The 115,343-nt window shown below is 49.9% G+C and carries 97 protein-coding genes and 3 tRNA genes (1 of these 100 cut by a window edge); 37 read left to right on the forward strand and 63 right to left on the reverse strand.

Annotated elements, in window-relative coordinates:
* Nucleotides 1-470 precede the first annotated feature (470 nt).
* The 4 genes from ACR9Y8_RS04065 to hscB form a co-directional block, all read right to left on the reverse strand.
* A tRNA-Pro gene (locus ACR9Y8_RS04065) sits at nt 471-543 on the reverse strand.
* Nucleotides 544-699: 156 nt separating this feature from the next.
* Nucleotides 700-1,041 (reverse strand): helix-turn-helix domain-containing protein, encoded by a 342-nt coding sequence (locus ACR9Y8_RS04070; RefSeq protein WP_481211955.1) that lies wholly within the window; start codon nt 1,039-1,041, stop codon nt 700-702.
* Nucleotides 1,042-1,393: 352 nt separating this feature from the next.
* Nucleotides 1,394-1,477 (reverse strand) — tRNA-Leu (locus ACR9Y8_RS04075).
* Between the two features lie 23 nt (nt 1,478-1,500).
* Nucleotides 1,501-2,025, reverse strand: coding sequence for a Fe-S protein assembly co-chaperone HscB (hscB, locus tag ACR9Y8_RS04080; RefSeq protein ID WP_481211956.1), 525 nt, complete (start codon nt 2,023-2,025; stop codon nt 1,501-1,503).
* A gap of 72 nt (nt 2,026-2,097) precedes the next feature.
* Between hscB and ACR9Y8_RS04085 the strand changes: the two genes are divergently transcribed.
* Nucleotides 2,098-3,315, forward strand: a complete 1,218-nt coding sequence (locus ACR9Y8_RS04085; protein WP_481211957.1) for an NAD(P)-dependent oxidoreductase — start codon at nt 2,098-2,100, stop codon at nt 3,313-3,315.
* 66 nt (nt 3,316-3,381) lie between these two features.
* A complete protein-coding gene (locus ACR9Y8_RS04090) occupies nt 3,382-3,867 on the forward strand; it encodes a hypothetical protein (protein ID WP_481211958.1) in 486 nt (161 codons plus the stop codon).
* Nucleotides 3,868-3,877: 10 nt separating this feature from the next.
* On the opposite strand, the gene ACR9Y8_RS04095 is transcribed toward ACR9Y8_RS04090, so the two are convergent.
* From ACR9Y8_RS04095 to ACR9Y8_RS04115, 5 genes are all read right to left on the reverse strand, one after another.
* Nucleotides 3,878-4,600 (reverse strand): tRNA1(Val) (adenine(37)-N6)-methyltransferase, encoded by a 723-nt coding sequence (locus ACR9Y8_RS04095; RefSeq protein WP_481211959.1) that lies wholly within the window; start codon nt 4,598-4,600, stop codon nt 3,878-3,880.
* A 3-nt stretch (nt 4,601-4,603) separates the two neighbouring features.
* On the reverse strand, nt 4,604-6,694 hold the full coding sequence (locus tag ACR9Y8_RS04100; protein WP_481211960.1) for an alpha-L-fucosidase: 2,091 nt from the start codon (nt 6,692-6,694) through the stop codon (nt 4,604-4,606).
* A 150-nt stretch (nt 6,695-6,844) separates the two neighbouring features.
* On the reverse strand, nt 6,845-7,849 hold the full coding sequence (tsaD, locus tag ACR9Y8_RS04105; protein WP_481211961.1) for a tRNA (adenosine(37)-N6)-threonylcarbamoyltransferase complex transferase subunit TsaD: 1,005 nt from the start codon (nt 7,847-7,849) through the stop codon (nt 6,845-6,847).
* 84 nt (nt 7,850-7,933) lie between these two features.
* Entirely contained in the window at nt 7,934-8,251 is a 318-nt protein-coding gene (locus ACR9Y8_RS04110; RefSeq protein WP_481211962.1) for a hypothetical protein, read from the reverse strand.
* Between the two features lie 131 nt (nt 8,252-8,382).
* Nucleotides 8,383-9,630: an ABC transporter permease gene (locus ACR9Y8_RS04115; RefSeq protein ID WP_481211963.1), complete on the reverse strand. Its 1,248-nt coding sequence runs from the start codon at nt 9,628-9,630 to the stop codon at nt 8,383-8,385.
* A 185-nt stretch (nt 9,631-9,815) separates the two neighbouring features.
* On the opposite strand from ACR9Y8_RS04115, the gene ACR9Y8_RS04120 reads away from it, so the two are divergent.
* Nucleotides 9,816-11,399, forward strand: coding sequence for a peptide chain release factor 3 (locus ACR9Y8_RS04120; protein WP_481211964.1), 1,584 nt, complete (start codon nt 9,816-9,818; stop codon nt 11,397-11,399).
* A gap of 151 nt (nt 11,400-11,550) precedes the next feature.
* On the opposite strand, the gene ACR9Y8_RS04125 is transcribed toward ACR9Y8_RS04120, so the two are convergent.
* The 4 genes from ACR9Y8_RS04125 to porG form a co-directional block, all read right to left on the reverse strand.
* The gene (locus ACR9Y8_RS04125; RefSeq protein WP_481211965.1) at nt 11,551-12,039 is read right to left on the reverse strand and encodes a DUF6265 family protein; all 489 of its coding nucleotides are present in this window, start codon (nt 12,037-12,039) and stop codon (nt 11,551-11,553) included.
* Entirely contained in the window at nt 12,011-13,930 is a 1,920-nt protein-coding gene (locus ACR9Y8_RS04130) for a menaquinone biosynthesis decarboxylase (RefSeq protein WP_481211966.1), read from the reverse strand. The genes ACR9Y8_RS04125 and ACR9Y8_RS04130 overlap by 29 nt, the downstream gene beginning before the upstream one ends.
* Nucleotides 13,931-14,030: 100 nt before the next feature.
* Nucleotides 14,031-14,336, reverse strand: a complete 306-nt coding sequence (locus tag ACR9Y8_RS04135; RefSeq protein WP_481211967.1) for a hypothetical protein — start codon at nt 14,334-14,336, stop codon at nt 14,031-14,033.
* Nucleotides 14,337-14,821: 485 nt separating this feature from the next.
* Nucleotides 14,822-15,688, reverse strand: a complete 867-nt coding sequence (porG, locus tag ACR9Y8_RS04140) for a type IX secretion system protein PorG (RefSeq protein WP_481211968.1) — start codon at nt 15,686-15,688, stop codon at nt 14,822-14,824.
* A gap of 242 nt (nt 15,689-15,930) precedes the next feature.
* Between porG and ACR9Y8_RS04145 the strand changes: the two genes are divergently transcribed.
* Nucleotides 15,931-16,860 carry a helix-turn-helix domain-containing protein gene (locus ACR9Y8_RS04145; RefSeq protein WP_481211969.1) on the forward strand — a complete coding sequence of 310 codons (930 nt, stop codon included), beginning with the start codon at nt 15,931-15,933 and terminating at the stop codon, nt 16,858-16,860.
* Between the two features lie 207 nt (nt 16,861-17,067).
* Here ACR9Y8_RS04145 and ACR9Y8_RS04150 read toward each other — a convergent pair whose 3' ends face one another.
* Nucleotides 17,068-18,159 (reverse strand): family 20 glycosylhydrolase, encoded by a 1,092-nt coding sequence (locus tag ACR9Y8_RS04150; RefSeq protein ID WP_481211970.1) that lies wholly within the window; start codon nt 18,157-18,159, stop codon nt 17,068-17,070.
* A gap of 208 nt (nt 18,160-18,367) precedes the next feature.
* Between ACR9Y8_RS04150 and ACR9Y8_RS04155 the strand changes: the two genes are divergently transcribed.
* The 3 genes from ACR9Y8_RS04155 (at nt 18,368) to ACR9Y8_RS04165 (ending at nt 20,544) form a co-directional block, all read left to right on the forward strand.
* The gene (locus ACR9Y8_RS04155; protein ID WP_481211971.1) at nt 18,368-19,453 is read left to right on the forward strand and encodes an AI-2E family transporter; all 1,086 of its coding nucleotides are present in this window, start codon (nt 18,368-18,370) and stop codon (nt 19,451-19,453) included.
* Nucleotides 19,454-19,626: 173 nt separating this feature from the next.
* Entirely contained in the window at nt 19,627-20,121 is a 495-nt protein-coding gene (locus tag ACR9Y8_RS04160) for an N-acetyltransferase family protein (protein WP_481211972.1), read from the forward strand.
* Between the two features lie 9 nt (nt 20,122-20,130).
* Complete coding sequence (locus tag ACR9Y8_RS04165) at nt 20,131-20,544, forward strand: EamA family transporter (protein ID WP_481211973.1); 414 nt, start codon at nt 20,131-20,133, stop codon at nt 20,542-20,544.
* Between the two features lie 324 nt (nt 20,545-20,868).
* Here ACR9Y8_RS04165 and ACR9Y8_RS04170 read toward each other — a convergent pair whose 3' ends face one another.
* Nucleotides 20,869-21,510: a helix-turn-helix transcriptional regulator gene (locus ACR9Y8_RS04170; protein ID WP_481211974.1), complete on the reverse strand. Its 642-nt coding sequence runs from the start codon at nt 21,508-21,510 to the stop codon at nt 20,869-20,871.
* 156 nt (nt 21,511-21,666) lie between these two features.
* Between ACR9Y8_RS04170 and ACR9Y8_RS04175 the strand changes: the two genes are divergently transcribed.
* From ACR9Y8_RS04175 to ACR9Y8_RS04210, 8 genes are all read left to right on the forward strand, one after another.
* Nucleotides 21,667-22,248: an NADPH-dependent FMN reductase gene (locus ACR9Y8_RS04175; RefSeq protein WP_481211975.1), complete on the forward strand. Its 582-nt coding sequence runs from the start codon at nt 21,667-21,669 to the stop codon at nt 22,246-22,248.
* A 29-nt stretch (nt 22,249-22,277) separates the two neighbouring features.
* Nucleotides 22,278-22,604 carry a HesB/IscA family protein gene (locus ACR9Y8_RS04180; protein WP_481211976.1) on the forward strand — a complete coding sequence of 109 codons (327 nt, stop codon included), beginning with the start codon at nt 22,278-22,280 and terminating at the stop codon, nt 22,602-22,604.
* Nucleotides 22,605-22,762: 158 nt separating this feature from the next.
* Entirely contained in the window at nt 22,763-24,208 is a 1,446-nt protein-coding gene (sufB, locus tag ACR9Y8_RS04185) for a Fe-S cluster assembly protein SufB (protein WP_481211977.1), read from the forward strand.
* A 114-nt stretch (nt 24,209-24,322) separates the two neighbouring features.
* The gene (gene sufC / locus ACR9Y8_RS04190) at nt 24,323-25,090 is read left to right on the forward strand and encodes a Fe-S cluster assembly ATPase SufC (RefSeq protein ID WP_481211978.1); all 768 of its coding nucleotides are present in this window, start codon (nt 24,323-24,325) and stop codon (nt 25,088-25,090) included.
* A gap of 13 nt (nt 25,091-25,103) precedes the next feature.
* Complete coding sequence (gene sufD, locus ACR9Y8_RS04195) at nt 25,104-26,423, forward strand: Fe-S cluster assembly protein SufD (protein ID WP_481211979.1); 1,320 nt, start codon at nt 25,104-25,106, stop codon at nt 26,421-26,423.
* A 12-nt stretch (nt 26,424-26,435) separates the two neighbouring features.
* On the forward strand, nt 26,436-27,683 hold the full coding sequence (locus tag ACR9Y8_RS04200; protein ID WP_481211980.1) for an aminotransferase class V-fold PLP-dependent enzyme: 1,248 nt from the start codon (nt 26,436-26,438) through the stop codon (nt 27,681-27,683).
* A gap of 104 nt (nt 27,684-27,787) precedes the next feature.
* Nucleotides 27,788-28,213 (forward strand): SufE family protein, encoded by a 426-nt coding sequence (locus ACR9Y8_RS04205; RefSeq protein ID WP_481211981.1) that lies wholly within the window; start codon nt 27,788-27,790, stop codon nt 28,211-28,213.
* Nucleotides 28,214-28,241: 28 nt separating this feature from the next.
* Complete coding sequence (locus tag ACR9Y8_RS04210; RefSeq protein ID WP_481211982.1) at nt 28,242-28,553, forward strand: DUF59 domain-containing protein; 312 nt, start codon at nt 28,242-28,244, stop codon at nt 28,551-28,553.
* A 96-nt stretch (nt 28,554-28,649) separates the two neighbouring features.
* On the opposite strand, the gene ACR9Y8_RS04215 is transcribed toward ACR9Y8_RS04210, so the two are convergent.
* From ACR9Y8_RS04215 to ACR9Y8_RS04225, 3 genes are all read right to left on the reverse strand, one after another.
* The gene (locus ACR9Y8_RS04215; RefSeq protein ID WP_481211983.1) at nt 28,650-31,961 is read right to left on the reverse strand and encodes a tetratricopeptide repeat protein; all 3,312 of its coding nucleotides are present in this window, start codon (nt 31,959-31,961) and stop codon (nt 28,650-28,652) included.
* A gap of 154 nt (nt 31,962-32,115) precedes the next feature.
* Nucleotides 32,116-33,522, reverse strand: a complete 1,407-nt coding sequence (locus tag ACR9Y8_RS04220; RefSeq protein ID WP_481211984.1) for a sugar porter family MFS transporter — start codon at nt 33,520-33,522, stop codon at nt 32,116-32,118.
* Between the two features lie 76 nt (nt 33,523-33,598).
* A complete protein-coding gene (locus tag ACR9Y8_RS04225; RefSeq protein WP_481211985.1) occupies nt 33,599-34,549 on the reverse strand; it encodes a hypothetical protein in 951 nt (316 codons plus the stop codon).
* Between the two features lie 338 nt (nt 34,550-34,887).
* Between ACR9Y8_RS04225 and ACR9Y8_RS04230 the strand changes: the two genes are divergently transcribed.
* The 6 genes from ACR9Y8_RS04230 to ACR9Y8_RS04255 all read left to right on the forward strand — a co-directional run bounded on the left by ACR9Y8_RS04230 (nt 34,888) and on the right by ACR9Y8_RS04255 (nt 40,468).
* Nucleotides 34,888-35,160, forward strand: a complete 273-nt coding sequence (locus ACR9Y8_RS04230) for a hypothetical protein (RefSeq protein WP_481211986.1) — start codon at nt 34,888-34,890, stop codon at nt 35,158-35,160.
* A gap of 268 nt (nt 35,161-35,428) precedes the next feature.
* Nucleotides 35,429-35,638, forward strand: coding sequence for a hypothetical protein (locus ACR9Y8_RS04235; RefSeq protein ID WP_481211987.1), 210 nt, complete (start codon nt 35,429-35,431; stop codon nt 35,636-35,638).
* Between the two features lie 350 nt (nt 35,639-35,988).
* Entirely contained in the window at nt 35,989-37,254 is a 1,266-nt protein-coding gene (locus tag ACR9Y8_RS04240) for a glycosyltransferase family 4 protein (RefSeq protein WP_481211988.1), read from the forward strand.
* Nucleotides 37,255-37,264: 10 nt separating this feature from the next.
* A complete protein-coding gene (locus ACR9Y8_RS04245) occupies nt 37,265-37,819 on the forward strand; it encodes a D-glycero-alpha-D-manno-heptose-1,7-bisphosphate 7-phosphatase (RefSeq protein ID WP_481211989.1) in 555 nt (184 codons plus the stop codon).
* Nucleotides 37,820-37,911: 92 nt separating this feature from the next.
* Nucleotides 37,912-39,381, forward strand: coding sequence for a PfkB family carbohydrate kinase (locus tag ACR9Y8_RS04250; RefSeq protein ID WP_481211990.1), 1,470 nt, complete (start codon nt 37,912-37,914; stop codon nt 39,379-39,381).
* A 7-nt stretch (nt 39,382-39,388) separates the two neighbouring features.
* Entirely contained in the window at nt 39,389-40,468 is a 1,080-nt protein-coding gene (locus ACR9Y8_RS04255) for a glycosyltransferase family 9 protein (RefSeq protein ID WP_481211991.1), read from the forward strand.
* Here the strand turns inward: ACR9Y8_RS04255 and ACR9Y8_RS04260 are convergent.
* Nucleotides 40,463-41,434 carry a glycosyltransferase family 2 protein gene (locus ACR9Y8_RS04260; RefSeq protein WP_481211992.1) on the reverse strand — a complete coding sequence of 324 codons (972 nt, stop codon included), beginning with the start codon at nt 41,432-41,434 and terminating at the stop codon, nt 40,463-40,465. The two genes, ACR9Y8_RS04255 and ACR9Y8_RS04260, sit on opposite strands and share 6 nt — an antisense overlap.
* A gap of 12 nt (nt 41,435-41,446) precedes the next feature.
* Nucleotides 41,447-43,168 (reverse strand): carbamoyltransferase family protein, encoded by a 1,722-nt coding sequence (locus ACR9Y8_RS04265; protein ID WP_481211993.1) that lies wholly within the window; start codon nt 43,166-43,168, stop codon nt 41,447-41,449.
* A 214-nt stretch (nt 43,169-43,382) separates the two neighbouring features.
* Here ACR9Y8_RS04265 and ACR9Y8_RS04270 point away from each other — a divergent pair, with 214 nt between their 5' ends.
* A complete protein-coding gene (locus tag ACR9Y8_RS04270; RefSeq protein WP_481211994.1) occupies nt 43,383-44,207 on the forward strand; it encodes a hypothetical protein in 825 nt (274 codons plus the stop codon).
* A gap of 93 nt (nt 44,208-44,300) precedes the next feature.
* Here the strand turns inward: ACR9Y8_RS04270 and ACR9Y8_RS04275 are convergent, their stop codons facing one another.
* From ACR9Y8_RS04275 to ACR9Y8_RS04310, 8 genes are all read right to left on the reverse strand, one after another.
* Complete coding sequence (locus tag ACR9Y8_RS04275; protein WP_481211995.1) at nt 44,301-46,538, reverse strand: monovalent cation:proton antiporter family protein; 2,238 nt, start codon at nt 46,536-46,538, stop codon at nt 44,301-44,303.
* Nucleotides 46,539-46,699: 161 nt separating this feature from the next.
* Nucleotides 46,700-47,152 carry a MarR family winged helix-turn-helix transcriptional regulator gene (locus tag ACR9Y8_RS04280; protein ID WP_481211996.1) on the reverse strand — a complete coding sequence of 151 codons (453 nt, stop codon included), beginning with the start codon at nt 47,150-47,152 and terminating at the stop codon, nt 46,700-46,702.
* Between the two features lie 307 nt (nt 47,153-47,459).
* Entirely contained in the window at nt 47,460-49,157 is a 1,698-nt protein-coding gene (locus ACR9Y8_RS04285) for a sodium:solute symporter family transporter (RefSeq protein WP_481211997.1), read from the reverse strand.
* 53 nt (nt 49,158-49,210) lie between these two features.
* Nucleotides 49,211-49,666 (reverse strand): hypothetical protein, encoded by a 456-nt coding sequence (locus ACR9Y8_RS04290; RefSeq protein WP_481211998.1) that lies wholly within the window; start codon nt 49,664-49,666, stop codon nt 49,211-49,213.
* A gap of 9 nt (nt 49,667-49,675) precedes the next feature.
* Nucleotides 49,676-49,969, reverse strand: a complete 294-nt coding sequence (locus ACR9Y8_RS04295; protein WP_481211999.1) for a hypothetical protein — start codon at nt 49,967-49,969, stop codon at nt 49,676-49,678.
* A 135-nt stretch (nt 49,970-50,104) separates the two neighbouring features.
* Complete coding sequence (locus tag ACR9Y8_RS04300; protein ID WP_481212000.1) at nt 50,105-51,124, reverse strand: metallophosphoesterase; 1,020 nt, start codon at nt 51,122-51,124, stop codon at nt 50,105-50,107.
* Between the two features lie 37 nt (nt 51,125-51,161).
* The gene (locus tag ACR9Y8_RS04305) at nt 51,162-52,322 is read right to left on the reverse strand and encodes a FecR family protein (RefSeq protein ID WP_481212001.1); all 1,161 of its coding nucleotides are present in this window, start codon (nt 52,320-52,322) and stop codon (nt 51,162-51,164) included.
* A gap of 182 nt (nt 52,323-52,504) precedes the next feature.
* On the reverse strand, nt 52,505-52,981 hold the full coding sequence (locus tag ACR9Y8_RS04310; protein WP_481212002.1) for a hypothetical protein: 477 nt from the start codon (nt 52,979-52,981) through the stop codon (nt 52,505-52,507).
* A gap of 162 nt (nt 52,982-53,143) precedes the next feature.
* Here ACR9Y8_RS04310 and ACR9Y8_RS04315 point away from each other — a divergent pair, with 162 nt between their 5' ends.
* The gene (locus tag ACR9Y8_RS04315) at nt 53,144-54,691 is read left to right on the forward strand and encodes an alpha-N-arabinofuranosidase (protein ID WP_481212003.1); all 1,548 of its coding nucleotides are present in this window, start codon (nt 53,144-53,146) and stop codon (nt 54,689-54,691) included.
* Between the two features lie 170 nt (nt 54,692-54,861).
* Here ACR9Y8_RS04315 and ACR9Y8_RS04320 read toward each other — a convergent pair whose 3' ends face one another.
* The 10 genes from ACR9Y8_RS04320 to ACR9Y8_RS04365 form a co-directional block, all read right to left on the reverse strand.
* Entirely contained in the window at nt 54,862-55,068 is a 207-nt protein-coding gene (locus ACR9Y8_RS04320; RefSeq protein ID WP_481212004.1) for a hypothetical protein, read from the reverse strand.
* Nucleotides 55,069-55,138: 70 nt separating this feature from the next.
* On the reverse strand, nt 55,139-55,489 hold the full coding sequence (locus ACR9Y8_RS04325) for a hypothetical protein (protein ID WP_481212005.1): 351 nt from the start codon (nt 55,487-55,489) through the stop codon (nt 55,139-55,141).
* 94 nt (nt 55,490-55,583) lie between these two features.
* Nucleotides 55,584-56,453, reverse strand: coding sequence for an aldose 1-epimerase family protein (locus ACR9Y8_RS04330; protein ID WP_481212006.1), 870 nt, complete (start codon nt 56,451-56,453; stop codon nt 55,584-55,586).
* 96 nt (nt 56,454-56,549) lie between these two features.
* Nucleotides 56,550-57,995 (reverse strand): glycoside hydrolase family 30 protein, encoded by a 1,446-nt coding sequence (locus tag ACR9Y8_RS04335; protein WP_481212007.1) that lies wholly within the window; start codon nt 57,993-57,995, stop codon nt 56,550-56,552.
* A gap of 155 nt (nt 57,996-58,150) precedes the next feature.
* Nucleotides 58,151-59,611 carry a RagB/SusD family nutrient uptake outer membrane protein gene (locus ACR9Y8_RS04340; protein WP_481212008.1) on the reverse strand — a complete coding sequence of 487 codons (1,461 nt, stop codon included), beginning with the start codon at nt 59,609-59,611 and terminating at the stop codon, nt 58,151-58,153.
* An 11-nt stretch (nt 59,612-59,622) separates the two neighbouring features.
* Nucleotides 59,623-62,589: a SusC/RagA family TonB-linked outer membrane protein gene (locus ACR9Y8_RS04345; RefSeq protein WP_481212009.1), complete on the reverse strand. Its 2,967-nt coding sequence runs from the start codon at nt 62,587-62,589 to the stop codon at nt 59,623-59,625.
* Nucleotides 62,590-62,927: 338 nt separating this feature from the next.
* Nucleotides 62,928-64,817 carry a 7TM diverse intracellular signaling domain-containing protein gene (locus tag ACR9Y8_RS04350; RefSeq protein ID WP_481212010.1) on the reverse strand — a complete coding sequence of 630 codons (1,890 nt, stop codon included), beginning with the start codon at nt 64,815-64,817 and terminating at the stop codon, nt 62,928-62,930.
* 122 nt (nt 64,818-64,939) lie between these two features.
* On the reverse strand, nt 64,940-65,353 hold the full coding sequence (locus tag ACR9Y8_RS04355) for a copper resistance protein NlpE N-terminal domain-containing protein (RefSeq protein WP_481212011.1): 414 nt from the start codon (nt 65,351-65,353) through the stop codon (nt 64,940-64,942).
* 38 nt (nt 65,354-65,391) lie between these two features.
* Complete coding sequence (locus tag ACR9Y8_RS04360; protein ID WP_481212012.1) at nt 65,392-66,405, reverse strand: zinc-binding alcohol dehydrogenase family protein; 1,014 nt, start codon at nt 66,403-66,405, stop codon at nt 65,392-65,394.
* A gap of 67 nt (nt 66,406-66,472) precedes the next feature.
* A complete protein-coding gene (locus ACR9Y8_RS04365) occupies nt 66,473-66,694 on the reverse strand; it encodes a hypothetical protein (protein WP_481212013.1) in 222 nt (73 codons plus the stop codon).
* A gap of 65 nt (nt 66,695-66,759) precedes the next feature.
* On the opposite strand from ACR9Y8_RS04365, the gene ACR9Y8_RS04370 reads away from it, so the two are divergent.
* Nucleotides 66,760-67,728 (forward strand): sugar phosphate isomerase/epimerase family protein, encoded by a 969-nt coding sequence (locus ACR9Y8_RS04370; protein ID WP_481212014.1) that lies wholly within the window; start codon nt 66,760-66,762, stop codon nt 67,726-67,728.
* Between the two features lie 159 nt (nt 67,729-67,887).
* Here ACR9Y8_RS04370 and ACR9Y8_RS04375 read toward each other — a convergent pair whose 3' ends face one another.
* The 7 genes from ACR9Y8_RS04375 to ACR9Y8_RS04405 form a co-directional block, all read right to left on the reverse strand.
* Entirely contained in the window at nt 67,888-68,946 is a 1,059-nt protein-coding gene (locus ACR9Y8_RS04375; protein ID WP_481212015.1) for a sialidase family protein, read from the reverse strand.
* Nucleotides 68,943-69,680: an ethanolamine ammonia-lyase subunit EutC gene (gene eutC, locus ACR9Y8_RS04380; protein ID WP_481216212.1), complete on the reverse strand. Its 738-nt coding sequence runs from the start codon at nt 69,678-69,680 to the stop codon at nt 68,943-68,945. Before eutC ends, ACR9Y8_RS04375 begins: the two co-directional genes overlap by 4 nt.
* 119 nt (nt 69,681-69,799) lie before the next feature.
* On the reverse strand, nt 69,800-71,170 hold the full coding sequence (locus ACR9Y8_RS04385) for an ethanolamine ammonia-lyase subunit EutB (RefSeq protein ID WP_481212016.1): 1,371 nt from the start codon (nt 71,168-71,170) through the stop codon (nt 69,800-69,802).
* A 3-nt stretch (nt 71,171-71,173) separates the two neighbouring features.
* Nucleotides 71,174-72,490: an ethanolamine permease gene (gene eat, locus ACR9Y8_RS04390; protein ID WP_481212017.1), complete on the reverse strand. Its 1,317-nt coding sequence runs from the start codon at nt 72,488-72,490 to the stop codon at nt 71,174-71,176.
* Nucleotides 72,491-72,675: 185 nt separating this feature from the next.
* Entirely contained in the window at nt 72,676-75,261 is a 2,586-nt protein-coding gene (locus tag ACR9Y8_RS04395; protein WP_481212018.1) for a TonB-dependent receptor, read from the reverse strand.
* Nucleotides 75,262-75,709: 448 nt separating this feature from the next.
* Nucleotides 75,710-76,960: a sensor histidine kinase gene (locus tag ACR9Y8_RS04400; protein WP_481212019.1), complete on the reverse strand. Its 1,251-nt coding sequence runs from the start codon at nt 76,958-76,960 to the stop codon at nt 75,710-75,712.
* A 79-nt stretch (nt 76,961-77,039) separates the two neighbouring features.
* Nucleotides 77,040-77,891 carry a glycoside hydrolase family 16 protein gene (locus ACR9Y8_RS04405; RefSeq protein ID WP_481212020.1) on the reverse strand — a complete coding sequence of 284 codons (852 nt, stop codon included), beginning with the start codon at nt 77,889-77,891 and terminating at the stop codon, nt 77,040-77,042.
* A gap of 345 nt (nt 77,892-78,236) precedes the next feature.
* On the opposite strand from ACR9Y8_RS04405, the gene ACR9Y8_RS04410 reads away from it, so the two are divergent.
* The gene (locus ACR9Y8_RS04410) at nt 78,237-78,848 is read left to right on the forward strand and encodes a DUF1801 domain-containing protein (RefSeq protein ID WP_481212021.1); all 612 of its coding nucleotides are present in this window, start codon (nt 78,237-78,239) and stop codon (nt 78,846-78,848) included.
* Between the two features lie 4 nt (nt 78,849-78,852).
* Here the strand turns inward: ACR9Y8_RS04410 and ACR9Y8_RS04415 are convergent, their stop codons facing one another.
* From ACR9Y8_RS04415 to ACR9Y8_RS04435, 5 genes are all read right to left on the reverse strand, one after another.
* Entirely contained in the window at nt 78,853-79,848 is a 996-nt protein-coding gene (locus tag ACR9Y8_RS04415) for a PorP/SprF family type IX secretion system membrane protein (RefSeq protein WP_481212022.1), read from the reverse strand.
* On the reverse strand, nt 79,827-84,188 hold the full coding sequence (locus tag ACR9Y8_RS04420) for a Calx-beta domain-containing protein (protein WP_481212023.1): 4,362 nt from the start codon (nt 84,186-84,188) through the stop codon (nt 79,827-79,829). Before ACR9Y8_RS04420 ends, ACR9Y8_RS04415 begins: the two co-directional genes overlap by 22 nt.
* Before the next feature lie 252 nt (nt 84,189-84,440).
* Nucleotides 84,441-85,100, reverse strand: coding sequence for a response regulator transcription factor (locus ACR9Y8_RS04425; protein ID WP_481212024.1), 660 nt, complete (start codon nt 85,098-85,100; stop codon nt 84,441-84,443).
* A gap of 693 nt (nt 85,101-85,793) precedes the next feature.
* Entirely contained in the window at nt 85,794-86,516 is a 723-nt protein-coding gene (locus tag ACR9Y8_RS04430; protein ID WP_481212025.1) for a DUF6515 family protein, read from the reverse strand.
* A 280-nt stretch (nt 86,517-86,796) separates the two neighbouring features.
* Nucleotides 86,797-88,770, reverse strand: a complete 1,974-nt coding sequence (locus tag ACR9Y8_RS04435; protein ID WP_481212026.1) for a phosphatidylinositol-specific phospholipase C domain-containing protein — start codon at nt 88,768-88,770, stop codon at nt 86,797-86,799.
* A 102-nt stretch (nt 88,771-88,872) separates the two neighbouring features.
* On the opposite strand from ACR9Y8_RS04435, the gene ACR9Y8_RS04440 reads away from it, so the two are divergent.
* The 5 genes from ACR9Y8_RS04440 to ACR9Y8_RS04460 all read left to right on the forward strand — a co-directional run bounded on the left by ACR9Y8_RS04440 (nt 88,873) and on the right by ACR9Y8_RS04460 (nt 96,261).
* The gene (locus ACR9Y8_RS04440) at nt 88,873-90,324 is read left to right on the forward strand and encodes a hypothetical protein (protein ID WP_481212027.1); all 1,452 of its coding nucleotides are present in this window, start codon (nt 88,873-88,875) and stop codon (nt 90,322-90,324) included.
* Nucleotides 90,325-90,347: 23 nt separating this feature from the next.
* Nucleotides 90,348-93,704 (forward strand): DEAD/DEAH box helicase, encoded by a 3,357-nt coding sequence (locus tag ACR9Y8_RS04445; RefSeq protein ID WP_481212028.1) that lies wholly within the window; start codon nt 90,348-90,350, stop codon nt 93,702-93,704.
* 4 nt (nt 93,705-93,708) lie between these two features.
* On the forward strand, nt 93,709-94,281 hold the full coding sequence (locus tag ACR9Y8_RS04450) for a Crp/Fnr family transcriptional regulator (RefSeq protein ID WP_481212029.1): 573 nt from the start codon (nt 93,709-93,711) through the stop codon (nt 94,279-94,281).
* 75 nt (nt 94,282-94,356) lie between these two features.
* The gene (locus ACR9Y8_RS04455) at nt 94,357-94,743 is read left to right on the forward strand and encodes a DUF4267 domain-containing protein (RefSeq protein WP_481212030.1); all 387 of its coding nucleotides are present in this window, start codon (nt 94,357-94,359) and stop codon (nt 94,741-94,743) included.
* Between the two features lie 54 nt (nt 94,744-94,797).
* A complete protein-coding gene (locus ACR9Y8_RS04460) occupies nt 94,798-96,261 on the forward strand; it encodes an MFS transporter (protein WP_481212031.1) in 1,464 nt (487 codons plus the stop codon).
* On the opposite strand, the gene ACR9Y8_RS04465 is transcribed toward ACR9Y8_RS04460, so the two are convergent.
* Both ACR9Y8_RS04465 and ACR9Y8_RS04470 read right to left on the reverse strand, forming a co-directional pair.
* Nucleotides 96,242-97,228: a CFI-box-CTERM domain-containing protein gene (locus ACR9Y8_RS04465; protein ID WP_481212032.1), complete on the reverse strand. Its 987-nt coding sequence runs from the start codon at nt 97,226-97,228 to the stop codon at nt 96,242-96,244. The genes ACR9Y8_RS04460 and ACR9Y8_RS04465 overlap by 20 nt on opposite strands.
* A 97-nt stretch (nt 97,229-97,325) precedes the next feature.
* Nucleotides 97,326-100,523, reverse strand: a complete 3,198-nt coding sequence (locus ACR9Y8_RS04470; protein ID WP_481212033.1) for a GH92 family glycosyl hydrolase — start codon at nt 100,521-100,523, stop codon at nt 97,326-97,328.
* Nucleotides 100,524-100,640: 117 nt separating this feature from the next.
* Here ACR9Y8_RS04470 and ACR9Y8_RS04475 point away from each other — a divergent pair, with 117 nt between their 5' ends.
* Nucleotides 100,641-100,820, forward strand: coding sequence for a hypothetical protein (locus ACR9Y8_RS04475; RefSeq protein ID WP_481212034.1), 180 nt, complete (start codon nt 100,641-100,643; stop codon nt 100,818-100,820).
* Between the two features lie 23 nt (nt 100,821-100,843).
* Here the strand turns inward: ACR9Y8_RS04475 and ACR9Y8_RS04480 are convergent, their stop codons facing one another.
* On the reverse strand, nt 100,844-101,185 hold the full coding sequence (locus ACR9Y8_RS04480; protein WP_481212035.1) for a TfoX/Sxy family protein: 342 nt from the start codon (nt 101,183-101,185) through the stop codon (nt 100,844-100,846).
* A 243-nt stretch (nt 101,186-101,428) separates the two neighbouring features.
* Between ACR9Y8_RS04480 and ACR9Y8_RS04485 the strand changes: the two genes are divergently transcribed.
* Together ACR9Y8_RS04485 and ACR9Y8_RS04490 are read left to right on the forward strand one after the other, a co-directional pair.
* Nucleotides 101,429-101,650: an RNA polymerase sigma factor gene (locus ACR9Y8_RS04485; RefSeq protein ID WP_481212036.1), complete on the forward strand. Its 222-nt coding sequence runs from the start codon at nt 101,429-101,431 to the stop codon at nt 101,648-101,650.
* A complete protein-coding gene (locus ACR9Y8_RS04490) occupies nt 101,650-101,859 on the forward strand; it encodes a hypothetical protein (RefSeq protein ID WP_481212037.1) in 210 nt (69 codons plus the stop codon). The genes ACR9Y8_RS04485 and ACR9Y8_RS04490 overlap by 1 nt, the downstream gene beginning before the upstream one ends.
* 49 nt (nt 101,860-101,908) lie before the next feature.
* Here ACR9Y8_RS04490 and ACR9Y8_RS04495 read toward each other — a convergent pair whose 3' ends face one another.
* On the reverse strand, nt 101,909-102,148 hold the full coding sequence (locus ACR9Y8_RS04495; protein WP_481212038.1) for a hypothetical protein: 240 nt from the start codon (nt 102,146-102,148) through the stop codon (nt 101,909-101,911).
* A gap of 157 nt (nt 102,149-102,305) precedes the next feature.
* On the opposite strand from ACR9Y8_RS04495, the gene ACR9Y8_RS04500 reads away from it, so the two are divergent.
* A tRNA-Pro gene (locus ACR9Y8_RS04500) sits at nt 102,306-102,379 on the forward strand.
* Nucleotides 102,380-102,564: 185 nt separating this feature from the next.
* Here ACR9Y8_RS04500 and ACR9Y8_RS04505 read toward each other — a convergent pair.
* The 4 genes from ACR9Y8_RS04505 to ACR9Y8_RS04520 all read right to left on the reverse strand — a co-directional run bounded on the left by ACR9Y8_RS04505 (nt 102,565) and on the right by ACR9Y8_RS04520 (nt 105,247).
* Nucleotides 102,565-102,828, reverse strand: a complete 264-nt coding sequence (locus ACR9Y8_RS04505; protein WP_481212039.1) for an Atu4866 domain-containing protein — start codon at nt 102,826-102,828, stop codon at nt 102,565-102,567.
* 30 nt (nt 102,829-102,858) lie between these two features.
* On the reverse strand, nt 102,859-103,578 hold the full coding sequence (locus ACR9Y8_RS04510; RefSeq protein ID WP_481212040.1) for an ester cyclase: 720 nt from the start codon (nt 103,576-103,578) through the stop codon (nt 102,859-102,861).
* A 108-nt stretch (nt 103,579-103,686) separates the two neighbouring features.
* Nucleotides 103,687-104,433, reverse strand: a complete 747-nt coding sequence (locus tag ACR9Y8_RS04515) for an SDR family oxidoreductase (RefSeq protein WP_481212041.1) — start codon at nt 104,431-104,433, stop codon at nt 103,687-103,689.
* Between the two features lie 145 nt (nt 104,434-104,578).
* A complete protein-coding gene (locus ACR9Y8_RS04520; RefSeq protein WP_481212042.1) occupies nt 104,579-105,247 on the reverse strand; it encodes a hydrolase in 669 nt (222 codons plus the stop codon).
* A 324-nt stretch (nt 105,248-105,571) separates the two neighbouring features.
* Here ACR9Y8_RS04520 and ACR9Y8_RS04525 point away from each other — a divergent pair, with 324 nt between their 5' ends.
* Genes ACR9Y8_RS04525 through ACR9Y8_RS04535 form a run of 3 tightly spaced genes read left to right on the forward strand, consistent with a single transcriptional unit; the run spans nt 105,572 to nt 107,873 of the window.
* Nucleotides 105,572-106,441 carry an AraC family transcriptional regulator gene (locus ACR9Y8_RS04525; RefSeq protein WP_481212043.1) on the forward strand — a complete coding sequence of 290 codons (870 nt, stop codon included), beginning with the start codon at nt 105,572-105,574 and terminating at the stop codon, nt 106,439-106,441.
* A gap of 30 nt (nt 106,442-106,471) precedes the next feature.
* Complete coding sequence (locus ACR9Y8_RS04530) at nt 106,472-107,230, forward strand: SDR family NAD(P)-dependent oxidoreductase (protein WP_481212044.1); 759 nt, start codon at nt 106,472-106,474, stop codon at nt 107,228-107,230.
* A 37-nt stretch (nt 107,231-107,267) separates the two neighbouring features.
* On the forward strand, nt 107,268-107,873 hold the full coding sequence (locus ACR9Y8_RS04535) for an NADPH-dependent F420 reductase (protein ID WP_481212045.1): 606 nt from the start codon (nt 107,268-107,270) through the stop codon (nt 107,871-107,873).
* A gap of 50 nt (nt 107,874-107,923) precedes the next feature.
* Here the strand turns inward: ACR9Y8_RS04535 and ACR9Y8_RS04540 are convergent, their stop codons facing one another.
* From ACR9Y8_RS04540 to ACR9Y8_RS04560, 5 genes are all read right to left on the reverse strand, one after another.
* A complete protein-coding gene (locus tag ACR9Y8_RS04540; RefSeq protein WP_481212046.1) occupies nt 107,924-109,834 on the reverse strand; it encodes a sigma 54-interacting transcriptional regulator in 1,911 nt (636 codons plus the stop codon).
* Between the two features lie 14 nt (nt 109,835-109,848).
* Nucleotides 109,849-112,146, reverse strand: a complete 2,298-nt coding sequence (locus ACR9Y8_RS04545; protein WP_481212047.1) for a tetratricopeptide repeat-containing sensor histidine kinase — start codon at nt 112,144-112,146, stop codon at nt 109,849-109,851.
* 74 nt (nt 112,147-112,220) lie between these two features.
* Nucleotides 112,221-113,183, reverse strand: a complete 963-nt coding sequence (locus ACR9Y8_RS04550) for an NAD-dependent epimerase/dehydratase family protein (RefSeq protein ID WP_481212048.1) — start codon at nt 113,181-113,183, stop codon at nt 112,221-112,223.
* Between the two features lie 847 nt (nt 113,184-114,030).
* Nucleotides 114,031-114,954, reverse strand: coding sequence for an alpha/beta fold hydrolase (locus tag ACR9Y8_RS04555; protein WP_481212049.1), 924 nt, complete (start codon nt 114,952-114,954; stop codon nt 114,031-114,033).
* 100 nt (nt 114,955-115,054) lie between these two features.
* Nucleotides 115,055-115,343, reverse strand: the end of a protein-coding gene (locus ACR9Y8_RS04560; RefSeq protein WP_481212050.1) for a haloalkane dehalogenase. 620 nt of this gene lie beyond the right edge of the window; the window shows 289 of its 909 coding nt (coding positions 621-909); the start codon falls outside the window, past its right edge; it ends in the stop codon at nt 115,055-115,057.

Consider the following 115,343-nt stretch of genomic DNA (forward strand, 5'->3'; position numbering starts at 1 on the left):
AAATAAATCTCCTATATATTAAAGATAGAAAATCTTTTGATTGAAAAAGTGGGCAGGCTAGGAACCAATCTAGAAAACGGGTGAATTAGAGGGCATCTAGCACTGCACTTAGACTGATCCTATGGCGGTGCAAGTAATCTTTATCCTATGTGCGGATACTGCGTAGCAATCGTAAATGTTCCTTGAACGTGTGCCAATGGTTTGCGTTCCAAGGTGGGTGCTCGAGATTCGCAAGATCGACAGTAAATTTCAAAACGGACTTCAAAGAAAAAGTCCTTCCAAACAATTTGTTTACATCTAAACGGCCCCTAGTTATCATATCCAGCAAAGTCAGGGAAATGTAAAACAATTGCCTTTAGAAGATTTTTTTGCGATCGAAGTCGCCCTCGTTTTAAGTTAGTTTTAAGTTGCCCATTTTGAACGAAAAAAGGCTTCATGATTTTCATCATAAATCCTTGATTTTCAGTTGTCTGGACGACTAGATTCGAACTAGCGACCCCTTGCACCCCATGCAAGTGCACTACCTGGCTGCGCTACGTTCCGACTTTCATTTTTAAAATGGTTTTCAACTAAAAATTTATAATACTTTTTTTTTGCTTAAACTCAGGACCGCAGGCGTCCCGAGAACCAAGCCCATTTGCATCCAATGTAGGCCCAATAGGAAATTCCAAATCGCTTCAAAAACTGAATGATACAAAACTAGAATTGCTCTACGACGTCAGATAGATGAACTATTTTTTTCGGAGAAGGAATTTCTGGCTCAGGCCTTCCTTTTTGCTTAAGGTAAGTCACCACTTCTGAACGTAAGAAATATACTCTTCCGCGTTGTTTGTGGCTCGGCAATCCCCTTTTCATCCAGTCATGCAAAGTTACGAGAGAGATACGGAACATTCCAGCAATCTCCTTTCTGGTAAGTAATGGCTCGTCAGATTCCGACGATAATTTATGTGGTAGTATTGGAGCGCTTTCGAAGTATTCTTTGAGTGCTTCCTTTATCCATCTCCGGAAGTCATTTTCTGTTGGAATCAATATAGTGTCCATCGAAATCGATTTCCTGCAAGGTCGATTCGCGAGGCCCCTTTTCACCGTCAGTTAAGTGTGTAGACGGTTAGATTGAAACTGTTGTATTATAAAGGAAATAGCACCCATGTGCAGAGACTTACCAAAATATTTTTGGTTCGTGAATGAAGTTGATCTAGTACTTAAACCTCTATATTGGTAACTAAATTTATATAGAGGTTAACGCAGTTTAATGTTCTGATAAGATGTACCTTTATAGCCTAATTAGTTCTTTCCCATTACGCATCCAGTTTTACTGGCAAATTTGCTGGCAAATTTGAGAAAAAGAAAGGCCGCCTGTAAATGCGACCTTTGTAAAAGATTGATAATCAAGTGCCCAGAACAGGAATCGAACCTGCACTACCTTGCGATAACCAGATTTTGAGTCTAGCGCGTCTACCAGTTCCGCCATCTGGGCATTCCGCTTTCGAAAACCTACTTTCAATTGCGGGACGCAAATGTAGATAATTTTTCTTTTATCCTCAATAAATATTTTCTTTTATAATAATATTCCTTCAGCTTATCCATCTCTTCTACCGGTACCTCGCCCGAAAACCCCGCTATTACCCCAGCCACCTGGCTGTACAGCTCCTGTTCCATCGCCGTTACATCCAAATGCAAGGCGGCTACCGCCTCTTCATCCGGATCATATTCCAGCTCCATCAGCTTTTCATTGATGTCCATCATTTCCATCAGGAACAGCTGCGGCAGCGCGTACTTGTCATTATCGGTCAGCAGGCCTTTCAGTTCCAGTACATATTGCAGCAGATCATATTCATTACCCAACACCTTAAACGCCTGGTTCACCAGGGCCGACTTTTCCAGCATATCTGCCTGTGCTTCGTTCTCCGCCAGTGTATGCATATCCGGGTGATACTGTCGGCTTAGTTCATAATACCTTTGCCGCAGCCACGTGGGATCGACCTTTAACGAAACAGGAATACCGAATAGTTCAAAGTAGTTCATGCTGAGACAAATTTAAGTATTCTGCTGAATGCACAAACATTCCGCTTTCATCCTAATTACGTAAATTGAACAATGCAAAACACCGAAACAATTCACATAGGCCTTATTCGTGAAGAGAAGATCCCGCACGACAACCGCGTAGCCTTTACTCCCCTGCAATGCCAATGGATCCTGCAACATTATCCCAATGTCCGTATCAGCGTACAACCCTCTCCCCACCGCTGCTATACCGACCGGGAATATGCTGACGCAGGCATCTCCCTGCAGGAAGACCTCTCCCACTGCCACATCCTGCTTGGTATCAAGGAAGTGCCAAAGGAAAAGCTGATGCCCGGTAAAACATACCTGTTCTTTTCTCATACCAAAAAGCAGCAGCCCCATAACCAGGCCATGCTGCAGCACATCATAGAAAAGAACATCACCCTGGTAGACTATGAATGCCTGGTGCATGCAGACGGCCAGCGGATCCTCGGCTTCGGCTTCTTTGCCGGCGTAGTGGGCGCCCATAACGGCTTGCTGGCCTACGGTAAACGGACCGGCCTCTTTAACTACCGCCCCGTCCATACCTGTCACGACCTCCAGGAACTGATCAAGCATTATTTCGGTATCAAGCTGCCCCCGCTCAAGATCGTGATCACCGGATCCGGCAGGGTGGCCGCCGGCATCCTGGAAGTAATGGGCATGCTCGGCATCAAATACATTCCACCGGAGGAGTTCCTGATCAATAGCTACGCCTACCCGGTATACACCCAACTCAAGGCCGGGGAGCTGTACCTGCGCAAGTCCGACAAAACCTACAGCCGGGAAGACTTCCACAACCATCCCGAAAAATACGAATGCCGCTTCCTCCCCTACGTTACCGCCGCCGATATTCTTATGAACGGCATCTACTGGGAAGAGCGCATCCCACCCCTCTTTAGCTGGAACGACCTGGCCAAAGACAATTTCCGCATCCAGGTCATTGCCGACATCACAGATGATACCAACGGCTCCATCCCCTGCAACCTGGGCGACTCTACCATAGACGATCCCATATACGGCGTAAACCGGACCACCCGCCACCGCACCCCTCCCTTCCAGAAAGGATCAGTGGATATGATGTGCGTCAGCAACCTGCCCAATGAGCTGCCCCGCGATGCCTCCCAGTACTTCGGTGACCAGCTCATGAAATACGTGTTCGAAGACCTCCTCCAGGAGGATAGCGAAGTGATCACCAACGCCACCATCGTGCAAAAGGGACAGCTTACAGACCGCTTTGCCTACCTGGAAGGGTATGTGCACAGCAGCTAGTAAAAGCGGGACAGAAAGCGTATCTTTATTGTGTTACTTAGTTCGGGACATCCAACTTTTAGAGTCATGAGTAAGGTTATACCCCAGATCACCCTGGCGCTCCTGTGCGTACTGATATTTTGCTGTAAAAAAGAAGTGAGCCTGGAAGGCCATCTTCCGGATAATCCCATAGACACTTCCGGACAGGATACCACTGATGTTCCTGACGATACGCTCAACCTGGACACGACCGCCACCTTCGTCATGCATACCAGCGTAGACGGCAGCTGCACCAATTTCCTGGTACAGGGAAGCTACGTATCCGGGGATACGCTCGATGAATCCAATACCGCTACACTGGAGGTGCAGGTAGACTATCCCGGCCAATGGGAGATCATTACCCCAACGGTCAACGGTATCTTCTTTGCCAATGGGGGCATCTTTACCGAGAAAGGAGTGCAGACCGTCACCCTTTACGCTACCGGCATACCCGGCGAAACAGGGTACACCATCGTCCCGGTAGTAGTGGGCAACAGCGCCTGCGGATTTGCAGTAAATGTGACGGATCCCTGATCGATGTTATTTAAAGGTGGAGATAGTAGGATTTCAGCAGGGCTGTAAAAGCAGGCGTGTATACATTTGCCTCATCATAGATAGCCAGGCTGCTGATCAACGGACTCACCGCTTCCCGCCCGAAAATGCCTACGGCCCGGAAATGATCATGCCTTACACTTTGCTTTACTTCCAGTATCTGCACCGGATAAAAACCGGCGGCCACTGCCAGTTGCCTGAAGGATTGAAACGCACTATAAGGCAGCAATACAGAGAACTGTCCCTCTTTTTGTAAATGGGCGTCGATGGCCTGCAACAATTCCAGGTAGCTTAGGCTGGTAGCATGCATGGCAGCATTGCGCAGTACATCACTGCTTTTCAGGCTGCCTTCGTAAAAGGGAGGATTGGTGATGATAAAATCATATAATGCAGTAGCCGGCAGATCACGTATATCCGATTGCGTTACCTGCAACCGCTCCGCCCAGGGCGATGCCTTAAAGTTCTCCGCAGCCTGCGCTGCAGCGGCTGCATCCAGCTCTATGCCGGTGATAGCAGCGGATACCTGCTGGGCCAGCATAAGGCTCAGCAAACCCGTGCCCGTTCCAATATCAAGCACACGCTCAACCAGCCGGCCGCCTGCATGCAGATAAGCAGCAGTAAAAGCCCCCTGTACGCAGGCGTCCGTGCACACTTTCATGGCGCATTGGTCCTGGTGAACGGTAAATTGCTTGAACTGGAAATATTGATTTGGCATATGTTACCGGATATGCAATTCAAGATTCGGCAATCGCAGATCACGATGAACGGATACCGGGTTGGCAGGCGTAACACTGATACGGTGTACACCACTACCACCAAGGCCCTGCGGAATAGCCAGCTCCTGTGTATAGTAATGCTGTGGCGCCATCATGTCCACATCCCACCTGAGCTGTTTATTAAAACGATTATAAAATTTGATCACTAATTGATTCTTCCCTTTCTCTAAAGGTAATTGCAGCACTTCCTGCTGGATGGTTCCACGCTCGGGGTTATTATGCGCCGTCTGCTCTATTCCGTTCAGGAACACCTGTACGCCATCACCGCTGCTGATGCCCACCAGGTAAGGCTGCGCGCCGCTGGCAGTAATTTCGTAACGTACATAGCGGTTAGTAGAAGGATCTGCCTGCAAGGTTTTGGCGGCTTCATAACTTTGCTTGTCTTCCAACACCGTCCATGATGTATCATTAGACGGAAGATCACCGCCAATGCCGCCCCAGGAGGCGTTAGAGAGATATACCGGTCCCCATGCCGCATCCACGGGCTGGGTCACCGGCTGCCGGGCGTCCAGTTTCACCAGCTGCTTTTTGCCATCTATATCCAGCCAGATCTGCCGGCCTTTCTCCTGTTCGGTGTAGCGAAGCTGTAAGCTGGCCTTGCCCGTTCCGGCAGAACGGAATGCCCATGATTCGCCTACTGTACTGCGGTAATAGCTGTCGTAGTCCACACCGGAAAAACTATATTGTTTGATAGCATTCTGCCTGTTCAGCACCAGCGTTCCTGTACCACTGATCACATGCATTGGCGTAACAGCATATCCTTTATCCAGCTCCAGCGCCAGCACCTTTATCTTGCCATCCAGCTTGAAATTATCGGGCAACACGATCGTTTGCCCCTTCGCGTTATTGCTGATCTTACACTTCACTAACTGCCCGTTCTCGAGCAGGCTAACTTTTGTTACCTGCCCGCTAAGGCCGGGGAGCGTGATAGTGCGCTGCTCCGGTTCATGTAGCAAATGAAGATATATCCGCTTCGTTTTAGCAGTTACCTCTCCCCAACTGAAAGTAGTATCAAAGGGGTTGGCGCCGCTGCCGTAAACAGCATCGCCGTTCAGTTTGAGCCAATCTCCTATCTGCAGCAGCACATCCTTTTCAAAATCAACAACAGCACCATCGCCACGCGGACCAATATTCAGCAGGTAGTTGCCTCCCCTTGCTGCTACCTTGATCAGGCCTTCCAGCTTTTCACGCGCCTTATCTTCTGCTTTACCATGCTGCTGCCAGGAGCGATAGCCCCAAGTTTCATCATACACGGAAGCGGGTGTCTGCCACGGAGTAGCGATCTTGTAATCAGGATAATTGTTGTCACCCATCACACAGAAATCACCGGCATCATTGCCCAGGCGCCCGCTCACCATACAGTCTGGCTGCAGGCGGTGTACCAGGTCTGCCAGCTCTTTACTCTGCTGCGCTGTCAGCGAGCCCATATCAAACCACAGCTCTGATATAGGGCCATAGTTGCTCAGCAGCTCTGTTACCTGTTTTTTATTGTATTCGTGATGCTCCGGGGTGATGGGATCACTGTTATTGCTGGAGATGGGATATGCCTGCGGGAAATGCCAATCTATCAGGGAAAAATACAAACCGAACCGCAGCCCATTACGATGACAGGCGTCTGACAGCTCCTTGATCACATCGCGGCCAAACGGCGTAGCATGTACCACGTTATAATCCGTATAAGCGGAGCGGAACATACAAAAACCATCATGATGCTTGGAAGTGATCACGATAGAGCGCATCCCGGCTGCTTTCGCCAGCAGCGCGATGGAATCTGCATTCCACTCAGGTGCTTTGAATTGTTTGGCCACCTCTGCATAAGTATCACTGTAAATCCCTGCATGCGACTGTATCTGTTCGCTATAGCCGCGGGTCACCGGCTTACCTTCCCAAACGCCGCCTAAAGTGGAATAGATCGCGCCCCAGTGAATGAACATGGAATATTTCTGCGCCTGCCATTCGGCTTGCGCTTTGCGCTGTCCCATCAGCGGATGTAACCATACCGCCAGGGCGATTAATAGAAGTGATCTTTTCATTAATGCAAAAATAGTCGTTAGTGGTTAGTCATTAGTCATTAGTGATTGGAGCGAATAAAAAAAAACCTTCATTTTAATCACCAACGACTAATCACCAACGACTAATCACTAACGACTAATGACTAACGACTAACGACTAACGACTAACCACTAAAACGCCGCTCTTGCACTCGGCACCGCATCCAATCCAGCAAAATCACCTGCCAGGTATTTATACCAGGCTGTAATAGCGATCATGGCTGCATTGTCTGTACAATATTCAAATTTGGGAATGTAGGTATTCCATCCGTACTTTTCGCCATACTGCTGCAAAGCGCTCCGCAAGCCTTTATTGGCGCTTACACCGCCTGCGATGGCGACCTCTTTGATACCGGTTTCTTTAGCTGCCTTTACCAGCTTATTCATCAGGATGCTCACGATACGATCCTGTACAGAGGCGCAGATATCCGCCATATTTGCCTGCACAAAGCCGGGATCTTTTTGCTGATGCTCCTGCAGGAAGTACAGGATAGCGGTCTTCAGGCCGCTGAAGCTGAAATTGAGACCAGGGATCTGTGGCTCAGGGAACTTGAACCGGCGGGGATCTCCTGTCTGCGCATATTTATCGATCAGCGGACCACCCGGGTAAGGTAAGCCCAGCAGCTTGGCGCTTTTATCAAAAGCTTCCCCCGCGGCATCGTCCAGTGTTTCGCCGATCACTTTCATGGAAAGCGGGCTTTCGCACAGCACGATCTGTGTATGTCCACCGGAAACGGTCAGGCAAAGAAAAGGGAAGCCAGGTTTCGGATCTTCAATAAAATTGGCCAATACGTGCGCCTGCATATGGTGCACGGCTATCAGCGGTATCTCCAGCGCGAGGGACAAAGCCTTGGCAAAGCAGTTGCCTACCAGCAGGGAGCCGATCAGGCCAGGCGACTGTGTAAAAGCGATCGCGCTGAGATCTTTCCGGTCCACACCTGCTTTCTTCAGTGCCAGGTCTACTACCGGCACAATATTTTCCTGGTGGGCGCGGGAGGCCAGCTCCGGTACTACGCCCCCATATTGTTCGTGTACGGTCTGATTGGCGATGATATTGCTCAGCACTTTTCCGTCAGTGAGCACGGCTGCGCTGGTCTCGTCGCAAGACGACTCTATGGCTAATATATTTACGGGCATGGCCGCAAAAATAATGCATAATGCTGAATGCTCAACGCTAAACGCCTTCCTGCATGATGCGTTGAGCATGCAGCTTTCCGCATCTTACTGTCCCTTTATGCAATCAATGCGCACGATCTTGCCCGACATACAGGTGCTCATACGGCCTGTCAGCTCTGTATAACCAATCGACACACGCTGCCCGGCCTGCAGATGGAAACTGGTATCCGCCATCTCCACCGGCTGCAAACGTGTATGCGCACTATCATTCAGCACGATCACCAACCCGCAGCCATCCAGTCCGCTCATATCCATCACGATCCCTTCATGTTTACAGGCGCCACCAGCTGATTGTTTAGATGTCTGACAGGAAAAAGCAATAAGTGCCAGACACATGCCGGCGATGCACGCAAATAATTTCATATAATTAAATGTTTAGGAAATTAAACGCCTGAAAAGCAGAATTGTTACAATAAAATTAGTTGTTAGTTGACAGTTGTCAGTTGTCAGTCAGTTGACAGTTGCTCTAATTACTGACAACTGTCAACTGTCAACTAATTACTTCTAATAGCCACTACCGGATCCAGCTTGGATGCCGAGAACGCCGGTATGAACCCCGCCACTATGCCCACCACGCCCGAAATACTCAGGCCCAGTATCACATTCTTGGCCGTCAGGCTGATGTCAAAGCTCTGGCTACCACTGGCCAGTACGGTGCCGATATATACGATCAGCAGCCCAAGCCCTCCGCCTATCAGGCAAAGCACGATGGCTTCCAGGAGGAATTCCATCAGGATAACGCTGCGGCGTGCGCCGATGGCCTTTTTCAGGCCGATGATATTGGTTCGCTCTTTAACAGTCACAAACATAATATTGGCAATGCCAAAACCGCCTACGATCAATGCAAAGATCGCGATCAGGCCTCCGCCCAGGTTTAACGCCGCAAATAAGCCGTTCAGGTTACTACTGAGCGTGGTGATCTCATTCATGGAAAAATCATCGTCTTCACGGGGCCGTAAACGGTGAAAAGCACGCAGGGTGCCCTTGAGCTCATCTTTCAGCTGCCCCAGATCCACCCCGGCGGCAGCTTTTACCATAATGTAAGGATCGCTGAAACGGCGCTCATCCACAATGGTACGCCCATACATATAAGGTACGATCACGGCGTTGTCATAATTGATGCCTCCCAGCAGGCTCTCTCCTTTCTTCTTCAGCAGCCCGATCACCTTGCAGGGACGGCCCACTACCTGTACGGTCTTGCCCAGCGCCGCTTCTGCCCTGCCAAACAAGCCCTCCCAGATATTGGCGCCCAGGATCACTACATTAGCCCCGCTTTCATTCCCGGTAAAATACCGCCCGCTGATGATCGTAGGCTGCTGGATCCTTTCAAAATCCTGCGTTACCGCCATCATCTCCACTCCATCCATATAATCGTCCTTATACTCGATCTTCTTGCTGTAAACGGAAAAAGCAAAAGCGGATGCAGATGCACTCTTAACGCGGTCCTGGATCACCTGCAGCTCTTTGAACTGCGGCTCCGGGCGGTTCATGTATTTCCACCAGGGATACTCACCACCACCGCCCCAGGGCCATTTCTGGATATAGATCACATCACTGCCCAGCGACTGTACATCACTGCGGATATTCTTCTCCATGCTGTCTGTTACGGTGAATACGGCTATAATGCAGAATATGCCGATAGTAATGCCCAACAGGGAAAGGAATGTACGCAGTTTATTCACGCGCAGCTCCTGCAGGGCCATTTTAAGGCTATTCCATAGTATCTTGATGGTAGCTAACATATTCCAAATATAATCAATTTTTGAAGTTTGAGGTTTGAGGTTTGAGGTTCGTTAAAGGTTAGAAGTCCGGGAACAGTATCCTGTAACGGCATATTTGTCCTGAACCTTCAACTTCGAACGAACCTCAGACCTCAAACCTCAGACATCAAACCAGTTTTTTCTTATTTTTGCAGCCATTTTATAATATGAAGTACGCCAGCGAGATCAACAAAAGGAAAACATTTGCCATTATAGCCCACCCGGATGCCGGTAAAACCACCCTAACGGAGAAATTCCTGCTCTTCGGCGGCGCTATCCAGACTGCCGGAGCCGTGAAATCCAATAAGATCAAGAAACACACTACCTCCGACTTTATGGAAATTGAACGGCAGCGCGGTATCTCCGTGGCTACTTCCGTAATGACCTTCGAATACAGGGATACCCTGGTTAACCTGCTCGATACCCCCGGTCACAAAGACTTTGCCGAGGATACTTACCGTACCCTGACCGCGGTAGACAGCGTGGTGCTGGTGATCGACTGCGTAAAAGGGGTGGAAGAGCAGACCGGGAAGCTCATGGAAGTATGTCGCATGCGCGATACCCCCGTGATCATTTTCGTGAATAAAATGGACCGCGACGGTAAAAACCCCTTCGACCTGCTGGACGAACTGGAAGAAAAGCTTAATATCCGCGTACGCCCCCTCAGCTGGCCGATCAACGGCGGCACCGATTTCAAAGGCGTATACAACCTCTATAACAAAAGCTTTGTATCCTTCCTGCCCAACAAAAAGGCGACGGATGAAGATATCGTTCCGCTGGAAGACCTTACCAGCAGCTATATAGACGAACATTTCAATGCCCAGGACGCAGCCCAGCTGCGTAACGACGTGGAACTGATCGAAGGCGTGTACGACGGATTCGACAACCAGGCCTACCTCGAAGGCAAACTCGCCCCCGTGTTCTTCGGCAGCGCCGTGAACAACTTCGGGGTGAAAGACCTCCTGGATACTTTCGTAGAAATCGCTCCTACCCCCCGCCCCCGCGAAGCCAGTACCCGGCCCGTGGCAGTGGACGAGGAGAAGTTCAGCGGCTTTGTGTTCAAGATCCACGCAAACCTGGATCCCCGCCATCGCGACCGTATCGCCTTCCTCCGTGTATGCTCCGGCCGCTTTGAGCGTAATAAGTTCTATCACCACGTGCGGCTCGATAAGGATGTACGTTTCGCTAACCCGTACAGCTTCCTGGCCCGCGAAAAGAACATCGTAGATGATGCCTACCCCGGCGACGTAGTAGGCCTTTTCGATACCGGTAACTTCAAGATCGGCGATACCCTTACCGAAGGGGAAGAATTCTATTTCACCGGCATCCCCAGCTTCTCTCCCGAGCTGTTCAAAGAGCTGGTGAACAGAGACCCGATGAAGACCAAACAACTGGAAAAAGGCATCCGCCAGCTGACAGACGAAGGCGTGGCCCAGCTCTTTACCCAGCATGGCGGCAACCGCAAGATCATTGGCTGCGTGGGCGACCTCCAGTTTGAAGTGATCCAGTACCGCCTGTTGCAGGAATACGGCGCCGCTTGTCAGTTCAATACCCTACCCTTCTACAAAGCCTGCTGGATCACCGGCAACAAACAGAAGATCGAAGACTTCATCCGCTTTAAGCAGGCGAATATAGTGGAAGATAAGGACGGACACCTGGTATACCTGGCCCAGTCAGAATGGTATCTGAATACAGAAAGGACAAATAACCCGGAGATAGAGTTTCATTTTACTTCGGAGATACATAAATAAAGGAAAGTTTGAAGTTTGACGTTTGAAGTTTGAGGTTCAGGACAAGCAGTCCAGGACGGCACGCCTGTTCTGAACCTTTCACTTTTAACGAACCTCAAACTTCAAACCTCAAACCTCAAACCTCAAACTTTTCTATAACAATTTGTTCAACTCATTTTCTCTCATACCTGAATATCACCTCGCCCCTCGTATTCCCCTGCTTCCCTTCTACCCTCGCATCCAGGTGATCCTCATCTTTAAACCTATACGTGATCTTCTGCGGAAAATCATGCGCGGGGTTCTCTGCTATAAATCCTACCAGCTTTAACACCCGCAGCTTGAACGATACCGGCTGCCCATTGTTCTGATCTCGTATCGTAGGTATGTAATAAATATCATTACCGCTGCGCACCAGCTGCATGGTCTCCTGCAGAGAGCTGTCCTTTCCTACGATACGCCAGGTATGGCCCTGCAGGGTGGTATCGTTCAGGCGCTGCCACTGTTCAGTGATAACGCTTTGAGGGGTACGCATACTCCAGGTGCCTATCAGCCGGTACAGGTAATTGAAATTCTCAGCGTTCACCTGCGCTGTGGCGCTCAGGCTGCTGCAGAGCAGTACTGCCACCAGCAGGCTACTGCTGTACCACCGCTTCTTCTCCATATATCTGGTGTTTATATTTCAGCGACGGAGACGCCATAAAAGGCCCCAGGCCCAGTTCCGCCCACTTATCGTCTACCTTGCGGATGGTAGCGTCGTCTGCCACGATGATATTGGGCCAGTCGCGCTCAAAGTTGTCCAGGATACGGGTTTTCAGCGTACCGTCCAGTCCCATGCCGCCTCTTTTTTTGCCATTTGGCAAAGGCTGATGTACCACAAAGCTATCGCGCTTCGGATCCAGGTTATTGCAGAAGCGCCATAAAGCGGATGGCAGATCGCCTACGTCAACGGTATGCTCTACATACAGCACCAGCTTGATGCCGCTCATCTCCGGCAGCTCGAACAGGCGTTCGTTCAGCTCCCGTACGTGATGCGGGCGGTTTTTCTGTACAGATACCAGCAGCACGGGAATATCCTGCGCCAGTAAAGCAGCGTTGACGCCTTTTATTTCCGGGAAACGTTCTTTGATCACCGCTTCGTTGAAAGCCTGCTTCGTAGCGGGCCATTCGTAGTTGTCATCTGTTTCCTCCTCGTATTTCTTTGTTCCGTCTATGCACATTTTGCCGCCAAAGCCCATCTTGGAACAGGAATGGTCCAGCACATCCATGGGGCCCTGGCTCAGGTAAATGTCTGTAGCCGGGTTCAGGTGGCGGAAAACATACTGCGCCAGCTGGCGGTAGTCCTGTATACCGGTGCCTTCATCTGTCACCACCAGTATCTTGTTGAACATCATTTGTCCGGCGCCCCACATGGCATTCATCACTTTCTGCGCCTGCCCTGCATAATCTTTTTTGATCTGCGCGATCACCAGGTTGTGAAATACGCCTTCCACCGGCATGTCCATATCCACGATCTCGGGCACCAGCGTCATTTTAATGGGCGCCAGGAAAATGCGTTCCGTGGCTTTGCCGATCCAGGCATCTTCCTGCGGAGGAATACCAACTATCGTAGAGGGATATACGGCATCCTTACGATGGGTGATACAGGTTACATGAAAGCGTGGGTACCAGTCGGCCAGCGAATAATAACCGGTATGATCGCCGAAAGGCCCTTCCCAGATCAGTTCTTCTTCGGGGTCTACGTATCCTTCTATCACAAAATCGGCGTCTGCAGGTACTTCCAGCTCGGGTTGGCTGATGCATTTTACCAGTTCCACTTTCTTCTTACGCAGGAAACCGGCCAGCATGTACTCATCTACATTCTCCGGCAAGGGAGCGGTAGCAGAATAGGTGTATACGGGGTCGCCGCCCAGTATAACGGCCACCGGCATACGCTTTTTCAGTTTCTTATATTCAGAGAAATGTTTCGCGCTAACTTTATGTTTATGCCAGTGCATCCCTGTAAGGTCTTTGCCGAACACCTGCATGCGGTACATGCCCACATTCCTGCTGCCATTATTGGGATCTTTGGTATGGATCACCGGCAGGGTGATAAAGGGGCCGCCATCTTTAGGCCAGCACTGCATCACCGGCAGCTTGCCCAGGTCGGGCTCCGCCATGATCACTTCCTGGCAGCTACCCCTTCCGCTTACCACTTTGGGCATCCAGGAGGCGAACTGGCTCAGTTTAGGGAGCATAGACAATTTATCCAGGATGCTTTCCTTGGGTTTAGACAGCATTTTGAACAGCCCTTCGATCTCCACTGCTACATCATCCAGCTCCTGTACGCCCAGCGCCATGCACATCCTCTTGTAGCTGCCCATGGAGTTGATCAGTACCGGGAAATCATAGCCCGTATTCTCAAATAAAAGGGCCTTGCCCCCTCCGGGCGATTTGCTTTCCCGGTCGGTGATCTCTGCGATCTCCAGTTTCGGGTCTACATAGGTTTTAATACGTACCAGCTCCCCCGCTTTTTCCAGCGTATCAATGAAATGTTTTAAATGCTTGTATGACATGGCAAATGAAAAGACAAAGTAAGGTCAAAATTATGGCATAAAAAAGGCCCGCTCCGGAGAGCAGACCCTTTGTTGAGATTATTCTAAGCCATAATCTTTTCTAATGGATAATAGAGATCCCTGCGTTCACCACTACACGCGGCCTGCTGGGATAATACACCACCGGCGGCGGGGGCGGCGGAGGAGGTGCATAGTAAACAGGACGTTCATACACCACTACCCTTCTCGGCCTGCAGTCTTCACGGTAATAGCCGCCATAGTAACCGCGGTCGTCGCAACGGTCTCTTTTCCAGTGCTTCTTGTAATGTCCACGGCCTCTGTAACCATCGTTATCGTAGTATCTCTGCGCCTGAGAGGACAATACAACGCCTCCCAACAGCAGCATCATTAATAATAAACGTTTCATGCTGTTCAGTTTTTAGTTCTTCGGGAAATTGGTGTTTGTAAATCGGTATGTGCTACCTAAGAAAGGTTAATGGCGGATTCGGCTTGTTGGCTGATAGTTTTCGTTTCGTTTTTATAGTTATGGTGCATTAAACCTTTTAAAACAGGTATAGAAGCGTCCAACTGTAATACTCTTGAGACTTACTATCTTCGCGGTTTCAGGCCTTCGGGGCTTTACCGTTGGTCTTTCGCTTCTTGTTTTACCTGTTCTAACACATATAATTCAAAGAGTATGCCAAAATAAAAAATCCCGTCAACCAGATGGCGGACGGGATATCATTTTTATGTGGACTTTGTTGGGGGCGAAAATTACGCTCCACTATTAACAAGTATTATGCCAAAGAAGCTGTTGGCTATTAGCTATTAGCCGTTAGCAAATGCCGTTAAAGCCTCTCTGCGCTAATGGCTAAACGCTAAAAGCTAAAAGCTAAAAGCCAGTAGCTATTTTTAGTATCTCGGACAAGTAGAGAACTTCTGCCTTCCCCAGCGGTTATTATCACCACCAAAGCGATACGTGATAGTCAATCCGCTGAAGATATACCAGTCCTTATATTTATCAGACCCACGGATGGTGCCGTCTGCCGGATAAGTACCCGGTGTAACGCCCGCCTTGTTACCCTTGATCTCATCACCGCGATAGGCATAATCAACTGAACGTTGCCCGAAAGCATTGCGCAAAGTAGCCTCGTCTACGTAAGTCTTACTTACATCATCCAGGTAATCAGTAAAGGTTTTACGGAGGCCGATTTCCAGGCCCAGGGTCCAGCGATCGTTCAATAACACTTTAACGCCTGCCCCGAAAGGAATGGCAAACTGGTTCAGCGAATACTGCTTCCTTTCAGGATATTGCGGCAGCTCCTGCCCTTCCGTGTTCAAACGGCGCAGGGGAATGCTGTTACCCATGGAATCCGTAGTGGTAGGATAAAAGCTGAACCCTGCTATACCCGCAAACACATACGGCGTATAACCCTTCTCGTAAATATCAAAGAAATTGAACTCACCGATCAGGTTCACCTCCCACAATACGGAACGGAAGCTGAGATTACGGGCCAGCAACGCCTTGCTTTCGTTGGTGCTATCTGCAGCGGCTACACGTCCCCACTGAAAGCCCAGGCGAGCCGTAAAATAACGGTTGATGTCTCTTTTAACCATCAGGCCGATAGTAGGCCGGGTATACTTCATATCTACCCTGGACTCTGATAGGTCCCCGCTGTAATTACTGATGCCGAGAAAACCGCCTACATGCCAATCTTGTGAAAAAACGCTGAGTGGTGCCAGGAATGAAAGCAATAGTATCCAGGTAATCTTTTTCAACTGATAAGGTTTTTTAGAGGCCAATGAATTTAATGTTAATAACGTTTAAAATGTGAAAAAAAGTATAAAGTTATAGTTTTCAATTCCCATGTAATAATTTTTTCTTATTTCATTACAAATACGTTAATTTTAGCTATTGCCAATTAGCAGATTTGTAATACGATAACATTCATCTATAACAACCTGTGCATTAACGCCTTAAGTGGTAATTGAGCTAACCTCACTAAACCATCATAAAACCGATGAAGCCCAAATCACCAACCAAGGAACAAATGGAACTACATGCCCTGAGAGGGCTGGGATATGCAGATGATCATGTGACAGACCCCTTTAACATGAAAGACGTATCAGAATGGCTGGGCATCTCCTACTCCTATTTCTATCACATTTTTGCAGAGATCATGGGCGAGCCTTACTGGCAGTATGTAAAACGGCATCGCCTGGAGCTGGCAGCCGGCTTGCTGCGCCATAGCGGCTATAATATAGGTGAGATCGGGGACCTTTGCGGTTATGCTACCATGGCGGCCTTTACCAAAGCCTTTTCAGGGCACTTCGGCAGAAGTCCCCGCGGCTTTCGTAAAATAGATGAACTGCCCAATGAAAAAAGAACGCTGGAAATGACGGCGATGATCACCGCAGCCTTTGCCCAGCAGGGCGCCGACCTGGCCAATCTTTTTAGCTTCGACCGCGCCGAGCACGTAATCCTGCCGGATACGATATTGTACTATACCCTGGTTTCCTACGGTAAAGACCCTATCGCCCAATTGGTCATGAAAATGAGCTATCATGAACAGCATTTCCGCAAAATGCTCGACATGCTGGACCTGCCCCAGGGCAAGATCATTACCGGCACCCTCGATGCCGTACCCGTTACCAACTACGAAAAACTAAGCATGTATGCAGGCATCTGTGTGCCCGTGAAAGAAACCAGGGCGCACATCCAGATCGCCGCGCAGTTTCCGCTCCTCATACAGAAACGCATGAACGGCGGTAACTACCTCCGCCTCCAGGTACCCTTAGACTTTGCCACCGCCGGTGTACCAATGTATGATTTCATTAACCGCTGCTGCAGGGAAGGTATTTATAAGATGAGCGGCAATCACTTCTTTATCTCCTTCACCGGTCCGAACCTGGTCGAAATATACATCCCTTACATGAAGCAACTGTTATAGTTTGAGGTTTGAAATCGCGCCTTTAAGTCCCGTCATTGCGAGGCGCAGCGCAGGAAATGAGCGTGGGGCGACGAAGCAATCTTTTAAGACAACCTCCGCGAAGATTAGCTAAAAGATTGCTTCGGGCCCGCTCTTCACAGGCCCCTCCGGGCCTCGCAATGGCGGGAAGGGAGACCTGTTTGCCACCGGCTGTTACAACTCCAACGCCTACTTCACAAACGCCGCCCTGAAACAATTACTCTGCGTATTCACCGTATCCTTCCCCATCTTCCCCTTTCCATAAAACTCATTCAAAAACGCCTCCGCCGGAGACCATACCGTTTGCATAATGCCCTGGTACATCGGCTTTGTTTCATTCGTTGCACCCTTGCGGAAACTGATCATATCTTCTACCTGTGTTACCGCTACATCCGGCTTACGCCATGGACAAGTGATCACCGGCAGACCTTTCATCGCAAAAAGCACCGCCGATTTATCAGGCCTATCATAATGCCAGTCGCATACCATAATATCCTTTGGCACCATGTCAATAGCACGGTGTGTATTGTTCATGCTGGCTTCCCACATACCCATGCCCGTAGTTTTGCCATCCAGCATACGGTCGCCCCATATCCAGAGCTGACGGCCTTTCTGCGACAGGTGATTACGCAGCGTCCATACTTCTCCTGCAAAGAGCTCGGCTTTATCGCGGCCGCCGCAACGCGGACATTTATCATCGCCTATATAGAACACTTCATCCATCCCGGCATGAAAGGCATTGGTCTCAAACACATCGCAGATCTCATCCACCAGGTCAAATACCACCTTGTGCACTTCAGGGTGCAGCGGGCAATAGCTCTTGCAATACAGCCCGTCGGGGTTAGGCCATACATACTTTTCCGGCATCTTTACCTGCGGGGTTTCATCAAATTGCGGGTATACCCGCAGCAGGTTACCGATAGAACCCGCCCAGGACTGATGCCCCAGCAGGTTCACCTGCGGGATCAGCCGGATATTATGCGCCCGGCAAGCCTTTACCAGCTTTCCTATATCCTGTTTGGACAAGGCACCTGAGTCACTCAGCTCGGGGTGGCTTTGATACTGGTAATTATAATCTACACGCAGTACCAGGGTATTGATATTACGGGGCGCCAGCTCCTCATTGATAAACCTGATGAACTCATTCATTGTGGCCGCCCGGGGCGCCGCGATACAGAAGCCCCGCACCGGCAGGCTGTCTGTCAGCCGCGCCTGGGAACGGCTATGATGGCTGATGAGCAGTAACACGCACAGCGACAAAAGGGATAGCAGTTTTTGCATGTGGATCGTAGTTTGTTAAGTAATTGATGACGATAAAAGCCAAACTACAAAAAAAGTTTGAGGTTTGAAGTCTGCCGTTTGAGGTTCGTTGGAAGTTAAAGGTTATGGACGAGTGTGCCGTAGGAAACTACTATTCCCTAACTTCCAACCTTTAACGAAACTCAAACCTCAAATTTTAAAGATTACTTTTGGCAAAAATTATTTATCCATGATGACCGAGCACAAGCTGCCCTTTAATGCCCGCCTGGCCTTTACTTTACTGGCGCTGATATTGATCGTCTACATCGCCCGGTTCAGCGCCGCCATTACCATTCCCCTGGCATTTGCCAGCCTGGTGGCCATTATGCTGCTGCCCCTGGCTTCCCGGCTGGAAAACTGGGGCTGCTCCCGCGGACTGGCGGCATTCATCTCCGTGCTCGTATTCGTGGTCGGTCTGTCAAGCGTGCTGGCCCTGCTTACCTCACAAATGGGCGCCTTCCTGTCTGACTTCCCAAACCTGCAGCAACAGCTCATGAAGAGCCTCGACAACCTACAGGTATGGATAAACGAAAGGTTCCACATTAACGCGCACAAACAAATGGATTACCTGGAGCAATTTGCCCTGGGCACACTTGGGTCTGCCACCACCTTCCTGAGCCAGACCTTTGGCGCCGTGTCTTCCCTGCTGATCTTCTTCGTGTTCGTACTGCTCTACTCCTTCTTTATATTACTGTACCGCTCCCTGCTGATCACTTTCCTGATCCGACTGTTCCGGGAGCAGCACAGGGAAAAGCTGCTGGATGTGATTGCACAAACACGTTTCATTATCAGAAGCTACGCCAGCGGATTAATGATAGAAATGCTGGTAGTGGCCATCCTGAACTGCAGCATCTTCTGGATCCTGGGCATCAGATATGCCACCCTGCTGGGCGTAATGGCTGCCGTGTTCAATCTCGTTCCCTACCTGGGCATTATTACGGCTACCATCATCTGCATGGTGATCACGCTGACCACCGGTACACCGGGCGCCAGCCTGCAGGTAGGCATCGCGCTGCTCATCGTTCACTTCCTGGACAGCAACATCCTGCTGCCCCGCATAGTGGGCTCCAAGGTGAAGATCAATGCCCTTGTCACCCTTGTAGGCGTGGTAACCGGCAACCTGCTGTGGGGCATCCCCGGCATGTTCCTGGCTATCCCTATCATCGCCATGCTGAAGATCATCTTTGAACATATCGAGCCGATGCAGCCCTGGGCCATCCTCTTAGGCGAGCTGCCAGCCAAGCCGAAAAAAAAGAAGTTGAAAGTTGACAGTTGAAAGTTAACAGTTGAAAGTTAACAGTTGACAGTTAGGCGCAATGAGTGAATACTTTGTAATTTTACGCTCGGCACATGACTGTCAACTGTCAACTGTCAACTGCCAACTAACGACTAACGACTAACGACTAACGACTAACGACTAACAACTAACGACTAACGACTTTTAAACCTATGTCCCTTCACTTCCGAAACGCACTACTCTCCGATCTGCCTGTGATCGTTGACATTTACAATACCACCATCCCCGGACGGATGGTTACCGCAGATACCACTCCCGTTACGGTTGAAAGCCGTCAAAATTGGTTCCATGTGCATACACCGGAAAAGCGTCCTTTATGGATGGTAGAGTTAGATGGACAAACCGCCGGCTGGGTCAGCTTTAATTCCTTTTACGGGCGCCCGGCCTACGACGGTACCGTGGAGATCAGCATCTACCTGCATCCTGATTTCCGTGGTAAGGGACTGGGCAAGGCCGTGCTGTCCTATGCCATGGAACAATGTCCTAAACTGGGCGTGTCTACCCTGCTCGGGTTTATCTTTGCACACAACCTGCCCAGCATACAGCTGTTCCTGAATATGGGCTTTGAAGAATGGGCAAACCTGCCTGATATTGCAGAATTGGATGGGGTAAAAAGGAGCCTGAAGATATTAGGGAAGAAAGTTTAATTTAGTCTCATGTGGTGGATCTACGCCTTACTCTCCGCTCTCTTCGCCGCCCTGACGGCTATCTTCGCCAAGATCGGCGTATCTGAGATCAATTCCAACCTGGCTACCGGTATCCGTACCATTATTATACTGATCGTCGCCTGGGGCATTGTCATCTTCCGCGGTGAAGCGAAAGGGATTAACAGTATCTCAAAACACAGTTTATTATTCCTTGTCCTCTCCGGTATCGCCACCGGTCTTTCGTGGATCTTTTACTTCAAAGCGCTGCAGGTGGGAAAAGTGTCGCAGGTAGCCCCGGTAGATAAGTTAAGTGTAGCGCTCACCATCGCCCTTTCTGTTATTTTCCTGCACGAGGCCCTTACCTGGAAAATAGCCATCGGGGCCCTGCTGATTATCAGCGGCACTTTAGTCCTGATCTTCTAGGGGACTGATCTGGAACTGATACAATTTAAACCCGCATCAAGTCCACCTCAGGTCCACCTTACATCCACCTGACCTCCGCTTCTACATAGGTTTCCCTGGCCGTTTACACGCCGAATGCTCCTGGTGTTAATTTAGTACCAGCTTAGTGGGAGTTTAGTAAGTGCTTAGTCAGTGCTTAGTAAGTACCTGGTTGGTGCTTAGTCTGTGCTTAGCAGGCAGTTTGTAGGCACACCACCTGCGTGCTATTCCTACGCTACCCCTACTAAAAGCGCATACTATTCCAGGTAAAAGCGCATGCTTCCCTGGTAAAAAGCGTATGAGCGCTTACACTAATTGGTCCGTATATGTGATCCGGTAAATACAGCAACGATTCCCCGCCAAAATATGCTCAGTACGGGTTACGCTCACCTCATCACCCAGGATGGTGGCAAAGGTTCTGAGCTCTGAAGAACAGATATTGTCGCATTGGGCGGCTGCACTGCAGATAGGGCAATGGTTCTCAATAAAAGTATAGCCGTTCTCTTCCTTTCTCCACTCCGCCAGGTATCCCTCAGCGGTACGCAGGGTGGCAAAACGGGCTATTTTTTCTCCTATATCGGTAATTCCTGTTAAAGCTGCACGGTATTTTTCCAGCTGGCTATGCTCCCGGGCTACGATCACCTGGTCCAACGCCTCCTGACCCAGCTCCTTTTTAATGGTATTCATCAGTTGCAGGCTCAGTTCGGCATGTGTATCGGGGAAATGCGCATTTCCCTGGGCAGTCAGGCTCCAGATCTGCACAGGCCGTCCTACTCCCCTTGAGCTCGTTGTAGCAGCTACTAACCCTTCTTCCGCCAGTTTCAGTAGTTGCAAACGCGCACCCTCCCCTGTTATGCCAAGCTCGGCGGCCAGGGAAGCGGCTGTTTGCGGTCCACGGGTCTTTAATAATACCAGAAACCGGTCAGCTGCTGCTTTGATCTTTGGCATATAATTTTCCAAGTTATTACTTGTTTTATTGTCAAATGTCGTAATTTTGTACTAGTTAAAAAAATATTGTTGTAAGGTTTATACGACCTTTGCACGTACGATCAACTAAGGGTATACCTTCATAACAATTTAACCTATTGATAATAAGGTCATTAAATGAATGTATTGATATTCAACGGTACAATGGACGACCGGCCCTATGCCACAGCCGGTAAGATTACCGGTTACTTTGAGGCACAATTAAAGGAAAAAGGCTTCGCACCCCGTGTGTTTAGCCTGGCTGACGCAGCCATACCGTTCTTTGATCCGCTGAAACAGGAAACGCCCGAAGCCGTACAGCACATGTGCAACGCCTTTTGCGAAGCCGACCTGCAGGTATGGCTCACGCCCCTGTACCACGGGAGCATGACAGGCGTGATGAAAAATGCCCTCGACTGGCTGGAACTAACCAGCCGCCACGGCCGTCCCTATTTAACCGGAAAGGTCGTAGCTTTGGTGAGTTGGGCCAACGGCTCACAGGCCATGCAGGGTATTAATGCCATGGATGCGGTGGCAAAGGCATTGCGGGCCTGGGTCCTCCCTTTTTCAGTCCCTGTACTGAAAGACCACCTGTATGATCCGCAAACCGGTGACTTTTCCACCCTCTATAGGAATAAGTTCGATCAAATGATAACTTTGCTGTCTGAATGCAAAGACAATAATAGTATAAACAAGCTGCTTCAGGCAGCTAACAGCTAATAACTAACAGCTAAAAGCTAGATATAAAGATGATTACCGTTTCAGAAAAAGCAAGCACCTACATAAAAGACCTCATGGTAAAAGAAAACCATGTACCGGGCACTTTTGTACGTGTTGGAGTGAAAGGCGGCGGTTGCTCCGGACTTTCATACGAACTGGTGTTTGAAGCAGAACAGAAGCCGGGCGACCAGATCTTTGAAGACAAAGGCATTAAGATTGCGGTGCAGATGAAAAGCCTCCTGTATCTCTATGGTACAGAGCTCGATTACTCTGACGGCCTCAATGGTAAAGGCCTTTACTTTAATAATCCCAACGCCACAAGAACTTGCAGCTGCGGGGAAAGTTTTGCAGTATAAAAAATATAAAAGTTTGATGTTTGAAGTTTGATGTTTGAGGTTCGTTAAAAGTTAAAAGTTCAGAACCAGTTGTCCAATACGGCGTACCTGTCCTGAACCTCTAACCTCAAACGAACCTCAAACCTCAAACTTCAAACCTCGAACAGTTAAAAAGTTGTATGAGAAACAGTAACGAAATAATCGATGATATAGCCAACAAGGAATACGAGTTCGGCTTTACCACCGATATTGAAATGGATATAGCGCCTGCTGGCCTCAATGAGGACACCATCCGTTTTATATCCGCCAAAAAAGAAGAGCCTGAATGGTTGCTGGAATGGCGCCTGAAAGGATACCAGGCCTTTAAGAAGATGCAGATGCCCAGATGGCAGCACTTTAAAATGCCTGAGATCGACTTCCAGGGCGTGTCCTACTATGCCGCTCCTAAAAAGAAGAAGCAGCTGGCCAGCCTGGATGAAGTAGATCCTGAACTGCTCGCTACCTTCGAAAAGCTGGGCATTCCCCTGAACGAACAGAAAGCCCTCTCCGGCGTGGCCGTAGATGCCGTGTTCGACAGCGTGTCCGTTGCTACCACCTTTAAAGAAAAGCTGGGCGAAATGGGCGTTATCTTCTGCTCCTTTGGTGAAGCAGTGAAAAACCACCCAGACCTGGTCAAGAAATACCTGGGCTCCGTAGTGCCCCACTCCGATAACATCTTTGCTGCATTGAACGCCGCGGTATTCTCCGACGGCTCTTTCGTATATATCCCCAAAGGCGTGCGCTGCCCCATGGAGCTGAGCACCTATTTCCGTATCAATGCACAAAACACCGGACAGTTTGAACGTACGCTCATCATAGCAGATGATGAAAGCTATGTAAGCTACCTCGAAGGCTGTACCGCCCCCATGCGCGATGAGAACCAGCTGCACGCCGCAGTAGTGGAACTGATCGCACTGGAACATGCTGAGATCAAATATTCTACCGTACAGAACTGGTACCCCGGCGACAAAGAAGGCAAAGGCGGTATCTATAACTTCGTAACAAAAAGAGGCATCTGTAAAGGTAAGAGCAGTAAAATATCCTGGACACAGGTAGAAACCGGTTCTTCCATCACCTGGAAATATCCCAGCGTGATCCTCCAGGGAGACGATGCGCAGGGCGAATTCTACTCCGTGGCAGTGACCCGTAACCGGCAGATCGCTGACACAGGTACCAAAATGCACCACATCGGCCGTAATACCAAAAGCAGGATCATCTCCAAAGGTATCTCAGCCGGTGAAGGCGATAATACCTACCGCGGACTGGTACAGGTGGGACCACGTGCACACAACGCACGTAATTTCACCCAGTGCGACTCCCTGCTGATAGGTAACCGCTGCGGCGCACATACCTTCCCTTACATCGAGTCACGCAATAAATCCGCTACCGTTGAGCACGAGGCTACCACCTCCAAGATCGGTGAAGACCAGATCTTCTACCTCAACCAGCGCGGTATCGATACCGAAAAGGCAGTAGCCCTCATCGTGAACGGTTACGCCAAGGAAGTATTAAACCAGCTGCCCATGGAATTTGCCGTGGAAGCGCAAAAATTATTGTCCATCACGCTGGAAGGCAGCGTAGGATAATTAATAATGGATAATTAAAAATTAATAATAGTGAAGCAAGTACCAAGCCTAACCGCAATTATTAATTATTCACTATTAATTGTTAATTAAAACAACAGAGAACAAAACAATATCATGCTGACGATTAAAAATCTGCACGCAGAAGTAGAAGGAAAAGAAATTCTGAAGGGCATTGACCTCGAGATTCCCAAGGGAGAGATACATGCCATTATGGGACCCAACGGTTCCGGCAAAAGCTCCCTGGCTTCTGTGCTGGCAGGGCGCGAAAATTATACAGTCACCCAGGGTGAAGTGATCTTCGACGGGAAAGACCTCCTGGAAATGTCCCCCGAAGACCGCGCCCGCGAAGGCGTGTTCCTGGCTTTCCAATACCCTGTAGAAATACCAGGTGTTTCCAACCTGCACTTCCTGAAAACTGCACTCAACGAGATCAGGGCTTACAAAGGTCTGCCCGCGCTCGAAGCCAAGGAATTCCTGAAGCTGACAAAAGAAAAACAACAACTGGTTGATTTTAACGCCAACCTCATGAACCGTTCCCTCAACGAAGGGTTCTCCGGTGGTGAAAAGAAACGGAACGAAATATTTCAGCTCGCTATGCTGGACCCGAAACTGGGTATCCTCGATGAAACAGACTCCGGCCTGGATATCGACGCACTCCGCATCGTGGCAAACGGCGTGAACAAACTGCGCAGCGCAGACAAATCCTTCTTAGTGATCACCCACTACCAGCGTTTGCTGGATTACATCGTGCCCGACTTCGTGCATGTACTGTATGACGGCCGCATCGTAAAGACCGGTACCAAAGAGCTGGCACTGGAGCTGGAAGAAAAAGGATACGACTGGCTGAAAGAAACCGTAGTTCACGAGAAAGAGTCCGTTTAATTAGCATAATACAATGACAAGCGATATTACGATACCATTCTACCAATATATCCTCGAAGGGGGTAACGGGCTTACACCTAAGGAAGACGCCCTGTATTCCCTGCGGGAAGATGCGCTCGGGCGTTTCAGAACCCTGGGACTGCCCGACCTGAAATCAGAAGCCTGGCGTTATACCAACATACAAAGGATCCTGAAAGAACAGCCTTTTGTGCTGCAGCAGCAAGCCGCCCCGGTAACAGCTGCCCAGGTAGAGCCCGCGTTCATTCACGGCCTCTCCTGCTATAAAGCGGTACTGGTGAACGGTCACCTGCAGCCCCAACTGTCTCAGCTGCCCGAAGTGAAAGGATTTACCATCACTAAGCTCTCCGAAGCCTCCAAACAGGAAGCCTTCAAGAGCTATTTTGATAAACATCCCCACCTGGCAGATCAGCCCTTTGCAGCACTGAACACCGCCCTGTTCGCAGACGGCCTCTTTATCGAGCTGAAAGCGAACACCGTGCTGGATAAACCACTGCATATCGTACACGTATATACGGTGTCCCAACACGCTTTCCTGCAACCCCGCCACCTGTGGGTAGCGCATACCAGCGCGTCTGCTACGGTAATAGAAAGCGCACTGGGCCTGCATGATAGTGCAGTTGCCTTCGTGAACAGCGTAAGCGAGATCATCCTGGAAGATAATGCCGAGATCTGGCACTACAACCTCCAGGATATGTCGCCCAACAGCCGTCATATCTATCAGACTGCCGCCAGTCAGCAAACCTACAGCCGTTACCATCACTATAACTTTACGCTGCCGCATGCAACGCTGGTGCGTAATAACCTGAGCGTAGCGCTGAACGGCAGTTATACAGAAACAGACCTTCATGGCCTGTACCTCGCTACCGGCAACCAGCATGTAGATAACCACACCTTTGTGGATCACCTGCAGCCGCATTGCAACAGCAACGAACTGTATAAAGGCGTACTGCTGGATAACGCCAATGGCGTATTCACCGGCCGTATCCATGTACACCAGGATGCACAGAAGACCAACGCCTTCCAGCAGAACAACAACCTGCTGCTGAGCGAAAAGGCCGACATCAACTCACAGCCGCAGCTGGAGATCTTTGCAGACGACGTAAAATGTTCCCACGGGTTCACCGTTGGCCAGTTCAGCGAAGAATCGCTGTTCTACCTCCGCGCCCGCGGCATTGGCGAAGAAGCTGCCAAGACTTTGCTGGTGAATGCATTCGCCTTCGATATCACCGACAAGGTGCATATCCCCGCCCTGCAACATCACCTGACAGAACAGATCAGGAAGTATGTGAGCGGCGTAACCATTAATAATTAAGAATTATAAACCATGCAGCACGTACCAGAAACAGTAACAGGATTTGATGTAGAGAGCATAAGAAAAGATTTTCCGCTGCTGCAGCAGGCCAGCGTATATGGCATACCGCTGGTCTATCTCGATAATGCTGCCACCACCCAGAAACCACAGGTAGTATTGGATACACTGGACCAATACTATGCAGGCTATAACAGCAATGTGCACCGCGGTGTGCATCAGCTGAGCCAGCAGGCCACAGAAGCTTATGAGCAGGCCCGCAAAACGGTAGCGGCATATATCAACGCTGCACATTCAAAAGAGATCATCTTTACCAAAGGCACTACAGACGGCATCAACCTTGTTGCCAGCAGCTTCGGGCGCAAATACCTGCAGGCAGGCGATGTAGTGCTGATCTCCGCCATGGAGCACCATTCCAACATTGTGCCCTGGCAGATCATCTGTGAAGAAAAAGGCGCCGAGCTCAAAGTGATACCGATCAACGAGCGCGGCGAACTGCGTATGGACGCTTTCAGCAAACTGCTGGACGATAAAGTAAAGATAGTAGCGGTTACCTATGTGTCTAACACACTGGGTACCGTGAACCCTGTACGCGAGATCATCGCACAGGCGCACGCCCGCAACATTCCCGTGCTGCTGGACGCCGCCCAGGGTATACAGCATATCGCCATCGACGTGCAGGAACTGCAGCCCGATTTCCTGGCCTTCTCCGGCCACAAGGTATACGGCCCCACCGGTATCGGTGTGCTGTACGGCAGGGAAGCATGGCTGGATAAAATGCCTCCCTACCAGGGCGGCGGCGATATGATCAAGACGGTTACCTTCGCTAAAACCATCTATAACGAGCTGCCCTACAAGTTCGAAGCCGGTACCCCGCATATTGCAGGAGCCATCGGCCTGGAAGCAGCCCTGAACTATGTAACACAGATCGGCATCGATAAGATCGCACACTGGGAAGAACAGCTGCAGGAATACGCCCTGCAGCAACTGCAGCAGGTAGAAGGCATCCGCTTCATCGGCCAGGCCGCTCACCGCGCCGCTTCCATCTCCTTCCTGGTAGATGAGATCCATCCTTACGACCTGGGCGAGCTGTTGGACAAACAGGGAGTTGCCGTTCGCACCGGCCACCACTGTACCGAGCCGCTGATGGACCTCTTCGGGATCCCCGGCACCGTACGCGCTTCCCTGTCTGTATACAATACCTTCGAAGATATAGACAAGCTGGTAGCAGCAGTGAACAGGGGCGCCGCCATGTTAAAATAGTTTGAAGTTTGAGGTTTGATGTTTGAGGTTCAGTACAAGTATGCCAAGTAAGATTACTGGCTTCAAACATCAAACCTCAAACTTCAAACCTCAAACTTTTTGAAATGACGATCAACGAAAAACAGGACGAGCTGATAGCGGACTTTTCCCTCATGGAAAACTGGATGGATAAATACGAATACATTATTCAACTGGGAAAAGAATTGCCGCTGATAGACGAACAGTATAAAACGGACGACAATCTCATTAAAGGCTGCCAGTCACGGGTGTGGCTGCACACAGAGCTGAAGGACGGAAAGCTGTTCTTCACCGGCGACAGCGACGCTGTTATTACCAAAGGCCTGGTAAGCCTGATGATCTCCGCCCTTTCCGGCCACACGCCCGCGGAGATCGCCGCTACCGACATTTATTTTATTGACGCCATCGGCCTGCGCAATCACCTGTCCCCCACCCGCTCCAACGGGTTACTGAGCATGCTCAAACAGATGAAGCTCTACGCCGTAGCCTATATGGCCAAACAAGCCAACTGATCTGAAAACAGATAAACACACAATTGAAATGGAAGGGGATTTACTAAGAGATCAAATTGAAGCAACGCTCAAAACCGTATATGACCCGGAGATCCCGGTGAATATCTTTGAGCTGGGACTGGTATATGAGATCAAGATCGGTGAGAACAACAGGATAGGTATTACCATGACCCTGACCGCCCCCGGCTGTCCCGTAGCCGGCGACATCGTAATGGAAGTAGACCAGAAAGTACGCGCCATCGAAGGCGTTTCCGATGTGGATGTGCACCTTACCTTTGATCCGCCGTGGACCAAAGAAATGATGAGCGAAGAAGCCAGGCTGGAACTGGGTTTCCTTTAAGCTGATACTAAAGACATTATAATAACAACACAAAGGGGCTAAGCTTTCGCTTAGCCCCTTGTATATTAAACCCAGGCGTTCTTACGCCCGCTCGCTTTAGCTTAATTGCGTGCTGCGCGCTGACATAGCCAGGTGTATATGCGCGCCGATATGATAGCTGTCCGTTCCTAACACCTGCTCAAACATGGCCTTTGCCTGCTCCGTTTTGCCCTGCCCCAACAGTCCTAAGCCGATCAGGTAATAACAATGCAAACGGTTACGCTTGTTCAGGTCATCATCCCATATCAGCAGATCCGGCAGAGATACGGCAAAGTAATCGATCTTCACGTCGTCAAACAGGTGCGCTTCTCCATAGTCGATCAGTTTATTGAAACGGCTGCCGGCTTCTCCTTTACGATTTAGCTGCAGCAGGGCCAGTCCCTGGTAGAAGATCTTATCAGGCTGCTGATCATTATAGTACATTGCGGCGGCGGGTACAGATTGACCTGTGGCGGCCCTTTCCCAGCAGGCAATAGCATTGGCGGTTTGCCCCAGCCCTGCATACGCGCAGGCGCTCCAGTAATCGATATCATTCTCCTGTGCGCCATACAGCTTGCCTTCCCCGAGGTTGTGCGGATATTGCCGCGCCTTTTCCAGCAGCTCCAGCGCTTCCTGGTGGTTGGCTACCCGTATAGCCGCTTTAGCCATCGAAATAAGGCTGTATAGGTACTGGAAGGTCACTTTACCTTCACCACCCTCCCAGGGATGAAAATTGCGCGCCATTAACAGCTTATACGCTTCCTCGTGACGGCCCAGCAGGTTATACAGGGTGATCCTCTCCAGGTACAGGTCGTCGCGGTCATTTACCAGTGCGGGGTACTTTTCCAGCAGTTCCAGGCGGAAAAGCGCTGGCTTGTTAAGGCGCTTGTACAGCTGATCCAGCTCCATCAGGATCCGTGCATCCGTTTCATCCAGGGCAAAGGCTTTTTCCAGGCTGATAACTGCCTCCGCAGGTTGCTGCCGTTTGTTGAACAATGCCAGGGCCAGGTTGCGGTGCACGGTGGAGAAACGGTCGTCCAGCTCACGCGACTTTTCCCAGCAGGCGATCGCTTGCTCATATTGCCTGAAATGGTACCAGTAATTGCCCAGGTAATAAGGCGCTTTCGCATCTTCGGGGTGCTGCTGCATGGCCAGCTGTAAAGCCAGCGCTGCTTCCTGCTGATGGGGAAAGCAATGATCAGGCGCCGCCTGCGCGGCCTTCTTCCAGTAAGCGTGCGCCGCCAGTTCATCCCGTGATTCCCAGGCGATGGACGCCATAAAGTACCACGCCAAAGGATATACTTCCTGCTGCTCATCAATGCCCAGCTGCAGGAACTGCAGGGCTTCGGCATACATGCCGGCAGCCTGGTAATCCAGTGCGTATTCCATGTAATGATGGATATTACCACGCAACAGCTGTTGCAGTTCCTTCAATACGCTTTCGTCTTTTGTAAGCAGGTATTTTTCGAAATGTGCGCCTGCATTGAAGCGATCCAATTCAAGTGAAGCATTGGCCCATTCCAGTGCTGCGTTGCGCTTAGCCAGTTTACGCAGGATGGAGATCAGCAGATGCCTTGTTTTATGATGATGCCAGTTAACATGTAATGAGCGGGTGGCCTCATCCAGTGCAACCTCCCATTGTTGCCGCATCGCTGAGATGACTCCCAGCTGATAGTATCCGGCGGCCTGCCAGGCGGCGTTCCATACCGCTTTATGGAAAGCGGCATAGGCTTCAGGGATCCGTTGCTGCCAACGCAGGCTTAATCCCAGGTTGTAAAGCGGTTCACCGTCATAGGGGTTGGGATTGCGCGTGGTGAGTGTATCAATAGCGCTGCGGAAACAGCTTTCTGCTTCAGATAAGAGCAGGCGGCGCAAATACCATTTGCCCAGCGCATTATTACAGCGCACGTCTCCTGCATCGCGGCGCAGGCCTTCCTGGTAGTAAGCAACAGGATCGTAAGTAGCATGCCGGTATTGTTCCAGGTGCAGACCGGTAAGATATAGCTGCTCTATTTGTGCGATCTCGCCCGGCGCCTTTGCAGCGACAGCGGGTAGTGGCATGGGTTTGATAGTGTCCGGCTCCGGTTGCCATTCCAGCATGGTCCTGCCCTGCTGGTCGTATATACATATACGGTAGTCTGTGGCATTATGGCTGTATTGCAATGGGATCTCCGTTTCTTCGTATCCTGCAGGCGAGAGGTCCATCACCTTGCTCCACACTTCCCTGCCCTGGTAATACAGTACCGCTTTGCTTTGCGGAAATTTACCGGTGGAATATAATTTAAAGCCGGCGGTATGTTCGTTCAGCTCCAGGTTCAGCACCAGGTCTTTGCTGGCATTCTTTACCATGCCCACCTGGCTGTAAGGCATGAAGTACTGTTGAAAGCTTTTCTCTTCATAAGGCATCAGCCAGGAAAAATCCGGCTGGTTATCGGTGTATACGCCGCACATCAGCTCAATGTACGGGCCGTCAACATCGGTCAGGTTACGGTCCCATGCAAGCCCGAAATCACTGTTACCCCAGGTCCATTGTTTTTTGCCGGGTGATACGTGATGATTGGCCACATGCAGCAGGCCGCCCTGCGAGTCATGTTCGTAGCCTCCTACAAAATCATAGGAAGACGTAATGGCCATATACGAAGTAGGCACCGGAATGTTGCGATAACGGGAGATATCTACCCCGGGCGAATAATCTACTTTGTAATAGGTACCCGTGGCCACAGGGAAGCGGGATACATCCCGTTTACCATGATCAAACACGGCGTGCACATCCGGCGGGAAAACAGACTGGTAATGCTCATTCACATGCACTGCCGGGTTGGCCCACCACAGGAAGGTTTGCGGTAATGGCGTACGGTTGTACAGCTGCACTTTTATTTCGAGATAAGCCTTGTCGGGATGTAAGGTGAAACCCGCCATACCTTTGGTGCGGAACATGCGTTCCAGCTCGCTGCACCATACGGTTACGCTGCCGTCAGGAAAATGTTCGATGGTCCAGTCAACCGCCTCATAAGTACCGGGCCGGTGATGCTGCGGCCAGTTAAACTCTATACCGCCGGAGATCCAGGGGCCGGTAAGTCCCACCAGTGCGGGCTTTATCACCTCGTTATGATACACAAAATGCCGTTGCCGCACTTTATCATAGGCTTTTTGTATGCGGCCGCCCAACTGCGGCAGGATCATGATTTGCAGGTAATCATTTTCCAGGAACACGGCCTGCCATTCCTGGTCTGTCTTTTCGTCGAGGATCTTCTCTACTACCGGGTACGGGTATACGGTACCGCTGCTGCCCTGGTAAACTCTTTTTTCGAGGAAAACAGGATGCTTCTCCGGTTGTCCGATGCCATAGGTAGGGATGCGGACCGTCTCATGCCAGGCTTTAACTTCCATATAGACTGTTTGAATTGTGTGCTGAAATTTTACACGTTTGAAGTTTGATGTTTGAGGTTTGAGGTTGGTTACAGGTTGGATGTTCAGGTATAGTTGCTGGCCCGGCATACCTGTCCTGAACCTGCAACTTTGAACGAACCTCAAACCTCAAACGTCAAACCTCAAACCCTTCCGTCAATTGAACTGCTGATTCTATTTCTTCTAATGTCTTACCTTTCGTCTCCGGTAAATAAGCCCTGATGAATAACAAACCTGCTACGCAGATAATGCCATACCCCCAGAAAGTGCCCGAAGCGCCCAATGCGCTGTTCAGCAGCGGAAAAGTATAGGTAAGTCCGAAGCTGGCTGCCCAGAGTGACAGCGTAGCAATTGCCATCATACTGCCGCGTAAACGGTTTGGGAAGATCTCTGACAATACCACCCAGGTTACCGGCGCCAGCGACATTGCATAACAAGCTATAGCCATTACTACCAGCAATAAGAGCGGCCAGCCGCTGAGCTGCATGAAATACAGTGTGCCCATAATAGCATAGATCAGTGCAAGGCCCCCGGCTCCCATCAGCATCAATGCCCGCCGTCCCCACCTGTCTACCGTATACATGGCCACCAGGGTGAACACCAGGTTCACACCGCCGGTGATTACGATATTGAAAAGAATGTCTGACACGCCATACCCGGCTGCAGCAAATACTTCTTCCGCATAGTTAAATATAACGTTGATACCGCACCATTGCTGGAAAGCAGCGATCACTACTCCCAGCAGCAGGATACGTGATACACCGGGCTGCAATACCTGCTTCCAGTGTACGCCACCGTCTGTCCCGGCTGTTTGTGCAATGGCCTGCAGCTCATCCTCCGCATGTGCGGCGCCTCCTATCCTGCCCAGCACAAGACGGGCTTTCTCTCCGAAACCGCGGGTAGCCAGCCAGCGCGGGCTTTCCGGCAACCATATCAACAGCAGCAGGAACACCGCAGAAGGTACCAGCGCCGCCCAGAACATGATACGCCAACCCATCTGCCCATTCCAGGATTGCAGGATCAGCTCATCTGAAGCGCCCGCAGGAACAGGATCCGCGATCCACCAGTTAAAAAGCTGTGCGGCCAGTATACCTATCACCAGGGTAAGCTGGTTGATAGATACATATTTCCCCCGCAAATGGGCCGGCGTTACTTCGGCAATGTACATGGGCGAAAGGTTGGAGGCCAGCCCAATGCCGATCCCGCCGATAATACGGTATACAATAAAGCTGCTGAAAGAATGCGCAGCGCCTGTAAATCCGGATGAGAGCAGGAACAGCAGGGCAGACAGCATCAGCAGTTTTTTACGCCCGTAACGATCGCTCAGCATGCCCGAAATGGCGGCGCCTGCCAGGCAGCCTGTCAGGGCGCAGCTCATGGCCCAGCCCTGTGCAGCCGGCGAGCCGGTAATGCCGAAAAAACGCTCGTAAAAGGGCTTTGCGCCCCCTATCACCACCCAGTCGTATCCGAAAAGGAATCCGCCCATCGCGGAGATCATGGAAATAGCAAAGAGGTAAGTATGATTGTAGCGGTAGTTCTTCATAACACCGCTAAATTACATTATCCCCTATGGTGAGGGCAATAGAGATTTTTTTTCAATTAATGGATTATCTTATTTATTATTCGTTGCGGGGAATATATTGAAAGTCCTGGCGATCTTCTGTAACTCCCAGCCCGCCGGTGCGCCTGCGTATGGTGGAAACCAGGCTGTCGGGCCCTTCCCGGAACACGACGAACCGGGTGAAAATGGGGCCTTCCGGCGTATTCGTAAAGCGGTAGTTATTCTTTGAGAATTTCGGCATATCCATCGCTACCTGGTGATCGGGGTAAAGCTTTGAAAGTTCTCCGGCCGTTATAGGTTCCAGTTCAAGGCCTTCCAGGTTTAATAAGCGGTAAGGGTTCGGTGCATCATCATAATCCTCATATCTCTTTCCTGAAACCCCTCCTGCAACATCACCGTCAATTTTTTTCACCAGGTTGCCTTCCCGGTTATAGAAGAAGATATCCGTTTCTATCGCAACAACTGCCGCTGATGCTTTGCCGGCTCCTTTAACAGGGAAGTGATAGGTGATCCGTGTGATAATGGTATCCTGGTAGGCGTAAACGGTACTGTCTGTAAGGTAGTACCGGTTCTTCCCATGATCGAATATAAACCGGAGCGATGCAGTTTTCCGGTCTAAGTGATCGTACCGTAATACCTTTTTCTGTTGCACTACTGTGTCCATGCTAAAGTGAGGATACCGGGCGCTCATGATCGTGACCGGCCGGCGACGCTGATCATAGAAGAATGTATCCTGCCGCCGTTCATAGACGAGGAACCTGAACGTATGATTGATCACGCTGTGCACCCATGGTTTTTTAAAATCATTGTAATAAAAATAATGTGTCTGGGATTCGGATTCCGCCGGAATGTCCGGTTCGTCATAGTAAATGTAAGAGAGGTCAACAACGCTGAGCAGCCAGTCTGCTTTAGCATGGGGCCCATGATGAGGATCTTTACGGCATGCAATAAACAAAAGTGTTGCAATAATGAATAGCAGGGTCTGGAGGAAGATAGCTTGGTTCCGCATAAAGTTGGTTTTAGGTGGTTAATATGCAAGGAAAAGGATGTACGTAAAAGCCAGGCTGTGAAATAAGGTCCGGGGGCAATTGGGGTGCTTACGCTAACAACGCAGCTAAAGTAAGAAGATTTTCCGTACAGCACGTTTTAACTGTTACAACACTGTTCAAAATGGATGGCCTGATGCTTGTACTAACATCAGTGACCAAAACAATTTTTATGCTTACTTCACTTGTAGTGCTGGGAATAGTTCTGCTGCTTGTCGTTATTTACGTAGTATGGCCTTACAGGAAGAATAAAGACAGCATGAGAGGGAAGTGATTTATTCATCATTTAAAATGCAGCATCATGCAGAAGAAAGAAAAAGAAAACGATCAGCTTGCAAACAGCAACCCCACGGCTCGTAATTTCCAGCGTCCTAATGATGAGGAAAAAGAACAAAGCACCCCATCTGCACAAAACCAGAATGGCGCCGACGAGGAAGAGGAAGAAGAAGAGGAGGATGACGAACCTGTCCTGGACGAAGAGGACCTGGAGGAAAATGATCTTTCAGATGAGGAGGCCGATGATATTGAATGGGACCCCGAATCTGATAAAGGCCCAAAGAAGCCGGACCAGTAAGCGTTATAGCGGACAGGGCTGCCGCTTGACCCGAACTTCTTATCTACACGGACTGCTAACAGACTATGTGCCCCGGTTTCAAATTTGTGGAGTCTGTTAACAGTCCGTGTTTAAAAATCCACAACCGCTCCCTCCGCTGATCCCCACTTCTGGCAAGCGTTTCCGCGCAATAGGATGGATATCACTACATTAAAAATTAGATTACTCGTATCAGTATCTGCTAAAACGTAGCAGGCGTTTTGGTGTATAGTATAAAAAAATATCGGCCATGAAAAATCATCTGACCCTTCTCGGATTGTCATTTGCACTCTGCACCTTCATCGTTGCACAGGCAAATACCACCTATCGTTCAGCCCCGGCAAAGTACTCAGTAGACCAGCAAGACACCAGCAAACAGAAAATGCACAAGAAATGGAAGAAAGATAAAGACACTTCCTGGCACAAAGAGAAAAGGGATACTTCCGCTTTGCGCCCCTGAGAACAGGTAAGCAAACTGTGTGGTAACGAAAGGAATGGGTATTGAATTACCTGGAAGGCACGGCGATCGCTGTGCCTTTTTTTATTCGCCGCTATTCCACTGTGGTGGCTTGTCCGCAGCTGAGTAATAAAATCACCAACCGTTGAAGAACATATTGCTGCAATTGCCGCTCTCTAAGACCCTCGTTGTAAATTCTTTAGAGAACCGCTACTGTGGCGCACTCCGCCGGGAAACACTTTTCTTCAGTCAGAAGGTTTGGTTCTATTCTTGAAGTACTTCTACCTGGAAACGCTGTGGCATCGCGGTTTAGCCCGTTGGCAGCAATTAGTAACCCAATAACCTGCTTGTTTATGAAGACGAAAATAGCATTCATCAGTGACCATGCTTCCCCCATTGCTGCGCTGGGCGGTGTTGATACAGGAGGACAGAATGTGTACGTTGGCGAGCTGGCTTATCAGCTGGCAAGAAAAGGATATGAGGTAGATATCTTCACACGCTGGGAACATCCGCAATTGCCGCAGGTGGTACAATGGAGAGAGGGTGTAAGAGTAGTACATATCAAAGCCGGCCCGGTAGAATGTATGCCCAAAGAACAGCTGCTGCCCTTCATGGCAGCCTTTCGCGAAAATATGATGACCTTCATCCGCGAAGAGCACATTCACTACGAGCTCATACATGCCAACTTTTTCATGTCGGCATTGGTAGCGCTCGAGCTGAAAGCATTGCTGCATATTCCTTTTGTAGTGACCTTCCATGCACTGGGACATGTACGCCGCATTCACCAGGGCGAGCAGGACAAGTTCCCGCCCGAACGCCTGGATATTGAAAAAACCGCTATACAGCAGGCAGACTATATCATTGCAGAGTGCCCGCAGGACAGAGAAGATCTTATTAAATATTACAACGCACCGGCAGAGAGAATCCGCGTGGTGCCCTGCGGCGTGAACACCGAAGAGATGTTCCCCATAGATCAGCGCCTCGCCCGCATGAAGCTGAAGCTGCCGCAGGATGATTTCGTACTGTTACAGCTTGGCCGTATGGTGCCGCGCAAGGGAGTGGACAACGTGATCAGGGCATTGCCCAAGCTGAGATACACCGGTGCACGGATCCGCCTGATCATCGTAGGCGGCGAAGACGAAGTATGCGGTCTCGGTTATAATCCTGAAATAGCGCGGCTGAAACAGCTGGCCAAAGACCTTGGCGTACAGCACTCCGTTACTTTTGCCGGGCGCAAAGGGCGCGAAGAGCTGAAATACTATTATGCTGCAGCAGACATCTTTATCACTACGCCCTGGTATGAGCCCTTCGGCATTACCCCGCTGGAATCCATGGCATGCGGTACGCCGGTGATCGGCGCTGATGTGGGCGGTATCAAATACAGCGTACTGGACGGAAAAACAGGCTTGCTGGTACCTCCTAAAGATCCGCAGGCCCTGGCAGAAAAGATCAATGAGCTGCTGCTGCGGAGGCCCGTGCTGGAAGAGATGGGACGCAACGGCATTAAGCGCGTGCAGGCCCTGTTCACCTGGCAAAGGGTGGCACAGTTAATGAGCAGATTATACGAAAAAGCCATCGCCAATAATAACATTGCCGTTAGTGGCAGTATGAGCCTTTAAATACCGGCGAATGAGAAAAGCGGTTTTCATAGATAAAGATGGGACCCTCATCACCAACGTACCTTACAATGCCAACCCTGACCTGATAAGGCTGGAGCCTGGCGCTGCAGAAGCCTTGCAGCTGCTGCATAAACACGGTTACGCACTGGTAGTGGTGTCCAACCAATCCGGGATTGCCCATGGCTATTTTGAAGATGAGGCCATGCAGGCGGTAAAAAACCGCATCACAGCATTGCTGCGCAACGATGGCATACAGCTGGATGGATTTTTTTACTGCCCGCATCACCCGCAGGGATCGGTGAAAGAGTATGCAATAGATTGTATTTGCCGTAAGCCAAAACCTGGCATGCTTTTACAGGCAGCCGGCGTATTGGATATAGACCTGCGGCAGTCGTGGATGATCGGCGATATACTGCATGATGTGGAAGCAGGCAATCGCGCCGGCTGCCGTACGGTACTGCTGGATAACGGCCATGAAACGGAATGGATGATCAACAGCTACCGGAAGCCCCTGTATATCACCGGGGGCCTGCTGGAAGCAGCGCTATTAATAATTAGTAATTAAATGAATAATAGGATATCCTGTTATTCACGCGGGCTACTCATCCCGCCCCTATTATTAATTATTCATTATTCATTATTAATTAACAACGGACCATGCATAAAGATCTGATAGCAAAGTTCCTGCAACCTAGCGTATTGGTGATTGGCGACCTCATGCTGGATGTCTACCTCAAAGGCGCCAGCACCCGCCTTACACCAGAGGCCCCGGTACCGGTAGTGGATATCGCCTCCAGGACCACCACACTGGGCGGCGGCGCCAATACCGCCGTGAACGTAAAATACCTGGGCGCAAAAGTGACCTTCTGCAGCGTTAGCGGACAGGACGATGACGGCGCCAAGGCAGCCTCACTACTGGAGACAGCAGGCATCGACGGAAAAGTATTGCAGTGTCCCGACAGGGAAACGATCGTAAAAACGAGAGTAATGGCGGGCCACCAGCTGCTTACCCGTTACGACTGCGGTACGGAAACGCCTGTCACCGGGGAAACGGAACAGGCTTTCATCCGCCTGCTGCAGCAGGAGTTCCCGAAACACGATGCCGTGATCATCGCGGACTATTGTAAAGGACTGATCACGCCTGCCGTCATTGCAGCATTACAGGCATTGAAACGTAAGCATAAGAAATTTATCGCTGTTGACTCACGCCGCCTGGAATGCTTCAAGAGCCTCTCCCCTGCACTGGTCAAGCCAAATTACCAGGAAGCGGCGCAGCTGCTGGGATTGCATGTACAGCAACATTGCAGGGCGCAACAGATCAACAACATGGGCGCTGATATCTACTCCCGCACAGGCGCGGCCATTACCGCGGTAACGCTGGATGAGGAAGGCGCTGTAATATTTAATGGCAACCAACCTGTATTCTGCTGTAGCGCTTATCCGGTAGCTTCACCTAATGTAGCAGGCGCAGGAGACGCTTATATCAGCGCATTTACGCTGGCCTGCCTCGCGGGCGCAGATATGCCTGCAGCAGCAGAACTGGCGGCAGCGGCTGCCGCAATAGCGATCGGCAAACAACATACCGCCTGCTGCACCTGGGAAGAACTGAACGCCTACCTGTCGGTGAACGATAAATATGTCACTGACCTGAAGCAGCTGGAACACCTGGCAGCTATGTATAAAGCCCAGGGCAAGAAGATCGTTTTCACCAACGGTTGTTTCGACATCCTGCACAGCGGCCACGTAAATTACCTGGGCCGTGCGAGGGAATTAGGACATGTGCTGATGGTGGGCATTAACACCGATGAAAGCATCCGCCGTATCAAAGGCAGCGACCGCCCCATCAATACCCTGCAGGATCGTATGGAAGTGCTGGCCGCTATGGGCGCAGTAAATCATATCATCCCCTTTGGCAGCTTAGAAGATGATACCCCTGCCCCGCTGATACAGGTCATACAACCGCACATATTTGCAAAAGGTGGTGATTACACAAAGGAAAGCCTGCCGGAAGCCGGACTGGTAGAGCAGCTGGGCGGTGAAGTGATATTGCTTCCGCTGCTCCCGGGACACTCTACTTCCATGATCATACGTCGCATACATACCAAACCGGTATTAAAACTGGCGTGAACATTGTATGAAACGGATTTTGTGCATAAGACTCGACAACATGGGGGATGTGATCATGAGCACACCCGCCATTCATGCGCTGAAAAAAACCTTTCAATGTCATATTACCCTGCTCACCTCGTCCATGGGCGCTGCCATTGCCCCCAGCATTCCCGACATAGATGACACGATCATCTTCGACGCTCCCTGGGTGAAGAATGAGTTGCCAGATGCAGCGCCTGTTTTTAATGACACCGTAGAAAAGCTCAGACAAGGTAATTTTGATGCAGCGGTCATATTTACAGTATACAGCCAGAACCCAATGCCCGCCGCGATGCTGGCATACCTGGCCAATATCCCCGTACGGCTGGCCTATTGCCGCGAAAATCCCTACGGGCTGCTTACGCATTGGGTGCCTGAGAAAGAGCCCTACGATTACATCCGTCACCAGGTAAGCCGTGATCTTTATCTGGTAACGCACCTGGACGTCACACCAGATTCAGATAAGCTCATACTGGAGGTAAATGAAGGCCTGTGGCCAGATGTCCGCAAGAAGCTAAAACATTGCCACCTGGATCCCGATAAACCCTGGGTCATCCTTCACCCGGGCGTAAGCGACAACAAACGCCAGTATCCCGTACAAAATTGGATAAAGGCAGCCAAAGACCTGGTACGGCAAACCGGCGTACAACTGCTGATTACCGGAACAAAGGGAGAACGTGCGCTGGCCACCGCCATCAGTCATGGCATTGCGCTGGAAAGCGGAGTTTGTGTAGGAGCAGGCCTTTTTTCCGTCGCAGAGTTCATTACCCTGATCAGTCACACCGCACTGGTGATCTCTGTTAATACCAGCACGGTGCACATCGCAGCGGCCAGCCACGTGCCGGTAGTGGTGTTATACGCGCTCACCAATCCCCAGCATACACCCTGGAAAGCACAGGGCGCAGTGCTGTATTTTGATGTGCCCGAACATCTCAGAAGCCGGAATGAAGTGATCCGCTATGTGTCTGAGCAATACCGGTATGAATCACAGTTGCCCGCTACCACCGGTAACATTGTACAGGTAGCTGCGGGCATCCTGGAGCCCATCCTCGACAACCAGCTATAGATACAATACCCGGTACCTCACAGCACCATATAAGTTCCAGTAAACAGAAAGAAAAGGTATCAGCGCCGACGTAATGATGATCTCCATTACATGCGGCCATGCATGTGAAGTGTGGACCAAACGCTTCCATACAAAGTTGGCCAGCAGCAGGACCCAAACCACCAGCGCAGTAAGCGCCACTGCCGTAGCGTTTGATAATAAGGCAGCTAAGAGCACCAGGCAGCAAACGATCATGCCATAATAGCTCCAGATAGGATGCTGCTTGATATAATTACGATACAGGTGTGGAAATTTCTTGTACAGCAATGCATTGAACATCGACTTACGCTGCTCCCGCAAACTAACGCCCCAGGACGCCTCCCGTACCGGGTGCACCACAATAGCGTCATGCAGGTGATGAATTGGGATTTGCTCTTGCAGCAACCTGAACTCGAGGTCGCTATCCTCGCGCCAGGCCAGCTCAAAACGTTCATCAAATCCCTGGATAAGCTGCAGCGCCTTCCAGGTGCACACGCAATTTGCGGTAATAAAACGCGCGCGCTCCAGCTGGGCAATGTTCCATTCGTAATCTGTAGGGTTCTCCGGCAAAGGCACAATAACACGACCGCTGTAAGCGATCAGCTCTTCCTGCTGATAAGCGTCCCAGATTGTTTGCAGCCACATCGGATCAGGCAGGGTATCATCATCTGTAAATGCTACGAGCGTACCGGCAGCCAGCTTCCAACCCATGTTACGCGCCGCGGCAGGTCCGCGCTTGGTGGCCAGCGGCACATACTCTATATCCAGCAGGCCGGTATGTTTCCAGGATACTACCAGCTGTTTGGTAAGATGGTCCGGCCCGTCGCTGATCACGATCACTTCAAAATCATCCCGCTCAAACTTTTGTTTGGCAAGGGACTTCAGGCATTCCATGAGCAGCAGCGGCCTGCAATAAGTAGGGATCACAACAGAGATCTTCTTTTCCATAGCGATTAGCATTTATCTTTTCGAAACAAGGAAGCTGCCTATTACCAATGCATCGAAGGGTGAAGACCAGAAGCATTCCAGCGCATCACGCGGCGTGCATACAATAGGCTTGCCCAGTGTATTGAAAGAAGTATTGATCAGCACAGGTACACCGGTGCGCTGTGCAAAAGCTTTCAGCAGATCATAATAGCGCGGATGCTGCTGCCGGTTAATGGTTTGAATACGGGCAGTGCCGTCCACATGACAAACGGCCGGTATACGATCTTTTTTATCCGCTTTCACTTTATACACAAACAACATGAAAGGTGAATAGTCTGCCTGCTCAAACCACTCAGCTGCGGCCTCCTCCATGACTACCGGCGCTACGGGGCGGAAATCTTCGCGGTCTTTCACTTCATTCAGCTTTGCCTGCATAGAGGCGGATATCGGAGAAGCCAGTATAGAGCGGCTGCCTAATGCACGCGGACCAAACTCCATTCTGCCCTGGAACCAGCCGATGATCTTGTCCTGCGCCAGCAAGTCAGCTGTTTCTGCAGCTACATCCTGCATGCGGCGATAAGGCACCTTTGCCCAGTCCAGAAAACGCGCTATTTCTTCATCTCCATAATCCGGTCCCCAGTAAGCATGTTCCATACGAAAGTTCCGCGCCTGCCCGGGCCGCTGCTGCGCGTCTATCCACATGGCGGCGCCGAGTGCAGTGCCTGCATCTCCTGCAGCAGGCTGTACCCAGATGTTCTTAAAAATCCCTGCATCGCGTATCACCGCATTCAGCACACAATTTAAAGCCACGCCACCGGCAAAGCAAAGGTTTTCCGTTTGCGTCTCTTGCTGCAGCCATGCGGCCAGTTCCAGCACACGTTCCTGTAACACTACCTGTAAGGATTGCGCAATGTTGAAATGATGCGCAGTAAATTCAGATCCGCGTTCGCGTGCAGGACCAAAGCGCTCTATGAAGCGTTCGTTACTGATGGTGTAATGACCATTGTCCTGCATGTGGATCATCTCCCTAAAATCATTGGCAAATACAGGCTTGCCGTAAGATGCCAGGGCCATCACTTTATATTCATCGGAAGAGTGGAGAAAGCCGAGATAGCTGGTCACCTGTTCGTACAGGAGCCCCAGCGAATGGGGCATGTTCACCTGTGTGATGCGCTGCATATCGTTGCCGCTGCCCATGCTGAAAGTGGTAGTGGCTTTTTCACCGCGCCCGTCAATAGTCAGTACGGCGGCCTGTTCGTAAGGCGAAGGAAGAAATGCGCTGGCCGCATGACAGAGGTGATGTTCTACAAAATGAAATCGTTCTTTATCAAGCTGAGCGCCTTTAAAACGTTGCTGCAAATGGTGTGGATAACCATCCACCAATTGGCGCGGCGCATTCACAATAGAAGAAAGGAACAACGGGTCCCAGGGCGACATCCATTTCTCAGGCACCTTGTACGCAGAGGGTTCCAGCGGTAAGGTGATGCGGTCTTTCCTTTCATTTGCTTCGTCCAGCAGGATATACGGATCAAAAGAATAAGCTACCTGGTCTACATCGTTCAGGTGTATGCCTGCTGTCTTTAAACAATAGTCTATTGCATGGAAAGGTAGTTCGTACGCAGAGAACGGAATAGGCCTCTTACCGTGCTTGATATGTGTAAAGCGTTCGTCCTCCACTGCGGCCAGCAGCTGACCGTCCTTTACAATACAGGCAGCGGAGTCATGAAACGCGGCGTTGATGCCAAGAGTGTACATAAGCAATGGTTTACTTTCATCGTTACATAAACTGTTCCAGTATCATTGCTTATTTAAAAGTTCAAAGGCCTGAATATTCGCGGCTTCCAGCTCTGCTTTGAAGTGAAGGCGTGTCCGGATAACACATAGCACTAAAATGCTATATAATCCCTTATGCTTTTTGCTAATTTTGATCATACTAACTATTCCATATTCCTATTAACCGACTATACCTATGAGAACTGCCAACTTCCGGGAGCGGATCGCTCTTGCCGCTATGCTAGCTGTTACGATCCTTGCATCCTTTCGTAATAAGGAAGGAGATGCCAATGATCGTCGGCCCCTGCCACTGCTGGAGGGGATCAATAGCCAGGCCAGCACAATGCTGATCAGCTATAACCAGCGCAATATGATCGGCCGTCTTACCAGGATACAGCGGGCATCTGAAGATACCTACACGGATGTGCGTATACCGGTATACAAGAACGGGCGACTGGTCAGCACCCTGGTATCGGGCCATACAAGCGGGGAGAACAGCGAGATCTTCTCTTCTTTTGAATACACGACCAACTATCCGCTGATAGACAAGATCCGCTACTATACGCAGGGACAGGTACAAGGATACGACTCACTGGTATACAATGCGGAAGCGCAGATCATTGCCCGCTATTTCTTCAGCCGTAAAGCAGACAACACTTTCGAAAGCCATAACTATCAACATTACACCTGGAACAGCGAAGGCAATATCATCCGGCTGGACAATTACGGCCGCAGTCGTGATGGGAACAGTTTTGAGCTCGGTTCTTCTGTTACCTATACCTACGACCAGCATCCCAATCCGCAGAAGCAGGTAACAGACCTGTGCTACATTACGGATATTATGCCTGCCTTTCTATCCGCCAACAATATCCTCACAGAAGAGATCAGCTATACGGGCGCAGCCGGTAAACATCTCAATACTTACAGTTATGAGTACAATGCGGCGCAGTACCCGGTGAGCATCACTGCTCACTATAGCCTGGATGGCTTAAGGGAAACGACGGAATTGAGCTATAAATAAAGAGTTGTCAGTTGCTAGTTGTCAGTTGTCAGTGGCTGCACTAAATATAATCTCCGCTCCAATCACTGACAACTGACAACTGACAACCGACAACTAATCATTGACCTCTTTCTTAAAAAAGGCCGTTAGCTTTTTATCGCTGCCTGCCACCCAAACAATATCGCCTTCCTGCAATATGGTCGTGGATTCGGGGTTCAGGATGCGTTTACCGCTTCTTTCTATGCCAAGTATCATGCCTTGTGACTGTTCACGGATACCGGCTTCGCGGATGGTCTTATTGCAAAGCGGAGCGCCCTTTTTGATCATGTAACGGCGCAGCACAATATCGTGAGCAAGGAGCTGTTTTTCTTCGATGCTGCTGTCTTCCTCTTCCAAAAAACGGTTCAGCTGCGTGATCTGTTCATCCGTGCCGATAACGGTCACCACATCGCCGGGATACAGGCGCTCATCTTTACCGGGAGCAGCATATTGCTGTTTGCCTCTTTTGATCAGCGCGATATTAGCGCCAAACCTTTCTCGGATAGCCAGCTCCTGCAGGGTTTTACCTACGGCCGGCGACATAGGCGAGATGTTCATCACGGCCAGGTGCGCATCCCACGGAGCCAATACCTGTTTGTTGATACCGCCTACACGGGTTTCCCTTTCATTAAAATTGGAGAAGAAACGTTCCTCTATTTTACTATAAAAGGCCTGCAATTTGCGGTTAAAGATCAGCAGCAACGCCAGGATCACCACGGTTACTACCAGGGCTACCACTACAGAAAAGAACAGGTCTACAAAGAAACCCACCATGGTAACGGCCAGCACTATACGCAATAGACGCAGCAGTAATAATGGCCCCCTGTACTTTTTCTGCTGCCAGATATTGGCAGATGCCTGGCTGCTGATACCGCGAACGGCCAGCGCCCACAGGAAGGGCGACAACACCAGCAGGGTCACCAACGCGGTAATGATACGCGCCGGATTTACATCTTCAGGCGCCTCCGTAACCCTGGGCAATACATAATAGGCAGACAGCAGCACAATGGCGATAATGATCACCGAATACAGCACAATATTCATGAAATAGGAACGCAGCAGCTGTTTCCAGTCGCTCACCACGGCAATGGTCTGCGTAGCTGCGCTATAGCGGTTTAAGGTGTTTTTCCACTTATGCGGCAGCATAGCGGCTATCCGCACATAGGCCGGTTCTGATAAACGGATCAGGTAAGGAGTGGTAAAGGTAGTAACAGCAGATACGGCCACGGCCACCGGGTATAGGAAATCGCTGGTCACTTTCAGTGTAAGCCCCAGCGTTGCGATGATAAAGGAGAACTCCCCTATCTGCGCCAGGCTCATACCTGCCTGCACAGAGGGCTTAAGGGGCTGGCCCGCCACCAGGGCGCCGACCGTGGTGCTGAGCAGCTTACCCAGTACAGTGATCACCGTTATAATGGCTACAGGGCCTGCATACTTTAGGATCATAGCAGGATCTATCAGCATGCCTACCGATACAAAGAACACGGCGCCAAACAGCTCTTTTACCGGTTTTACGAGGTGCTCTATCTTTTCTGCCTGTGTGGTTTCCGCCAGTATAGAGCCCATCACAAATGCGCCAAGGGCTGGCGAGAAACCTGCTTCAGTAGCCAGTACCACCATCACGAGGCAAAGCCCGATGGAGGTGACCAGCAGCGTTTCCTCGTTCATGAGCTTGCGGGTACGCTTCAGGAGAGTAGGTAAAAAGAAGATACCCGCCACAAACCATATGATGAGAAAGAAGATCAGTTTTATCACAGAGCTCAGCATTTCCATACCGGCAAACTGCTGGCTGGCTGCCAGGGTAGATAACAGTACCAGCAAAACAATGGCCACCAGGTCTTCTACCACCAGGATACCAAACACCAGCCCCGCAAATTGCTGTCCTTTTACGCCCAGTTCTTCAAAAGCCCGGATAATGATGGTGGTAGACGAAACAGAAAGAATCCCGCCCAGGAAGATGCTGTCCATGGTAGACCAGCCCAGGAGGCGGCCGGCGGCATAGCCCAGGAGCAGCATCATCACCACTTCAATAACAGCCGTAATGGAAGCCGCTCCTCCTACCTTGATCAGCTTTTTGAAACTGAACTCCAGGCCCAGGCTGAAGAGCAGGAAGATCACGCCTATCTCAGACCATGTTTGAATATTCGCCTCGTCAGAAACCGTGGGCACCAGGGACACGTGCGGACCAACCAGCAGTCCGGCCACGATATAGCCCAGTACCAACGGCTGTTTTAATTGCTTAAAGATGAGGGTGGTAACGGCCGCGGCCGCCAATATCAATGCCAGGTCAGAAATAAGTGCGGGTATGTGCATGCTTGTACTAAAAAGGTTTTAAATATTGAATAATCTGGAGATGGAATGGATGCAGCCGGCTGCAATATAAACATCTGTGTATAAAAAACACAATGCATCTTCCCCGTAACTCCGCTACCAGTGCTACGAAACACGTATTAGAAAATGATGAGAGTCTTGTTTTACCTGCGGACCTTATCCAGCAGGTCGCTCAGTAGCAGCGCATCTTCGGCGCTTAAACGGGTACTCAGGTCTTCATAAAAGGCAGACAAAGGCGCCTCCAGTTCTTCCAGCAACTGTAATCCTTTTGGTGTGATCGTAATGTCCATTTTACGGCGGTTGAACTCGCAAAGCTGCCGTTTTACATATCCCTGTTTCACCAGTTTGTCGAGCAGGCGGGTAACGTCGCTGGCCTTATCCAGTAACACGTCCTTGATCTCACCGGCTGAAACCGGTTTGGGATGACGGCCTTTGATGATGCGCAATGCATTGAAATGCTGCGACAGAATGCCGTATCTTTTAAATATCTCGGTATGCGCATCCCGTAACCAGTTACTGGTGTAGATCAGATTTACCACGGCCTTATGAAAATTGCTGCCGAATCTACCCTGTTTAATGGCTTCTTCTATTTTCATACACCCCAAAGGTAACAAAAACAACAAATGTTGTAACGGATTAGCCCCGAAGGGGGGTACCGGGACGCCGCTTTCGTAGGCTTTTTCTCGTTAGCCCCTACGCTTACCCGTTAAATCTTGGTTAAGAATCCCATTTTTCCAGCGTTCACTAGACAAAATAGTGAGTTCACCAAATGATCCCTGCTTGGTAACTGCGGGCGCCTATTTTTGCAATAGGTTTTTCATAGGATATGGTTAAAAAATTAGGCGGTATTCCTACCGCCTTTTTTTATTTTATCGTTTATAGACAACCGTAAGTAAGCCCTCCTTACCAGAAACGCACATACAGCGCGCTCAGTATCAGCAGGGTAACAACGATGAGCACCAGGGTGGAGGGCTGCAGGCGGAACATTTTACCATCCAGCTCAAAAGCCTTGGGATTCACTCTCGGTCCGCGCAGGCTCATTAACACCATCACCAGCACTGTAAAGAAGAATGCCCAGCCCATGCAGATCAGGAAGGGGATCTCATATTTACCCTTGCCATTCGGGAAGGCCGTATATAACAAGGTTTCATTACCAAACCACTGCGGAGCATAGTTATTAAACACCACAGACAATACGAAGCCGGTAATAACGCCCGCCACCGCTGCAGCGCCGGTAGTACGTTTCCAGAACATACCGAGTAAGAACATGGCAAATACGCCGGGGCTGATAAAGCCGGTATATTTCTGGATAAAGGTAAAGCCACCCTCGCCTCCTATACCCAGCAGATCATTCCAGGTAAAAAGGATCGCCAGCAGCATGGCCGCTACAATGGTGATACGTCCCACCCACACCAGTTTCTGCTCATCGGCATCCTTGCGAACGTACTTTTTGTAAATGTCCAATGTGAAGATGGTAGAGATACTGTTAGCCTTACCTGCCAGGGAAGCTACGATCGCCGCCGTTAATGCTGCCAGCGAAAGCCCTTTGAGGCCGGTGGGCAGGAAACCCAGGATAGCAGAATAGGCATTGTCTGCGTTAAAGTGGCCACCCGGAGCCATCTCCTGTTGTAAAGCACCGTTCTTGTACAGCACATAAGCGGCTATACCAGGCAGCATTACGATAACAGGCATCATCAGTTTCAGCAGACCGGCAAACAGGATCCCGTTGCGGGCGGTCTGCAGGTTGGCGCCCAGCGCCCTTTGCGTAATATATTGATTACAACCCCAGTAGTTCAGGTTTACGATCCACTGACCGGCAAAATACATGGTAATGCCCGGCAGCATCAGGTATTTGTTGATCTCCCCTTGTGGAGCATCCTGTGCGGGTTTCTGTAATATCATCTTGAAATGGTCCGGCGCATCCTTTATCAGTGTGTTAAAGCCCGCCAGCACATTGCTGCCAAGCCCGAAATGTTCGCTCACCATGCTCAGGGCAAGGTAGGTAGTGGCCAGGCCGCCGATGATCAGAACAGCCACCTGGATCACGTCTGTATAACCGATCACCTTCATACCGCCCAGTGTGATCAGCAGGGCAAATATGGACAACCCGATCATGATCAGGTGGAAATTGCCGTTGCCTACCAGGCTGTTGATGGCCAGGGCGCCCAGGAAAAGGATGGAAGTAAGGTTCACGAAAATGTACAGGAATAACCAGAAGATCGCCATGATCAGGCTCACCGTCTCATTGTACCTGGTTTTCAGGAACTGCGGCATGGTAAAGATCTTATTCTTCAGGTATACGGGCATAAACCACACCGCCACTATGATCAGTGCGATAGCGGCGATCCATTCATAGGCGGCTACTGCCACGCCTACGGAAAAACCGTTGCCGCTCATGCCAATGAATTGCTCCGCCGAAATATTGGATGCGATCAGGGAAGCGCCGATGGCCCACCATGTCAATGATCCCTCAGCGAGGAAGAAGTCCTTTGTATCTGTGCGGGCTTTTTTCTTACGCCGGTAGATCCAGTATCCATAGGAAGATACTATCAGGAAATAGATGATAAAAATAACGTAGTCGACAAATACCAGTTTATTCATAACGCGTGATTACGGGTTTATTGACCACTAATATATGTCTATTTGACATTTATTCAAACATTTTTCTGCGTACCCCGATCCTTTCTATCCCGGTAGCCAAAAAATAGCCTTTTAAATTGCTCCCAGGGCCCGATATGATTGTTCAGGTCCTGTATTACATAATCACATACCGCGCAAACAAGTTTTTTAACCTTCCGGTCCTTATCGTCTGAAGCAGCCAGCAATACCAGCTTGCTCCTGTCTGCAGTGTTCCAGTACTCCTCTTCTGAAGCAGTGATCCTGGTTGATTTACAGCGGGGACACCTTTCCTGGCCGTCATCAAACACTTTGTCTCTATACTCGGCAATAAGAGACTCCAGCGCCATTGCTGACAGGCCACGGTTTGTCTTTATATAATGTAATATACCAGACCGGGTATCTTCGAGGTAAGCATCGAGCTTATATTTCCATAGAAAAGCAAGCTCAAAATCCTCATAGGAATCTAATATTCTAAGCAGTTCCTCTCTCATAGTATCATTTTACATAGGATATTCATACTCCTTTTTGACATACGCTATTTTTCCCGTTTGCCGATGTTGGCATAACACTACTATCCTGACAGCGCTCCTTGTGTACAAGATGCTTCCTCCATCATACACCAGTCTATACTCCGGGTTGCTCACCGTAAGCATATTCTTTCTTGCGGCTGAAGCTATTCCTCCATATACCGTCTTCACCGGCACCCATCCCCGGGGGATGCGCTCATTATCTATCTGAAAACGCGTACCGGGCGATATATTCTCCTCGATCAATGATACAGGTCTTCTATGCATACTTTTTTTTGATTAATCTATAAGATACCCATGTGAAAGTCAGCAGGTAAAAAAGATGAGCGGCATGATGCCCTGAGAGAAAGGTATAGGATCTTTATACATTTTTCTTCCTGATTACACCAAATGTAAACAATTTTACAGCATACGTTCCTTTCGCCCCTCCTTCCCTACCCTGTATATTCCATCCTGCGTTATCAATACACCTTCTGATACGCCAAATGCATGTGGGGTATCAACACCGATCACTTTCCCGTTGAAGAAGCTCGTTGCCTGCTCTACCGTAGTATGACCGATCACAATATGCTGCACGTCGAATTTGCGGAGGGTGTGATTCACCTGCTGCATGCTGGCGTCTCCCATCGCATATCCGCGGTACCATAAGGGAGAATCTGAAGAGGAGAGTAACTCGTATACAACAGGCGGGGCCAGCTCCGGGGTAAAATACCAGGGACGGCATAACTGGTTGAGGGCCTGCAGGGAGTGAGCCAGTATATTCACATAGGTAGCTACGCCGCCGTGCACAAACAAAACCGGCCCTACTTTTTCCATGATGTTCTTGGTGATGAGCCAGCGGCCCAGTTCAGTAGCCGGAGTATACAGCTGGCGATAATCGAGGCCCAGCAGCCGGGCATGGTAAAGGTACTGCTCATGCAGGTAACGCAGATCGCCGCTCATGTTCATGATCTCGTGATTACCGAGAATAAAGTGCACATAACCGTCCTGCTCTATGGCCTTTTCTTCGAGGCTGTACAGCAGCCAGAGGCAGGGGGTCACCTGCTCGCCACGGTCAAAGCAATCACCCACGAGCACAAGGTGACCTTTACCAAAGGTCCAGTTATACTGCGGGTCTATTACGCCATTAGCCAGCAGCAGGCTGCGGAAGGCCTCAAAATTGCCTTCTATATCGGAAATGGCCAGTATCTTTTCTGCAGGAGGGTAAACAGATGGCGCCGTGCTCAGGGCACTTTTCAGGCGGATGGAAAAGTTCCAGGCAGGCTGTTCCCGGAATGTGCAGCTGAGGGGGATCTCTTCTCTCTGTGCAAGAGTGAAATGAGCGGATTGTACGGCAGATTTTCCCCGTTTGACGATAATAGACTTTACCAGGATATCATGCTCCTTATAAAAGACGTAGGGGCCATCATTTACTGCTTTCATGATACCCTTAAATTACGCCTATTGCCAGTAATTTATATCAGTGAGCCGATTTAAAGTGCAGCGTTTCGCCGCTGAAATAATAATCGATGCCGAAGCCGGTATTTTTCAGGTTCTTCAGGAAGAATGCGAGATCGTGGTGTTTATCCAGGATCCCGGTAAAGGGCGAGGTAGCCATTGCCGGGTCGTCAAAAACTACCTTGATACCAAACCAGCGCTCTATCACGGGACTCAGGTCTGCCAGCCTGGTATTATCAAACTGGAAGATCCCGTTCATCCAAGATAAGGCAGCTTCCTGGTCAAACTGTTGTACGGTAAATCCTACACGTTGGGTATAGATTGCTTCCTGGCCTGGTTTCAGCACAATTGTAGAAGAGCCGGAGCGGGCAGATACAGCCCCGGATACCAGGGAAGTACTGGTAATGCCCGGTTTGTAGGTATTCACGTTGAATTCGGTGCCCAATACCTCCACCACCGTTTCAGGGGTGCGGACGATGAAGGGCTTATCTGCGTTCTTAGCCACTTTAAAGAAGCCTTCACCTTCCAGGTACACTTCGCGGGTATTATGCTGGAATGAGAATGGGAATTTGAGCGTAGAAGTGGCGTTCAGCCATACTTCGGTGCCGTCTGACAATATCACCCGGTAATCCATCCTGGAAGGAACCACCAGGGTGTTATACCCCCCGATATCTTTTCCTTTGGCGGTATACTGCAGCGTTCTGGCGCCGGCGTTCAGTGCTACTGAACCGGTGCTGATGTCCTGGGCAGGCATGTTATAGGGCAGCTGGACGACCTTACCATTGGCCATCTGCAGCCGGAGCCCTTTTGCCGGCGTCTCCGCTGTAGCTGTTACGGAAGTAGAGGGTGCTGATTCTTTTGCCGTGTTCAGCAGGAAATAAGCGCCAACTGCCATTGCCCCCAGTATAGAGGCGGCTGCCAGCCACTTTGTAATGGACAGATTCCTTACAGACCGTTTCGGTCTAAGCAGTTCCCGTTCTACCTTGTTCCAGGCTGCCGCACTGTCCCCGATGCCATACCAGGCGTTCTCGTCAAAATCGTTTTGCCTGATATCATCCCATAACCTGCTTACATCTTCATTTTCCGCCAATAGCTGCTCCAGGTACTCGTCATCCGGTTTATCAATCCCTCCCTTTTTCTTGCGCAGCAACAATTCATAAATACGCTCCTGAGTATATTCCATTTGCTTGATTAGTACCAATTAATGAATAAAGTTAAAAGAAAGAACAGCACTTTGAGGAAAAAAATATGCCATGATCAGATATACAATGATCAGATTGAAAAGCTGTTCTCATTGCAGGTAGACCTTTTCAAAAATAGCACTAATCATTTTGACACTTCGTTAATTTCTGGTTAACCAGCTTGTTAACAAAGTGTTAATTCCCGTTCCGGAAGCAGTTCTTCGTATTGGATCTCGATCATCTGTAACAATCTCTCTTCCAATAACATAGCGAAGGTTTCCATATACAGGATCACGTCTTCCCGCTGGTTGCGTTTCAGCCACCTGAAACCGCCCGGCAGGCGCTCCAGTACCTCACGGTCCTGCAGGTATTCGATATTGTGTATATCTGATGGCGTTAGCCCCTTCTCCATCAGGCTTGAGATCAATAGCCCTACGGGGGCATTAGACGCAACGCAGTAGTCTTCCGCCAGTTCCGTCCACTCTCCCATACCGGTGTGGGCATAGTATAAAATTTCTTCTTTAGTGTACTGGGTGATCACCTGAAGCAGGTTACCACAATTGCAGGTACCATGGTTTCCCCATGCGTAAGGCGCTCCATTTTTTAACCGGCGGGCAGTTTCGCGCAAAGCAGTGATCAATTCCACGTTAGGATGTGCCATAAATAACCGTTTTGTATAAAGTTACAAAATATGACGGTTCAATCCGCACACCTTTCCTGACAGGATAAATTCCGCATTTACGGCGAGTTTCAGCAATGCTTTAATTGTATAATTGACATTTATATAAAATACCCCTACCTTAGGACCATAATTCACGTTATAATGAAGAAATTAATTTGCGCTATCGGCCTCCTGTCTGCTACCCTGTACGCGACAGGGCAAAGCAGCGATGCTACGCTTACTATCCAGCAAAACAATTCCGGGCTCACCATCAGCCGGCACATTTACGGACACTTTTCCGAACACCTTGGCAGGTGTATATACGACGGTTTCTGGGTGGATGAAAAGCTCCCCGTACAGAAAAAAGGCCGTATCCGTCTTGACGTGGTGGAAGCTTTACGCAAAGTAAAGATTCCCAACCTGCGCTGGCCCGGCGGCTGCTTTGCCGACGAATATCACTGGCGCGACGGCATCGGGCCCCGCGAACAACGCCCTAAAATGGTGAACACCAACTGGGGCGGAGTGACCGAAGATAACAGCTTCGGTACACACGAATTCCTGGAGCTCTGCAGCCTGCTGAACTGCGAGCCTTATATCAGTGCCAATGTGGGCAGCGGCACCGTAGAGGAAATGTCCAAATGGATCGAATACCTGAACTTCAACGGCGAAAGCCCCATGTCTAAAATAAGGAAGGAGAACGGCCGCCAGGAACCCTGGAACGTGCACTTCTGGGGAGTGGGCAACGAAAGCTGGGGATGCGGCGGCAGTATGACAGCCGAGTTTTATTCAGACCAATTCAGGCGTTACGCCACCTATGCCAGGAACTACCCGGGCGCTCCCCTGAAAAAGATCGCCTGCGGCGCTAACTCAGACGACTACAAGTGGACGGAGACCGCCATGAAGAACATCCCCCTCAACCAGATGTGGGGCCTTTCACTGCATTACTATACCGTGCCCAATACCTGGCACGACAAAGGCTCTGCTACTTCATTTACGGAACAGGAATACTTCACTACCATGAAGCATTGCCTGCATATGGAAGAACTGGTAAGCCGCCACAGCGCGATTATGGACCATTACGACCCGGAGAAGAAAGTGGCGCTGGCCGTAGATGAATGGGGAATCTGGACCAATGTGGAACCAGGCACCAACCCGGGCTTCCTCTACCAGCAGAACAGCCTGCGCGATGCATTGGTAGCCGCCACCACCCTGAACATCTTTAACAACCACTGCGACCGTGTACGCCTGGCCAACCTGGCCCAGACCGTAAACGTGCTGCAGTCGCTTATACTTACCCAGAAGGAGAAAATGCTGCTAACACCTACCTACCATGTTTTTGACCTGTTTAAAGTACACCAGGATGCGAAATTCCTGCCCATACTGCTGAACAGCCCATCTTACTCCGTAGGCAATGAGCAGATCCCCGCGGTGAACGCATCGGCCTCCGTAGATTCCAACAACGTGATCCATGTATCACTGGTGAACCTGGACGCTGCCAAAACAGTGAATGTATCTGCCATGATCAGCAACCTGCCCTGGAAAAGCGTAGAGGGCCAGGTGCTCAGCTCCGCCAAGGTAACTGATATCAATACTTTCGAAGCACCCAATACCGTGCAGATCGCGAAATTCAACGGGGCAAAGAAAAATGGAAACAACCTGAGCGTAAGCCTACCCCCGCATTCTGTAGTAGTGCTGGAGCTGAAGAATTAGTTATTTTGCCGCCAGGCGTTCATCCGCCTTTCCTAAGCTTCCCCAATATTTTATCGCATTCATGACTTTAACGTAACTATATCGTTACTTTATCCGGGAATTGTCTGGTCCTGAAATAGCAAGGGAGAGGGCGTGTGATACGCTCTCTCCCTTATTATGCAAGACCGGGCTTATTTACCCTTGCCCTGCCTGGAAGTTTTTTTTGCTGCAGGCGTTTGCTGCGAACGGGGAGTTGTCTTTTTCTTATTCTTAACGACAATGTCGGAGGTATCTACTCCTTTTGCTTTACGGCTCAGGTCCCTGCTGTAGTCGTTACCCATATTAGGTCCTCCCTGTTCCAGACCTTTATTGCCTATAGACCTGTCTCTTACTGGCATAACTTTACATTTTAGCGGTTAAGAATGATGTTTCCACACTTTCGAATGCCGCCAAAATAATGCCACCTATTTACTCAACCGGTTTTCGCATCAGGAACTGCACAAATGCAACGGTGCCGGGATTGTATGCAGTTACACATTCCCATCCGTCCCGGCCCATGTAGTTCATCGCATCTATCGGGGAATTAAAGTTCATCACATTACCGGCCGAATCTTTTACCATGTTTTCTTTCGACGCTTTAGTGCCCTTCTCCTGGCCATTGTCTACAACGATCCTGATCTTCGCTCCAAATGCACCGGTTACTGTAACGGTGCAGTATTGCCATTTAACGGGCGTTGAATTTGGTTTGAAAGATAAGAGAATGATAGTGATAAATGCCAGCATGCAGCACAGCAGAAATAGGTTGTTCTTGTTCTTCATATAGCGGAGGTTTTACTTAAAATTAATTAAAAGCCTCCTCTTAAAATGAAACCCATAACACACCATAACATACCTTAACACAGCTTAACACAAGCTAGAACAGCACCACCTGCCAGCTTCTTTCAAACAGTCCCCCAGGCTGCAACTGATTGATCCCTTCCTTTTCCTGCAGCTGTCCGCTGGCGTCTACATGATCTGCGATACCACACCAGGGCTCTATACATACAAAATCTGCATCTTTTGCAGCCCAGATGCCGAGATAAGGAAACCCTTTGAAATGAAATTCCAGCCCATGCGGGGTCACATCGCTTTTCAGGGTCACGGCATCAGATGCCAGGTGTTTCAGCACCAGGGCATCGGCATAAAACAGCGTCTTTTTTAAGGGCAGGCGTTGCGTATGATCCAACAGGGGCTGTGTGCTGCGTTCAATCAAGCCTTCTGGGGATAATGGCCATTTACCGGCGGTTTCCTCCCGGTTAAACTGCAGGTAATAGTCCTCATAGCCGGTGCCTGCCGCCAGGGGAACCCGGAAGGCCGGATGACCGCCTACTGAAAAGAACATATCCTCATTACCCGTATTACGCACGCGATAGCTAACCGTCAGCCGGTTATCATCCAGCGTATATACCACTTCAAAATGAAAGGGGAAAGGGTATACTTTGTGTGTATCGGCGCTGTCGGTAAGCAGGAAACGAATGCTGCCGGCCGTTTGTTCTGCCACGGTAAATACCATATCCCTGGCAAAACCATGCCTGCCCAACGTGTAAGCCGTTCCATGATAAGTGTAGCTGTTATTCTTCAAACCGCCCACCACGGGGAACAGTACCGGGCTTTTCTTTCCCCAGAAGGCCGCGTCGCCGCTCCAAAGGTATTCCAGCTGAAGGTCCTTACGGGTAATGCTTTGCAGCTCCGCGCCTTTCTCAGCGATGGTGATGCTCAAACGTTCATTCGATAATTGCAACATACGATCCTGATTGTGTAGTTGCAAAAATAATACGCTGAACGCCAAACGCCAAACGCTTAATGCCTACTGCGTTTTTCGTTCGGCATTAGCATTCCATTACTTCCATACGATGGTAGCCACCGCGTTCCCTTCCAGTGAATATTGATATTGCCGGTCTCCTTCTGTTACCGTAAAGCTGCGGGCATCGTTGTCCTTGTTCAGCACTACCAGTACCCGGGTACCGTCGCTGTTCAGGAAAGCCGCACAGTCCAGGTCATTGGCGCCGCTACCGCTCAGCGATATACGAAAAGCGCCGGGCCGTACAAACTTAGACATATGACCGATCGCGTAATACTCTACATTACGGGTAATGGCGCCGTCGCTGCCAATGGTGACCACTCCCCTGCAGTCTTTACAGCCGCCGTTCTGCGGACCGTGGTCATTATCCAGGGCCAGGTTCCAGAGCAGCGCACTTTTTGACCAGTTGTTCACACTGCCAATGAATACATTGCTGATGTTCCATTTCAGGTTGTCCCCGAACTGCTGGGCCCAGGCGCCGCCGGATACTTCCGTAAAATAAAGGCCTTTGTCCGGATGCTGCGCATGCACCTGCGTCATGGCCGTTACCTGTCCTGCATAGGCATGAAAGGCAGAGCCGCTCACATATTGCCGGGCAGCCGTATCGTTCAGGATAGTGATAGGATACTGCGGCACATCCCAGTTATGATCATAGATGATAATATCCGTATTGAGCTGATGCTGCTTGAAAGCAGGTCCCAGGTGATCCCTGATAAAGGCAGCCTGCTCTCCGGCCTCCATGCGCATGGAGGGATAGGCCGCTTCGTACAGCGGTTCGTTCTGCGGGGTAACGGCGTCGATGCGAATGCCTTCCTGCTGGTAAGCCTGGACATATTTCACGAAGTAAGCAGCATAAGCGCCATACCACTCGGGCTTGAGCCTGCCGCCGGCCAGTTTCCCCTTGTCCTTCATCCATGCAGGCGCGCTCCAGGGACTGCTCATGATCTTCAGATGGGGGGCAATGGCTTTGATGGCGTGTAATACCGGCACAATGTCCTCTTTGTCTTTTGCGATAGAGAACTTCGTTAAGCCTGGGTCCGTCTGCCCTGCGGGCACATCGTCATAGGTAAAATCATCCAGGGAGAAGTCCGAAGCGCCCATGGTGAGGCGGAGATAGCTGATGCCGATGCCCTGTTCGGGGTCAAAGAGCTCCTTTAGCAGCTGACTGCGCTGCGTACTGTTCAGCTGCCGGTGAATGAGGTAGGCGGAGGAACCGGTAAGCGCAGCGCCAAATCCTTCTATTTCCTGCAGCGGTTTTGCAGCATCGATCTGTATCAGGGTAGCGCCAGGGGCGACGCCTGTTTTTATGTCTATATCATTACCCTTTTGCAGCAGCTTTGATTGCGTGCCATTGGTGATCCAGATCTGCGCCTTTCCTACTACCCTGGCAGAATCGCCGGAAGGGGTACCCGATTCCTTATAACGGCCTTTCGCACAGCTGGTCACGAAAAGGGCTGCCGTTAGCAATAGAACAGTGTGTTTCATAAAAAGGTTTGAGGTTTGAAGTCTGAGGTCTGAGGTTCGTTTGATGTCTGAGGTGCACGACAAATATCTTTGGCTGGCAAAGCTGTTCTGAACTTCAAACCTTTAACCAACCTCAGACCTCAGACTTCAAACCTCAAACTCATATCCGTAACCTGTTAGTTATAGCCTGGATTCTGGTCCAGCTGTTTATTCCTGTCGCGTTCCTGCTGAGGAATGGGCAGGAGCTCTTTGGTTTTTGTCATGTTATAGTTCACGCGCTGGCCGGTACGCAGGTCTATCTCCTGCAGGGCATTCATCACGGTCTCTACACGGCCATAGCGGCGAAGATCATCCCAGCGATGGCCTTCCTGCGCCAGTTCCAGGCGGCGTTCCTTTTCAATGGCGCGCTGCATGGCTTCTTTGGTAGTAGCCGTTGTAGCGGGCAAGGTTACACGCTGACGGATATTGTTCAATTCTACTGCTGCTTCTCCAAGGCGGCCCAGCTCATTGAGGGCTTCGGCTTTCAGCAGGATGATGTCTCCCAGGCGAAGAATATACTGGCGGTTGGTGCTGGCCCAACCGTTGGCGCTCTTCCATTTATACGCAAAGGGTACACTACCGCCGCCTATTGCCCAGTACTCATCTGTCCAGGTAACATTCTCGAAAAGGATACTGGCGTTCTTGCGGATCTGATCATTCTCGGAATCAAAGGCTTTTACCAGGTCTTTGGAAGGAGTAATAAATTTCCTCCAGGAATCACCGGAAACGGAAGGCGGCAATACCAGCTGCGGGCCCCAATTGGCTTCTGCACTACCGGTGAACTGTACCTCCATGATAGACTCCTCATTGTTGTAATGCCCGCCGTCAAACAGGAAATTGAAATTGATGAGATGATAGCCGGCCGGACTGGTGATCACGGCATTGCAGTATTCCAGCACCTTGGTGTAGTCGCGGTCAGGTTTCTGCGCGTACACCTTTGCGAGCAGGGCGTTCACCGCGCCTTTGGTAGCGCGGGCCTTGTTCACGCTGGCATCGCCGGAGTAAGTATCGGGCAGGCGGCTCAGTGTAAATTCCAGGTCTTTGATGATCTGTGCATACACTTCTGCTTCGCTTGCACGCGGCTTGTTGGTCTGTGCAGGATCAGCAGAAGTAGCAGGTTCCAGTACCAGCGGCACACCGCCCCACAGCTTCACCAGCTGGAAGTAGTGATAAGCGCGCAGGAAAGCGGCCTCTCCCAGGATCTGCTCTTTACGGGCAGCCAGCTGGGGATCGTCCATAGCGGGCACTTTAGACAGGATGATATTCGTCCTTGCGATGCCGCTGTACAACTGGCTCCAGTTGTTGAACAGGCGGCTGTTCACGGGAGTGATGTTTAGCAGGTCTACTGCAAAGAGCTCGGGGTTATCGCCCCCGGCGTAATAGTTATCAGACAATACATCACTGAAATTGATATTATCCCAGATGTAGTATTCCTGGTGAAACGCATCGTATGCGCCTATCAGTGCGGCTTCTGCATCAGCTGCCGTTCTGTAGGCGTTTTCCGTGGTGGCATCAGAGATAGGCTCAACGTCCACAAACTTGCTGCAGGAGCTGAGGCCCAATGCCAGTGTGCATATTAAAAGATATTTTGTTTGCATGGTAGTAAGCATTAGAAGGTAACATTAAGCCCAAAGATCAGGTTGCGTGTTTGCGGATATGTACCGAAGTCGATACCCTGTGATATGTTGGCATCGCCGGCATTACCGGTATTGCCCTGGTAGTTCACCTCGGGGTCAAAACCCTTGTAATCGGTAATGGTGAAGAGGTTCTCCCCGGTTACATACAGCCGCAGGCCTTTCAGCCTGATCCTGTTCAGCACAGTGGCCGGAAGATCATAGCTGAGCGTAGCTGATTTAACACGCATATAAGAGCCGTTCTCCACATAACGGGTAGAGATCAATGAATTCTGCGAGCTGTTGGGCGTTGCCTTAGGTATATCGGTGACCTGGCCGGGTGTTTTCCAGCGGTTGAGCACTACGGTGGTCTGGTTGCGCGGGTCCATCATAGATTCTGTTTCTATGCGGGATGCGTTGAACATGTCGTTACCCTGTGAGCCCTGGAGGAACACGCTTAAGCGGATATTCTTATAGCTGAAATTGTTGGTGATACCATAGAGAAAATCAGGATTGGGATCCCCGATGATCACGCGGTCTTCAGCCGCAGGCTCAAAGGTTTTCTCTCCTTTACTGGTGAGGTACCAGAGGTTACCCGTTTGCGGATCAACGCCTGCAGCCCTGTAGCCATAGAATACGCCCAGCGGCTCTCCTTCCCTCGTAAGGCTGATGTTACCACGGGTAGCTACTTCGGCGCTGAAGATATCCTGTTGCTGAATGTCTATTACCTTGTTACGGTTGATGGATACGTTCAGGTCTGTTGACCATTCAAAATCTCCTGTCAGGTTGCGGGAGCTTACCAGGAATTCCAGGCCTTTGTTACGCACCTTACCAACGTTCTGGGTGGAGATGTCAAAGCCGGTGGATTTGGGAACAGGCACATCCAGCAGCAGGTCGGAAGTGTTTTTCTGGTAGGCGTCTATGCTCACGGTCAAACGGGAATCCAGCAGGGTAACATCCAAACCTACGTTGTACTGGGTAGTGGCTTCCCATTTCAGCTCCCTGTTCTCAAAGGAGGAAGGAGTAGTTCCCGGCATTACGATCCCTCCAATGGGATAATTGCTGCCAGGCCCTACCAGGCCTAACCAGGGATAGCGGCTGGTGCCCAGCTGATCGTTCCCTACCTTGCCCCATCCTGCACGCAGCTTCAGGTCATTAATAACCGTCATGTCTTTCATGAAAGGCTCCTGCGAAATACGCCAGCCAACAGATGCGGAGGGGAAGTAGCCCCAACGGTTCTGCGGCCCGAACACAGAAGAAGCGTCTGCACGCATGTTAGCCGTCAGCAGGTATTTATCTTCATAACTGTAATTCACCCTGGCGAGGAAAGACGCGTTCTTCTTTTCAGACTTGGTGTTCTCTGCCACCTGGAAAGTAGAACCTGCATTGGTAGTAGGGATACCGTTGCTGGAAAAGCCCGTCTTCTCGATCTTTGAGCTTTCCCATTTGGTGCTCTGGGCTACTACACCCGCCATGGCGCCTACCGTATGCTTGCCGAACACCTTATTGTAAGACAGTGTATTTTCTGCAATCCAGTAGTTGATCAAATCGGTATTGTTCCGGCCGATACCTCCTCTCGCCCGACCGTAGCTGGTACGGAAGGGATCCACGAAGTAATCGTACACCGAGTTGTTATAATCGATACCGAAATTGCTCCTGAACTTCAGGTCGGGCAGCAGCTGTATCTCACCATAAATATTACCCAGCAGGCGCTGTTGCTTATTACCCACCTCGGCGCCGTCTGTGCTGGCTACCGGGTTCTCCCAGTCCTGGAAGGGATTGCTGGTAAAAGTGCCGTTCTCGTTATAAATACCGATCACCGGCGGTGTGGCCAGCGCACCCAGGAGCACACCGCCCCTGTCTACACCAATATTATCCGTTATATCTACATCATGCCAGCGGCTATACGCTACATTGGTTCCCATGGTCAGCCAGTTGTTGATCTGCTGTTCCAGGTTCACCTTGAAATTGAAGCGATCCATGGTGGCAGCGCGCACCGCGCCGTTCTGTTGTACCCAGCCGCCGGAAAGGTAATAGGTGGTTTTATCGTTCTTACCGGAAACGGAGATCTGGTAGTTCTGGGAAGTGCCTTTCCGGAAGATCTCGTCCTGCCAGTTGGTGTTCTTGTTATACTTGTTCCAATCGGTGATGTTGCCCATTTCGGTCATCAGTTCGCGGTACTGGGTGCCATTCAGCACGTCCAGTCTTTTCCATACGGACTGATAACCTCCGTAGGCATTGAACTCGAACCTGGGCGGACCGGTCTTGCCTTTGCGGGTAGTGATCAGCACTACGCCGTTGGCGCCGGAGGCCCCATATATAGCGGCGGAAGAAGCGTCTTTCAATACGGAGATGCTCTCAATATCTGCCGGGTTTACGGAACGGGTATCGGTGGTGGGCACGCCGTCTATTACATACAGGGGATCGCTGCTGGCCTTAATGGAGCTGGTACCCCTGATACGGATGCTGAAGCCTGCAGATGGTTTACCGGAGGGCGCCAGTACCTGTACACCGGGCGCCTTGCCTTGCAGCACCGCTCCTAGCTGCGTGTTGGGACGGGATTCAAATTCCTTCTCTCCTACTACCGATACCGCCCCGGTAATATCTTTCTTGCGCTGGGTACCGTAACCAATTACCACTACTTCACTCAATTGCCTGTTCTCGTCCTGCATGACCAGGTCAATAACGTCACGGTCGCCAACCTGTGTTTCCTGGGTAGCGTACCCCAGGAAAGAAAATACCAGTACGTCCTGCTTAGCAGCCTGGATGGAGAAAGTACCATCCGGCTTAGTGGTGGTTCCCCGGGTAGTGTTCTTGACCACTACCGAAACCCCGGGCAAAGGAGTGCCCTGGTTGTCTTTAATAGTGCCTTTAACTGAACCACTGACTGAAACGTCCTGCGCCCTGGTAAAACCCACCAGCAAGAGCAGAACGGCCATTAAAAGTGTAGCCTTCTTTTGCATATAAATTGCATAAATGGTGATAGGATAAAATGCTTATGATCCGTTTTGGTTTTTACTCATAACATGGATGACGTGGAAGAATAACGAATACTGTAAAGTTATTTCAAAAAGCTGCGTTCAACAAAAAATATTTTCCGTAACTTGTTGATAACTAAATACTTGCAATCGATTTGATACGCTTCAGTACCGTAGGGAATAGCAGGTTGTCACGCCTGATAATCAAGGGTATGAGGAGGCGCCAGGGGCATGCTGCGGGTGAAATCTGATACGGATGGTTACCCTGTTAAAAAAGTCGTTAGTGGTCAGTCGTAAGTCATAAGTGAATGCGAAATACCGGTTTAATCATAGTCCATGACGAGTTTGCTCCAGCCTTTTTCATCTGATTGCTGGAGGGATCTCTTCCGGTCTTCCATTACTTTTTTGATCCGGCTGCTGTAGGACCAGCAGGTACTTTGCCGGATATTGAGGATCTCAGAGAGTTTATGGGAGGATATTTTTCCTTTGGTGGAATACACCAGGAAGATCATGTAGAAAGCTTTGTTGATGTCTATGCGGGTATTCTGTAAAATGGTATTGGCCGTTACGGACTCCTCATAACCACACTTGGCGCAGCGGCGGCTGTATAAGAGGTGGCCATGGAAATAATGATCATGCCCGCATTTACGGCAGTGATAGCCCTGGCTCCATTTCAGGTCGGACAGGAAGCGGAAGCAGCTTTCCTTGTCGGGGTAGATCCTGCTGAACTCTTCAAAATCTACGGGGGCAGACAGCACACGGGCGCGGGATACTTTCTCCACATTGGTCTGCAGCTGGCGGTTGTCTTGTTCCAGTAAGGCGTTCATGCGGGAAATCTCTTCTGCCTGGGCCTGCAACAGGAGATTGGCTTCCTGCAGTTCTTCATTTTGCTGCGCGATGAGTGCCGACTTTTCAGATAGCTCGCGGGTGCGCTCTTTTACCTGGCTTTCCAGCTCGCGGTTCAGCACATCTTTGAGGCGGGCGTTCTCGCTCATCTGGCGGATGATCTGGCGCTGGGCTTTGTCCTTCTTTCGCTTTAGCAGCCGTACCTTATCGCCGATAGCGAAGGACAGGAAGAACATCTCCAGGATAAAGCAGAAGCTAAGGCTGTAGTAGCTCACTACCCCGAAGTTCAGCCAGTCGTACCCCAGCATGATAAAAAACTTCAGCATAAAGCCCAGGAAGAGAAAACTGTAGGCCAGCACAAAGAAGCGGGCAGGCCGGTATCCCCGCAACCAGATATAGATGCCCGTATAGAACGCTACGGCCAGGGGGATCATCTCAATGAACTTATAGTTAAACCAGGAGCGGTTGAACAGCAAAGCCGCCACAAAAAACGCTACTCTCGCTGCAATGATACCCAGGATCACCTTATCCAGTATGGGCGCGCGGGATCGTACGTACAGCAGCTTGCGGGTAAAGAGCAATGCAAAGATGCTCATCAGGCAGAGCGGCACTGCAAAGGCGTACTGGTTCCAGACTGGTGCGCCCGGCCAGAGGTACTGGTAGGCGATACCGTCTGTACAGGCTTCATACAAGGCCACGCTCAGGTTATACAGCACATAGTAGAGGTACTGCACCTGCCGCACTGCCAGGAACATAATGAGATTATAAAAGCTGAAGATGAGGATCATGCCATAGAAGATCCCGAAAGAGAAGTATTCGTTGAGCGCATAGCCAATGAATTTATTCACGGAGCGCAGTACAATGATCACATCTGCGATCTGCGCCGAGCGGATCCTGAAATAATACAGCTGTTCACCGGCCTGGCGCTTGTCCAGCTCCAGCTCAAAGTTCTTGTGTTGGAACAGCCGCTGGCCGAAATGAAAGCGGTCGCCCATCTGACGCGCCTGGTAATGGCCGCTGCCATCGGGCATATAGGCGGTGATCTCGTCTATGGTCTGGTCAAAGTATTCGAGAATGAAATGTTTCTTTACGGCAGGATCGTGCCTGATCTTTATGCGGTACCAGTACACCACACCCAGGCGGTGATTCTGCGGCGTGCTCTGGAAGCTGGGCTGGAAGAGGCGATTGGCAGCAGGGCTTTGTATTGCTTCAATGGTGAGCTTTCCGCCAGGGTCTTCCAGGTATTCTATTTCGCCATAAGTAAAGATGTGCTGGTCCACCTCGTCAGAGATAGTTACCGGTAGTTGTGCAGATACGTGGAATCCCGCAATGACCGACAGGAAAAGTAGTAGAATCCTGGCCCCCATAATCAAATTTAGTTAAAAGTTGGCAGTTGACAGTTGTCAGTTGACAGTGATCGCAATTACTGCCATATCACAACTTACAACTGACAACTTACAACTGACAACTGTCAACTGACAACTGTCAACTATTCTACCTTCCGCAGATAATAAGTGTTTACTTCCTTCTTATCGGCATCCAGCTCATACAGGCGGTTTCCCTTTACTTTATAGTAACTGCTTCCTTCGCCCTTCTCTTTAATTAAAGTATAAATGGTGTCTTTGGCCCGGTGAACGATCCATATGCCTTCGTCGTTAAAAGTGTTGTTATTATCCTTGCAGCGCTGCATCAGCTGATAGGAACCGGTATCAGATCCTTCCTTATGTGCTAAGCTGAGCCTTACTTCTATGTTGTCGCAGGTAACAGCGTGCACATTGCCCTGCCATTGTTCTGCCAGTATCAAAGTATCCACGCCGGGCGGCGGGGTGTGCTGCTTTCTACATTGCTTTGCGTTACATGCCCATAGGAATAAACAACAGCCAAGAGCTGGAAGCCACTTCATATACTACACTTTCCACAAAGCTACTGAATTACTGATCATCAAAGCCTTATCATCGCTTTAATGACCCCGTTGGCAGGGTTCAGCCAGTTTCCGAATTCGTCTTTTACCTGGTCGAAACTTACACGATGGGTGATGTAGGTAGCGGGTTGCACCAGTCCTTTTTTCATGGAGCTGATCACATGCTCAAAATCTTCGCGGGTGGCGTTACGGCTGCTCATCAGGGTGGCTTCTCTTTTATGGAATTCAGGATGGGAGAAGCTGATCTCGTTCTTCTGCAAACCTACCAGCACATACCTGGCGCCATGGGCCATGTATTGAAACGCGTTCAGGATCGCTTTCTGGCTGCCGGTAGCATCTATTACCACCGTGGGCATATCACCATTGGTGATCTGCTGCAGCTGCGCCATCACATCGCTGTCTTTGGCATTTACCGTATGGGCCACCTGCAGGCGTTCTTTGCAGAAGGACAGGCGGTGCTCGTTGATATCCACCGCGATCACATTACCACCGGCGATGCGGGCAAATTCCATAATGCCCAATCCGATGGGCCCTGCGCCTACTACCAGTACAAACTCGCCGGGTTGTACGCCTGCGCGGCGAACGCCATGCGCGCCAATAGCCAGCGGCTCTACCAGCGCCAGTTCATCGAAGGAAAGGCCCTGACCGTGTACCAGCGAATACGATGGTACAGACAGGTACTCTACCATGCCGCCGTCTATATGTACCCCGCATACTTTCAGGCTGGTGCAGCAATTAGGCTTGCCCGAACGGCAGGCGATGCAGTGGCCGCAATTGAAATAGGGAATGAAGGTAACCGCCTCCCCTTTTTCAAAGCCGGGCGCGTTATCTGCTTCCACCAGCTCTCCGGCCAGCTCATGGCCCAGGATACGGGGATACTCAAAGTAAGGTTGTGTGCCTTCAAAAGCGTGGAGGTCAGTACCGCATACGCCGATGCGGTTGATCCTGATAATAGCATGGCCCGGTGTTAATACCGGCTTTTCTTTTTCACCGTAGGCGAATTCGCCGGGTGTAGTGCAGACAAGCGTTTTCATCAAATTCCTTAAAGCTTGATTATTCCGTGTAATTATAACACTTATTTATATAAGATTCCAGTACCGTCTACTCCTTTTCCACATAATCCAGGTCTTTGGTAAAGGTTTCGTCCAGGAAATATAAGGCTAATAAGGCAATTACCATAGTAAATACTCCGACAACGATTGCGCTGTATACAATGCCCGCCGGAGGCTTCAAATTGGGCACCATAGTGGCCACGGTGGCCCGCAGCTTAGCGCCGAAGAGCGCTGCCGCTACGGTAACAAATAAGGCCCGGTATTCTGGCACTGTTTTGGAACCTGGAATTTGGTATTTGGAATTTGAATTTTGTATATTTAATCAAAATCACGTTAATGCAAAGCAGACGGTCTTTTATTCAACAGGCAGCACTCGTCGCTGCAGGATTGGCCATTCAACCCACACACTTACTCGCAGGCGGAAAACCAAAAGCAATTCCCGGTAAACTGGGCATCCAGTTATACACCCTCCGTGATGAGCTGAGCAAAGATGTTAAAGGCACTATCGCTAAAGTAGCCAAGGCAGGTTATCAACAGGTAGAAACCTTTTTTAACTACCAGGGCGCGAACTCTAATTTCTGGGGACTGAGCACTCCCGAATTTAAAGCATTACTTAAGCAGCATAACCTTACAACACCCAGCGGGCATTACCAGCTGAATGACTTCCTGACAAAAGGGAATGGGGATGACAGCGTACTGAAAGCACAGCTGGACATTTCAGCAGGCGCAGGCCAGGAATATTTTGTAGCGCCTATCCCACCCTTGTATCTCTGGGATAAATATCCCGTACCGGTGGATGACTACAAATTTGTAGCGGCACAGCTCAACAAGGCAGGCGAGCTGGCAAAGAAATCAAACCTGAAAATGGCTTATCACAACCACTTCTGGGAATTCAGGAAATTGCCTGACGGAAAGGATACCGCTTATGACATCCTGCTGAATGAAACCGATCCTTCACTGGTATTCTTTGAGCTGGACCTCTTCTGGGCAGAAAAGGCAGGACATTCTCCCGCCAGCCTGTTTAAAAAAGCGCCCGGCCGCTTCCCGATGTGGCATGTGAAAGATATGGATAAAAATGCTTCAAATCCGGTGCCGGATACAGAAGCGGTACGCATCCAGGATATTGAAAACGATATCAAGTTTGCAGAAGTAGGTACCGGAAGTATTAACTTCAAGGAGATCTTTGCAAATGCATCGACAGCAGGTGTGAAGTATTTGTTTGTGGAGCAGGACAGGATCACGATCGATCCGTTTGAGAGCATTGCCAAGAGTGCGGCGTATGTGAAGAAGAATCTGATGAAATAAAGATTATAGCTACGTTAAAGATATAACGCCCGTTCATGGTGAACGGGCGTTTTTTACTAGTTATTCAGAGCGAAGATATTTTGGAAGATTGCTTCGTCGCGCCCGCGCACAGGGGCCATAGGGCTCCTCGCAATGACGGGGATGAAGACCCGGGGTGTCTTACTGTGCTTGCGATGAGGGCGATGGAGACTGCAACACTACATGACGGATATTTTTACGATCAGCCGTGTAAGTAATATGTATCAATCCATCCGGCGACTGAATAATAGCCGGATAGCTGAATTCTCCTTTGGGCTGGTCTTCCAGCGTATACACATCTTTCCAGTGCTGGCCATCTGCAGATACCGCTACTTTTAATTTACTGCGGCCTTCCCACCATTCCCTGCCTGCAGCCAGCGGATTGTATACAAGCATCTGCAGGCCATTTTGCAGGGTAACGGCATCCGTACCGGAATTGGGATTGGGCAGGTCTGTTTTAGTGAGCGGGCTCCAGCTATGGCCATTATCTTCCGACCAGGTTTGTATCACATAGTTCTGACGGCTCCTGCACAGCAGCTGCAGCTTATTGCCGGGATATTGCAGGATACTGGGCTGGATCACACCGAAGGTATCACAGTTGATAGGGATGTACTGCCAATTGCGTCCATTGGCATCTGACTTTTCCAGGTGGATGTGCCAGGTTTTTTCATCCTTGCTTTCTGTGCTGGATGGATATAATACGTCTCCATTGGCCAGTTGAACGGGCTTGTTCTTGATGGGCCCCAGCAAGCTGTCAGGCAGGCGTTCCGGCCTGCTCCAATGCCGGCCATCATCGGTGGATGCCATCATCATGCCCCACCAGTCGCGCGGCGTTTTACCTACTTTATAGAAGAGGAATAATTTACCGGCGCGGGTCCTGAACAGTACCGGGTTCCAGCAGGGATAGCGCAGCGTATCGTTTATAACGCCATCTGCTATACGCTGCGGCGCGCTCCAGCTTCCTTTATCGTAAACGGATGTCCAGATACATACATCAGGATGGCTTTCACGGGTACCGCCAAACCAGGCTGCCATCAGGCGTTTGCCAGGCAGCGCCGTAATGGTGGAAGCATGACAGGCGGCAAAAGGCGGCTTTTGCATGATCAGCTCATTCTTCTGCAGGGTTACCTGCTGCGCCTGTATACTGGTAAAAAAGAAAAGGAAAATGATAGAAAAGCCTGAGCCCTGTCTCCGTTTCATGATATTAGTTTCTCGTTATCCTTCAAATGTACGCCGGATAATTGCAGGCGCAAAGATTCGCGGAGCAGATAAAAAGCTTTTTCTGCTGCCGCCTTGTAGGATAAGCCTTCCGGGCGGATATTGGAGATGCAGTTACGGGCTTCGTCTGTCAGGCCTATTGTAGGTTGAAAAGTAAGATAGATGCCAAGACTATCAGGAGAACTGAGGCCGGGCCTTTCGCCGATGAGCACCAGCACAGCTTTAGCTTTCAGCAGTGCGCCCGCTTCATCACCTACCGCTACCCTGCCCTGTTGTACGATGCAAACAGGCGCCAGCGCAATACCGGCATCATTGATCATGGGCAGCAACTCCTGCAAAAGGGGTGCTGCATGACGGTTCACCGCAGTAGCAGAGAGCCCGTCTGCTATCACAATAGCCACTTCATTCCCGCTGCCTTCGAGGGTGGATAATGTGGCAGCGGATGCCTGATCCAGCCTTCGGCCCTTATCTGGCCGCTGCAGGTATTCCTGCCGGTCTGCCGCGCTGCTGTGCAATACCTGTACGGGCACTTTCAATGCAAGCAGCTGTTGCTGCAGGCCTTCTATATCCGGCAGGGAATACACGGCATCACGCGCATGCGCATGCGCCAGTCGAAAACGCAGCACTTCTTCCAGCGGAACGGAAGTGCCTGTACGGCCCAGCGCAATGCGGGCGGGAGTGAAAGTGCGTAAGGAGAGCCAGGGATCTTTCATAATTTTGGGTTTGAGGTTTGAGGTCTGAGGTCTGAGGTTCGTTAAAGGTTAGAAGTTTAGTTCAGGCAAACTGCCCTTAACATCAAAACTTCCAACGAACTTCAGACCTCAAACCTCAGAACTCAGACTAATTTTAAAAGTTGATGGGAAGCCTGTATCTGTAACTGGTTGCCTGCTTGATCCATAATACCCTGTTTCAGCAACCATTGCTCAAACTCAGGCGCGGGACGCAAGCCCAGTACTTTACGAAGATAAAGGGCGTCGTGGAAGGAAGTGGATTGATAGTTCAGCATAATATCATCCGCTCCGGGCACGCCCATGATATAATTGCAGCCTGCTACACCCAGGAGGGTAAGCAGGTTATCCATATCATCCTGGTCGGCCTCGGCATGGTTGGTATAGCATACATCCACGCCCATAGGCAGTCCCATTAGCTTGCCGCAGCAATGATCTTCCAGCGCGGCACGGATGATCTGTTTACCATCAAAGAGATATTCCGGCCCGATGAAACCTACTACGGTGTTCACCAGCAGCGGCTTAAAATGGCGGGCTACGGCATAAGACCTTACCTCGCAGGTTTGCTGGTCCAGTCCTTCATGCGCATTGGCAGAGAGCGAACTGCCCTGCCCTGTTTCGAAGTACATCACATTATTGCCGATCGTACCGCGTTGCAGGGATAAAGCTGCATCATAGGCCTCCTGCAGCATAGACAGGTGAATACCGAAGCTGGCATTGGTCTTTTCCGTGCCGCCAACGGACTGGAACACCAGGTCTACAGGCGCCTGCTGCATGATCTGCAGGGCGGTGGTAACATGGCACAACACACAGGATTGTGTAGGAATGTCGAACTGCTGCCGCAACTGGTCCAGCATGTTGAGCAGGGTCACAACGGCGGCCGGACTATCGGTAGCAGGATTGATACCGATGACTGCATCGCCGCTGCCATAGAGCAGGCCGTCTACTATACTGGCGGCAATGCCGCGGGGATCATCTGTGGTATGATTGGGCTGCAGGCGAACAGAGAAACGGCCTTTCAGTCCCAACGTATTCCTGAAGCGGGTCACTACTTCACATTTACGGGCTACGCTGATCAGGTCCTGGTTGCGCATCAGCTTTGATACTGCCGCCGTCATCTCAGGTGTGATACCGGGCGCCAGCTGCTGTAAGGCGAGGGTATCTGCGTCATCGCTCAGCAGCCAGTCGCGCCACTCTCCCACGGTCATGTGCCGTATGGGAGAAAAGGCGGCGGCATCATGCGTATCTATGATCAGCCTTGTTACTTCGTCCTTTTCATAAGGCACTACGGCTTCCTGCAGAAAGGTAGTCAACGGCACATCGGCCAGCGCCATTTGCGCGGCTACTCTTTCTTCATAGCTGCCGGCAGCAAGACCTGCCAGCGCATCACCAGAGCGGAACGGCGACGCCTTTGCGAGCAGCTCGCCCAGGCTGTCAAAACGGTACGTGATATTCTGTATGGTACAGCTGTAACCCATTGTTTATTGTAGCTGGTATAAAGATATATCTTCCTGTGGTTGTTTATGCTTTCCGCTGAGCACAAACAACACTAAGATAACAGCCAGTCCTGCAAAGAACAGTACACTTAAAAACACGTTATAATATACAATTGCCACCATGGAAAGCACTGACAGCAGCAAGGCGATCGCGGGCACCCAGGGATACAAGGGCACTTTAAAAGGCCTTTTCAGGTCTGGTTCTTTTTTGCGCAGCACAAAGAGGCTGATCATGCTCATGATGTACATCACTACGGCGCCCAGCACAGACAGCACCACCAGCTGATCCGTTCTTCCCAGGGCCAGCGCGATAATACCCAGCAGGCCGCCTATGATCAGTGCCCAATCGGGCGTTTGGTGCTTAGTGCTCAGCGTGGAGAGTATGGAGGGCAGGTACTTACTGCGCGACAAAGCAAAGAGCTGCCTGGAGTAACCCACGATAATACCGTTAAAGGAAGCCAGCAAGCCGAAAAGGCCAATACCCGCAAAGATCTTCGTAAGGCTGTTCTGTTTGCCCAACACAATCCCGATAGATTCAGGCAGGGGATAATCTATCGCCGAGAGCTGCTTCCAGTCTGTAATACCGCCGGTAAGCACCATCACGCCAATGGCCAGCAGCATCAAGGTAAGGATCCCTGAGATATAACCTTTGGGAATGGTCTTTTCCGGTTGTTGTACCTCTTCGGCCACCATCGCTACGCCTTCTATGCATACATACAACCACATGGCGAAAGGCAGTGCGGCAAAAACGCCCTGCCAACCATAGGGCATGGCGTTGTGCAGGAAATTAGCGGTTTTATATGCCGGGGCGATGATACCCATGTACAGGAGCAGCTCTCCCACCGCCAGCAAAGTGATGACCAGTGAGAACAACGCTGATTCCTTAATACCCAGCATATTCATCCCGGTAAGGACCACATAAAAACCAATAGCTGTCCACAGCACCGGCATAGAAGGATACAGGAAATGTATATAGCTGCCCAGCGCAAAAGCAATAGCGGGTGTGGCCAGCAGGAATTCTACCAGGGTGGCGTATCCCGCTATGAGGCCGCCTACCGCGCCAAAAGCACGGTAGGAATAGGCAAAGGGCCCGCCTGCATGCGGAATGGAAGTGGTCAGTTCCGTAAAGCTGAAGATAAATGTAAGGTACATGACCGTGATGAGCATCGTAGCAATGAGGAAGCCTACGGTGCCGGCAACGCCCCAGCCATAGTTCCAGCCAAAGTATTCACCGGAGATCACCAGGCCTACGGCTATTGCCCAGAGATGAATGGGCCGGATTACTTTCTTTAGTTCAGACATGAGATATAAGGTTTGAGGTTTGAAGTTTGAAGTCATCCCCGTCATTGCGGAGGAGGGTCTCCATCCCCGTCATTGCGTTTGTTGTCTAAAAGATTGCTTCAGCCCGGCTCACCGCTAAGGCTCTTCGGGCTTCGCAATGACGGGGTTGATAACTTCAAACCTCAAACAATATAACACTCTAAATCCTAAAATCTGAATGATAACCTGCTAAAGAAATAAGTACCGTTAAAGCCCATCTGCACCGGCTCATAGATACCGCCGGAATCTGTAAGGGTAGCATCCTGACGGTTGGGATAGACATTGAAAATATTGCTGCATCCCACTACAAAGTTCAGTGCATTGGTGATCTGGTAGCCTACAGAGAGATCGGTGGTGATCTTGGCGTCGAATACATCGTACTCGAGGTCATAGTTCTGGATCCTGATGCGGTCGAAGCGTACGAAGCGCAGGTTGGAATTGAACCTGCGGTAGCGGTAGTCGAAGGTCAGGTTGATCTTGCTGGGCGGAGCAGAAGCTACCAGGAAGGAGCGTTCGCGGTCGCTGAAGTAAATGTCTTTACGGCCCGATAGCTTGGGGGATGTTTTGATATCACCGGTCTCCAGGTCGTTGAAGTTAGCCGCCAGCGTAGTGGTGAGGTTGTGATCACCGCCCAGGCGGGTGGAATAGGTCACGATAGCGTCCAGGCCCAGGGTACGGGTATCAAGGGCGTTGGTAAAGAACTTCACCACGCTAACGTTCAGGCTTTGCAGGTCGCCGGCTATTTCAGGGGCATTGTCGGCGTCAAAGTCGCCGGTCAGCACAATACGGTCTTTGATCTTCACGTAGTAACCGTCTACCGTAATGCTTAAACCGGGCGCCGGACGGGAGGTGAAGCCCAGGCTGGCGTTCACAGACTTCTCCTGCTTCAGCGGCTCTACGCCCAGCAGGCGGGTGATATTGCTCTGGTTGCGGGCCAGCAGGTTCTCGATCACCACGCCTCTTACTACGTTGGTATAGGTAGTATTAAAATAGATCTGGGCCAGGGAGGGCGCCCGGAAACCGGTGCTTACCGATCCGCGGAAAGCCAAAGCCGGCGATATTTCATACCGCATGGCCAGTTTGCCGTTCAGCGTGTTGCCGAAATCGTTATAGCGCTCAAAGCGGCCGGCGGCGCCGATCATGAAATGAGAAGAGAAATTAAATTCGAAGTCGGCATACACCCCCAGGTTCGTGCGTGACTCGTCTGCAAAGTTAGCCGGCTGGAAGCCCGGGAAGCCCTGGGAACCCGCAGCCTTATACACGGTGTCCACGCCGCCCTGGTCATTGGGCACCAGGTCGTAAGCGCCATATGCTTTCCAGGAAGCCTCTTCCCCTGCAAAGATCTTGTAGTTCTCTGCGCGGAATTCTGTACCAAATGCCACGTTGGTGCCTTTGGGCAATACGTTCTCAAAGAAGCGGGTAAAATACAGGCCGGTGGTTTGCTGGCTGAGCTGGAAGCCGCCTGCATCAAAGCGGGTGGGCGTCCGTTCCAGCAGCGAGGCATTCAGGGTCTTCTCCACGTAATAATGGAAACGGTTGATGCCATAGGTGGTATTCAGATCTACGTTCCAGCCTTTCAGCAGGCCGCGCACGCCTACAGAAACGGAGCGGTCGCCGATATTGGAAACGATCTGCGGATCGAAGCCATTGGGATAGATCGAAGGGATATTACGTGAATCGCTGGCATAGCGGGTAAACGCATAGGCGTTCCCGTAGCGCTGGTTATATCCGCCGAAAGAGTATACTTCTGCATTTTCCGCAATAGGGATGCGGGCGTTGTACATGGCGGAGAAGTTCTCCATCAGGGCATCGCCGTAAAAGCGCCTGGGCACTTTGTCCTCTCCCACTATCTTGGGATCTTCTGCACGGTTAGTGCGGTTGCGGTACAGGTAATCTGCCGTTACGTTCACAAATCCCTTGTCTCCTACCTTGAAGCCATAGTTACCGTTGATGTTGACGTTCTCGCCGTCACCTTTGGAGGTAAGGCCGCCGTTGACATTGCCGGTAAATTCATCTGTAGAGGATTTCAGCACGATGTTGATCACACCGGCGATAGCGTCTGAGCCGTATTGTGCGGCGGCGCCATCGCGCAGGATCTCGATACGCTCGATGGCAGCGGCGGGAATGGTGTTCAGGTCTGTACCTGTATTACCGCGTCCCCTGGTACCGAAAAGGTTTACCAGGGAAGACTGGTGGCGGCGTTTGCCATTGACCAGCACCAGGGTCTGATCAGGGCCGAGGCCGCGCAAGGTAGCAGGATCAATGTGGTCTGCGCCATCAGAGCCTGTTTGCCGGTTAGAGTTGAAGGACGGCGCCACGAACTGCATCAGCTGGTTCAGGTCCAGCTGACCCACTGAATTGGTGATCTTTGAAATAGGAATTATATCGATGGGCACAGGCGTTTGCGTAACAGAACGGTTCAGGCTACGGCTGCCTACTACTTCCACGCCCTGTATAGCGGTGGCTTCGCTTACCAGGGTAACATTAAGGGTAGACCGGCTGTTGAGCGCCACTTCCTGGATGGAATAACCCAGGGTACGGAACACGAGCACCGCGCTCTGGTTGCTTACCTGGAGCTGATAGCTGCCGTCTGCATTGGTACTGGTGCCGGTAGAAGTACCTTTTTCAAATACACTTACACCGGGCACTGGTGAGCCGTTGTTGTCTGTGACTTTACCTTTAACCAGGTGTTGGGCAAAAATAGCATGGTGTACCAGCAATAGCAGGCATGCAAGGAAAAGGCTCTTCTTCATAAGGGGGTAATGGTTTTAGATTTAGGTAGATAGAAGTTGGTGCAATTTTTTGGTTGTTACATACTTAACGACCCCGATTCCGCTTATAGTTAAATATAAGTACTTTTTATGTAGTAATAAAAAAGATTATTACCGCACCGGGAATATACGCGTAATGCATACTCCCGGCCGGCATGGGTTTAGCGTGGTATCAGCAGGCCTCACTCGTGGCTGATAACAATTGTAGGTGTACGGCTTTCATTGCTCATTGCTATATAAAACATCTTTTTCCTTTGCTGCAGTGACAGAAGCGGTTATCGTGGTAAAGTAATTTGCTCATTCAGGCGGGAACAAACGGCATGGTGCGCGCTATGGTATTATAGCAATGGCCTAAAGTAGAGAATCATCTGTAATTATACATAAAACCTTTGTGTGAAATTCAGCGCAAAATAACTGTACACCAGACAATTTAGTCGGGCAGCATACGTGGAAGCAGTACATAGAAGGCGGCGCCCGCCGATTCCCTGGAAACCGCGTAGATATGGCCATGATGATTGGCCACGATCTTCTTACAGAGGGCCAGCCCGATGCCGGTACCGGTGTAGGCCTGGCGGTCATTCAGGCGCTGGAAGATGGTAAAGATCTGTTCTGCGTATTCCTGCGCAAAGCCGATGCCGTTATCTTTCAGCAGGATCTCCACGTATTCCAGCGAGGGATTGAGACATGCGTGCAGTGCTACCTCCTCCGGGGGAAGCACCCTGGTGGAAATGGAGATCTGCGGTGGCACGTGCGGGTTAGAGAATTTCAGGGAATTGTTGATGATATTATATAAAAGCTGGTACAGCTGCAGTGGCTCTCCCCTGACACCTGGCAGGTGCTGGCTGGTGATCACCGCCTGTTTCTCGTGGATAACCAGCTCCAGGTCGCTAAGGATGTGCTGCAATATCCCGTTCAGGTCTACTTCTTCCAGGGGCTGACCGTTACGGTTCAGTCTTGAGAAGTTGAGCAAATCCTGTATGAGGGTCATCATCCGGTCTGAAGAAGCGGAGATTTTACGTAGGTAATGTTGGGCTTTCCCCGGATCGTCCAGCTGCTCTTCCACCAAACCGGCAAAGATCCTGATCTTCCGCAGCGGCTCCTGCAGATCATGGCTGGCTACGTAGGCAAATTGTTCGAGGTCGTTATTAGATTTGGCCAGTTCTGAGTTTACGCGTCTCAGTTCATGCATCCTTTCGTCCACTTCCCGTTCCAGCATGCTGCGGTAGCGCTCTTCGTTCAGCCGCAGGGCCTCCTCCGCTTTCCGATGCTCGGTAATGTCCACCAGCATATTCATTGCTTCCACCACATTGCCGGCGGCATCAAAAACCGGCTGCGGGTGGGATAATATATTACAGCGCACGCCGTCGGGGCGTTCAATGATGATTTCCTGGCCTAAAATAGGTTTACCTTCCCGGATGGCGATCGCCATCGGATATTGGTCCTGTGGAAGCAATGAGCCATCTGTGCGGTAGATTTTCCACGATCCGCACCACAAATCTATCCCAATCTGGGGTTGTCTCCCCCACAAGGCAGCTGCCGCCTTGTTGAATGATTTGATCTTTCCATTGGGGTCACAGGTGTAAAAAGCGGCCGGTAGTCCTTGAATAATCTGACCGTATCGGTGCTCGCTTTCGGTTAAAACAGGATTGGTTGTGTCCATTTCTGATTCTAATTCCAGCATAACAAAAAAGATATCGCCACAGCATTTATGCGGAAAAAATCATGCCGGAGCCAGCAACCCGGACAGCAGGAAAGTGCGATCAGTAGGTACGTGTGCGGCCGATGTAAATATTTTTGGCGCGGAAGTACGTGTCGGCACCGGGGCCGGGGCTGCCGCTGGAACCTTCCATTTGCAGGTTGACGATCACGTACATCGGTTTACCCACAAAGTTGCCGCGGTGCACCGCTTTCCAGGTCCCATCGATATAATAGTGGATGTCCACATCGGTGCTGTTCACCTTTGTGATCCATACGCGGTAATTATGCCAGCTGCCAGGTGAGGACACTGCGGTGATGGTATTAGTAACATCCGAAGGGGTGCGGAAGGTATTCTGCCAGTTGTTGGCGTCCCCCTTGAACTCCAGGATATCGCTTTCCGGGGGCCAGCTGTTCACGCCTGTAAGCCAGAAGGCCGGCCAGGAGCCTTTTACGGAAGGCGCCTGGAAATCTCCCTTTACCTCCCAGTTGGGAAACTGATCGTTTACCAGCACATGCGTTTTGGCATGTACAGCGCCTGAATGGTAACGGATGGGCAGCCAGGGATCATGGCTGCTGTTGCCTTCATCCCAGCTGATACGTACAGCCTTTTCCGTTAATACCCCGTTCTCCAGGTAAATGTGGTTATGGTCTGTACTGCTGCCATACATACGGGCGCTGCCATTATGGTCTGATCCCCAGGGGTAGAGGTAGTTCCAGGCAGCTTCAAATGCGGAATAGCTGTCAAAGGTAGCGCCATCCAGTACGGTTTCCCAGGTGTCTGCCATGATGGTTTCGAATTGCTCCTTGGCCGTGCCAAGGGGTTTGGATAATTGCGGTTCGGGAAGTGCTGTACGTTCGCAGGTGCATAAAAAGAAGGGCGCTGCTGCCAGCGCGAGATTAAATAGTGTTTTCATAATGTGGTTTTTCGAGGTGGGTTAAGGAGTCCATGGTCCACAGTCGATGGTCCATAGCATATGCTCCGATGAATTGGTATATTTCCAAGATAGTAAACAATTGTCAGATCGACAATAGATGAGATTGTAATTTATGCAGGACTATATTATAGACTATGGACTTGCTTTCAAATAAAAAACCGCTCAGGACTAAGCGGTTTGATTTTCCAATACAAGTGAAACATCTGACTATAAAAGTATCTTATGTGTCTCTCTATAAATCTACGCCCGGAAAAAGAAACAGCTTATTAATCAGATGTTAATGACAGGGAAGTTTTACATTTGATGAGCTTAAACTGTCACCTGATGGAGCACACTGATAAACGCATTGACGCCTATATCGCAAAGTCAGCCCCATTTGCCCAGCCGATCCTGCAACATTTACGGGCCCTTGTGCATAAGGCCCTCCCGGCGGTACAGGAGACCCTTAAATGGGGGATGCCGTATTTTGAGCACCAGGGCTTATTATGTGGTATGGCTGCCTTTAAACAGCATTGCGCCTTCCTGTTCTGGAAGGGAGCCCTCCTCTCCGACCCTCAGCAGCTGTTGCAGCAGGGAGAGAAAACAGCCATGGGACATTTAGGAAAGCTCAGCAGCCTGGAAGATCTCCCGGCAGATAAGGTGCTGGTAGCCTACATAAAAGAGGCGGCCGCGCTCAACGAAGAGGGGGCCAAAACGCCCGCCAGGGCGACTAAACAGTCCCAGGAACTGGAAGTGCCCGACTACCTGCAAAGAGCGCTGGCCAAAAACAAGGCAGCCGCCAAAACCTTTGCAGATTTCAGCAACAGCAATAAGAAAGATTATCTTGAATGGATAACGGAAGCCAAAACGGAAGATACCCGCACTAAAAGACTGAATACGGCCATAGAATGGATGGCGGAGGGCAAGCCCCGGAACTGGAAATACATGAAGAAATAAGCGCCTAGAAATACCGGGGATCGGCATCTTCGTTCCTGCCGGAGGGGAACAGGATACCGAGAGAGATCTCATGCGAAGGGCCCGCGCCTGCCAGGTTGCTCATGTTCAGATCATATGAATAGCCCAGCCTGAACTTCGGCGCATTGAGCACCGCCATGATGCTGGCATTGCTGGTGGTTCTGTAAGAACCGCCCACCCATACTTTTTCTGCTATGATGAGGAAAGAGTTAAAGTCGATATTGATCGGCCCTTTCAGGTCTGACTTCACCATCAGGGAGGGCTTCAGCTTAAAATTATCGGAGAAGGCGAAAATGGTGCCCCCGGAGAGGTACACGTGCGGCGCCTTTTTGATGGTCTCGAATTTATAGCCTTTCCATGAATAGCTGGTATTGGTATAGGAAGACAGCAGGTCCATAACAGACAAGCCGAAATAGAAGGTCGGGTTGTAATAATAGAGGCCGAACCGGGCATCCGGCGCTATGGAAGCGGCGGCGGCCACCGGGATGGCCACATCATTCTGATCGGTATACTGGAAGGTGGTGGGATCGATCTTGTACTGCGTGGCGCCGATGCCAATACCGAGGCTTAAGCGGCTGAGGCCTTCCTCGTCCATCGGAATGCGGTAGGCATAGGATCCGTAGAGAGACATCGCGCTTTGCGGCCCCAGCTTATCCATCATGGCCTGCACACCGATACCTACCCTGCGGTCGTTATCATCTCCGCGGAAAAGGCCGTCTACCGATACGCTGCCGGTACGGGGAGCACCCGGGATACCAGACCATTGCTGACGATAGCTGGCGTTCAGGTTCCAGTCTTCCTTATTGCCTGCATAGGCAGGGTTGATCGTCAGCTCATTAAAGATGTACTGGCTGAACTGAATATTCTGCTGCGCCCTACTGCTGAAGCCGAAGCCCAGCAGTATCATACACAGGTAGATCCTGTGCAGGAATTTTCTCCCAGGCTTTGCGTGCCCGTTCACTATCTCAGTATTTGCACCCATCCTTTAATTGATTTCGTTTCCTCAGAAGATGTTTTTACACGTAGCAAATAATAATAAGTCCCTTCGTTCAGCCCGTTACCGTTCCAATCGTTCTTATAATCTTTTGAAGCATATACCTGGTTGCCCCAGCGGTTGTATATATACAGTTCCGCGCCGGTGTAGCTTTCTAGTCCGCCTATCTTGAAGTATTCGTTCAGGCCGTCGCCGTTAGGTGTAAATACATTGGGGAATACCAGCTCCACTGCAGGACCGGCTACCTGTTCTACCGGCACGATAGTCGGACCCGGTAAGCCGCTGCAACCGGTGCTGCCGGGCTCACAGGGAATGGTACGGGTGGTTGAATCTGTAACGCTTACCGTGGCCTGGTTACTGATCTCTGTGACGCCGCTCAGGTTCTCTGCTACGTGTACAATGAAGCTCACCGTGTCTCTCTCTCCTACTGCCATGCTGGGAATGTTCCAGCTGATAGTATTGGAGACACCGTCATAAACACCCCAGGAAGGATTGCTCTTATAAGTGGTATGGGCCGGGAGCGTGTCTATGACAGACACATTGGTAAGAGCAATACCGCCGGTATTTCGTACAATGATGGTATAGGTCAGGTCTTCGCCTGCCTTTACCGTAGGTGTATTGTTTTGTGTGGCCACTGTTTTCCAGGCGACTATGCCGACCGATTTATTGACGAAGACCACGCTGGCCGGGTCATTGGGCCCGGAGGTAAGCAATGGCTGGTTAGGATCCAGCGGATCCGCCGGATGCATGCGCTGTTCGCCCAGGGCATCTCCAAAGTCAATGGTGCCGTTATTGACAATACTGTCAACACCCGTAAGGTCGTTTGCCACCGTCACACGCAATTCAAGGGTGGTGGTAGTTCCCCTGGCCACCATGGGTATCACCCAGGTCAGCAGGCCGCTGGCGTCCGGACGAATACCGCCTTCTGCCAGTACGAACACGGTATGCAAAGGCACACGGTCTCTGATCACCACATTAGTATAATCTGTGTCACTACCGTTGGAAACGTGGATCACGTAGGTGATACGATCGCCCGGGCTTACCAGGGCGCGGTCGTGGCTATCACTCATCCATGCGGAAGTGAGCACGGTATCATTATCAGCAATATTTACTGTAGCTGCTGCATTGGAACCAATGATGAAAGGCATACCGCCGCCACTCACCTTGCTCATGGTCAGGATGATGGTTTCCATGCCTTCCGGCTTGGGATCATCTTCTACTGTTATCGGAATTTTAACACTGGAGCTACCGGCTGGTATCACTGCCGTGGTAGGAACAATCTTATAGTCGGTCCCGTTCGTTGCAGAACCACCCATGGCATAGTCTATAGTAATATCCTGTGTGGGCAGTTTGCCGGATTCAAGGCGGATCGTAAACTCGCCTTCGTTGCCCGGATCTGTGCCAGGTTCGGCTGCGTCGTCCTTGGAGGCCACTACTTCCAGCCGGAGGTTATCATCATCTTCATCCGTGATCACCACCGTATCCAGGCTGTTACCACCAATGCTATATTTCACGGCAGAGGTAAGCTTTACTATCTGCACTGCAATATTCTCATTGCCTTCCACGAGATCATCATCGAGCACGGCTACAGGCACGGTGATACTGTTATTGCCTGCGGGCATCACCACACTGGCCGGGATCGTAGTGTAATCGGTACCATTGGTGGCAGTGCCTGTTATCTGCAAATCGATGGTAATATCAGCTGTTGCAGCTGCACCTGATACAATGCGAATGGTGAACTGGCCTGCGTTGGAGGGCTCGCCCGCATCGGCGTCGCTGGCATCGATCACCAGCTGTTCGGTATCATCATCCAGGATGGTGACAGTATCTTTATCCGGAACGCCTTTTACGAAAGGCATGGCAGACGTAATTGTGTTGAGCTGTGCGATGACGGTTTCGGCAGACTCCGCGATGGTATCATTCTTCACTGTTACCGGGAAGGTAATGCCGGAGCTGTTTGCCGGAATGGTTACGGTACCGGAGAGCGTGGTATAGTCTGTACCTGCGGTAGCTGTACCGCTAACTGTATAAGTAACGGTAACAGGCACGAGCGTGGTTTTGCCCGATGCCAGGCTGACGGTGAATTCGCCGGCTGTGCCGGGCTCACTTGCCTGGTCCTTTGTGGCAGCGATCACCACGTTCATATTTACATTGTCGTCATCATTAATAATAACGGTGTCCTGTTTAGGCGTGCCTGCTACGAAGGGCAATGCGGAGGTGACATTGTCCATTATTAATATCACGGTTTCATCGCCTTCGATCAGGTTATCATCCACTACAGGAACGCTTACCGCTGCGCTGCTGCTGCCTGCCGGGATAGTGACAGTACCGGAGAGGGCAGTATAATCTGTTCCGCTTAGCGCGGTACCTGCGGTATGATAAGTAACCGTAATGGGCGCGGTGGTGAGTTTACCGGAAGACAAACCAATGGTGAACTCACCGGCTGTGGACGGCTCTGCTCCTGCGGGAATGCTGGCGCCCACCACAACGTTCATATTAATGTTGTCATCATCATGAATATTGACAGAGGCAGTATCCGCGTTCATATCTATTTTGAACGGCAAGGTGGAGGTAACGCCGGTCAACGTGATGCTCAGGTTTTCATCCCCTTCTACCAGGTTATCATCCAGTGCGCTCACTGTAATATTCACGCTGTTACTGTCTGCCGGGATCACGATGGTGCCGGGTAGGGAAACATAGTCTGTACCGTTTGCTGCGGTACCGCTTATTGTATAGCTCACGGTCACCGGTGCGGATGCGGCAGTGCCGTCGGGCAGGCTTACCTTGAAAGCAGCCGTGTCGCCCGCTTCACTGGCATCGCGGTCAGCCGTGCTAACACCTACAATGAGGTTATCATCGTCATCATCTATGATCATTACGGTATCAACGGTACCTGCCGTGAACACGTCTGTATCAACAGTTACTGATTGCGGGGTGATGATCACGCTTTCGTCTCCTTCTATGAGGGCGTCGTTTAGTACAGGAACCGTGACCAGTACACTGTTTTGTCCGCCTACCAGTGTGGCCGAACCCGATAAAGGCGTATAATCTGCGCCTGGAGTTGCCGTACCGCTAACGGTATAGGTAACGGTCATGTCTTGTTTGTAGGTATAGAGGCCCGGCAGCGCCAATTTAAAGCTGCCGTCTCCTGCAGATTCAGATCCATTTGCCACTTTTTCGGCATTGATCTGACGGTTGGCGGCTACGTTGTCGTCATCTGTAATGGTCACCTGCGTGGTGCCATTCGTAGGACTGATGGCGAAAGTTGCCAGGTCTTTTGAAGTACCGCTGACCAACGTGATCACTATATGCTCAAGGTCTTCAATTACATTATCATTAGTAACGGTGATAATAACATTCGTACTGCCTTTACTGACAGAGATGTAGGCGGTGCCGGACAGCGGGGCGAAATCCAGGCCACTGGTGGCAGTACCGCTGATGGTATATCTTACAGAGATGACCTGGCTGGTAGTTACACCTGGCGGCAGTGTGATGGTAAAGCGGCCCGGAGAGTTCGGGTACTCCTTACCGTTGATGGTGCCGCCTACGCTGATACTAAGCTCAGAGTCGTCATCCAGTATGGAGCAGTTTACGGACGCACTTTCGGAAAGCTTTACATTAAAAGTTGAGGCAGTTGCGCTGGTAAGTGAGACCAGTACCGTTTCGTTACCCTCAATGATCTTGTCATCTACGATGGGTATGGTCAGTATTACGCTGTTGGATCCTGCTGGCAGTACGATGGTGCCTGCGGGCGTCGCAAAGTCAGTTGCACTGGCCGTTGTACCGTTAGCGGTATAAGTAAGCGTTATATCTTCGGAAGCTGTGACATTGACAGGAAGCGCAAATTTTACCGTGATGTCTGTGCTGGGCTCTGCGGCCTGCACACCGGTACCATACGCAGATATTATATTGTCATCGTCTATGATCTGCAGGGTTCCGGTTCCGTTGGTGGGAGATATATCATAAGTACCGCCGCTCAGGCCTGTTGCGCCGGTAATAGTCACTACAACGTCTTCATCGCCTTCCACGAGCATGTCATTAATGGCCTGTAGTTGTAAACGGGCATAATTTGTTCCGGCGAAGATGGTGGTGCTTCCACTCCAACCGGTGTTATAGAAGTCTGTTCCAACCATTGCTTTACCTGTTACGGTAAAAGTCACGCTGATATCTTCTGAGGCGGCTCCGCCGGATACGACCAGATCAATGCCACCATAAACTCCCCCTTCTGTGGCATTACTGGGGTTGGCGAGGCTGATTGTTTCCGCCATTGTACCTTTTCTGTCTTTTTTCCCGGAATTTTCCAGGGCAAACAGCTGACCTGCTGCCATTAAAACGGCAGCGATTGTGCAGCATAAGGATCTATAACGAATAGCACTCATAGGTAACAGCGTAACAAATAAGCTATAGCAAATACTATAACTCACTGTAATACATATAAATAGGAATCCCCCGGTTTCAAGCTCGGCTCAATATACTTCTATATTTAATATATAAAATTAGCAATATTTATTAAATAAAGTAATATTAATTAATCAAGATATGAAAAATAGCATCATCTGGAAGACTAAACCTATTGGGGATCATAGGTTTCTATAACGTTGAATAATATTTTTTATCACGTATTCGGTAAGGGAGTTCCGGCCGCTTAGTCCGAGCTTGCGGGCAATATTATACCGGTGGTTTTCGACGGTTTTAACACTGATGTATAGATCTGTTGCGATCTCTTTGGTATTCTTTCCTTCAGCGATCAGTTTAATGATCCGTATTTCGGTTTTAGAGAGGTTATATTTCTCCTGCAGGGAGGCGGGCATGCCTTCGTCCTGTTCAGGTTCAAACACCTGGCGTTCGCCCCTGAAAATGGAAAAACGGGTGAGCCGTGCCCTTACACTTAGTAAGAGCTCCTGCCGTTTAAAGGGCTGCACCATATAATCATCAGCGCCCAGGTTCATAGCCATACGCATATCCTCACGGCTCTCCCTGAGGCCGATGAAGATCAGCGGAATATGCGCCAGGCGCTGATCATCGCGTACTGCCATCAGGAAATGATGTCCGCTTGTATCACGCAACGTGGAGCCGCAAATGATCAGATCAGGCAATTGGTCCAAACAGATCTGCAATCCCTCCTCTGCGGACTGCGATGAAAGGACCTTATAGTCCTGCAACTCCAGCAGCTGGGTTACTTGATTGATGAATGAATGACTCCCGTCTACCAGTAATATTTTACGAGAGACTTCATTCATCAGACAATATGTTTGTACACTTCTGCATAGGCCGGATCAGCGGAGCGTTCGGCTACCCTGCTACACATGATTTTGATGTTAACGCCAACGGCGGTTTAGATTTGTTTACCATAGTTTGATTCGTGGGCAAGGGATAAATGCGCCAAATAATTTTAAATTTTTGTTATACAATGGTTTACATCAAGCTCAGATGTACATGTCCTCCATACGTAAATATGATGCAAGATAACGGGCATCAATAAACGATAAAAGCACAGTATTGCTTAAAATAGGTACTAACCCCCAAAATAGCATTATTCGAATTAGGTACTAGCTCCCAAAAATGGGTACATATACTCATTTTAGGGGGTTTTTCTAAAAAAACCTCCACTGACTGACTGTACTTTCTGAAATTTGCAAAACAACCAAAATTAAAGACCGCAACGCCCTGAACGAAATTCTATTGAAGAATAACAAAACAATAACAAAAAATAAACGTACTCTCTATAACTCAAAACTAACAGGATTAGCTTGCGAAAGCAAGTTTTCATAGGATAGTTATCAGCCCCGTCCCCCATTCCTGGGGGACAGTTATTTTAAGCTTTCCCGTATAGTTATCAGCGATAGATCAGGCACTTATCCATAAAAAAACAAGAGACGCTTTATCATTTGACAAAGCGTCTCTTGCGGATATACATTACAGTTACAAGCCTGTTAATCAGCTGATTCTTTACCTACGATCCTGTAACCGGTAACATTGTTGTTACCATCCCTTTCTTCCTGGTAATACATGCCATCCGGCGATACGTACATGGTTTGACCATTGATCTCTACCTTACGGCTGTTCTGGGGCAACTCCTGAATAATACCCTCATCTGAGGGGGTATTACCCGAAGGGGCCTGATCATTATCCCCGCCTGTATTCAGCTGTCCGTCCTTACCTACGATCGCATAGCGGCGCTGATTCTGCTTGATCACCTCCTGGTAGATCGTACCCTTATACTCGTAGTAGGTATTACCGTCGATCGTCACTTCCCTGGCGCCGGATGGCAGGCTGGGCACATCTGCACCTACCGGTGGTTCGGCCACTTCATACTCCTTATTGTCGCTGGAACGCTGGTAAAAGGTACCATCATAGTAGTAATAAGGGCCCCAGGCCGTACCCAGTGTAATGAAGCCGTATGGCAGCACACCCAGACGGAATCCGATGGGGTAATAGTATGGATAATACGCTCTTATATAAGGCCTTGGATAATAGTGTACCACGGATGGACGATAGTAATAGCCGCCGCCGAAATGAGCGCCCACAGCTACCCTTGCTCCGCCTCCGTAAAAATGCCCGCCTACGCTGATACGCCGCTGAGCTAACACGCTGTCTGCTGAGAATGTGCTTATGAAGGCTATAAGCGCACCCAGTATCAATAATCTCCGTTTCATCTTTTTAAAGTTTTTATTGTTGATTGGCGTTAAATATTGCTTTTGGTAGATTAGATGATGGTGGAAAGGGAAGGTTTAATGTTGTAACAGCTAAAGAAACTTTAAAGTTTGAGGTTTGAAGTTTGAGGTTTGAGGTTTGAAGTTTGAGGTTTGAGGTTTGAGGTTTGAGGTTCGTTGGAGGTTGGAGGTTCAGGGCAAGTAAGCCAGGCAGGCATGCTTATCCTAACTTCTAACTTGTAACGAACTTCAAACCTCAAACTTCAAACCTCAAACCTTTTAGTTATTTTTTATATAATGAACTGTTATTCAAGTCAATGCAATAATCTGTGATCCAGCTTCCGGCTACGTCTACATAGAGGATATTGGGCTTGTTATGGGAATTAACGATGCCGCTGGCGATCCATTCGCTGAGCGCAGGCGGCAGCAGGCGGTTCCCTTTGGCAGAGAGGTCCAGGATGGTTTCATTCTTTTTCAGGGCATTGGCCAGGAGGATCACGCCACTCACCAGGGCGCCTGTCTTATCCGGCCGGTAGCCATTGCAGATCAGGGCAGCCTCCTGCCCGCTTTGGGTAAGCTGCCAGTCCAGCCGTACCAGGTCGTTCTCCCTAACCCCGTCCTTCATATTGCTAAAAAAAGCCTGCTGAGCGGCCAGCATTTTCTGTATGTCATTGGTGGCGGCATACTTACGGCGGTAGTTGATAAAGGCGCCGGAAGCGTCTGCAATGGTGCAGGAATCGATGGCTCCGTTATGGTAGGCGCGCTGTTCAAATACCACGATCACCTTACCCGCCAGCTCTTTCAGCCTGAGGTCCCGCAGCTTCTTCGCGGGATGGCTGTAGAGATGCTCTCCCAGCTTAGCCATCAGCGTATCTGCGATGGAAGCAGTGGGAACGTCGGCATCGCAGAAGTGACTGAAATTCAGTATCACCGTTTCCATTTTGTTTTCATCGAGGAAGCTGCGCAGCCCATCCAGCACGTCTGAGAACTTTTCCCCATAACCGGCGCCCACGGCGTCTGCGTCGCAGTCTGACTGTGCGTGCTTGGTGTACAACGCTTTATTGAACATTCCTATCCGGAGATCGAACATACGGATGCCTTCCTGCAGCTGGGATTTAACGGGCAGCTGCTGCGTGAGGGTATTACAGCTGTTGATGGCGTCTTTCATTTGTCCGCCCGTACCACTGAGCACCGACATCCCCGCATCATGCGAACCGGGGATAACGATGTCTTTCAGGCTGAGATCTGCCCTGTTGGGATGGAAGAGGTCCTGCATCCAGGAGGCGGGATTATAGCTGGCAAAATAGCTGAGATAGAAGCGGTTATCAGCGCCCGTATAGGCCATGATAAAGTTATTGCTGTCCAGCTCACACACTGCCACCGGGTTATTGGTGGTAAAGTAGGCAGGCAGCACTTTCTTTCCACCAGGCGCTGCATCGTCTGCAGCGGTAGTGTAATAAATGCGGTTATCGTTTTTGGGCCCTCTCCAGATATAGAACAGGTAACGGGCGTCCCATACATGATAGAGGGCAGGCGCCGCGCCTGTTTCCGCGTCTTCCAGGCGGCTCGGGCGTTTCCAGGCGGCATCATGGAGATTGTAATCTGCGTAGTAAATATTCTGCTCCTTGTAGCCGCGCCAGCAGAGCCGTACGTCCGTATCCGTAAGACTGACAATAAAAGGATAATCAGCCGCCTTGATGTTGTAGATCTCTTCTACATTGGCTTCCTTGAATACGCCGTTCATATCCGGTTCCAGCAGCGCGTACAGCAGCGTGCTCCTGTCTGCCGCGTGAGACGCGAGCATTAGCTGGCCGTGCACTGCGGTGGTAGTAAGGCCGTAAGACAGCGACCAGGGGCCGTCTAACTGCTGTACCAAAACATCCTGCGTATTAAAGCTGGTATCGGAATTATTGATCACATAGTGCAGGCCGCCGTTGGGGCTTATCCACAAGAGATAGAGCCGGTCGTTCAATACCTGCAGCACCGGGGCAAAGCTGCTGCTGCTATTCTCTATCCTCATCACGTTTTGTACAAAGGCAGTATCGTGACGCCGCCCCAGGAAACAGGCATTGATAGCGCCTGTAGCGCCACTCTCTTTCCATGCCACAAAATAACCGCCGTGAAAGCTGGTAATATCAATTGCTTTATCTGTAGCTGCCTGCGGAAGAAAATTAACGGGCGCGGTAAAGGAAAGGTTCTGTGCCTGCAGGCCAATTGCATAACAAAACAGGGCCCCTAACAAGAGAAATCTGGTCATAGTGGTTTGCCTCATCTTTTTTATAACAGCGCCCGCGTGATATTGTTTAAACCTTTTATATAGCTAATGCGTTAACTATCAACATCCTTTAATACTTGTTGTATGCGGCGCTCTCTACTGTTGCTATCTGCTCTGCTTTTACTGTTGCAGCCCTCCTTCGCGCAGGATGCGCATTACTGGTCAAACAATTATGGCCCTGGCGTTTTTCTCACACCGGGATCGGTGATCGCGAGTAACCGCGACAGCGGGGTACTGTTCTATAACCCTGCTTTGCTTAGTCTTTCCAACAAGAACAAGATCGCCATCAGCACTATCAGCGCCAATATTTACCAGCTCGAATCCATCAATATCAGGAACGGGGCGGGTACTGGAAAGCACCTGCGCTCACAGTCCGTACGTATCGTTCCACAGATGTTGTCGGGTAGTATTTCGCTGGGTAAGAAAGCGCCGGTGGTGATCGCCTATGCGCTGATCAATGCACCGGGATTGCGCTATCAAAGCTCGCAGCGGCGGGATGAGAAGCTTAATGTGCTGGACGACAGTTACAGTCCGGGCACGGAATATTATGTTGGCGATTATATCATTGAGAACCGGGTGAGCGAGACCTCCGCCCTGCTGGGCACGGGGTTCAGGCTTTCTTCCCGCCTATCTGCCGGCTTTTCCATGGAAGCGGACGTACACCAGCAGCGCTATAACGTTACCAGTAATGCCAGGGCCCTGGCTAACCGCGACATCGACAGCTCGTCCCTCCCGATCGTAAGCAGCGAAGCTTATTACCTGGCGAACTATATAAATGTAGGCCTCCGGTTCAAAGCCGGGCTGGCATACACCGCAGGCCGGCATCACCTTGGGCTCATGGTGACCTCACCGCTGGTGCATCTATGGGGGCGGGGTAGTATCGTGAGCGATTATATGCTCAGCAATATCCAGGATCCCTTTGCTAAAGACTTTTATGATTTCATGGCCAGCACCCGGCAGGAAAGTCTAAAGGCCAGGTGGAAAATGCCCCTGAGCATTGCCGCAGGTTACGCTTACGACTATGGCCGTGGACAGCTTTATTTTGCCACGGAATATTTTCTGGGTGTAAAGGACTATAACATCCTGACACCCCGCAATGAAGCCTTTGTACGGCCGGATACGGGCGACAACCGGGTGTTGACCGAATCACTGATCCGCCTGCACGATGCCCGCACGTCTGTCATCAATTTTGCTATAGGCGTCAGCTATCTCTTAAAACCCAGCATCACAGCCTATTGCTCGGTGAGAAGCGACATGAGCTATGCTGACCTCCATAAATTCGCAAGCCTGAGCGGCTATGAAGCATTTACCGCTCACTGGAACAATTATCACCTGGCGCTGGGCGCTAATTTTAAACGCCAAAAATTCAATTTCCGCACAGGATTCCTGCTGGCCTATGGGCGTACGGGCGCTTATCCGCAGGATGTTAACTTTGACCAACCCAACGAAAATAACCTGCTCCTGGGAAACCCTGTAAATACTGTGGCTCACCGATTTTCAGCAGGTTTCATGCTCTCTTACATCCACAATATGTAACTTGCCGCGGTAAAATCATTCCATTGGCAAACGAGTATGTTCTGGACGGTATTGACGGCCCTGGCCTGAGCAACAGCATGATTCTCAAACACAGTGCAGCGGGCATTGATACCGGTGCAAAAGGTTTCATGGATATTATGCCCGGGCACATCACGGTGAATGAAGGCACTTTTATTTTCCCCGAGGGTTTTCCTTCCGTAAGGGTAGCCCTGCAGGAGCAGCGGCTGCGGCTTTCCTGCCAGTGTAATGGACCTGAAGAACGGCTTTGTCAGCACCAGGCGCAGGTGCTATACAATATCGTGAACCGGGATGAGCTGCGGATCTTCTTTGATGAAAAGCTGCGGAACGAAAAGATCAGGAAAGCCGCGGCAGATTATGGGCTGGAAAAGGCGCCAGACCCCTCGCAGTATTTCCAGGTGGAGCTGGTGAATAAAAAAGCCGTAATACGGCCCGCTATGCCGGGACTATTGCCGATTACCAGGGACAGTTTTGGCGCGCTGCAGGAGGCGCTTTTCAGCAATGCCGCTCCTACCCTGCCCCGCGGCGCTTCGTGGACACCAGACACCGTTCGCTGCATCGTGATCCGGCAACACAAATACTACAAACACCTGAACATAGCGCTCTATGAGGCTGCCACTACCAAAGACGGAAAAATAAAGCACCCGCTTACACTGCTGCAACCCATGGATTATATCTGGGGCGTAGATGATCCGCGGCAGATCCGCTTCTTTACTGCCATCACCCGCTTCCAGCAAGCAGAAGGCGGCAAACGCTCCGCTGCAGATATTGAGAGCCTGCAGGCCATCATCGCCAATCCCCTGGAATTAGCTTTCTACTATCATAACAGTGATGTTTCAGAGCACGTTTCCGTCTCCTCGCTGGTGCCTGTAAGGCTGAGCACCTTAAAAGACCCCATATCCCTTACCGTGAGCCAGCAAGGCCCTTTCTATGAGCTGGAAGGACATCTGCACATCGGCGGCAGCAGGCTGCCTTTGCAAACGCTGCAGCTGCGGTATTCCTATTTCATACTCAGCGAAAGCTCCCTCCTGCTGGTAAATGATCTACACCTGCTGGATATAATCGACTTCTTTAAAAAACACACCGGGCCGGTAAGCATCCACGAAACAGGCTATCCTGCCCTGAAACGCAACATTCTCTCCCGCCTGGAGAACAAGGTGCAGATCAACTATTCCTACCTGCCGCCCGCCTCTCCTGCCCTGGCGGAACAGCATGGTTTTAACGGGCCACCGGAAAGGATCATCTATCTTTCAGAGCTGGGCAATTTCGTGATGATCAACCCGGTGATGAGATACGGGCAGGTAGAGATCCCGGTGCTCAGCAAACGGCAGATATTTGGCGTAGATGCGAAAGGAAAAGAGTTTGCCGTGAAACGCAATGATGCAGCGGAGATCGCCTTCACCGCCCTGCTTATCCGCCAGCATCCCTACTTTGAAGAACAGCTGCAGGATGGACAACTGTATTTCTACCTCCATAAAGAACGCTTCCTGCAGGAAGAATGGTTCCTGCAGGCATTTGACGAGTGGCATCACCAGGATATTACGGTCCTGGGCTTTAACGAGATCAAAGGCAACAAGCTGAACCCGCACAAAGTGCGTATAAGCATTGAAGTGACCAGCGGCGTTAACTGGTTCAACACCAGGATCGATGCCCGCTATGGCAAAAGAAGGGCCAGCATTAAACAGCTGCAGCGGGCAGTGATTAACAAAAGCCGCTTTGTACAGCTGGACGATGGCACCCTGGGCATACTCCCGGCTGAATGGCTGGAGAAGATGGCTGGCTTTTTCCAGGCGGGCGAAGTGGAAGACGATATGCTGCGCACGCATAAGATCAACTATTCCGCTATAGAAGAATGCTATGACCAGGACATGCTCTCGCCTGATGTACTGCATGAGCTCAGCGTCTACCACGCAAGATTTGCAGGCTTTGAATCGATACAGGAAGTGGAAGCGCCGCCCGGACTGGAAGGCATTCTTCGCCCTTACCAGCGGGAAGGATTGAACTGGCTGAATTTCCTGGATGAGTTCAACTTTGGCGGATGCCTGGCAGATGATATGGGCCTGGGCAAATCCTTGCAGGTGATCGCCTTCATTCTTTCACAACGTAAAAAGAGGGCGAAGAATACGAACCTGATCGTGGTACCTACTTCCCTGATCCATAACTGGCAGAACGAGGTGCGGAAGTTTGCACCGGGCCTTAACATGCTCACTCTTTATGGCGCCGACAGGGTGAAAGATACCCGCTATTTCGATGATTTTGAGATCATTCTTTCTTCTTATGGCACCTTGCTGGCCGACATCTCTTTTCTGCGAAAATATACCTTCAATTATGTGTTCCTGGATGAATCGCAGCACATCAAGAATCCTTCTTCCCAACGATACAGAACCGTTCGCCAGTTGCAGTCCCGTAACCGCATTGTTATTACCGGCACACCGGTAGAGAACAGCACCTTCGACCTCTATGGCCAGCTTTCTTTTGCATGCCCCGGTTTGCTGGGCAGCAAGCAATGGTTCAGGGACACCTTTGCGGTGCCTATAGAAAAGTTCAAAGACAGCAAGCGTGCGGCAGAACTGCAAAAGAAAATACATCCTTTTGTGCTGCGGCGTACCAAACAACAGGTAGCAGCAGAACTACCCGACAAAACAGAGATGACCATCTATTGCGAAATGCAGGAAGAGCAGCGCAAAATATATGATGCCAGGGAAAAAGAATTGCGGGAATACATTGAATCCTGCCCGGTGGATGAGCTGAAGAAGAACCCTATGCACGTGTTAAAAGGCATTACCCGCTTACGGCAGATCTGTAATTCACCGCTGCTCCTGAATGATGGCAGCGCCTACAGCGAAGCCTCCGTGAAGATCGACGTGTTGCTCGAACAGATCAGCACTAAATCAAAGCAACATAAAATACTGATCTTCTCCCAGTTTGTAAGCATGCTGAACCTGGTGGGAAAAGCTTTGCGCAGCAAACATATCCCCTTTGCCTACCTGACGGGCAGCACGCGCGACAGAGAAGGCGTAGTCACAGATTTCCAGTCGAACAACGAGGTACGCGTGTTCCTCATCAGCCTGAAAGCCGGCGGTACCGGGCTTAATCTCACCGCTGCCGATTATGTATATATTGTAGATCCCTGGTGGAACCCGGCGGTAGAGAACCAGGCGATCGACCGGTGCCACCGTATAGGGCAGGACAAGCACGTAGTAGCCGTCCGGCTGATTTGCCAGAACACCATCGAAGAAAAGATCCAGCAACTACAGGCATCTAAAAAGGAGCTGGTGAATGAGCTGGTAAAGACAGACAGCACCATGCTGAAATCACTCAGCAAAGCAGACCTGATCTCTTTATTGAACCATCCAAAGTAACATCATGGAAAGACTGATCCAGACCATCCAACACTTTATCAAACTCAGCGAAGAAGAACAACAGCAGGTAGCCAGGCTCTTTAAAGAAAAGCAATTTTCAAAAGGCGAATACTTTTTGCACGAAGGCAGCGTCTGTAGGAATGTAGGATTTATACAATCCGGACTGGTGAGGTATTTCATCAATAAAGACGGACAGGAGCTTACCGGTGAATTTGGCAGGGAAGGAGAATTTGTATGCAATTATTCCAGTTTCCTGGATAGCTCGGTATCAGAAGAAAGCATTCAATGCCTGGAAGATACCCGCATGCTGGTGATCACATTTGACGACCTGCAGGTATTTTACAATACCATTGCCGAAGGCAATAAATTTGGCAGGCTGGTAGCTGAATCTATGTTTGTATACGCCAAACGGAAGATCGCTTCCATGTACAGCGACCCGCCGGAGACTCGCTATTTGCAGTTCCTGGAGCTCTATCCGGATTTACAGCAACGTATCCCGCAGTATTACATTTCTTCTTATGTGGGCGTAAAACCGCCTTCCCTGAGCCGTATACGTAAGAGATTATCACAGTCCTGAGCTTAATTAACCCAGGTGAACGGAATTAGGAAAACAGCGCCGGATCTTTGTACTATTCATCAAAAAACAAGTACAATGACAACTGCATTCAAATCTATCGCCTGGTGGCTCTCTTTCATCTCCGGCCTGACACTGGTATTTATCGGCCTGCGCTTTTTTATAGTACCGGAAGCGGCAGAAACCGCGTTTGGCATTCACCTGGATACCCGCGGCAATTTTTCTTTCCATTATATCAAAGCGATACGTGATACTTTCTCAGGCGCCATACTCATTGCCCTGCTGCTGCTAAAAGAGTGGCGCGCGCTGGGTATTACTTTACTGCTGGGCAGCATTATTCCTACGGTAGATATGAGTATTGTGCTGTCTCAGCCGCATTATGAAACCGCCGCAATATATCCACACCTTTCTGCTATTATTCTTTGCATCGGATTAGGGATCGTTTTTTTGCGACATAATAAATGACCAACGACCCTCTCTTGGTATAATCATTGCCGCCCTGAACCCATAAGCTGGCATATGATCTTACGACCGAAAAAAACACTGACTGAAGAAGAAGTTGAAAGGGGCCTGAAGCTCGTGATCGGGGATGGCCTTGCTGCGGAGGCGATGACTACCCTTACCAGTGGTGCATTCCTCGTGGCTATGGCGCTGTTGCTGGGCGCGAACAATTTCCAGATCGGCTTGCTGGCCGGCCTGCCCACTTTCACCAATCTCTTTCAACTGCTTTCCATCTGGCTGGTGCGGCGTTTCAACAACCGCCGCGCCATTGCCGTCTTATGTGGTATCCTGGCCCGCGTGCCCCTGCTGATCATCGGGTCTATTGCCCTGTTTGCTCCTCATGCTTCCTCTATTCAGCTCATTATCTTCTTTCTGTTCTTTTACCAGTTCTTTGGTTCTATAGCCGGGCCCAGCTGGAATTCCTGGATCAAGGACCTGGTGCCGGAGAACCGGATGGGGGCCTATTTTTCAAGGAGAGGCAGCTATACACAAACGCTGAATGTGATCCTGAGCTTTGCCGTAGCCTTGCTGGTAGACTATATAAAAAAGCGTTACCCGCAGTATGAACTGGCCACCTATGCTACCATGTTTATTGCCGGAGGATGTATCGGGCTTTTTGGGGCGTTCATCCTTTCGCTGGCCCCAGAGCCACAATCGTACATGGCCAGGGATAATATCTTCAAGCTGCTGAAGCGCCCGCTGCAGGACAGTAATTTTCGCAGTCTGCTGATATTTAATTCAGCCTGGGTGTTTGCGCTGAATATTGCCACCCCTTTCTTTACCGTGTTTATGTTAAAGGGCATGGGCCTATCGCTTTCCTACGTCATTGGTCTCACGATCGTTAGCCAGCTATGCAGCATCCTTACCATCCGCGTATGGGGCTTGTTTGCAGACCGGTACAGCAATAAAACAATTATCAGTATTGCCGCGCCGTTATACATTACCTGCATCATAGCGTGGTGTTTTGTGGGGATTTATTCTCAGTTATATGCCAACCTCATCCTGCTGGTAGCCATCCATATTGTGACTGGCGCATCTACATCGGGCATCAATCTTTCGCTGACCAATATTGGTTTAAAGCTGGCGCCCAGGGAAGAGGCCGTGGTATATCTCTCCGCTAAGAATATTATCACTGCTTTCTTTTCATCTATTGCCCCGCTCATCGGCGGTTTCCTGGCGGATTATTTCAGTCAGCGGCATCTCAGTATTGATACTACCTGGGGCAGCCCCGAATTTCAGAAAACGCTGCACCTGGTATCACTACACGACTGGAATTTCCTCTTCCTGCTGGGCGCACTGCTGGCCCTAATAGCGCTGGATCTGCTGGGTTGGGTAAGGGAAACCGGCGAAGTGAAAAAAGACATTGTGGTACGGGTAATGCGTAGTAGTATCAAGAATAACCTGAAAGATTATTTCATTATCGGTAACCTGCTCAGCTGGCATTCACAATTAAAGGCCATTATCAAGCGGAAAAGTTCGTAGGTACTTTAGGCCGCTCCAACAAATAGGTATGCAGGAGCGCTTGCATGATCTGTTTATACAGCGCTAAAGCCCGTTCCATTTTCTTTTCTGCTATTAATGCCAATGCCTGTTGCAGTTCCTGCGTGTACAGGTTGCGCCAGATCTCTTCGTGATCAGGATGTGATTGTATGGCCAGGCAGACAGGACGCGAAAGGTGGTAATACATTTCATACAGCGCGTGCCCGCCAGGCTGCTCCAGCATATAATCATCGCGGAAATTGCGGAGGAGATCCAGCTGCTGTGCTGCGTTCTTTTTGGCGTAACGGCCCGCCAGTTCCCGGAGGATGCAGATGCTGGCGCCGCCCGGGTCATCAGGGTTGCAAGGGGGATCGCATTGTCCGTATTCCATATAGATACCACGGCCCTGCTGATCTTCACCCGCTACTTCCAGTATGTTCTGATAACGTTTAAGGAGATTAGGATGCGTAGTATTATACCCGAAATGGAAAATGAGACCGCCACATTCGTCGAGGTCCAGCAAGGTTTTGAGCCGTTTTATTCCCCAGAAATACCCGCGATGTACTTTTGACAGCACGAAATGATGCTTGCCATTATAGGTGTGCTCCACATGATTTCCTATAAGCTCCCAGCACTGATCCAGGCTTACTTTTACATGATCGCTGCTGATATAGCCGTCTTTGAAAAACAGCAGGTCGGGCAGGCCGTTTACATCTGTTGTGTGCTCACAGGGTGCCAGGATGATCTTCCTGCTGAGCGGGTCTGCCGTCTTAGTCAATCCGTAGCGAAAGCTGATGCCCGAGAGGCCGGGATAAGTAGCAATGCAGTCCCGCAGGGCCTGTTTGGGCAGGAAAACAGCTGCTGTTTCTTCCGGAAATTTTGCAGCGAAGCCTTTACTGAGGTCCTGGAATTCAGCAGCCGCGATCAATTTACCGATGGAAGCCAGCGGGGCTCTTTTAGGCATGATCATGGGGGAGTGCATTTAATGGTTACAGAATAGGTACAGACAATGATGCCAAGGTAAGGATAATTACGCAGCACCGTTTGTCCATTTTAGCGAAACCGCATCAGGGCTGGGTTCCCATCGCCTTCCGGATCTCTTCATCCGATAAAGGAGCGGCAAATACTTTTATTTTGTCCATGTAACCATGGAAGATCCGGGAAGCCGGGAATTCTTCGTTGCGGCCAATGTTCCACCTGTTGGTAACAGAGAGGTTCACCGTCTCTTCCAGCCGGGTGCTGGCGGCCAGCCGGCCATCGATATATAGTTTCAGGCTGTTACCATCACAAACCCCGGCAATGTGGTGCCAATGGTTTTGCCAGTTGGCAGGCAATGCTGCACTTACATCTCCCCTGCCCCAGCCTCCTGCGAAGAAGGTGAGCGAGCTGTTGCCAACTACCTGTAACACATCTACGTCACCTTTGGTGAAAAGATCTACCAGGTGATCACCGGCGGCGGTAGGAAATACCCAGGCCATCATGGTGATGGTGGTATCCATAACATCCAGGCTGGGCGAATTAGGCACTTCTATAAAGCAATTGCTGCCCAGCAGCAGCTTTGCAGAACTGTCTGCCTGCTTGCCTGTGCGCATAATATGCCCGTGATTGAAGAAGCCGGAGCGATCGTATACCTTATCAGTTGTTTTGCCATCCAGTTCAAGGTCTAAGAGCAATGTAGCGGTATGATCATCATACACGCGGAAGGACTGCTGAAGATCGTATAGCCGCAGGGTATACCAGGCTGCAGCTGTTAGCCGGAACCTGCGGGAGAGCTGTTTGTTGTCGCCCGGCTGCAGGCGCACTTTTTCTGTGGAGATCAGGCTATCGCCCAGCATGAGCGGTACATCAAACTCGCGGGCTTCGCCACCGGTGTTCTGGATAGTGAAGGAACATTGCTGCCAATCGCCTGCTTTAACAAGGCGTCGAAAGGCAACATCGCTCAGCTCAGGCTTATCAGGGTAAGGATGCGCCGGTTTTACCACTGTAATGGCCATGGTGGCGGCCTCATTCAAAATTAACTGTGCATTACCCGGTTGGTACAGGCGGCAGGGAATAGAGTCGATAATGGTTGCTCCGCTATCTACCAGGCAATTCTTATGAGCATATTCCTTACCGTTCACTTTAAGCTGGAGCTGCTGTGTGCCAATGCTGCCCTTATTATGTAATGAAAAGCGTATCCAGAAAAGCTCATGCGGTTCCACCTTTTCTTTGGAAACGGTATACTGCTGAAGCGTAAAATCCGGTGCTCCTGCTGATGGTATTTGTTCAGGCAGTGACCATTGGGCAGGAGTAGCGGAAGTTTCAAATACGATCGTCCCACCCTGAACAATACGTGTATGCGGTATAGTAATCCTATTGTAGGGTTTTTTATTAACCGCCATTGACTGGATGTAAGGATAAGCGCCATTACGTTTGATCTGCAGCGTACGGCCGTTCTGCAGGTGGATACGTAAAGAGCGGAACAAAGGCGCTCCAATGGTATATTCCGGGCGGCCAGGGCATGCGGGATAGATGCCAATGGCGCTGAAGATATACCAGCTGGACATTGATCCCAGGTCGTCATTGCCGGGCAATCCGCCGGGTGTGGGAGCAAAGCGCGTTTGCAGTATGTTCCCTATCCATTGCTGTGTTTTTTGCGGAGCGCCGGCCGCATTAAAAAGCCAGGGAATGTGAAATACGGTTTCATTATCAAAGATGATCTGCTGGCTTTTCAACGCTTCGTCCAGTTGTTCTGTAAAGAGTTTGCTCCCTCCCATGAGGTTCACCAGGTCTTGTTCGTGATGCGGTACAAAGTAAGTGTAGATCCATTGGTCGCCTTCTTTATAGCCGGTAGTGCCGGGTTGCAGTTTAAATGTATTGCCTTCACGGGGTAAGAGAGACATTTCGCCCGGGTGGAAGAGCTGCCTGTAGGCATAGCTGCTTTGCATAAAGCGGCGCTCATCTTCTGGCCTGCCGGCAACCTTTCCGGCGAACTGCGCCAGCGCCCAGTCATCATAGGCATATTCCACTGTGCGCGTTACTGATTCGGGGTAAGAGAAGGGAATGTAGTCTTGCTGGCGGAAGGCGGGCATATCCTGCTGCAGGTAGGGCGTATCTGCAATGCTCTTTTTCATGGCGGTATAGGCCAGTGCAGCATCAATACCGGTAATGCCTTTGAGATAACTATCCACGATAATCGGCACGGCGTGATTGCCGGTCATGCTTTCAATGGGCAGATGCCCTGTTTGCTGGTAAACATCCAGCATAGAAAGCATCATCTCCCGCTGCTTATCAGGATATAAAAGGGATAGTAAAGGATGTAATGAGCGGAAGGTATCCCAGGGAGAAAAGCCGCCGTACGCCTTCCTGTTGGTAACGGTATGTACTTTCCCGTCTGCGCCGCGGTAATGACCATCTACATCCGAGACTACCCAGGGTAGCAGGCAGGCGTGATACAGGGCGGTATAAAAGATGGTCTTATTGGTGGCGCTGCTGTCGGCGATGTCAATAACGGATAATACTTTCGCCCAGGCAGCGCGGGTGTTTTCGCGGAGCTGGTCAAAGCCTTTGTTCAGCTCTACGGCGATATTACGTTCTGCACTTTCCTTGCTTACCCTGGACGCGCTGATGCGGAGCAGGATCACTTTCGCTTCGGAGGCAGCAGGCGCAAAGCGCAGGAGATAACCGCCTTTTACAGGATCCTTGCTGATATAGGGCTCACTGAAGCGAAGCGCTGTATGAGCGTTGCTGCTCTCGTTGATGAACAATTGTGGTTTTACACCTGCGGAAAAGGTGAAACGGAACATCCCTCCTCTTGTGGTAGCAGTCGCTTCCACCCGTGTGTTGTTATCCCGAAAAAGCACACTGTAATAACCAGGCCTGGCCATTTCATCCTGGTGAGAAAAACGGCGCTTGTATTGTCCGGTATGAAAGCTTTCGCGACTGTCTACAGGCATTACCAGCAAACTCCCTGCAGAACCACCAGGGAAACCACTGTTGTGATGCAGGCAACTAAAATAATAGATCGTGCTATCGTTATAGTCGTAGCCGTTGGCGCCGCTCACCCGTGTTTCGGGCGTCAGCTGTAAATAGCCCCAGGGCGCTACAGCGCCAGGGTAGGTGCCTCCATCGCTGCCCCATTTGGTAGGCACGCTGCTTTTGGCAGTTCCGATGAAAGGGTTTACGTAATCAACCCGCTCCCGGGTTTGCGCCAGCAGGCGCTGTGCAACAACCAGGAAAAGCAAAATGAATATAAAGCGATGATGAAAGCCTACGAATGAATGCAAGTTCACTGTTTTTAAGACGGTCGTTAAATTACCAAAATAATTCAATAAATTTAGTACACTTCATGACCCTGAAGCCCTCTGAATCTTCATTTACCCGTAATCCTAAATTGTACTGTTATGAAAAAGAAAACCATTAAGAAACTGCGGCTCGACAAGATCAAAGTAGCCAGGTTAAGCGGTATGCAAACAGCAGTTAAAGACACCGCCATTATTACGAAGGATACACTGGTATCAGGCGCCCTGACGGTTTGCGGCGCCTCCATCTGTATCTGCAGCTGGCCAACGGAAGACTGTTAACAAAGGGCCGGAGTGTTTCCGGCCTATTTCTTTTTGGAAGGTTTAGCGTATTGGTTGAAGTCCAGCGCCAGCTTGATCCAGTACTCCAGCTGCTTTTTAGTAGCCAGCATGGAGTCGTCCACAAACAGGTAGCCGATCGCGGTTCTCTCCCCGTGGATCATCGGGCGAACGCCCTCTTTTTCCAGCAGGGCCTCATATTGTTCAGGTCCTACCCTTACCATCACCTCGTGCTGCTTCACGCCTGCGCACATCTTATCGTTTACCATAAAGCACAGTCCTCCGAACATCTTCTTCTCTTCTATTTTATCTGTTGTGGCTGCGATAAGTTCTCTTACTCTATCGGCCAGTTTTTCATTGAACGGCATAAGGCGCTGGTTTTAATTAAAAGTAAAAATATTTTACCGGCAGGCTGTGATTTTTTTACTCCTCCTGCGAATAACAAAGCATATCAAAACACCGAACCATCAAATATGGCGAATTATTACCGGCAACCGGCCGCCTGCTGCTTTATATCGCGCTGCTCTACCTGCATACTACCAGTACGGCAATGACGGCAGTAAAGCAATGGCTCGAAAACCTGCAACTTAACGACTAAAGCGGAGCGCTGCATGGATCCACAACAAGCAGATAAATTCCTGGCCGTCATAACGGAGCACAAGGGGCTTATTTATAAAGTGGCGCATTTATACTACCGCCAGGAAGAGGATGGGAAAGACGTGATCCTAGAGATCATTTTCCAGCTATGGCGCTCTTTCGGGAATTATAATAAGCAGTATAAACTGTCTACCTGGCTCTATAAAATATCGCTGAACGTGGCTATTTCCTGGTAGTGGCGGGGGTACTTTGGGTGCTTTTTTTAGGCTTCCTGGTGTTGAACTCCCTGCGGTTCGAGCGGATCTTCTTTGTGGTGTCGGCGGGGATGATCATGGTGTTTAATATAGTGGCCATTGCGGTGTATATCCGGCACCTGGTACTGATCAGCCAGATCAATAACAGTGAGCGTGTGGTGCAGACTCAGAAGCAGCTGGCGGAGCTGTAGGCTTCGACGATCCGGATCACGGGAATTCTTTTCTTACAGGCGCGCCTTTTTATACTACTTTTTGGTATACGCCGGAGATGCTGGGGGATGTGCGGTTCTGGGTGGTATCCGTGCCGGTGACGGGGCTGTTCACGTTTGTGGCTGTCTGGATGTACCGGAATATCGGGGATAAGAATGCACGGAAGCGGTGGTTTGGATGGTTGTTTAGTGGGAAGGAATGGACGGTGGTGGAGCAGGCGAAGGAGTTTTTGAGGGAGATAGAGGAGGTTAAGCGGGGGGGTGTAAGCATCGTGGCAGCCTGGCAGCATTTTTGGGGATTTTCAGAGGGGAAAGGGCGATGGAAGGGAGTTTAAATAGAAGTAGATAAAAAAGTGGAAAATAAGTTTTTAGAAATGAAAAATATAGTTACTTTTGCATCCCGTCAGTAAAAATACTGATAACCGGTTCGGGACGTAGCGCAGCCCGGTAGCGCACTTGCATGGGGTGCAAGGGGTCGCTAGTTCGAATCTAGTCGTCCCGACAGAAATTAGCGTCGAAAGACGTGAAGCCCGCAGATAGCTTATTCTGCGGGCTTTTTTATTTTTAAGGCCCATCATTTTATATCATTTCATATCATTCTGAACGTGAGTAAATCCTTGAGTCAAAATTCTTTATACGTTTGACTCAAGGATTGCCTTGCAACAAATTGAAAACCAACAAAACCACTTAGCTGGGCTCTTTGTACAATATCATCCCCGCGTGGTACAGGATACCATTTCTGAATTCCCCGTCAGCGCTAAAACCGGTATCATCCTTATAGTCTATGTGGTTCCCGGTAACCCAATAATTCCCACTGTATGCGGTTTTACGGTTTCCCCTTGCCTCATCATAACGGCCACCGGGAAGTAGTTCATGCCGGATATAACCGTCTGCAGTTATCCATACTCCTATATAATCCTTTGTGTGTTCCATGGTTGGACTTGTGTTCATCTAACGGTTCTTTAACAATTATTAGAATATTTATTTACGTTCTGTAAGTTGTTTCCAGAGACTGAAAAAATCGAAATAGGAATCGGCTCTTTCTATCTTACCATCTTTCAGTTTGTAGACATCGCAGAAGTTCACCTGCATTTTAGCGTTGCCAGGTGGAATAACCCCCGCAGGTGAATGGAACACACCTTTGTGCGTCCCGCGGCCGATGCCCTGCGCTATTACATAATCCCCGAAGGCGATCAGGCTCTTTACTTCACAGGTAGCATCCGGAAAAATGCCAAACCAGCTGACCCAGGGATCGATGATAGCCGACTCTCCCCTTGTAGTATAATTAAAGGGTACATCCAGCCATTCACTGAAGCTGGCGCCAAGATTCCGGATAAAATCGAGATCTTTATTATTTACTGCTTCATAAAGGTCCTTAATAATTCCTCCATTTGATTTTCTTTCACCTTCGGATGAGAGTTCTTTCAGCATTACGGCATCAAAAGGCTGCGTAAGCCAATTGCCGGTATCCGCCACAAATTGCTGCAAATGGGGTGTGTTTATATGGCGTTCAAAAGCATCCTCGTCTTGCCAGCTTTCGCGGACGAAATAACTGAGGGGAACAGCTTCAGATTGAAAAACCTCATAGTGGATTTTACCGGGTTCCTGCCCGCTTAATGCCTGAAGATGTAAGAGGGATTTTTCCAAGCTTTGGGCAGCGTCTCCGTTTTTTGCATGTAGTGTTACAAAAGCTGTTTTCATAATAATATTTTCTGTGACATTATTGACAGGTTCCAGGTAGCGGCGGATGCCGTCTACCGGGAAGTCCTGTCTTTATTTACTTTCTGGTCTTTATAAGCCCTTTGTTTCTTACCATGCCTGTTCGGTAGGCAGGATAAAGATCTCAGATACATTCACATGATCCGGCGCCTGCAGCGCATATAACACACTGTTAGCAATGTCTTCCGGTGTCAGGAAGGTCATCTGCCCGGTGAGATCATCCATGGCCTTTCTGTAGCCTGCGTCTGTGATCTGTTCAAATAGCTCGGTGGCTACAGCGCCTGGTTGCAGAGAGGTTACCCTGATCTTGTACTTGGGAGCTATTTCCATTCGCATAATGTCTGAAAAAGCAGCAATAGCATGTTTGGTGGCGCAATAAACGCTTAAGCCTTTGAATAATTTACGTCCGGCAATAGAAGAGAGATTGAAGATGTGGCCTGCGTTCTCTTGGATAAGAATCGGCAGTACGGCCGCGGTGGTATTGAGCACCCCCTTGATGTTCACATCAACCATCCTATGCCATTCATCCACCTTAAGGCTTTCCACATCTGACAACGGCATAACGCCCGCATTGTTGATCAGAATATTGATTGTACCATAACGCTTAACCACTGATTCAACACCCCGCTTTACAGAAGCTGGATCTGTAACGTCCATTTCAATTGCCAGCCCTTCACCACCTCCCTGTTGGATCTCCTTGAGCAATTGCTTCAATTTCTCAGTTCTTCTGGCGGCTAATGCCACCTTTACACCATTGGCTGCAAGCAATTTCGCAGTGCCTGCACCGATACCACTGGAGGCACCAGTGATCAGTGCTACTTTTGATTGAATGTTCATAAACCTGATTTTAGTTATTTGATATCAATAAGCCCTTAGTAACATCTTTACTCCCGTGGCTTGTTTGCTGATGTAAAATTACTGCAGGTACCAGCCTACATTGTTACGCCAGTCAAACAACTACTTGCATATTTCAAACAATCATTTACGCTCCAACACCTTCGGCATTACGCAACAACTGCAGTTCCCAACTGAAACTGGTTCCCACATTGCCCATGTGCGCTATCAGCAGCTCGCCGATAGCAGCCACCGTTTCAGTTCTCGCCCAATCCCGCTGCAGCTCAGATGCGAATACTGTCCAGGTAATTGGTACCGCTCCTGCCTGCACCATACGCATTACGGCCATTTCATGCGCTTCCAAGCTAACACCCCCCGATGCATCTGTTACTATAAATACTTCATATCCCTCGCCCAGTGCCTGGATTACCGGCATTGCGAGGCAGATCTCCGTCCACAGCGCCGCCATTACGATCTTCTTTCTTCCTGTCTTCTTTACCCACTCTGTTACACGGCCATCTTCCCAGGTATTTATGAAAGTGCGATCAAGTGGTTTTTGCTCAGGAAATACATCCTGCAGCTGCTTGATCAGGTAGCCGCCCCGCTCTTCCACAACAGTGGTAAGCAACACCGGAACATGAAAGGCCTTCGCACTCTTGGCGAGACCAACAACATTGTTGATGATGGTTTGTGTGTCGTGGCTTCGCAGGCCGGCAAACTGGAAAGGCTGGTGATCGATCAGGATCATTGCGCAGTTGTCTGGTGTAAGCAGGGCTTCAAGGCCATTCCTGGGTGTAGTACTGTTTAAGATTTCCATTTTGTGAAGTTTAAAGGATGATTATTTCTTGAAGAATTGTTGCGTTGAAAAATTTAAGTGGCATTACAAAAGTAGACCCTGTGCCCACAATTGTCGATAGACATTTAACCGGATAACATGTACAAATCAATTCTTTTTTCAAGCCTGCAAGTCAGACAAAAAACTAACTATCGTTGCGGTGTTGCCGATGCAACGATATTACGTTGTCGGAAAAATTCTGGACGTATTGCTACGCTGTTTATCAAACAGTTGTGAAAATGGCTCTTTGTTTGAAAGAATGCGGAGAGCAAATCAAAACATTCTATCAATTAAAACGTCCGATGCATGAACATGACTAATCTGCTTACTTCTGATTCACCTTTAGCCTTTGATATCCACAGGCTAAATGCGCACCACACCAGGTATCCCAATTTCATAAAAAAGCGTTTACAGGACACCTACGAGCTCATCTTCATCATGGATGGTGGAGGTTACCATATTATAGATGATCAGCAGTACCTGCTGAAGCGGGGCAGTGTCTATTGTGTTACTTCGGGATATGAACGAAGTTCGGTCCTCACAGCAGCGGCGGTGGGCTATGTGATGTCTTTCTCCGAAAATTTTCTGAATACCGGTAAAGGCGATCCTGAATGCCTTCCCGATGCCATTATGTTCACACAGCTCAGGAACAATCCGGAACTGGAAATGGAAACGGATGCTTTCGAAGAGATCGGCGATGTACTGCAGCTGCTGCTAAACGAATTCAGCAAGCATGCCTTGCTACGGACGGAGATCGTGCGAAACCTGCTTCGTATCGTATTATTTCATTTGAAACAGCAGATTAAGTACAATATGGGCTTTAAGCTTGAAGATCATTGTCATCACCTGGTGAACAACTTTTTCTTCCTGCTGGAAAATAACTTCTGGGAAAACCGGGAGGTGGGGTACTATGCCCGCGAACTTTTTGTCACACCTAACTATCTGAATCACTGTATCAAGAAAAGCACCGGTTTTCCCGCCAGATACCACATTTCGCAAAGAATCATCAGGGAGGCTAAAAGAAAGGCCGGTTACGGCGAGATAACATTAAAACAAATATCGTATATGCTTGGGTTTGAGGATGCCTGTCATTTCAGCCGGTTCTTTAAAAGGGGAACTGGCTATAATTTCACGCAGTATAAAAAAATGCAGCTCAGCCATACAGGCCTCTTTTAAACTATAACCAATACAATAAACAGATCATTTATGAAAGACAAGAGCTTAGCCGGGAAGGCGGTCATTATTACCGGCGCTGGCAGTGGTATTGGCGCAGCAACAGCTCAGCTGTTTGCAAGGGAGGGCGCATCAGTAATGCTCACCGACCTGCAGTCTGATAAACTAAAGGCCGTTACAGACCAGATCCGGCAGGAAGGCGGCAATGCATTTTTTTCTGAGCAGGATGTCTCCAAAGAGGAGGACTGGCAAAAAGTTGTAAACGAGACACTCCGTCTTTTTAAAAAGATTGACATCTTGATCAACAATGCTGGTATAACAGGATCCCTGCTGGCGCCGCTTGCAGAAAGATCTGTTGCAGAATTTCAGCGCGTGCTTTCTGTAAACTTAACCGGCCAGTTCATTGGCATACGCACCGTTGCGCCGCACATGACGGCCGGAAGTGCAATTGTGAACGTCTCCTCCATTGCCGGGATCACAGGAAATGCAGGTGGGAACGCTTATACCGCATCAAAAGGCGGCGTCAGGATGTTATCCAAAGGGGCTGCTATCGAACTGGCAAACTCCGGCATCCGGGTTAACTCACTTCATCCGGGTTTTGTAGAGACGCCTATGACCAGCAAGATGCAAGGTGCACAGGATTTCCGGAAGATGGCACTTGACGCCACTCCGCTGAACCGCGGCGCATCTCCGGAGGAACTTGCAAAAACTATCCTCTTCCTCGCAGGTGATGATTCATCTTTCATGACAGGCGCCGAGCTAATAGTAGATGGCGGCTTCACTGCTTTTTAAAATATCAATTCAATAATAAAACAATCGTACAGACAACATGAAAAAAACTTTTGGCATAATCGGCGCCGGTAATATCGGGCAGACAGTGGCACGGCATCTGCTTAAGGCCGGCTACACAATAACGCTGAGCAATGGGAAAGCTCCTGAAACTTTAAAAGCAACCGTTGATGCATTAGGTAAAGGAGTAACGGCTGGAACGGCCGCAGAAGCGGCATCGGCAGATATCGTACTCCTTTCACTGCCCTGGAGCGAAATCGATACATTAACGCCTCTCATCAACTGGCAGGGTAAGATAGTAATTGATGCCACTAATCATTTTATCACCTTTGCACCAGAGTTCAAAACAGCCGACCTCGGCGATCTTGCATCCAGCGAAGTAGTGGCAGGCCTCGTCCCTGGCGCGCATCTCGTAAAAGCTTTCAATACCATCTATTTTAAGATACTGGCCGGGAACCCGCATGAAGGAAACGGCAGGCGCGTACTTTTTATATCTGGCAACCATAAAGCTGCAAAAGAAACCGTAGCACAGGTAATCGAAGAAATTGGGTTTGCAGCCATTGACCTGGGTGATCTTCATACGGGGAGCAAACTGCAACAGGCAAAGGGGGCACTGGCTACGCTGAACCTGCTGAAGATCGGATGAAAATGATATCGCTGCAATAAGAAGGGCGTCTACAGGCGCCCTTTTCCCCCTCAGCTTATCATGTCTTTCATAATCCCGAGCTTTTTTATCTTCGAACTAAGGGTAGTAGGCGGAATCTTGAGCATTTCGGCAGCGCCGCCTGGACCGTAGATCTTTCGCTTGCATTTCTTCAGCACCTGGATGATATGGTCTCTTTCAATTTCTTCGATCGTTCTTACTTTCGCTGCTCCGTTGTGGCCGCCCATCGCTGCTATTGCGGGTAACGGAACCTGATCTATGACATTGCCGTTTGACAGCACTACCGCTCTTTCTACCAAATTTTCCAGCTCACGTACATTACCGGGCCAGTGATATCCTGAAAGCAGCTCCATGGCTGCCGAAGTGATGGTAAACGGATCGCTTTTTGTCTTTTCTGACTGCTCATTCAGAAAGTACGTCACCAGCAGCGGTATATCTTCTATGCGCTCACGGAGCGGTGGGAGTGTTATCGGAAATACGTTCAGCCGGTAATAAAGGTCCATCCGAAATCTTCCCTCTGCCACTTCCTTTTCCAGGTTGCGATTCGTAGCTGCAATGACCCGGATGTCCACCCTGATCGTTGACCGCCCCCCGATCCGCTCTATCTCCCGTTGTTGCAGCACACGAAGCAGCTTCACCTGGGCGCTGAGCGGCATCTCACCTATTTCATCAAGGAAGATAGTACCACCGGAGGCCTGTTCAAACTTGCCGGCGCGATGTTCAATAGCGCCAGTGAAGGCGCCTTTCTCATGACCAAAGAGCTCTGACTCGATCAATTCTCCCGGAAGTGACGCACAATTCACAATGACCAGCGACTTTTTGTTCCTGGGCGAAAGCTGATGTATTGCCTTTGCTACCTTCTCCTTTCCGGTGCCGTTCTCCCCGAGTATCAGCACGGAGGTATCCCTGGCAGCTACCTTCCTGATGTGATCAAAGACCGTCAACAAGGAAGAGCTCTGGCCAATAATTCCATAGAAACCATTGTCTGGTTGCGCCGGCACTTCTACTCTGCGCTGAGGACTTGTCGTTTCTGCTCCTTTAAACGCATGCTCAACAGCGGGTTCCAGGAAGGCGCGTAAAGCGCTCAATATACCGATATGGTCAAACGAATACAGATCGCTCCTCTTTCCGAAAAAGCACATGGCAGCAACGGAACCATCCGGCATCAGCAGCGGCTGGAAGAGCAATGCTTTCATTTTAAACTTAGACGCAAAAAAACCTACCAGAGAGCTGTTGTCTGCAAGGGTGCTGAAGTTATCACTTATGTATATTGATGGCGTGTTCAGCGATGCATTCCTCATCGACAGCAGCGCAAGTTCTTTTCCTGACAGTCCTGAAATATTGGACAGCTGCTCGGGCCCGTTCCGCTGGTATTCATTGTAATTAATCCTCAGGTATCCGCAATCCTCCAGCTTCCAAATCCCGTTTTTAAGCCTGAATATCGTAAGCAAATCGAATGGGATCACGTTCTGTAATGCTTCCGCAAATTTGTGTCCTTCCACCCGCTGAACAGCAGCCACGTGTTGCAGAAACTTTTCCATTTCAGACAGCTGCTGTTGTTTCAACTCCAGGCTGTTCTCGTGACGGTATAAGGCAATGTCAATCGCTACAAGAAGATCTTTTTCCCTGAATGGTTTTACCAGGAAACCGTGCGGCCTGGTTTCTTTCGCATCCATCAGAATGCTTTCACTCGAATTGGCTGAGAGATAAATAAAGGGTATTCGTTTGTTGTTAAGGGTATGTGCCAATTGGATGCCGTTTATATTTCCTTTCAGTTGTATATCCAGCAAAACGAGCTCCGGGCTATGCATATCGATCAGCACCAGCGCCTTTGGCACCGATACTGCTATCCCACATACTTCATATCCCTTTTGCTCCAGTATGATCTTTAGCTGGTAGGACACTGCAAACTCATCTTCTACGATTAATATCTTCTTACTCATAAATAAAGTCTTTATCAAAAACTGGCAGGTAGCACCGCATGCTCACCCACGTAATCGTTACAGCCCTTCTCTTTCAGAAACCGTATTCTGATCGTAACGCCATTTGTGTTCATAATCACGCAATCAGCCTCCAGCTGATCGCTTAACCCGCGGATCAGCGTCATACCCAGGGAATCTGTCCGGTAGGCGTCAAAATGCTCCGGAAATCCTTTTCCGTTATCTGATATTTCAAGGACAAAACTGCTAAAATCTTCCATAAGCGAAATATAAATATTGCAGCTCTCCTCCCGGGGAAATGCATATTTTATAGCATTTGTAATGGCCTCGTTCAGTATCAGGCCCACTGGGATCGCCTGTGCCAGCGCCAGATTTACCTTTCCAATGTTGAGGTGGAACCTGATGCCCTGGCCGGTTATATCAAATGCGTCGCTAAGATGCGCAACAAGCTCTCCGATATAGTCATCCATGTTGATATGCTTCAGGTTGTTTGACAGGTAGAGCTTCTGATGCATCAGCGCCACGGAGTGTATCCGCTGCTGGCTTTCGCGGAATGCGCTGATCGCTTCCTCGTCCTTAAGCCGCTTAGACTGAGAATAAAGCAAACTGATCACGATCTGAAGGCTGTTCTTGACACGATGGTGAATTTCCTTCAACAACCATTCCTTTTCATCGAGCAACAGGTTCTTTTCGGCGAGCAGCCTTTCTTTTTCATTTACGAGATCCTGGAGCGAGCTGTTTTTCCTGCTGATAGTATCTTGTTGCTTGATCAGCAGCCTGTTTTTGTGAGCTTTATGGAGGTAGTCATTATACAGCAGTAATAAAACTATCGCCAGGCAAACAAGGCCGGCAATAAAAAATTTCTTATTAAAGTTGGCAGTTGCTATCTCACTTTGCTGCAACTTTTCCCTGTTCCGGAGCAACTGTATGCTTTGCTCTTTCTGAACCGTTTCATATTGTATATGCAGCTCCTCTATCTGCTTGCTTTTTTTGACCGAAAAGATGGAATCGTTCAACTGCTTATACTGCCGGTAGTGCTCAATTGCGCTGATATACCTGCCCGCCGCCGAGTCGATACGAAAGAGCATGTGCTGGATTTCCCGTAGCTTGTTTATATCCTTTGCGTCGCTTTTGATGGACATAAACTTTTCAATATAGCGCTTTGCTTTGGGGAAATCCCCTAATTTGCTGTAAAATGATGCGACCTTGAAATATTCATTTTGGCTGTTGGATACCCTTCCATTGTGTAAGGCCTGGCTAACTGCCTTCATGTAGTAAAGCTCCGCCCTGCTATATTGACCGAGCGCCTCATAGCAGTCTGCCAGCGCACCATAAGTAAATTGTTTGGCGTAGTCAGTTCCGGGAAACATTTGAGCATCTTTTTTTTGAATAAAAGAGATAGCCTGCTTCGCTGCTCCCGTCTTTATCATCACCTGCACCGTCTGCCTGAGCAGGGAATACGCGTAGAATCGTTGATGGATATTGGTGAATGAAAGCTCCTGGAACTTCTCTAACGCCGTAGTAAAATATTCCAGGCTTTTGGCGCTTTGCTCCAGCTCCAGATACCACTTACCCAGGTTACAATATATCTGGCTTTCAATGAAACGATCTTTTCCGGGCTGAAGGGCTTTGAGTGCAGCCAGCCCATAGTTAACAGCGATGTTATAGTTGCCTGCTCCGGCTTCCACCATACCCAGGTAATTGTAGCTCTTATATTGTGTCCGGTCGTGATAAACGCCTTGTAACTGCAGGATCCATTGGAGGTCTTTCCTGGCTTGTACAGGCTGTCCATTGGTTAGTCGTTCTACAGCCATGCGCAGGTAGATATCCACTTCCTTTCCCCGGTCTTTTAACGCGCTGTAAAGGGCAAGGCTTTTGTTATAATAAAAGAGCTTTTGCGTGATTTCCCCATTTATTGCCGGCGTCCTGTCAGCAAACTCGTACCAGGCAGATGCCTCCAACGCCTTATTTCCACTTAGGCTGTCCAGTGTGATTGCCTGATGAAAAAACTTTTGAGCCATCGGTATATTGTCGCAGCGAAAATAATACTTGCCGAGATCGATATTGCTCTGATGTTCAAACAACAGGTTTCTGGCGCCATGTGATATTTCCAGCGCTTTATCAAGAAGCGGAAGCGCGCTGTCAATTTTCACCTTGTTGGTATAGTTCCATTCTGTATCGTAATACGTGGAGGCTTTCTGCAGCAGGTATCTTATAAGGTTGGTATCTCCCGGAGCTGAGGCTTCACGCTGGCCTGTGTTTTGTCCGGACGCTGAGGCAAAAGGAAATATCAGGCTACCGGCCATCGATAGCATACCCGCGCACACCCGTAAGATCTGTCCACTAAAACTACACATGCATAACATCCCTCTAAAATGTTGGTTCGCATTTATTGATTTGCACCGCTATTCCGGAACCATTGCAAAGTATTCCCGATAGCTTCGCGGGGCCCGGTTGGTTTGAAATCCGGGAGAAGTTTCCTCGTATGGGAATCATCCAACAAAAATGGAAGTTCATAGTATGGTGTTTTCAGGCGTAGCTCCTTCCATGAATCCCCGAACAGGGAAAGGAACTGGATCTTCCTTTTGCTCAGCGCCTTTACCGGCGCCCCGGATCCCGCGAGCGAGTGGATCTCATCCAGGAATCTTCTGGCAGAAGCGTAAGTTTCGCCTGCATAGTTGAAAACACCGAAAAATATATGTCTCTGCGATTGCAACAACCGGAATATCACCTCTGTGGCATCCTCCGTATATACAAACTGTCTTGGTATATCAATGTTAACCGGGTAACTGTTCTCCTTTTTGTTCAGTGCATTTATAAAAACCGCTTTAAGATCACCGTTAAACAATCCGGGCCCGTACAACTCCCCAAGCCTGATGATAAGGACCCTGCACTTTTCTGCGACTACGGCGTCAAGCAGCATGTCTTCCAGCTTCACTTCCAGCGCTGCGCGCTGGGACAAAGGCCTCGGAGCGGATCTTTCTGTGATCGGCTTATCACCCGGGAATTGAAGCACAGCTCCCGGGTAAATCAATGTTACGTGCTGCCCGGCAGCAGCTGCGATCAGATTACGCACCAAAGAAAGTCCTTTTTTCTGCCAGTCAAGCCATGAATGACCGTTACCCAGGAATATATACTTTTTGTCTCTGGTCGCTCTGTTTAATACCAGCGGATCCCCATCATTCCCTACCACTATCTCTATGTGTTCTTTTTGCGTGAATACGGCCGCAATATGTCGCTGGTCACTAACAAGCAAAGTAAAAGGAATCCCTCTCTGCATGAGAAATAATGAAAAGGCGAATCCCGTTCCCCCCGACGCCCCTAATATAAGGTATTCAGTTGTTATTCTCATCAGAATTAGTTGCTACAGTTTTACCCGGTACCCCAGGTGCGTAAGTTTTATGCCAGAAAAAATCCGGTTTGAAAATTAACTACTTATAAAAAATTGGGAAGTGTACAACACCGATATTTTGTTACAAAGATCTATTTCCAACGAAATATCGTTATAACTATCTATGTCATTAAATGTTAATAGCTGGCAAACTTCAAAAAGGCGGAGGAAATTTTGCCTGTTACGGAAATTCAAGGAAAATAAAACGGACTAGCTGTCCTGTGGTTCACCGCAGCATCTCTTATTGTTGGAGTTTATCACGGTGTAAACAGACAAAAGGCTCTATTTGAAAGCTACACATTGACAATTACTAATAATCTTGTAAAAAGACAGCAACTCACACGCCTACAATCTCAATTTATTTTAATGACATTAAAGAAATTGCCAAACACAAAAATGGTGGTTTCACAATAAAAGGAAAAGAGACCGTTGACCTAATTGGAATACCGGTACAAATTGACGATTACGTTCAACTTGAAACAGCATTGCAACAAATACAAGCAATTGTCGTAAAACACAAAGTTTCATTTATGGAGAAATAAGTCTTAAATTAGATTCAATTCAAAAGACTCCGTCAAATAAGTTAAAGGACCTGTCTTCAGATCTTTCTTTATTAAAGAATTCCACGATTTATTTGTCAATTGGCCTGTTGGCTTTTGGTCTTATTTCATCGTGCAGGCGTAACCAACACCATGGCAGGGTATTACAGAGAGGGTTACTATCGATGTGTACCTGTTATGGATCGTTACATCCTCTGTATTATCACAGTGGCAAGAAAAAATCCACCCTCAAGCTGCATAAACAGTTATTAATCCAGCCAGCCATGAACTTTTATTACCGCATCAGCGAATACGCCGGGAGCTTCCTGCGGCACGTTGTGCCCGGCATCGACAACAATATGTTCATGCGGCCCAACGAACAGGCCGGCGTGATCCGATGTTCCACCTGGCTTAAGCGGATCTTTTGCGCCATCAATCGTCACCGCAGGCACCTTTATAGCGGGCTTTCGGGCCAGAAGATCTTCAAGCGGTTGCAGGGCAGGTTCACCCGCTGCCAAGCCATGCATGAACCGGTAACAATGGATGACAACATCCACGAAGTCGGGGTTCTCAAAAGCGGCGGCCGTCCGCGCGTACAACGTTTCTTCAAATTTCCAGCCAGGCGACCATTCGTTCCATAACATCCTTCCAATTTCGTAGCGGTGTGCTGCCAGACATTCACGCCCACGCTCGGACTGGAAAAGGTGCTGATACCAACAGACGCGTTCAAGTGATGGCGCAAAAGCATGTTTTTGCTGCCCTACATCTATCACGTCGTAGCTTGCATAGGATACAAGGCCGGCAACTTTTTCCGGCCATAGTGCGGCCGCTACGCACGCCGCATTACCTCCCCAATCAAAACCACCGAGTATTGGCCTTGCCAGGCCCAGGGCATCGGAAAGCTGGAGGATGTCCAGGCCCCGGGCGGCTTGCTGTCCGTTGCGCATGATGTTCCTGGAAACGAAGCGGGTTGGACCGAACCCGCGGGTATATGGAACGATGACCCTTGCACCTGCCTGTGCCAGGATCAATGCCACTTCCTCAAAAGCATGCACATCATAGGGAAACCCGTGGGACAGTATCACCGGCCATCCATTGTCCGGACCGTACTCAACATATGCAATTACCAGCGTATCTGTATCAATAAACTTTATCAATTGCTCATTCATCATGTCGGGCTTTACTGTTGACATAAAACTTTTTTAAGCAAGCAATTTCACCCACAAAAAACCTGCTAATTTTGAGGCATCGGTATCGCACTGTCTTAATTTTACTATTTTATGTAAGGCGCCTTCAACGCAACTTTCTTACAAATTCAGCAATTGCCTCTCCAATTTCCATAGGACTGTCTTCCTGTAAAAAATGTTTACCCTTTACTGATACCTCTGTTTGATTAGGCCATGTACTGCAAAATTTCCGCATACTGTCATTTTCAACTGCACCGGGGTTGCCATGGATCCAAAGCTTAGGAACCGGGCTTTGTTTAAGCCAATCCCCATATCCAGCTACTACTTCAGCCACCGCTTTGGGCTCTCCGTCCAAAGCAATTTGGCGTGGAAATGATAATGTCGGGCGGCGGTCC

This window comes from Chitinophaga sp. SVR4-12A (assembly GCF_056754765.1).

Bases quoted from the DNA above. Each gene is read 5' to 3' on its own strand.
- ACR9Y8_RS04245 (WP_481211989.1), top strand. From the start codon at position 37,265: ATGAGAAAAGCGGTTTTCATAGATAAAGATGGGACCCTCATCACCAAC.
- ACR9Y8_RS04355 (WP_481212011.1), bottom strand. From the start codon at position 65,353: ATGAAGTGGCTTCCAGCTCTTGGCTGTTGTTTATTCCTATGGGCATGT.
- ACR9Y8_RS04085 (WP_481211957.1), top strand. From the start codon at position 2,098: ATGCAAAACACCGAAACAATTCACATAGGCCTTATTCGTGAAGAGAAG.
- ACR9Y8_RS04090 (WP_481211958.1), top strand. From the start codon at position 3,382: ATGAGTAAGGTTATACCCCAGATCACCCTGGCGCTCCTGTGCGTACTG.
- ACR9Y8_RS04515 (WP_481212041.1), bottom strand. From the start codon at position 104,433: ATGAACATTCAATCAAAAGTAGCACTGATCACTGGTGCCTCCAGTGGT.
- ACR9Y8_RS04405 (WP_481212020.1), bottom strand. From the start codon at position 77,891: ATGAAAACACTATTTAATCTCGCGCTGGCAGCAGCGCCCTTCTTTTTA.
- ACR9Y8_RS04475 (WP_481212034.1), top strand. From the start codon at position 100,641: ATGAAAAAGAAAACCATTAAGAAACTGCGGCTCGACAAGATCAAAGTA.
- ACR9Y8_RS04180 (WP_481211976.1), top strand. From the start codon at position 22,278: ATGATTACCGTTTCAGAAAAAGCAAGCACCTACATAAAAGACCTCATG.
- ACR9Y8_RS04220 (WP_481211984.1), bottom strand. From the start codon at position 33,522: ATGAAGAACTACCGCTACAATCATACTTACCTCTTTGCTATTTCCATG.
- ACR9Y8_RS04345 (WP_481212009.1), bottom strand. From the start codon at position 62,589: ATGCAAAAGAAGGCTACACTTTTAATGGCCGTTCTGCTCTTGCTGGTG.
- ACR9Y8_RS04450 (WP_481212029.1), top strand. From the start codon at position 93,709: ATGGAAAGACTGATCCAGACCATCCAACACTTTATCAAACTCAGCGAA.
- ACR9Y8_RS04415 (WP_481212022.1), bottom strand. From the start codon at position 79,848: ATGGGTGCAAATACTGAGATAGTGAACGGGCACGCAAAGCCTGGGAGA.
- ACR9Y8_RS04305 (WP_481212001.1), bottom strand. From the start codon at position 52,322: ATGGAATATACTCAGGAGCGTATTTATGAATTGTTGCTGCGCAAGAAA.
- ACR9Y8_RS04535 (WP_481212045.1), top strand. From the start codon at position 107,268: ATGAAAAAAACTTTTGGCATAATCGGCGCCGGTAATATCGGGCAGACA.
- ACR9Y8_RS04505 (WP_481212039.1), bottom strand. From the start codon at position 102,828: ATGAACACAAGTCCAACCATGGAACACACAAAGGATTATATAGGAGTA.
- ACR9Y8_RS04395 (WP_481212018.1), bottom strand. From the start codon at position 75,261: ATGAAGAAGAGCCTTTTCCTTGCATGCCTGCTATTGCTGGTACACCAT.
- ACR9Y8_RS04310 (WP_481212002.1), bottom strand. From the start codon at position 52,981: ATGGCACATCCTAACGTGGAATTGATCACTGCTTTGCGCGAAACTGCC.
- ACR9Y8_RS04430 (WP_481212025.1), bottom strand. From the start codon at position 86,516: ATGAAACGGAGATTATTGATACTGGGTGCGCTTATAGCCTTCATAAGC.
- ACR9Y8_RS04145 (WP_481211969.1), top strand. From the start codon at position 15,931: ATGAAGCCCAAATCACCAACCAAGGAACAAATGGAACTACATGCCCTG.
- ACR9Y8_RS04120 (WP_481211964.1), top strand. From the start codon at position 9,816: ATGAAGTACGCCAGCGAGATCAACAAAAGGAAAACATTTGCCATTATA.
- ACR9Y8_RS04435 (WP_481212026.1), bottom strand. From the start codon at position 88,770: ATGACCAGATTTCTCTTGTTAGGGGCCCTGTTTTGTTATGCAATTGGC.
- ACR9Y8_RS04455 (WP_481212030.1), top strand. From the start codon at position 94,357: ATGACAACTGCATTCAAATCTATCGCCTGGTGGCTCTCTTTCATCTCC.
- ACR9Y8_RS04335 (WP_481212007.1), bottom strand. From the start codon at position 57,995: ATGAAACACACTGTTCTATTGCTAACGGCAGCCCTTTTCGTGACCAGC.
- ACR9Y8_RS04250 (WP_481211990.1), top strand. From the start codon at position 37,912: ATGCATAAAGATCTGATAGCAAAGTTCCTGCAACCTAGCGTATTGGTG.
- ACR9Y8_RS04150 (WP_481211970.1), bottom strand. From the start codon at position 18,159: ATGCAAAAACTGCTATCCCTTTTGTCGCTGTGCGTGTTACTGCTCATC.
- ACR9Y8_RS04385 (WP_481212016.1), bottom strand. From the start codon at position 71,170: ATGGGTTACAGCTGTACCATACAGAATATCACGTACCGTTTTGACAGC.
- sufD (WP_481211979.1), top strand. From the start codon at position 25,104: ATGACAAGCGATATTACGATACCATTCTACCAATATATCCTCGAAGGG.
- ACR9Y8_RS04290 (WP_481211998.1), bottom strand. From the start codon at position 49,666: ATGAGAGAGGAACTGCTTAGAATATTAGATTCCTATGAGGATTTTGAG.
- ACR9Y8_RS04410 (WP_481212021.1), top strand. From the start codon at position 78,237: ATGGAGCACACTGATAAACGCATTGACGCCTATATCGCAAAGTCAGCC.
- ACR9Y8_RS04155 (WP_481211971.1), top strand. From the start codon at position 18,368: ATGATGACCGAGCACAAGCTGCCCTTTAATGCCCGCCTGGCCTTTACT.
- ACR9Y8_RS04340 (WP_481212008.1), bottom strand. From the start codon at position 59,611: ATGCAAACAAAATATCTTTTAATATGCACACTGGCATTGGGCCTCAGC.
- tsaD (WP_481211961.1), bottom strand. From the start codon at position 7,849: ATGCCCGTAAATATATTAGCCATAGAGTCGTCTTGCGACGAGACCAGC.
- ACR9Y8_RS04175 (WP_481211975.1), top strand. From the start codon at position 21,667: ATGAATGTATTGATATTCAACGGTACAATGGACGACCGGCCCTATGCC.
- hscB (WP_481211956.1), bottom strand. From the start codon at position 2,025: ATGAACTACTTTGAACTATTCGGTATTCCTGTTTCGTTAAAGGTCGAT.
- sufC (WP_481211978.1), top strand. From the start codon at position 24,323: ATGCTGACGATTAAAAATCTGCACGCAGAAGTAGAAGGAAAAGAAATT.
- ACR9Y8_RS04360 (WP_481212012.1), bottom strand. From the start codon at position 66,405: ATGAAAACGCTTGTCTGCACTACACCCGGCGAATTCGCCTACGGTGAA.
- ACR9Y8_RS04280 (WP_481211996.1), bottom strand. From the start codon at position 47,152: ATGAAAATAGAAGAAGCCATTAAACAGGGTAGATTCGGCAGCAATTTT.
- ACR9Y8_RS04425 (WP_481212024.1), bottom strand. From the start codon at position 85,100: ATGAATGAAGTCTCTCGTAAAATATTACTGGTAGACGGGAGTCATTCA.
- sufB (WP_481211977.1), top strand. From the start codon at position 22,763: ATGAGAAACAGTAACGAAATAATCGATGATATAGCCAACAAGGAATAC.
- ACR9Y8_RS04130 (WP_481211966.1), bottom strand. From the start codon at position 13,930: ATGTCATACAAGCATTTAAAACATTTCATTGATACGCTGGAAAAAGCG.
- ACR9Y8_RS04325 (WP_481212005.1), bottom strand. From the start codon at position 55,489: ATGAAGAACAAGAACAACCTATTTCTGCTGTGCTGCATGCTGGCATTT.
- ACR9Y8_RS04215 (WP_481211983.1), bottom strand. From the start codon at position 31,961: ATGGAAGTTAAAGCCTGGCATGAGACGGTCCGCATCCCTACCTATGGC.
- ACR9Y8_RS04255 (WP_481211991.1), top strand. From the start codon at position 39,389: ATGAAACGGATTTTGTGCATAAGACTCGACAACATGGGGGATGTGATC.
- ACR9Y8_RS04440 (WP_481212027.1), top strand. From the start codon at position 88,873: ATGCGGCGCTCTCTACTGTTGCTATCTGCTCTGCTTTTACTGTTGCAG.
- ACR9Y8_RS04200 (WP_481211980.1), top strand. From the start codon at position 26,436: ATGCAGCACGTACCAGAAACAGTAACAGGATTTGATGTAGAGAGCATA.
- ACR9Y8_RS04100 (WP_481211960.1), bottom strand. From the start codon at position 6,694: ATGAAAAGATCACTTCTATTAATCGCCCTGGCGGTATGGTTACATCCG.
- ACR9Y8_RS04205 (WP_481211981.1), top strand. From the start codon at position 27,788: ATGACGATCAACGAAAAACAGGACGAGCTGATAGCGGACTTTTCCCTC.
- ACR9Y8_RS04480 (WP_481212035.1), bottom strand. From the start codon at position 101,185: ATGCCGTTCAATGAAAAACTGGCCGATAGAGTAAGAGAACTTATCGCA.
- ACR9Y8_RS04125 (WP_481211965.1), bottom strand. From the start codon at position 12,039: ATGGAGAAGAAGCGGTGGTACAGCAGTAGCCTGCTGGTGGCAGTACTG.
- eat (WP_481212017.1), bottom strand. From the start codon at position 72,490: ATGTCTGAACTAAAGAAAGTAATCCGGCCCATTCATCTCTGGGCAATA.
- ACR9Y8_RS04070 (WP_481211955.1), bottom strand. From the start codon at position 1,041: ATGGACACTATATTGATTCCAACAGAAAATGACTTCCGGAGATGGATA.
- ACR9Y8_RS04510 (WP_481212040.1), bottom strand. From the start codon at position 103,578: ATGAAAACAGCTTTTGTAACACTACATGCAAAAAACGGAGACGCTGCC.
- ACR9Y8_RS04315 (WP_481212003.1), top strand. From the start codon at position 53,144: ATGAAGAAATTAATTTGCGCTATCGGCCTCCTGTCTGCTACCCTGTAC.
- ACR9Y8_RS04320 (WP_481212004.1), bottom strand. From the start codon at position 55,068: ATGCCAGTAAGAGACAGGTCTATAGGCAATAAAGGTCTGGAACAGGGA.
- ACR9Y8_RS04270 (WP_481211994.1), top strand. From the start codon at position 43,383: ATGAGAACTGCCAACTTCCGGGAGCGGATCGCTCTTGCCGCTATGCTA.
- ACR9Y8_RS04135 (WP_481211967.1), bottom strand. From the start codon at position 14,336: ATGAAACGTTTATTATTAATGATGCTGCTGTTGGGAGGCGTTGTATTG.
- ACR9Y8_RS04375 (WP_481212015.1), bottom strand. From the start codon at position 68,946: ATGAAACGGAGACAGGGCTCAGGCTTTTCTATCATTTTCCTTTTCTTT.
- ACR9Y8_RS04095 (WP_481211959.1), bottom strand. From the start codon at position 4,600: ATGCCAAATCAATATTTCCAGTTCAAGCAATTTACCGTTCACCAGGAC.
- ACR9Y8_RS04240 (WP_481211988.1), top strand. From the start codon at position 35,989: ATGAAGACGAAAATAGCATTCATCAGTGACCATGCTTCCCCCATTGCT.
- ACR9Y8_RS04420 (WP_481212023.1), bottom strand. From the start codon at position 84,188: ATGGCAGCAGGTCAGCTGTTTGCCCTGGAAAATTCCGGGAAAAAAGAC.
- ACR9Y8_RS04550 (WP_481212048.1), bottom strand. From the start codon at position 113,183: ATGAGAATAACAACTGAATACCTTATATTAGGGGCGTCGGGGGGAACG.
- ACR9Y8_RS04230 (WP_481211986.1), top strand. From the start codon at position 34,888: ATGCAGAAGAAAGAAAAAGAAAACGATCAGCTTGCAAACAGCAACCCC.
- ACR9Y8_RS04495 (WP_481212038.1), bottom strand. From the start codon at position 102,148: ATGCTTACACCCCCCCGCTTAACCTCCTCTATCTCCCTCAAAAACTCC.
- ACR9Y8_RS04225 (WP_481211985.1), bottom strand. From the start codon at position 34,549: ATGCGGAACCAAGCTATCTTCCTCCAGACCCTGCTATTCATTATTGCA.
- ACR9Y8_RS04520 (WP_481212042.1), bottom strand. From the start codon at position 105,247: ATGGAAATCTTAAACAGTACTACACCCAGGAATGGCCTTGAAGCCCTG.
- ACR9Y8_RS04545 (WP_481212047.1), bottom strand. From the start codon at position 112,146: ATGCTATCGATGGCCGGTAGCCTGATATTTCCTTTTGCCTCAGCGTCC.
- ACR9Y8_RS04210 (WP_481211982.1), top strand. From the start codon at position 28,242: ATGGAAGGGGATTTACTAAGAGATCAAATTGAAGCAACGCTCAAAACC.
- ACR9Y8_RS04465 (WP_481212032.1), bottom strand. From the start codon at position 97,228: ATGATCATGCCTAAAAGAGCCCCGCTGGCTTCCATCGGTAAATTGATC.
- ACR9Y8_RS04370 (WP_481212014.1), top strand. From the start codon at position 66,760: ATGCAAAGCAGACGGTCTTTTATTCAACAGGCAGCACTCGTCGCTGCA.
- ACR9Y8_RS04300 (WP_481212000.1), bottom strand. From the start codon at position 51,124: ATGAAAGCAGTAAATGATGGCCCCTACGTCTTTTATAAGGAGCATGAT.
- ACR9Y8_RS04485 (WP_481212036.1), top strand. From the start codon at position 101,429: ATGGATCCACAACAAGCAGATAAATTCCTGGCCGTCATAACGGAGCAC.
- ACR9Y8_RS04525 (WP_481212043.1), top strand. From the start codon at position 105,572: ATGAACATGACTAATCTGCTTACTTCTGATTCACCTTTAGCCTTTGAT.
- ACR9Y8_RS04350 (WP_481212010.1), bottom strand. From the start codon at position 64,817: ATGGGGGCCAGGATTCTACTACTTTTCCTGTCGGTCATTGCGGGATTC.
- ACR9Y8_RS04170 (WP_481211974.1), bottom strand. From the start codon at position 21,510: ATGCCAAAGATCAAAGCAGCAGCTGACCGGTTTCTGGTATTATTAAAG.
- ACR9Y8_RS04555 (WP_481212049.1), bottom strand. From the start codon at position 114,954: ATGTCAACAGTAAAGCCCGACATGATGAATGAGCAATTGATAAAGTTT.
- ACR9Y8_RS04285 (WP_481211997.1), bottom strand. From the start codon at position 49,157: ATGAATAAACTGGTATTTGTCGACTACGTTATTTTTATCATCTATTTC.
- ACR9Y8_RS04115 (WP_481211963.1), bottom strand. From the start codon at position 9,630: ATGTTAGCTACCATCAAGATACTATGGAATAGCCTTAAAATGGCCCTG.
- ACR9Y8_RS04530 (WP_481212044.1), top strand. From the start codon at position 106,472: ATGAAAGACAAGAGCTTAGCCGGGAAGGCGGTCATTATTACCGGCGCT.
- ACR9Y8_RS04540 (WP_481212046.1), bottom strand. From the start codon at position 109,834: ATGAGTAAGAAGATATTAATCGTAGAAGATGAGTTTGCAGTGTCCTAC.
- ACR9Y8_RS04165 (WP_481211973.1), top strand. From the start codon at position 20,131: ATGTGGTGGATCTACGCCTTACTCTCCGCTCTCTTCGCCGCCCTGACG.
- ACR9Y8_RS04460 (WP_481212031.1), top strand. From the start codon at position 94,798: ATGATCTTACGACCGAAAAAAACACTGACTGAAGAAGAAGTTGAAAGG.
- ACR9Y8_RS04275 (WP_481211995.1), bottom strand. From the start codon at position 46,538: ATGCACATACCCGCACTTATTTCTGACCTGGCATTGATATTGGCGGCC.
- ACR9Y8_RS04330 (WP_481212006.1), bottom strand. From the start codon at position 56,453: ATGTTGCAATTATCGAATGAACGTTTGAGCATCACCATCGCTGAGAAA.
- ACR9Y8_RS04260 (WP_481211992.1), bottom strand. From the start codon at position 41,434: ATGGAAAAGAAGATCTCTGTTGTGATCCCTACTTATTGCAGGCCGCTG.
- ACR9Y8_RS04160 (WP_481211972.1), top strand. From the start codon at position 19,627: ATGTCCCTTCACTTCCGAAACGCACTACTCTCCGATCTGCCTGTGATC.
- ACR9Y8_RS04295 (WP_481211999.1), bottom strand. From the start codon at position 49,969: ATGCATAGAAGACCTGTATCATTGATCGAGGAGAATATATCGCCCGGT.
- ACR9Y8_RS04235 (WP_481211987.1), top strand. From the start codon at position 35,429: ATGAAAAATCATCTGACCCTTCTCGGATTGTCATTTGCACTCTGCACC.
- ACR9Y8_RS04400 (WP_481212019.1), bottom strand. From the start codon at position 76,960: ATGCTGGAATTAGAATCAGAAATGGACACAACCAATCCTGTTTTAACC.
- ACR9Y8_RS04110 (WP_481211962.1), bottom strand. From the start codon at position 8,251: ATGAAATTATTTGCGTGCATCGCCGGCATGTGTCTGGCACTTATTGCT.
- ACR9Y8_RS04265 (WP_481211993.1), bottom strand. From the start codon at position 43,168: ATGTACACTCTTGGCATCAACGCCGCGTTTCATGACTCCGCTGCCTGT.